Source organism: Streptomyces tirandamycinicus, assembly GCF_003097515.1.
Classification (GTDB): Bacteria; Actinomycetota; Actinomycetes; order Streptomycetales; family Streptomycetaceae; genus Streptomyces; species Streptomyces tirandamycinicus.
This window is the reverse complement of the sequence record NZ_CP029188.1, coordinates 172,114-287,167: the sequence shown is the minus strand read 5'-3', so window position 1 is coordinate 287,167 and position 115,054 is coordinate 172,114. Positions and strand designations below refer to the sequence as shown.

At 73.8% G+C, this 115,054-nt stretch carries 94 protein-coding genes and 2 pseudogenes (2 of these 96 running past the window's edge); 51 read left to right on the top strand and 45 right to left on the bottom strand.

All coding sequences use genetic code 11. The annotated features are described in order from the left end of the window. From DDW44_RS01220 to DDW44_RS01190, 6 genes are all read left to right on the top strand, one after another. On the top strand, nt 1-787 hold the 3' portion of the coding sequence (locus DDW44_RS01220) for a carbohydrate ABC transporter permease (protein ID WP_167455467.1). It extends 191 nt beyond the left edge of the window; 787 of the gene's 978 nt are visible here — the last part of the coding sequence; its start codon lies off the left edge, out of view; its stop codon occupies nt 785-787. Then, nucleotides 784-1,704 carry a carbohydrate ABC transporter permease gene (locus DDW44_RS01215; protein ID WP_108905261.1) on the top strand — a complete coding sequence of 307 codons (921 nt, stop codon included), beginning with the start codon at nt 784-786 and terminating at the stop codon, nt 1,702-1,704. Before DDW44_RS01220 ends, DDW44_RS01215 begins: the two co-directional genes overlap by 4 nt. 103 nt (nt 1,705-1,807) lie before the next feature. Beyond that, a complete protein-coding gene (locus DDW44_RS01210; protein ID WP_108905260.1) occupies nt 1,808-3,058 on the top strand; it encodes a glycoside hydrolase 5 family protein in 1,251 nt (416 codons plus the stop codon). 395 nt (nt 3,059-3,453) lie between these two features. Continuing rightward, a complete protein-coding gene (locus DDW44_RS01200) occupies nt 3,454-5,517 on the top strand; it encodes an endo-beta-N-acetylglucosaminidase (RefSeq protein ID WP_108905258.1) in 2,064 nt (687 codons plus the stop codon). A 45-nt stretch (nt 5,518-5,562) separates the two neighbouring features. Continuing rightward, the gene (locus DDW44_RS01195; protein ID WP_108905257.1) at nt 5,563-8,616 is read left to right on the top strand and encodes an alpha-mannosidase; all 3,054 of its coding nucleotides are present in this window, start codon (nt 5,563-5,565) and stop codon (nt 8,614-8,616) included. A 279-nt stretch (nt 8,617-8,895) separates the two neighbouring features. Further along, nucleotides 8,896-11,565 (top strand): SpoIIE family protein phosphatase/ATP-binding protein, encoded by a 2,670-nt coding sequence (locus tag DDW44_RS01190; RefSeq protein ID WP_108905256.1) that lies wholly within the window; start codon nt 8,896-8,898, stop codon nt 11,563-11,565. Between the two features lie 47 nt (nt 11,566-11,612). Here the strand turns inward: DDW44_RS01190 and DDW44_RS01185 are convergent, their stop codons facing one another. Beyond that, entirely contained in the window at nt 11,613-13,274 is a 1,662-nt protein-coding gene (locus DDW44_RS01185) for an aminotransferase class I/II-fold pyridoxal phosphate-dependent enzyme (RefSeq protein ID WP_108905255.1), read from the bottom strand. Between the two features lie 73 nt (nt 13,275-13,347). Here DDW44_RS01185 and DDW44_RS01180 point away from each other — a divergent pair, with 73 nt between their 5' ends. Continuing rightward, a complete protein-coding gene (locus DDW44_RS01180) occupies nt 13,348-14,292 on the top strand; it encodes a LysR family transcriptional regulator (protein WP_108905254.1) in 945 nt (314 codons plus the stop codon). 232 nt (nt 14,293-14,524) lie between these two features. Here the strand turns inward: DDW44_RS01180 and DDW44_RS01175 are convergent, their stop codons facing one another. Both DDW44_RS01175 and DDW44_RS01170 read right to left on the bottom strand, forming a co-directional pair. Next, nucleotides 14,525-16,975, bottom strand: coding sequence for a SpoIIE family protein phosphatase (locus tag DDW44_RS01175; protein ID WP_108905253.1), 2,451 nt, complete (start codon nt 16,973-16,975; stop codon nt 14,525-14,527). 132 nt (nt 16,976-17,107) lie between these two features. Further along, nucleotides 17,108-19,180: an ATP-binding SpoIIE family protein phosphatase gene (locus DDW44_RS01170; RefSeq protein WP_108905252.1), complete on the bottom strand. Its 2,073-nt coding sequence runs from the start codon at nt 19,178-19,180 to the stop codon at nt 17,108-17,110. Nucleotides 19,181-19,499: 319 nt separating this feature from the next. Between DDW44_RS01170 and DDW44_RS01165 the strand changes: the two genes are divergently transcribed. Together DDW44_RS01165 and polX are read left to right on the top strand one after the other, a co-directional pair. Continuing rightward, complete coding sequence (locus DDW44_RS01165; RefSeq protein WP_108905251.1) at nt 19,500-21,017, top strand: hypothetical protein; 1,518 nt, start codon at nt 19,500-19,502, stop codon at nt 21,015-21,017. A gap of 130 nt (nt 21,018-21,147) precedes the next feature. Next, a complete protein-coding gene (polX, locus tag DDW44_RS01160) occupies nt 21,148-22,869 on the top strand; it encodes a DNA polymerase/3'-5' exonuclease PolX (RefSeq protein ID WP_108905250.1) in 1,722 nt (573 codons plus the stop codon). 70 nt (nt 22,870-22,939) lie between these two features. Here the strand turns inward: polX and DDW44_RS01155 are convergent, their stop codons facing one another. The 9 genes from DDW44_RS01155 to DDW44_RS01115 form a co-directional block, all read right to left on the bottom strand. Continuing rightward, nucleotides 22,940-23,731 (bottom strand): endo alpha-1,4 polygalactosaminidase, encoded by a 792-nt coding sequence (locus DDW44_RS01155; RefSeq protein ID WP_108905249.1) that lies wholly within the window; start codon nt 23,729-23,731, stop codon nt 22,940-22,942. Then, on the bottom strand, nt 23,728-24,390 hold the full coding sequence (locus tag DDW44_RS01150; protein WP_108908695.1) for a spherulation-specific family 4 protein: 663 nt from the start codon (nt 24,388-24,390) through the stop codon (nt 23,728-23,730). The genes DDW44_RS01155 and DDW44_RS01150 overlap by 4 nt, the downstream gene beginning before the upstream one ends. Beyond that, on the bottom strand, nt 24,387-25,292 hold the full coding sequence (locus tag DDW44_RS01145; RefSeq protein ID WP_108905248.1) for an NAD-dependent epimerase/dehydratase family protein: 906 nt from the start codon (nt 25,290-25,292) through the stop codon (nt 24,387-24,389). Before DDW44_RS01145 ends, DDW44_RS01150 begins: the two co-directional genes overlap by 4 nt. Nucleotides 25,293-25,299: 7 nt before the next feature. Then, the gene (locus DDW44_RS01140; protein ID WP_026281830.1) at nt 25,300-26,013 is read right to left on the bottom strand and encodes a nucleotidyltransferase family protein; all 714 of its coding nucleotides are present in this window, start codon (nt 26,011-26,013) and stop codon (nt 25,300-25,302) included. A 61-nt stretch (nt 26,014-26,074) separates the two neighbouring features. Next, nucleotides 26,075-27,076 (bottom strand): SDR family NAD(P)-dependent oxidoreductase, encoded by a 1,002-nt coding sequence (locus tag DDW44_RS01135; RefSeq protein ID WP_108905247.1) that lies wholly within the window; start codon nt 27,074-27,076, stop codon nt 26,075-26,077. A gap of 138 nt (nt 27,077-27,214) precedes the next feature. After that, entirely contained in the window at nt 27,215-28,651 is a 1,437-nt protein-coding gene (locus DDW44_RS01130) for a hypothetical protein (RefSeq protein ID WP_244223939.1), read from the bottom strand. Between the two features lie 8 nt (nt 28,652-28,659). Next, nucleotides 28,660-30,171, bottom strand: coding sequence for a GT4 family glycosyltransferase PelF (gene pelF, locus DDW44_RS01125; RefSeq protein WP_108905245.1), 1,512 nt, complete (start codon nt 30,169-30,171; stop codon nt 28,660-28,662). A 131-nt stretch (nt 30,172-30,302) separates the two neighbouring features. Further along, the gene (locus tag DDW44_RS01120; RefSeq protein ID WP_108905244.1) at nt 30,303-32,462 is read right to left on the bottom strand and encodes a hypothetical protein; all 2,160 of its coding nucleotides are present in this window, start codon (nt 32,460-32,462) and stop codon (nt 30,303-30,305) included. A 684-nt stretch (nt 32,463-33,146) separates the two neighbouring features. Further along, on the bottom strand, nt 33,147-33,686 hold the full coding sequence (locus DDW44_RS01115) for a hypothetical protein (protein ID WP_108905243.1): 540 nt from the start codon (nt 33,684-33,686) through the stop codon (nt 33,147-33,149). 375 nt (nt 33,687-34,061) lie between these two features. On the opposite strand from DDW44_RS01115, the gene DDW44_RS01110 reads away from it, so the two are divergent. The 5 genes from DDW44_RS01110 (at nt 34,062) to DDW44_RS01090 (ending at nt 39,117) form a co-directional block, all read left to right on the top strand. Beyond that, on the top strand, nt 34,062-34,805 hold the full coding sequence (locus DDW44_RS01110; RefSeq protein WP_051077653.1) for an amino acid ABC transporter ATP-binding protein: 744 nt from the start codon (nt 34,062-34,064) through the stop codon (nt 34,803-34,805). Between the two features lie 73 nt (nt 34,806-34,878). Further along, entirely contained in the window at nt 34,879-35,709 is an 831-nt protein-coding gene (locus DDW44_RS01105; protein ID WP_026281829.1) for a glutamate ABC transporter substrate-binding protein, read from the top strand. A gap of 29 nt (nt 35,710-35,738) precedes the next feature. After that, nucleotides 35,739-36,404, top strand: coding sequence for an amino acid ABC transporter permease (locus tag DDW44_RS01100; RefSeq protein ID WP_108905242.1), 666 nt, complete (start codon nt 35,739-35,741; stop codon nt 36,402-36,404). Beyond that, the gene (locus DDW44_RS01095; RefSeq protein WP_017948961.1) at nt 36,401-37,315 is read left to right on the top strand and encodes an amino acid ABC transporter permease; all 915 of its coding nucleotides are present in this window, start codon (nt 36,401-36,403) and stop codon (nt 37,313-37,315) included. Before DDW44_RS01100 ends, DDW44_RS01095 begins: the two co-directional genes overlap by 4 nt. Nucleotides 37,316-37,599: 284 nt before the next feature. Further along, the gene (locus tag DDW44_RS01090; RefSeq protein ID WP_108905241.1) at nt 37,600-39,117 is read left to right on the top strand and encodes a DUF6056 family protein; all 1,518 of its coding nucleotides are present in this window, start codon (nt 37,600-37,602) and stop codon (nt 39,115-39,117) included. Here DDW44_RS01090 and DDW44_RS01085 read toward each other — a convergent pair. The 7 genes from DDW44_RS01085 to DDW44_RS01055 all read right to left on the bottom strand — a co-directional run bounded on the left by DDW44_RS01085 (nt 39,092) and on the right by DDW44_RS01055 (nt 47,691). Further along, nucleotides 39,092-39,502: a GtrA family protein gene (locus tag DDW44_RS01085; RefSeq protein ID WP_026165454.1), complete on the bottom strand. Its 411-nt coding sequence runs from the start codon at nt 39,500-39,502 to the stop codon at nt 39,092-39,094. The two genes, DDW44_RS01090 and DDW44_RS01085, sit on opposite strands and share 26 nt — an antisense overlap. Continuing rightward, entirely contained in the window at nt 39,499-40,488 is a 990-nt protein-coding gene (locus tag DDW44_RS01080) for a glycosyltransferase family 2 protein (protein WP_108905240.1), read from the bottom strand. The genes DDW44_RS01085 and DDW44_RS01080 overlap by 4 nt, the downstream gene beginning before the upstream one ends. Before the next feature lie 264 nt (nt 40,489-40,752). Further along, the gene (locus DDW44_RS01075) at nt 40,753-41,691 is read right to left on the bottom strand and encodes a carbohydrate ABC transporter permease (RefSeq protein ID WP_017948959.1); all 939 of its coding nucleotides are present in this window, start codon (nt 41,689-41,691) and stop codon (nt 40,753-40,755) included. After that, the gene (locus DDW44_RS01070) at nt 41,688-43,052 is read right to left on the bottom strand and encodes a carbohydrate ABC transporter permease (RefSeq protein WP_108905239.1); all 1,365 of its coding nucleotides are present in this window, start codon (nt 43,050-43,052) and stop codon (nt 41,688-41,690) included. Before DDW44_RS01070 ends, DDW44_RS01075 begins: the two co-directional genes overlap by 4 nt. A gap of 6 nt (nt 43,053-43,058) precedes the next feature. Then, nucleotides 43,059-44,384: an ABC transporter substrate-binding protein gene (locus DDW44_RS01065; RefSeq protein ID WP_027732436.1), complete on the bottom strand. Its 1,326-nt coding sequence runs from the start codon at nt 44,382-44,384 to the stop codon at nt 43,059-43,061. Nucleotides 44,385-44,521: 137 nt separating this feature from the next. Further along, the gene (locus tag DDW44_RS01060) at nt 44,522-46,192 is read right to left on the bottom strand and encodes a glycoside hydrolase family 13 protein (protein ID WP_018890986.1); all 1,671 of its coding nucleotides are present in this window, start codon (nt 46,190-46,192) and stop codon (nt 44,522-44,524) included. A gap of 215 nt (nt 46,193-46,407) precedes the next feature. Then, on the bottom strand, nt 46,408-47,691 hold the full coding sequence (locus DDW44_RS01055; RefSeq protein WP_108905238.1) for an ABC transporter substrate-binding protein: 1,284 nt from the start codon (nt 47,689-47,691) through the stop codon (nt 46,408-46,410). 201 nt (nt 47,692-47,892) lie between these two features. On the opposite strand from DDW44_RS01055, the gene DDW44_RS01050 reads away from it, so the two are divergent. Genes DDW44_RS01050 through DDW44_RS01040 form a run of 3 tightly spaced genes read left to right on the top strand, consistent with a single transcriptional unit; the run spans nt 47,893 to nt 51,472 of the window. Further along, the gene (locus tag DDW44_RS01050) at nt 47,893-48,408 is read left to right on the top strand and encodes a PadR family transcriptional regulator (RefSeq protein ID WP_017948954.1); all 516 of its coding nucleotides are present in this window, start codon (nt 47,893-47,895) and stop codon (nt 48,406-48,408) included. Next, complete coding sequence (locus DDW44_RS01045; protein WP_108905237.1) at nt 48,405-49,175, top strand: ABC transporter ATP-binding protein; 771 nt, start codon at nt 48,405-48,407, stop codon at nt 49,173-49,175. Before DDW44_RS01050 ends, DDW44_RS01045 begins: the two co-directional genes overlap by 4 nt. Nucleotides 49,176-49,177: 2 nt before the next feature. Beyond that, on the top strand, nt 49,178-51,472 hold the full coding sequence (locus DDW44_RS01040) for an ABC transporter permease (protein WP_108905236.1): 2,295 nt from the start codon (nt 49,178-49,180) through the stop codon (nt 51,470-51,472). 353 nt (nt 51,473-51,825) lie between these two features. Here DDW44_RS01040 and DDW44_RS01035 read toward each other — a convergent pair whose 3' ends face one another. The 4 genes from DDW44_RS01035 to DDW44_RS01020 form a co-directional block, all read right to left on the bottom strand. Continuing rightward, complete coding sequence (locus DDW44_RS01035; RefSeq protein WP_108905235.1) at nt 51,826-54,540, bottom strand: SpoIIE family protein phosphatase; 2,715 nt, start codon at nt 54,538-54,540, stop codon at nt 51,826-51,828. Nucleotides 54,541-54,657: 117 nt separating this feature from the next. After that, nucleotides 54,658-55,368 carry a hypothetical protein gene (locus DDW44_RS01030; protein ID WP_108905234.1) on the bottom strand — a complete coding sequence of 237 codons (711 nt, stop codon included), beginning with the start codon at nt 55,366-55,368 and terminating at the stop codon, nt 54,658-54,660. After that, nucleotides 55,365-57,020, bottom strand: a complete 1,656-nt coding sequence (locus tag DDW44_RS01025; protein WP_108905233.1) for a serine/threonine-protein kinase — start codon at nt 57,018-57,020, stop codon at nt 55,365-55,367. Before DDW44_RS01025 ends, DDW44_RS01030 begins: the two co-directional genes overlap by 4 nt. A 119-nt stretch (nt 57,021-57,139) precedes the next feature. Beyond that, nucleotides 57,140-58,408, bottom strand: coding sequence for a Tm-1-like ATP-binding domain-containing protein (locus DDW44_RS01020; protein WP_108905232.1), 1,269 nt, complete (start codon nt 58,406-58,408; stop codon nt 57,140-57,142). Between the two features lie 127 nt (nt 58,409-58,535). On the opposite strand from DDW44_RS01020, the gene DDW44_RS01015 reads away from it, so the two are divergent. From DDW44_RS01015 to hypE, 16 genes are all read left to right on the top strand, one after another. Beyond that, nucleotides 58,536-58,826: a hypothetical protein gene (locus DDW44_RS01015; RefSeq protein WP_017948947.1), complete on the top strand. Its 291-nt coding sequence runs from the start codon at nt 58,536-58,538 to the stop codon at nt 58,824-58,826. Between the two features lie 207 nt (nt 58,827-59,033). Continuing rightward, entirely contained in the window at nt 59,034-60,740 is a 1,707-nt protein-coding gene (locus DDW44_RS01010) for a hydrogenase maturation protein (RefSeq protein WP_108905231.1), read from the top strand. Between the two features lie 57 nt (nt 60,741-60,797). Beyond that, nucleotides 60,798-61,892 carry an NADH-quinone oxidoreductase subunit B family protein gene (locus DDW44_RS01005; protein WP_108905230.1) on the top strand — a complete coding sequence of 365 codons (1,095 nt, stop codon included), beginning with the start codon at nt 60,798-60,800 and terminating at the stop codon, nt 61,890-61,892. A gap of 72 nt (nt 61,893-61,964) precedes the next feature. Next, on the top strand, nt 61,965-63,743 hold the full coding sequence (locus DDW44_RS01000; RefSeq protein WP_108908694.1) for a nickel-dependent hydrogenase large subunit: 1,779 nt from the start codon (nt 61,965-61,967) through the stop codon (nt 63,741-63,743). Further along, on the top strand, nt 63,740-64,327 hold the full coding sequence (locus tag DDW44_RS00995; RefSeq protein WP_108905229.1) for a hypothetical protein: 588 nt from the start codon (nt 63,740-63,742) through the stop codon (nt 64,325-64,327). Before DDW44_RS01000 ends, DDW44_RS00995 begins: the two co-directional genes overlap by 4 nt. Next, a complete protein-coding gene (locus DDW44_RS00990) occupies nt 64,324-64,989 on the top strand; it encodes a DUF5947 family protein (RefSeq protein ID WP_108905228.1) in 666 nt (221 codons plus the stop codon). The genes DDW44_RS00995 and DDW44_RS00990 overlap by 4 nt, the downstream gene beginning before the upstream one ends. After that, entirely contained in the window at nt 64,986-65,627 is a 642-nt protein-coding gene (locus DDW44_RS00985) for a DUF6084 family protein (protein ID WP_108905227.1), read from the top strand. Before DDW44_RS00990 ends, DDW44_RS00985 begins: the two co-directional genes overlap by 4 nt. Next, nucleotides 65,624-67,144: a hypothetical protein gene (locus tag DDW44_RS00980; protein ID WP_108905226.1), complete on the top strand. Its 1,521-nt coding sequence runs from the start codon at nt 65,624-65,626 to the stop codon at nt 67,142-67,144. Before DDW44_RS00985 ends, DDW44_RS00980 begins: the two co-directional genes overlap by 4 nt. Then, nucleotides 67,141-67,725: a hydrogenase maturation protease gene (locus DDW44_RS00975; RefSeq protein WP_108905225.1), complete on the top strand. Its 585-nt coding sequence runs from the start codon at nt 67,141-67,143 to the stop codon at nt 67,723-67,725. The genes DDW44_RS00980 and DDW44_RS00975 overlap by 4 nt, the downstream gene beginning before the upstream one ends. Continuing rightward, the gene (locus DDW44_RS33440; RefSeq protein WP_017948938.1) at nt 67,722-67,829 is read left to right on the top strand and encodes a DUF6893 family small protein; all 108 of its coding nucleotides are present in this window, start codon (nt 67,722-67,724) and stop codon (nt 67,827-67,829) included. Before DDW44_RS00975 ends, DDW44_RS33440 begins: the two co-directional genes overlap by 4 nt. A gap of 425 nt (nt 67,830-68,254) precedes the next feature. Continuing rightward, complete coding sequence (gene hypA, locus DDW44_RS00970) at nt 68,255-68,647, top strand: hydrogenase maturation nickel metallochaperone HypA (RefSeq protein ID WP_018890972.1); 393 nt, start codon at nt 68,255-68,257, stop codon at nt 68,645-68,647. 3 nt (nt 68,648-68,650) lie between these two features. Continuing rightward, nucleotides 68,651-69,346, top strand: a complete 696-nt coding sequence (gene hypB, locus DDW44_RS00965; protein ID WP_108905224.1) for a hydrogenase nickel incorporation protein HypB — start codon at nt 68,651-68,653, stop codon at nt 69,344-69,346. Continuing rightward, nucleotides 69,343-71,802: a carbamoyltransferase HypF gene (gene hypF / locus DDW44_RS00960; RefSeq protein ID WP_108905223.1), complete on the top strand. Its 2,460-nt coding sequence runs from the start codon at nt 69,343-69,345 to the stop codon at nt 71,800-71,802. The genes hypB and hypF overlap by 4 nt, the downstream gene beginning before the upstream one ends. 36 nt (nt 71,803-71,838) lie before the next feature. After that, on the top strand, nt 71,839-72,141 hold the full coding sequence (locus DDW44_RS00955; protein WP_018890969.1) for a HypC/HybG/HupF family hydrogenase formation chaperone: 303 nt from the start codon (nt 71,839-71,841) through the stop codon (nt 72,139-72,141). After that, nucleotides 72,138-73,271, top strand: a complete 1,134-nt coding sequence (hypD, locus tag DDW44_RS00950; RefSeq protein WP_108905222.1) for a hydrogenase formation protein HypD — start codon at nt 72,138-72,140, stop codon at nt 73,269-73,271. The genes DDW44_RS00955 and hypD overlap by 4 nt, the downstream gene beginning before the upstream one ends. After that, on the top strand, nt 73,264-74,331 hold the full coding sequence (hypE, locus tag DDW44_RS00945) for a hydrogenase expression/formation protein HypE (RefSeq protein WP_108905221.1): 1,068 nt from the start codon (nt 73,264-73,266) through the stop codon (nt 74,329-74,331). The genes hypD and hypE overlap by 8 nt, the downstream gene beginning before the upstream one ends. 125 nt (nt 74,332-74,456) lie before the next feature. Here hypE and DDW44_RS00940 read toward each other — a convergent pair whose 3' ends face one another. From DDW44_RS00940 to DDW44_RS00930, 3 genes are all read right to left on the bottom strand, one after another. Beyond that, entirely contained in the window at nt 74,457-75,623 is a 1,167-nt protein-coding gene (locus DDW44_RS00940) for a PucR family transcriptional regulator (RefSeq protein WP_017948931.1), read from the bottom strand. A gap of 534 nt (nt 75,624-76,157) precedes the next feature. Beyond that, entirely contained in the window at nt 76,158-76,919 is a 762-nt protein-coding gene (locus tag DDW44_RS00935) for a DUF4142 domain-containing protein (RefSeq protein WP_244223938.1), read from the bottom strand. 193 nt (nt 76,920-77,112) lie between these two features. Continuing rightward, complete coding sequence (locus DDW44_RS00930) at nt 77,113-77,649, bottom strand: nitroreductase family deazaflavin-dependent oxidoreductase (RefSeq protein ID WP_108905219.1); 537 nt, start codon at nt 77,647-77,649, stop codon at nt 77,113-77,115. A gap of 180 nt (nt 77,650-77,829) precedes the next feature. Here DDW44_RS00930 and DDW44_RS00925 point away from each other — a divergent pair, with 180 nt between their 5' ends. From DDW44_RS00925 to DDW44_RS00915, 3 genes are all read left to right on the top strand, one after another. Continuing rightward, on the top strand, nt 77,830-78,963 hold the full coding sequence (locus DDW44_RS00925) for a PP2C family protein-serine/threonine phosphatase (RefSeq protein ID WP_108905218.1): 1,134 nt from the start codon (nt 77,830-77,832) through the stop codon (nt 78,961-78,963). After that, nucleotides 78,960-79,466, top strand: coding sequence for a MarR family winged helix-turn-helix transcriptional regulator (locus DDW44_RS00920; RefSeq protein ID WP_017948927.1), 507 nt, complete (start codon nt 78,960-78,962; stop codon nt 79,464-79,466). The genes DDW44_RS00925 and DDW44_RS00920 overlap by 4 nt, the downstream gene beginning before the upstream one ends. Nucleotides 79,467-79,812: 346 nt before the next feature. Beyond that, nucleotides 79,813-80,658: a YhjD/YihY/BrkB family envelope integrity protein gene (locus DDW44_RS00915; protein WP_108905217.1), complete on the top strand. Its 846-nt coding sequence runs from the start codon at nt 79,813-79,815 to the stop codon at nt 80,656-80,658. Between the two features lie 658 nt (nt 80,659-81,316). Here DDW44_RS00915 and DDW44_RS00910 read toward each other — a convergent pair. Further along, the gene (locus DDW44_RS00910; RefSeq protein WP_108905216.1) at nt 81,317-82,537 is read right to left on the bottom strand and encodes an MFS transporter; all 1,221 of its coding nucleotides are present in this window, start codon (nt 82,535-82,537) and stop codon (nt 81,317-81,319) included. Between the two features lie 159 nt (nt 82,538-82,696). Between DDW44_RS00910 and DDW44_RS00905 the strand changes: the two genes are divergently transcribed. Next, nucleotides 82,697-83,458: a metallophosphoesterase family protein gene (locus DDW44_RS00905; RefSeq protein WP_108905215.1), complete on the top strand. Its 762-nt coding sequence runs from the start codon at nt 82,697-82,699 to the stop codon at nt 83,456-83,458. A 277-nt stretch (nt 83,459-83,735) separates the two neighbouring features. Here DDW44_RS00905 and DDW44_RS00900 read toward each other — a convergent pair whose 3' ends face one another. Both DDW44_RS00900 and DDW44_RS00895 read right to left on the bottom strand, forming a co-directional pair. Beyond that, nucleotides 83,736-84,404: a hypothetical protein gene (locus DDW44_RS00900; protein ID WP_240800713.1), complete on the bottom strand. Its 669-nt coding sequence runs from the start codon at nt 84,402-84,404 to the stop codon at nt 83,736-83,738. 81 nt (nt 84,405-84,485) lie between these two features. Further along, nucleotides 84,486-85,421: a slipin family protein gene (locus tag DDW44_RS00895; RefSeq protein WP_108905213.1), complete on the bottom strand. Its 936-nt coding sequence runs from the start codon at nt 85,419-85,421 to the stop codon at nt 84,486-84,488. A gap of 471 nt (nt 85,422-85,892) precedes the next feature. Here DDW44_RS00895 and DDW44_RS00890 point away from each other — a divergent pair, with 471 nt between their 5' ends. The 4 genes from DDW44_RS00890 to DDW44_RS00875 all read left to right on the top strand — a co-directional run bounded on the left by DDW44_RS00890 (nt 85,893) and on the right by DDW44_RS00875 (nt 88,970). Continuing rightward, nucleotides 85,893-86,348, top strand: a complete 456-nt coding sequence (locus DDW44_RS00890) for a DUF3040 domain-containing protein (RefSeq protein ID WP_108905212.1) — start codon at nt 85,893-85,895, stop codon at nt 86,346-86,348. Continuing rightward, nucleotides 86,345-87,487: a site-2 protease family protein gene (locus DDW44_RS00885; protein WP_108905211.1), complete on the top strand. Its 1,143-nt coding sequence runs from the start codon at nt 86,345-86,347 to the stop codon at nt 87,485-87,487. The genes DDW44_RS00890 and DDW44_RS00885 overlap by 4 nt, the downstream gene beginning before the upstream one ends. Before the next feature lie 204 nt (nt 87,488-87,691). Beyond that, entirely contained in the window at nt 87,692-88,717 is a 1,026-nt protein-coding gene (locus DDW44_RS00880; protein ID WP_108905210.1) for a TerC family protein, read from the top strand. A gap of 43 nt (nt 88,718-88,760) precedes the next feature. Next, nucleotides 88,761-88,970, top strand: coding sequence for a hypothetical protein (locus DDW44_RS00875; RefSeq protein ID WP_108905209.1), 210 nt, complete (start codon nt 88,761-88,763; stop codon nt 88,968-88,970). A gap of 130 nt (nt 88,971-89,100) precedes the next feature. On the opposite strand, the gene DDW44_RS00870 is transcribed toward DDW44_RS00875, so the two are convergent. Both DDW44_RS00870 and DDW44_RS00865 read right to left on the bottom strand, forming a co-directional pair. After that, complete coding sequence (locus DDW44_RS00870; RefSeq protein ID WP_240800712.1) at nt 89,101-89,544, bottom strand: PRC-barrel domain-containing protein; 444 nt, start codon at nt 89,542-89,544, stop codon at nt 89,101-89,103. Then, on the bottom strand, nt 89,541-90,107 hold the full coding sequence (locus DDW44_RS00865; protein ID WP_018890958.1) for a PRC-barrel domain-containing protein: 567 nt from the start codon (nt 90,105-90,107) through the stop codon (nt 89,541-89,543). The genes DDW44_RS00870 and DDW44_RS00865 overlap by 4 nt, the downstream gene beginning before the upstream one ends. 45 nt (nt 90,108-90,152) lie before the next feature. Here DDW44_RS00865 and DDW44_RS31880 point away from each other — a divergent pair, with 45 nt between their 5' ends. Next, the gene (locus DDW44_RS31880; RefSeq protein WP_018890957.1) at nt 90,153-90,347 is read left to right on the top strand and encodes a hypothetical protein; all 195 of its coding nucleotides are present in this window, start codon (nt 90,153-90,155) and stop codon (nt 90,345-90,347) included. 211 nt (nt 90,348-90,558) lie between these two features. Here DDW44_RS31880 and DDW44_RS00860 read toward each other — a convergent pair whose 3' ends face one another. Together DDW44_RS00860 and DDW44_RS00855 are read right to left on the bottom strand one after the other, a co-directional pair. Beyond that, nucleotides 90,559-90,798 (bottom strand): DUF2180 family protein, encoded by a 240-nt coding sequence (locus tag DDW44_RS00860; RefSeq protein ID WP_017948232.1) that lies wholly within the window; start codon nt 90,796-90,798, stop codon nt 90,559-90,561. Between the two features lie 317 nt (nt 90,799-91,115). Next, nucleotides 91,116-91,622 carry a hypothetical protein gene (locus tag DDW44_RS00855; RefSeq protein ID WP_018890956.1) on the bottom strand — a complete coding sequence of 169 codons (507 nt, stop codon included), beginning with the start codon at nt 91,620-91,622 and terminating at the stop codon, nt 91,116-91,118. Between the two features lie 333 nt (nt 91,623-91,955). Here DDW44_RS00855 and DDW44_RS00850 point away from each other — a divergent pair, with 333 nt between their 5' ends. Then, on the top strand, nt 91,956-93,806 hold the full coding sequence (locus DDW44_RS00850; protein WP_108905207.1) for a glycoside hydrolase family 15 protein: 1,851 nt from the start codon (nt 91,956-91,958) through the stop codon (nt 93,804-93,806). A 229-nt stretch (nt 93,807-94,035) separates the two neighbouring features. On the opposite strand, the gene DDW44_RS00845 is transcribed toward DDW44_RS00850, so the two are convergent. Continuing rightward, nucleotides 94,036-94,710 carry a CBS domain-containing protein gene (locus DDW44_RS00845; protein WP_108905206.1) on the bottom strand — a complete coding sequence of 225 codons (675 nt, stop codon included), beginning with the start codon at nt 94,708-94,710 and terminating at the stop codon, nt 94,036-94,038. Nucleotides 94,711-94,922: 212 nt separating this feature from the next. Between DDW44_RS00845 and DDW44_RS00840 the strand changes: the two genes are divergently transcribed. Together DDW44_RS00840 and DDW44_RS00835 are read left to right on the top strand one after the other, a co-directional pair. Next, on the top strand, nt 94,923-95,933 hold the full coding sequence (locus tag DDW44_RS00840; RefSeq protein WP_108905205.1) for a pyridoxamine 5'-phosphate oxidase family protein: 1,011 nt from the start codon (nt 94,923-94,925) through the stop codon (nt 95,931-95,933). A 392-nt stretch (nt 95,934-96,325) separates the two neighbouring features. Then, the gene (locus DDW44_RS00835; RefSeq protein WP_108905204.1) at nt 96,326-98,737 is read left to right on the top strand and encodes a glycoside hydrolase family 65 protein; all 2,412 of its coding nucleotides are present in this window, start codon (nt 96,326-96,328) and stop codon (nt 98,735-98,737) included. Between the two features lie 128 nt (nt 98,738-98,865). On the opposite strand, the gene DDW44_RS00830 is transcribed toward DDW44_RS00835, so the two are convergent. Beyond that, nucleotides 98,866-99,108: a DUF6411 family protein gene (locus DDW44_RS00830; protein WP_026281826.1), complete on the bottom strand. Its 243-nt coding sequence runs from the start codon at nt 99,106-99,108 to the stop codon at nt 98,866-98,868. A gap of 252 nt (nt 99,109-99,360) precedes the next feature. Between DDW44_RS00830 and DDW44_RS32490 the strand changes: the two are divergent. Together DDW44_RS32490 and DDW44_RS00820 are read left to right on the top strand one after the other, a co-directional pair. Further along, nucleotides 99,361-99,591, top strand: a pseudogene (locus tag DDW44_RS32490) (hypothetical protein); the annotation flags it as partial. A gap of 286 nt (nt 99,592-99,877) precedes the next feature. Further along, nucleotides 99,878-100,264: a hypothetical protein gene (locus tag DDW44_RS00820; protein WP_018890912.1), complete on the top strand. Its 387-nt coding sequence runs from the start codon at nt 99,878-99,880 to the stop codon at nt 100,262-100,264. Nucleotides 100,265-100,397: 133 nt separating this feature from the next. Here DDW44_RS00820 and DDW44_RS00815 read toward each other — a convergent pair whose 3' ends face one another. The 4 genes from DDW44_RS00815 to DDW44_RS00800 form a co-directional block, all read right to left on the bottom strand. Continuing rightward, entirely contained in the window at nt 100,398-100,844 is a 447-nt protein-coding gene (locus DDW44_RS00815; RefSeq protein ID WP_017948279.1) for an SRPBCC family protein, read from the bottom strand. A gap of 210 nt (nt 100,845-101,054) precedes the next feature. Next, a complete protein-coding gene (locus tag DDW44_RS00810) occupies nt 101,055-102,260 on the bottom strand; it encodes a cytochrome P450 family protein (RefSeq protein ID WP_108905203.1) in 1,206 nt (401 codons plus the stop codon). A gap of 26 nt (nt 102,261-102,286) precedes the next feature. Beyond that, on the bottom strand, nt 102,287-103,621 hold the full coding sequence (locus DDW44_RS00805) for a cytochrome P450 (RefSeq protein ID WP_108905202.1): 1,335 nt from the start codon (nt 103,619-103,621) through the stop codon (nt 102,287-102,289). A gap of 63 nt (nt 103,622-103,684) precedes the next feature. Further along, a complete protein-coding gene (locus tag DDW44_RS00800) occupies nt 103,685-105,121 on the bottom strand; it encodes an ATP-binding protein (protein WP_108905201.1) in 1,437 nt (478 codons plus the stop codon). Nucleotides 105,122-105,454: 333 nt separating this feature from the next. Between DDW44_RS00800 and secF the strand changes: the two are divergent. Next, nucleotides 105,455-106,720: pseudogene (gene secF, locus DDW44_RS00795) on the top strand (protein translocase subunit SecF); the annotation flags it as partial. Nucleotides 106,721-107,033: 313 nt separating this feature from the next. Here secF and DDW44_RS00790 read toward each other — a convergent pair. The 3 genes from DDW44_RS00790 to DDW44_RS00780 form a co-directional block, all read right to left on the bottom strand. Then, nucleotides 107,034-107,789, bottom strand: a complete 756-nt coding sequence (locus DDW44_RS00790) for a sensor domain-containing protein (protein WP_017948273.1) — start codon at nt 107,787-107,789, stop codon at nt 107,034-107,036. 382 nt (nt 107,790-108,171) lie between these two features. Continuing rightward, entirely contained in the window at nt 108,172-109,047 is an 876-nt protein-coding gene (locus tag DDW44_RS00785) for a class II fructose-bisphosphate aldolase (protein WP_017948272.1), read from the bottom strand. A gap of 3 nt (nt 109,048-109,050) precedes the next feature. Beyond that, nucleotides 109,051-109,935, bottom strand: coding sequence for an SIS domain-containing protein (locus tag DDW44_RS00780; RefSeq protein WP_017948271.1), 885 nt, complete (start codon nt 109,933-109,935; stop codon nt 109,051-109,053). A 580-nt stretch (nt 109,936-110,515) separates the two neighbouring features. Between DDW44_RS00780 and DDW44_RS00775 the strand changes: the two genes are divergently transcribed. After that, the gene (locus DDW44_RS00775) at nt 110,516-111,295 is read left to right on the top strand and encodes a DeoR/GlpR family DNA-binding transcription regulator (RefSeq protein WP_018890921.1); all 780 of its coding nucleotides are present in this window, start codon (nt 110,516-110,518) and stop codon (nt 111,293-111,295) included. A 114-nt stretch (nt 111,296-111,409) separates the two neighbouring features. Next, the gene (locus DDW44_RS00770; RefSeq protein ID WP_017948269.1) at nt 111,410-111,772 is read left to right on the top strand and encodes a DUF952 domain-containing protein; all 363 of its coding nucleotides are present in this window, start codon (nt 111,410-111,412) and stop codon (nt 111,770-111,772) included. A gap of 178 nt (nt 111,773-111,950) precedes the next feature. Here the strand turns inward: DDW44_RS00770 and DDW44_RS00765 are convergent, their stop codons facing one another. After that, nucleotides 111,951-112,940, bottom strand: coding sequence for an MASE1 domain-containing protein (locus DDW44_RS00765; protein WP_108905200.1), 990 nt, complete (start codon nt 112,938-112,940; stop codon nt 111,951-111,953). Nucleotides 112,941-113,175: 235 nt separating this feature from the next. Further along, the gene (locus DDW44_RS00760) at nt 113,176-114,033 is read right to left on the bottom strand and encodes a PP2C family protein-serine/threonine phosphatase (protein WP_108905199.1); all 858 of its coding nucleotides are present in this window, start codon (nt 114,031-114,033) and stop codon (nt 113,176-113,178) included. 169 nt (nt 114,034-114,202) lie between these two features. On the opposite strand from DDW44_RS00760, the gene DDW44_RS00755 reads away from it, so the two are divergent. Then, nucleotides 114,203-114,628: a nuclear transport factor 2 family protein gene (locus tag DDW44_RS00755; protein WP_108905198.1), complete on the top strand. Its 426-nt coding sequence runs from the start codon at nt 114,203-114,205 to the stop codon at nt 114,626-114,628. 215 nt (nt 114,629-114,843) lie between these two features. Here the strand turns inward: DDW44_RS00755 and DDW44_RS00750 are convergent, their stop codons facing one another. Then, nucleotides 114,844-115,054 carry the final stretch of a YhjD/YihY/BrkB family envelope integrity protein gene (locus DDW44_RS00750; protein WP_017948265.1) on the bottom strand. It continues 659 nt past the right edge of the window, so the window shows 211 of its 870 coding nt (coding positions 660-870); its start codon lies beyond the right edge, outside the window; it ends in the stop codon at nt 114,844-114,846.

Sequence of the window (115,054 nt, the reverse complement as noted above, 5' to 3'; positions counted from 1 at the left end):
CCTCTCCACGGTGGCCAACTCCTTCACGGACCGCCGGACCCTGCTGCCCGGCCGGTTCGTGGGGCTGGACAACTACCGGGAGATGCTCGGCGACGAGATGTTCTGGATCGGCCTGCGCAACAGCACGCTCTACGTGCTCGGCGTCGTGCCCGCGCTGGTCGTCCTGCCGCTGCTGCTGGCGCTGCTGGTGGAGAAGCAGATCCCGGGCATCACGTTCTTCCGCTCCGCGTTCTACACCCCGGTCGTCGCCTCCATCGTGGTGGTCGGCCTGATCTGGGTGTGGCTGCTGGACGAACGCGGCCTGGTGAACTCGGTGCTGGAGGTGGTGGGGGCCGGCCCGGTCGGCTTCCTCAGCGACCAGTGGCTGCTGCTGCTGAGCGCCATGACGGTCACGGTCTGGAAGGGCCTCGGCTACTACATGATCATCTATCTGGCCGCGCTGGGGAACGTCCCGCGAGAGCTCCACGAGGCGGCGTCCGTGGACGGCGCGGGACCCGTACGCCGGTTCCTCACCGTCACCCTGCCCGCGGTCCGCTCCACCATGGTGCTGGTGGCGGCCCTCTCCTCGGTGGCCGCCTTCAAGGTCTTCTCCGAGGTGTACCTGATGGCGGGTCCCGGCGGAGGCCCCGCGGGCGAGGACACCACCCTCGTCATGCTCGTCCAGCGCACCGGCACCGGGCTCTCCGGCCGGGTCGGCTACTCCGCGGCGATATCGGTGGTCGTCTTCGCCGTCACCGTCGCGCTGATGCTGCTGGTGCTGCGCGCCGACCGCAAGGAGGACGCATGAGCCGGCGTGAGGGCCGCGCGGAGCGGCCGGGGGCAGGCGTGGCGGCGCCGGACCGGCGCCGGAACCGGGTCACCGGCCGCCGGAGCGGCCGCCGGATGCCCGGCTGGGAGATCGTGCTGAGGTACGTGGCTCTGCTGGCGGTCCTCGCGCTGACCGTCGGGCCGTTCCTGTGGCAGCTGTCCACCTCGCTCAAGGGGCCGCACGAGGACATCTTCGCCTCCCCGCCGGCCTTCCTGCCCGAGCAGCCCACGTTCGACAACTACGTCCGCGTCGCCGAGACCATCCCCGTGTGGGACTACGCCCTCAACTCGCTCACCGTCGCGGTCGTCAACGTCGTGGCCAACTGCACGGGCGCCGCCCTCGCCGGCTACGCCCTCGCCCGGCTGCGCTACCGGGGCCGCAGGGCCGCCACGCTCGCGTTCATCCTGGCGATGCTCGTACCCGTCGAGGGCATCATCATCGCCCTGTTCACGACCATGCGCGGGCTCGGGCTCAACGACACCCTCGCCGGTGTGGTGCTGCCGCTGTCGGTGTCCGCGCTGAACGTGCTGCTGATGCGCAACGCCTTCCTCAACCTGCCGTACGAGGTGGAGGAGGCGGCGTTCGTCGACGGCGCGAACGTGTGGCAGCGGTTCGCCCGGATCGCGCTGCCCTCCGTCAAGGGCACCCTGGCGGTCGTCGCCATCCTCGCCTTCATGGGCGCCTGGGACGACTTCCTGTGGCCGCTGATCGTGCTCAGCGATCCGCAGAACTTCACCCTGACCATCGGGCTCAACTATCTGCACGGCACCTTCGCCGACGACGAACGCCTCGTCGCGGCGGGCACGATCATCGCCGTACTGCCGCTGATCGTCCTGTTCGCCTGCCTCCAGCGCTACTTCTTCCGCGGCGTGGGGGAGGGCGCCGTCAAGGGCTGACGCACCGTCAACACGACCGTCAACACGACCGTCCGCCGGACCGTCCGCCGGACCGTCCGCCGGATCTTCCGTCCCCGAACCCTCCCAGGAGCCTCGGACGCTCATGACCTCACACGTGCGCTTCGGCGCCAACTACACGCCGAGCCGGGGATGGTTCCACCACTGGCTCGACTTCGACCTCGACGCGGTACGGGCCGACCTGGACTCCGTCGCGGCACTGGGTCTCGACCACGTCCGGGTCTTCCCGCTCTGGCCGGTCTTCCAGCCCAACCGCACCCTGATCCGCCCGCGGGCCGTGGAGCAGCTCGTCCAGCTCGCCGACGCCGCTGCGGAGCGCGGGCTGGACGTCAACGTGGACGGACTGCAGGGGCACCTGTCGAGCTTCGACTTCCTGCCGTCCTGGACGCGGACCTGGCACCGCCGCAACCTCTTCACGGACCCCGACGTGGTCACGGGCCAGGCCGAGTATCTGCGCACACTCGCCGAGGCCCTCGCCGACCGGCCCAACTTCATCGGCATGACCGTCGGCAACGAGGTCAACCAGTTCTCCGCGGGACCCCACCCGGACCCCGACCGGATCACACCGGCGCAGGCGGAGCGCTGGCTGGGCCTGCTGCTGGCCGCCTGCGAGGAGGGCGCGCCGGGCCGGCTGCACCTGCACGCCGAGTACGACGCCGCCTGGTACCAGGACGACCAGCCCTTCACGCCCGGACACTCGGCCCGGCTGGGCGCCGTCACCGCCGTGCACTCCTGGGTCTTCAACGGCACGGCACAGCGCCACGGCCCCGCCGGGACGGCGACCGAGCACCACGCCGCTTACCTCGTCGAACTCTCCAAGGCATGGGCGGACGACCCGCACCGCCCGGTGTGGCTGCAGGAGGTCGGCGCGCCCGCACCGCTGGTCCCCGCCGAGCGGGCGGACGCCTTCGCCGCGGCGACCGTCGCCAACGTCCTCGACTGCGAGGACCTGTGGGGTGTCACCTGGTGGTGCTCGCACGACGTGTCGCGCTCACTGGCGGACTTCCCCGAACTCGAGTACGGCCTGGGCCTGATGACCAGCGACCGGGAGGTCAAGCCGATGGGGCGGACCATCGCCCGCATCGTCCGGGAGCAGCGGGAGCACCCGCACCGGCCCGTCCCCAGGACCACCGCCCTCGTCGTCGACGCGGGCGACGACGGCACCGCCCCGCGGCGCTCGGCCTGCGCGCCGGGCGGCGCCGTCTTCGAGGCCTTCGCCCGGCTCACCGCGGACGGGGTCCGGCCCGCCGCCGTGCTGGCCGGCCGGGCGGACGACCCGGGGCACCTCGCCGCCCGGGGCATCACCGAGGTCGTCACCCCGGACGAGGTCCGATGACGCCCTCGGCCGTCGCCGCCGACGGCCGCACACCGCCGAAGCCGCCGCCCGAGGTCCCCGCACGGCTCCGGTGCCACCCTCCGGGGGCGGTGGTCGATCAGGCCGCCGCGTGGCCGGCTCATCCGGCCGCCGCCGTGCCCCGCCGTGCCCCGCCGGTCCCGACGCCCGGTCACGGGGCGCGGGACGCACCCGGGCCCGGCACCTCCCCCGTACCGGGCCTGATCATCCGGCCCGCACCGGAAAGACCGCTTTCGTACCGCACCGCACGGACCGCTTTCGTACCGCACCGCACGGACCGCTTCCGTACCGCACCGCACGGACCGCTTCCGCACCGCACCGCACGGACCGCTTCCGTACCGCACCGTCCCTCGCCGGCCAACGAAACGGAGCACACCATGACCCAGCCCATCGCCCCCCGCCGCCGCAGCGTCGTCCTCGCGGGAGCGGCCGGAGCCGCGGCCGCCCTCCTCGCCCCGGGTCCCGCCGCCGCAGTGCCGGGCCCCGGCAGCACCGCCGCGGCCGCTGAGAGTGCGGACCTCCAGCCGTACGCCTCCTACTGGTTCCCCGACTCGCTGCCCGCCGGCACCCCCGGCGAGGGCGTCACCTGGCGCAGCCTCAGCACCTGGCGGCCCGAGGACGACCCGGACCTGCCCTTCAACACCGCGGCCGTGCCGCTTGCCCCGCGCTTCACACCCGTCCCGCCGAACCGCACGGCACGCACCGGCCAGGCCCGTATCCAGTCGCTCGTCTCCTTCGGGCACACCTCCCGCAACCCCTCCCAGGGCGCGCCGACCGCCGACTACTACGCACTGACCCACTGGGCGTACCTCGACGAACTCGTCTTCTGGGGCGGCTCGGCGGGGGAGGGCCTGATCCTGGCCCCGAACGCCCCCGTCGTGGACGCCGCCCACCGCCACGGCGTCCCCGTCCTCGGCACGGTGTTCCTGCCGCCCGTGCACTGGGGCGGCGACCTGCGGTGGACGCGGGACCTGGTGCGGCGCGACCCCCTGGGCCGCTTCCCCCTCGCCGCGAAGCTGGTCGAGGTCGCCACCGCCCACGGCTTCGACGGCTGGTTCGTCAACGCGGAGACGGAGGGCGGCGACGCGGCCCTCGGCTCCGAGATGCTCGCCTTCGTGCGGGACCTCAGGGACCGCGGCGAGTCCGCGGGACTGCGCATCACCTGGTACGACGCGATGACGGTCGGCGGCACGGTGGCCTGGCAGGGGGCGCTCAACGAGCGGAACGAGGACTTCTTCCGGACCGCCGACTCGATGTTCGTGGACTTCCGCTGGACACCGTCCCGACTGGCGTCCTCCGCCACCCGCGCGGCCGGACTCGGACGCAGCCGCTACGAGTTGTGGGCCGGGGTCGACGTCGAGGCGAACGGCTGGAACAAGGCCGTCGACTGGGACGCGATCATTCCCCGCGACCGGGACCACGTCGTCTCCTACGGCTTCTACCGCCCCGAGTGGACCCGCAACCACCTGCCCGTGGACCGTACGCCGGGCCGGTTCCACGCCGCCGACGACCGGTTCTGGACGGGGCAGTCGCTCGACCCGTCCGCCCCGGACGGCGACGGCGGCTGGCGAGCCCCGGCGACCGCCGTCGCCGACCGCTCCACCGTCACCGCGCTGCCGTTCGCCACCACCTTCAACACCGGCCACGGACTGCGCTGGTACGACGGCGGCACCGTCACCTCCGGCACCGAGTGGAACCACCTCGGCCTCCAGGACCGGCTGCCCGGCCGCCGATGGGTGGTACGGACCGAAGGCCGCCGCCCGGCCGTCTCCTTCGACTTCGCCGACGCCTGGCGCGGCGGCAGCAGCGTCCTGGTCGCCGGGTCGGTCGACGCGCCGGTGACGCTGGAGCTCTACGCGACCCGGCTGCCGCTGCGCCCCGGCACCGCCGTCGAGCTCGCCCACCGGGCGGACGAGGGCCCCGTGACCGTCGAACTCGCCGTCGCCACGGAGGAACCGGCCCGGCCCGGTGACCCGGTCCCGTACCGCTACGTCCCCGCCGGGACCCTGCGCGGCGGCAGCGGCTGGACGACCGCGACCCTGCGGCTCAACGGTCTCTCCGGCGAGCTGCGCGCCCTCGGGGTCCGGCTCACCGGCGACGGCGCCGTGGCCTATCGGCTCGGCGGCCTCGCGGTGCGGTGCGCGGCCGCACGGCCGCCCGCGCCCCCCACCCGGCCACGCGTCACCGCCCGCGCCACCACCGGCGACGGCACCGCACTGCGACTGCGCTGGACCGCCGCGCCCGGCCCGGTACGCCACTACGAGCTGCACCGCGTCCTCCCCGGCGGCGACCGCCGCTTCCTCGGCGGTACCTGCCAGAGCGCCTTCCACGTCCCCGGGCTGCGCCCGGAGCCGGGCGAACGGGCCGCGCGCATCGAGATCCGTGCCGTCGGCGAGCTCTACGCGGCCTCCTCCGCCGTCTCCGTCGTCCACCCCTGGTGACCGCCCGCACCTCCCGCACCCCGACCCCTTACGGAGCAGAACCTCATGCATGACGACCGCGGCCTGGTCGAGGCCCGACTGAAGCGCGTCCTCGACGAGCGCATCCGACCCGCCGTGTACTCCGCGTCCGTCCCACTGGACGTGGCCGTCTGGAACGCCCCCGGTGAGCCCGTACCGGTCGCGGAGGGGCTGGCCGCCGAACCGTCGCCGATCACGGTCGGCACGAGGTGGGGCGCGCCGTGGGGGACCAGCTGGTTCCGGGTCACCGGGACCGTCCCCGCGGCCTGGGCCGGACGGACGGTCGAGGCGGTCCTCGACCTCGGATTCGACGAGAACATGCCGGGGTTCCAGTGCGAAGGGCTCGTCTACCGGCCCGACGGCACCCCGGTGAAGGGGCTGAACCCCCGCAACCAGTGGGTCCGGATCGGGGCGCCCGCCGAGGGCGGCGAGGAGGTGCGGCTGCACATCGAGGCGGCGTCCAACCCCGTCATCCTCGACTACCACCCGTTCCTCCCCACCGAACTGGGCGACAAGGAGACCGCGGGCACCGAGCCGCAGTACCGGCTGGCCCGGATGGACCTCGCCGTCTTCGAGGAGAGCGTCTGGCAGCTGGTGATGGACCTCGAGGTGCTGGGCGAGCTGATGCCGGAGCTCCCGGCGGACTCGGCCCGGCGCCGGGAGATCCTGCGCGCGGTGGACCGGGCCCTGGACGCCGTCGACCTTCAGGACGTCCCGGGCACGGCCGCCGCCGCCCGGGCCCGTCTGGAGCAGGTGCTGGCGACCCCCGCCGAGCCCTCGGCGCACCGCATCAGCGCCGTCGGGCACGCCCACATCGACTCCGCCTGGCTGTGGCCGCTCCGGGAGACGGTACGCAAGGTCGCCCGCACCACCTCCAACATGACGGCGCTGCTGGAGGACGAACCGGACTTCGTCTTCGCCATGTCGCAGGCGCAGCAGTGGGCCTGGGTCAAGGAGCACCGGCCCGAGGTGTGGGCCAAGGTGAAGAAGGCCGTCGCCGACGGCCGGTTCGTGCCGGCGGGCGGCATGTGGGTGGAGTCCGACACCAACATGCCCGGATCGGAGGCGATGGCCCGTCAGTTCGTCCACGGCAAGCGGTTCTTCCTGGACGAGTTCGGCATCGAGAACGACGAGGCCTGGCTCCCCGACACCTTCGGCTTCGCCGCGGGACTGCCCCAGATCATCAAGGCGGCGGGCTCCAAGTGGCTGCTCACCCAGAAGATCTCCTGGTCGCAGACGAACACGTTCCCCCACCACACCTTCCGGTGGGAGGGCATCGACGGGACGCGGATCCTCACCCACTTCCCGCCGGTGGACACCTACAACTGCTCCATGAAGGGCAGCGAGATCGCCCACGCGGCGAGGAACTTCAAGGACAAGGGCGTCGCCCGGCACTCGCTGGCCCCGACCGGCTGGGGCGACGGCGGAGGGGGCACGACCCGGGAGATGGTCGCCAAGGCGGCCCGGATGCGCGACCTCGAGGGCGCCGCGAGGGTGGTCTGGGAGACTCCGGAGGCGTTCTTCACCAAGGCCGAGGCCGAGTACGCCGATCCGCCGGTGTGGGTGGGGGAGCTGTACCTCGAACTGCACCGGGCCACGCTCACCAGCCAGGCGAGGACCAAGCAGGGCAACCGCCGCTCCGAGCACCTGCTGCGCGAGGCCGAGTTGTGGGCCGCGACGGCCGCGGTGCGGACCGGGTTCCCGTACCCGTACGAGCGGCTGGACCGCATCTGGAAGACGGTGCTGCTGCACCAGTTCCACGACATCCTCCCCGGCTCGTCCATCGCCTGGGTGCACCGCGAGGCGGAGAGGACGTACGCGGCGGTCGCCGAGCAGCTGAACGCCGTCGTCGACGCCGCCCAGCGGGCACTCGCCGGGGACGGGACCGCCGAACTCGTCTTCAACTCGGCCCCGCACGCCCGGCACGGAGTGCCCGCGGGGGGCGCCGCGCGGCCGGTCGGCGGCGGCGCGGCGCACCTGCGGCCGCGCGAGGGCGGCGGCTACGTCCTCGGCAACGGGCTGCTCAGGGTGGAGATCGACGAGCGGGGCCTGGTCGTCTCGGCGTACGACATCGGCGCCGACCGCGAGACGGTCGCGCCCGGGGCCGCCGCCAACCTGCTGCAACTGCACCCCGACTTCCCGAACATGTGGGACGCCTGGGACGTGGACGCGTTCTACCGGAACACCGGGACGGACCTGGTGGAGGCCGATCTGGTGGAGCCCGCCGATCTGGTGGAGCCCGCCGGGCCGGGGGAGGGCACCGGTACGGCCGCGGTGCGGATCGTGCGCTCCTTCGGGTCGTCCAGGGTGACCCAGGTGCTGTCGCTCGCCCCGGGCGCCAAGCGGCTCGACATCGACACCGAGGTCGACTGGCACGAGACCGAGAAGTTCCTGAAGCTGGCCTTCCCGCTCGACGTGCACGCCGAGCGCTACGCCTCCGAGACCCAGTTCGGCCACTTCCACCGGGCGACGCACACCAACACCAGCTGGGAGGCGGCCAAGTTCGAGGCCTGCAACCACCGCTTCGTCCACATCGGCGAGCCCGGCTGGGGCGTCGCGCTGGTCACCGACTCCACGTACGGCCACGACGTGACCCGTACCGTCCGTGCCGCCGACTCCGGTACGACGACCACGCTCAGGGCGTCCCTGCTGCGCGCCCCGCGCTTCCCCGACCCGGGGACCGACCACGGGGTCCACCGCTTCCGGCACGCGCTGGCACCGGGTGCGACCATCGGCGACGCGGTACGCGAGGGGTACCGCGTGAACCTCCCGGAGCGGCGGGTGACGGGTGCGGACGCCGCCGTCGCACCGCTGGTCGCGGTGGACGACGACGCCGTGGTGGTGACCGCGGTCAAGCTCGCGGACGACGGAGGCGGCGATGTGGTGGTCCGGTTCCACGAGTCACGGGGCGGGCGCGCCCGCGCGACGCTGACGGCGGGCTTCCCGCTGGCCGGGGCGGTGGCGACGGACCTGCTGGAGCGTCCGGTGGCCGGGGGACGCACGGTGGAGCGCACCGGCGACACGGTGTCCCTGGCCCTCCGCCCGTTCGAACTCGTGACGCTGCGCCTGACCAGGGCCTGAGCAGGGCCTGACCAGGGCCCGAGCAGGGCCCGGGGCCGGAGGGGAGGGGGGAGGGGCGGCCGCGCACCGGCGGTCGCCGCCGCGCGCTCCTGGTAGGCCTTCCTCCCCCTTCGGCGTCTCCCTCCGGTCTCCTGCCGGTCCCCCCTCGGCCTCCTCAGGCCCGCCCCCTGCGGCCGGACCTCCCCCGCCGCCCCCCCCGCCGCCCCCCTCGCGCCCGTCGCCCCCTCCGGTCGCCCCGAAGCGGTCGCCCGCCGTAGCCGCCCGGTGTTAGATAGGAGCATGGCCGGACTGCTCGGCCGCCTCCGCTCGACGATGAGCACGCGCACCGTCGCCAGCCAGGTCTTCGTCCTGCAGGTGACGGTCGCTTTGCTGCTCGTCGCCGCCGCCGTCGCCGCGCTTCTGGTGCAGGCCCGGTCGGGCGGGGAGCGTGAGGCGCGCAACCGGTCGGTCGCCGTCGCCGAGACGTACGCGACCGCACCGGGCGTCAGGGAAGCCTTGCGCGGCCCCGACCCCAGCGCGGCACTGCAGGGCAGGACCGAGGCCGCCAGGAAGTCCTCCGACGTCGACTTCCTCGCGGTGATGAGCCCGGACGGGACCCTGTACGCGCACCCGGACCCGCAGAAGATCGACAGCAAGTACCCCGGCACCATCGGCCCGGCGGCGGGCGGCCGCACGGTCACCGAGAACTTCGCCGGTGTCCTCGGCCCCTCGATCCGCAGTGTCGCTCCGGTGACCGACGCGGACGGACAGGTGCTCGGTCTTGTGGCGGCCGGACTCACGGTCGAGCGGGCCGGCGCGGTCGCCCAGGACCAGCTTCCCGTCCTGCTCGGCGCGGCCGCCTTCGCCCTGGCCGTCGCCACCTCCGGGGCCGCGCTGATCAGCAGGCGCCTGCGGCACCAGACCCACGGCCTGGGGCCCGCCGAGATGACCCGCATGTACGAGCACCGCGACGCGGTCCTGCACGCCGTGCGGGAGGGGGTGCTGATCGTCGACGAGGACCGCCGGCTGGTGCTCGTCAACGACGAGGCGCGACGGCTGCTCGCGCTCCCCCCGGACGCCCAGGGACGCCTCGTCGCCGACATCGCCATGGATCCCGAGATCGCCCGGCTGCTGGAGTCCGGCCGCCCCGCCAGCGACGAGGTGCACGTCATCGAGCACCAGCTGGTCGCCGTCAACCAGCGCGCGATGGGCCCCCCGCCGGACGGCTCGGGTCCCTGCTGCGGCACCGTCGCCACCCTGCGGGACACCACCGAACTCCGGGCCCTCAGCGGCCGCGCCGACACCGTGCAGGGCCGGCTGAGGCTCGTCTACGACTCCGGCATGCAGATCGGCACCACCCTCGACGTGGTCCGCACCTCGCAGGAGCTCGCCGACTTCGCCGTCCCCCGGTTCGCCGACTTCGTCACCGTGGATCTCTCCGATCCCGTGCTCAGCGGTGACGAGCCCGCGGACACCGGCACCGACATGCGCCGCATCGCCTTCAACGGCGTCAGGACGGACACCCCCCTCTACCCCTCGGGCCGGCTGATCCACTTCGTCAGCACCACCCCCCAGGCCGTCGCGTACGCCAGGGGCAAGACCATCCTGGAGGCCGACCTGGCCGCGTTCTCCGGATGGCAGGAACAGGAACCGGCGCGGGCCCACCGGCTCGTCGAGTACGGCATCCACTCCATGATCTCCGTCCCGCTGCGGGCCCGCGGCGTGACGATGGGCGTCGCCACGTTCTGGCGCTCCGAGAAGCCGGAGCCCTTCGACGACGACGACGTGTCGCTCGCCGAGGAACTGGTCGCCCGCGCCGCGGTGAACATCGACAACGCCCGCCGCTACACCCGGGAGCACTCGATGGCGGTCGCCCTGCAGCGCAGCCTGCTGCCGCGGGTCCTGCCCGAGCAGACCGCCCTCGACGTGGCCTACCACTATCTGCCCGCCCAGGCCGGGCTCGGTGGCGTCGGCGGGGACTGGTTCGACGTGATCCCGCTGCCCGGCGCCCGGGTCGCCCTCGTGGTGGGGGACGTCGTCGGCCACGGTCTCCACGCCGCGGCGACCATGGGGCGGCTGCGCACCGCGGTCCACAACTTCGCGTCCCTGGACCTGCCGCCCGAGGAACTGCTGTGGCACATGGACGAGCTGGTCTCGCGCATCGACCAGGACGAGGACACCGACGGCTCGGTCACCGCGCTCACCGGCGCCACCTGCCTCTACGCGATCTACGACCCCACCTCCCGGGTGTGCACCGTGGCCCGCGCCGGGCATCTGGAGCCGGTCATCGTGCACCCCGACGGGGAGGTCGAGTTCCCGGGCGTGCCGGCCGGGCCGCCGCTGGGCCTCGGCGGGCTGCCGTTCGAGTCCACCGAACTGCACCTCTCCGAGGGCAGCAGCCTGGTGCTCTACACGGACGGTCTGGTCGAGGACCGGCACCGCGACATCGACGAGGGTCTGGAGCTGCTGCGCCGCACGCTCGCCCGCGCCGGCGGGACACCCGAGGAGACCTGCCGTGCGGTGCTGGACGCCCTGCTGCCGGAGCGGCCCCGCGACGACGTGGCCCTGGTCGTCGCCCGGACCCGGGTGCTGGACGGAAACCGCTCCGTCGCCTGGGACGTACCCGCCGAGCCCGCCGCGGTGGCCCGGGTCCGCGCGGAGGCCGCCCGGGTGGTGGAGGAGTGGGGGCTGGCGGAGGACGCCTTCACCACCGAGCTGATCCTCAGCGAGCTGGTCACCAACGCCATCCGCCACGCCGGCGGGCCGATCGGAGTGCGGCTGATCCGCGACCGCTCGCTGATCTGCGAGGTCTCCGACGGCAGCAGCACCGCCCCGCATCTGCGCCGGGCCACGGCCACCGACGAGGGCGGGCGCGGACTGTTCCTCGTCTCCCAGCTGGCCGAGCGCTGGGGCACCCGCTACACGGGCAGCGGCAAGGTCATCTGGACCGAGCAGCCACTGCCCTGGTAGCCCGCGCCGGGCGGCAGGCGGCCCCGCGGCAGCCCGGACCGCGGCAGCTACCGGCCTCCGGCCGCCGAGCCCGCCGAGCCCGCCGAGTTCCCCGCGTCCGCCGAGCCCGCTGAGTCCTCCGCTTCCGCCGGGGGCTCCCCGGTGACGACACGGAGCCGGGAGACCGCGGGGTCGAGCGCACCGCGCACATGGCCGCCCGGAGCGGCCGCCGTGCGCTGCAGGAAGTCGACCACCTCGGCGGTGACGACCTCGCCCGGCAGCACGTTGGGGATACCGGGCGGGTAGGCGGCGAGGGTGTCCGCGGAGACCATGCCCACGGCTTCCCGGGCGGGGACGGTGCGTGTGCGGCTCAGGAAGGCCTCGCGGGCGGTGAGCCTGGCGGGCCCGGGAGGCGGCAGCCGCAGCCGGGACCGCTCGTCCGCCGCCGCCCCGGCCGGTGCCGCGGGCAGACGGTGCAGCGCCTCCACGAAGCGGTCCGCGTCGGGAGCGGCGCCCGCGCCGACCACCGCGACGATCGCGGAGTCCGTGGCCACCTCGACCATGATCCGGTGATCCTGGTGGAGCAGCCGGCGGGCCTCGTGACCGGGTATGCCTCCGCTGCGGGTGTCCACGGCGACGCGCAGCGGATCGGCGGCCACGATGTCCGGGAACCGCCCGAAGGAGTCGCTGACGAGCCGGTAGCGTCCCCGCCCGCGGATCAGGCCGCGCACCGCGTCCGCCGCCGCCACCGACGCCCCGACGGCGGTCCGGCCCGCCACCAGCGAGGCACGCGCCACGTCGAGGGACGCCATCAGCAGGGCGCTCGCGCTGGTCGACTGGACCAGGCGGAACGCCCGGTCCACCAGAGGCTCAAGCCGGTCCGCGAAGGGGCCGTGCCCCAGGTGCAGCATCGCGGACTGGGTGAGGCTGCCGGCGAGCTTGTGGGTACTGGAGGTGACCAGGTCCGCCCCCTGGGACAGCGCGTTGCCGGGGAGCGCCGGATGGAAGCCGAAGTGCGAGCCCCAGGCCTCGTCCACGATCAGCGGCACGCCCGCGGCATGGGCGGCTTCCGACAGGGCGGACACGTCGGCGACCGCGCCGAAGTAGCTGGGCGACACCACCCAGGCGGCCGCCGCGTCCGGGTGCTCCGCGAGCGTCCGCGCCAGGTCCGCCGCCGTGACGCCGTGGGCGATGCCCTGGTCCGCGTCGACCGACGGCTGTACGAAGGCGCAGTCCAGGCCCGACAGGACGAGCCCGTCGACGACGCTTGAGTGCACGCTGCGCTGGACGACGAGCACCCGCCCGAGGGCGGGGGCGACCAGCGAGGCGATCTGGTTGCCCTGCGAGGCGCCGTTGGTGAGGAACCAGGTGCGGCGGGCCCCCCAGGCCTCGGCGGCCAGCGCCAGGGCCTCGCCGAGCGGAGACGAGGCCCCGAGGTCGATGCCGTCCAGCAGGGGAGGGAAGTCCAGGCGGAGCGCGTCCGGGCCGAGCAGGGCGGCGAGCGGGTGGCGGCCCTGCGGGTCCGCGGCGTGCCCGGGGACGTTCAGCCGGAGCCAGTCGAGCCCGGCCTGGGCGCGGAGGGCGTCCGCGTACGGGGTGCCGGGGGCGGGCGGGAGCGCGGGCCCCGGTGCGGCGGTCGGTGGGGTGGTCGGCGTGCCGGCCGGTGCGGTCGGTGCGGTGTTCGATGCGGCGGCCGGTGGGGTGGTCGGTGCGGTGGTCGTGCTGTTCACGCGGGTGAGCCTCGCAGCCGCCGGGATATCGAGGAATACATGAGTTACCTCGCACCCTCCATAGACTGTCTATATGCTCGAGCTTCGCCAGCTGGCCGTGCTGAGGGCCATCGCGCAGGAGGGCTCCCTCGCCGCCGCAGCCCGGTCGCTGCACCACACACAGCCCACCGTCACCCACCATCTCGGCGTGCTGGAGGCGCACTTCGGCGCCCGTCTGGTGCGGCGCGGCCCGCGTGGTGCCGCCCTCACCGAGCTGGGGGCGGCGCTGCTGCCCCACGCGGAGGCCGTGCTCGAACGGCTGCGGCTCGCCGAACGGGAGGTCCGGGACCTGGCCGAGCGAGGTGCGCGCACGCTGCACATCGGCACCTTCCCGACGGCGGGCGCGCTGCTGCTGCCTCCGGCCGTGAAGGCCGTACGCGCGGAGGGCGTACAGGTGTCCCTCGTCGAGGGCGAGCTGCCCGCCCTGCTCAGGGGGCTGGCCGCCCGTGAACTGCACGCCGCCCTCGTCTTCTCCCAGCCGGGCGACCGGCTCGACCTCGACGACGACTTCGAGCTGCACCCGCTGCTCACCGATCCGCTGCTGCTGGTGATGCCCCAGGACCACCGGTGCGCCGGACTGACCCAGGTGCCGCTGGCCGAACTGAGGGACGACGACTGGATCGGCTCGGCGGACCCGCGCGACCCCTGCGACCGCGTGCTCTCGTGGGCCTGCGCCCGGCACGGCTTCCAGCCCGTGCACGGCCTGCGCACCGACGACTACGCGGTCGTGCAGGGCTTCGTCGCCGCGGGCACGGGGGTCGCCCTCGTGCCGCGGCTCGCCCTCGGCACCCCGCGCTCCGACGTCGCGGTGCGCACACTGACCGGACCGCCGCTCGCGCGGGAGATCAGCGTGGCGGTGCTGCGTACCACCGCGGCGCGCAGCACCGGCGGGCTGGTGGAGGCGCTCACCAGGCAGGCCGGGCGGATCGGGGAACAGTGGGGTACGCCGGCCGCCGCGGGCGGCGGTCCGTCCCGCTAGCGGGACCGCGAGCGGCGCCGTGAGCCTCGCCGTGCGCCATGGGCGGGGGACCGTCGCCCCGCCCGGCCGCTCGCCGCGGTCCGGTGCCGTGGTCGCCGCTGCCCGCCCCGGTCCTGTTCTATGGTCGCCGCGCTCGCCCCGGTCCGGTGCCGCGGTCCGCAGCCTTCCGAGCGGTCCGTTGTCGCGTTCGCCGCGCTCCGCCGCGGCCGGCGCGCCCCGCACCGGCGCCGGTTCAGCGAGAAGCCCTGGCCAGCCGCTCGCGCGGCGCCAGCGGGATCTCCGCCCACACCTGTTTGCCTCCGCTGAGCGGCACCGCGCCCCACGACGCCGTCGAGGCCTCGACGATGAGCAGCCCGCGGCCGCCGGTCGCCTCCCAGTCCTGGTCGGCGGGCTTGACGGGGCTGCGGGGCGAGGCGTCGTTCACCGCGATCCGCAGGCGGTCGGCGGACAGCGTCAGATCGAGCCGCACCTCGCCCTGCGTGTGCGCGACGGCATTGGTGACCAGCTCGGACACGACCAGCAGGGCCGCGTCCAACTCCTCCTCCGCACCCCAGGAGCGCAGGGTCCGGGCCGTGAAGCGCCGGGCGTGCATCACGGCGTTGGGCAGCCGCCACACCGTCCAGTGGGTCCGCATCGGCCGCACCTGGGTGCCGTCGTAGCGGAGCAGCAGCAGCGCCACGTCGTCGTCGCGCCGGTTCACGCCCACGACCAGCTCGTCGGCCACCCGCCCGGCGTCGGAGGGGTCGGCCGCGGCGAGTGTGTCGCACACCCGGCGCACCCCCTCCTCCATGGTGAGGGTCGCCGACTCGACCAGACCGTCCGTCACCAGCGTCAGCAGGGTGCCGGGCACCAGACCCGCCTCCGTCATCGGGTACTCCTCGTCGGCGAGTACGCCCAGCGGGGGCCCGCCCTCGACCAGCAGCTCCTCGGTGCTGCCGTCGGGATGGCGGATCACCGGATGCAGATGGCCGGCCCGTACCAGCCGGGCGATGCCCTCCTCCATGTCGAGGTCCACGTAGAGGCAGGTGGCGAACAGGTCGGTCTCCATGCCGACCAGCAGCCGGTTGGCGCGGGCGACCACCACGTCCGGCGGGTGGCCCTCCACCGCGTACGCCCTGACGGCCGTGCGCATCTGCCCCATGATGGTCGCGGCGCCCGCGCTGTGCCCCTGCACGTCCCCGATCACCAGGGCCACATGGCCGTCGCCGAGCGGGATGACGTCGTACCAGTCGCCCCCGACCTCCAGCCCCGCCGTGGCGGGGAGGTAGCGGGCGACGGCCTCACCACCGGGCAGCTCGGGCAGCTTCCTCGGCAGCAGGCTGCGCTGGAGCATCGTGGCGAGCTCGTGCCCGGCGTCCAGCGCGTGGGCCCGCATCAGCGCCTGCCCCACCAGGGCCGCAGCCGCGGTCAGCAGCGACCGCTCCTCCGGGTCGAACCGGTGCTCGTCGTCCCACCCCACCAGGCACACCCCCACCATGCGTCCGTCCGCCCGGAGCGGCAGCACCGCCAGGCCGCCGCGCCCGATCTCCGCCAGAGCCGGTTCGAGGTCCGCGCCCGCCGGCCACAGGCTCACATGGCCCTCGCGCAACGCGGCCTCGAGCGTGGGCAGGTCGTGGATCGACAGGTCCGGCCACTCGGAGCGCCACTCGGAGCGCCAGACCGCGGGCCAGGCGTCGGGTTCCGGCGGGTCCAGGATGGTGACCACCAGCCGGTCGCCCTCCCGCTCGGCGACCGCGACCCGGCTCGCCTGCAGCGGACCGCTCAGCGCGGCCACCACCAGCCGGCTGACCTCCCGGATGGTGCTCGCCCCCGCCAGTTTGGCCGACAGTCGCTGCACCACCGAGACCTCGTCGGCACTGGGCCGCAGATACGCCGCGTCCGCCACCACACCCAGCACCCGCTCCGGGGTCCCGTCCCCGTTGACCTCGACCCGGCAGCGCAGACCCAGCCAGCGCAGCTCGCCGCCCGGCCGCCGGATCCGGAACGCCAGCTGCTCGGTGGCGGCGGACATCCGCCCCGGTTCGACGATCTGCATCAGCGCCGGGATGTCGTCGGGGACCGCGCTGGCCAGCAGGGTCTCCACCCGCCCGTCGAACTCCTCCGGGGGCACGCCGAGGAGCTCCAGCACATACGCGTGGGCCTCCATGCGGCCGGTGCTCAGCTCCAGGATGAACGCGCCGCCCCGCAGGGGTACCAGGGCGGCCTGCGCGAGCTGCGTCTGCGGCGGTGTGCGGCCGGGCACCCGGGCGGCGGCCGATTCCAGCCCGGCGGCGACCTGGTCGGCGTAGAGCTCCAGCAGCGCCCGGCGGTCGGGGCTGAAGCCGTCGGGGACATCGCCCGCCACGATCAGGCAGCCCAGCTCGTTGGCGCCCCGCCCCAGCGGCAGCGCCCCGAGCGATATCCGCGCCGTGGTCTCCACCGCCTCCCCCCGGCGGCCGGGGAAGTGGTGCGGGTCGAGCTCCACGTACGCCGCCAGTTCCTTGGGGTCCAGCCAGAGCGGGCGGCCGGCGCGGTACGCCTCGGCGGCGGGCGAGTGGCCCTCCACGGCGATGATCGCCGGCAGGCCGTACAGCATCCCGCGGTCGCCGGTCAGCTCGGCGAGGTGGAGCTCGCGGCCCCCGCCGGCGAGGACGTAGACAGCGGCCAGCTCAGCCCCGCAGAACGCAAAGCGATGCCTGGTCACCGATTGTTCCGCCTCCTCGCGCGGGCAGCCGCCGAGGGCCGTCCTCCCTCCATGCTGTCCCTCCCGGGACCCTCCGGGCGAGTCAGGACGGAGGGCGGCGGACACCCCCGGTCGCTCTGGTGTGCGTGGACCCTACCGGGCGGGGCCGTGCGGGATCACCTGTTCCGACCAGATGGTCTTGCCGTCCCCGGTGGTCCGGGTGCCCCACCGGTCACTGAGCTGCATGACGATGAACAATCCACGGCCCCCTTCGTCCGTCTCGGTGGCATGGCGCATGTGCGGTGAGGTGCTGCTGGCGTCCGACACCTCGCAGATCAGCGAGCGGTCGAGGATCACTCTCAGCCTGATCGGGCCCTGCCCGTAGCGGATCGCGTTGGACAGCAGCTCGCTGACGATCAGTTCGGTGGTGGAGACGGCGTCCGTCATCTCCCACGCCTGGAGCTGGTGCTCGATCAGCCGCCGGGCGGTGGAGACGACCGAGGCGTCCCGGGGCAGCGTCCAGCTGGTGACCCGGTCGGCGGACAGGGCGCGGGTCCGGGCGAGCAGCAGCACCGCGTCCTCCCGCGGCAGACGCGGCACCAGCTCGTAGACCGCCGAGTCGCAGAGCCGTCCGAGGGACTCCTCGGGCTGGGCGAGGATCCGGTGCAGCCGTGCCCGGGACGTCGCCCCGTCCCGGCCGTCGGTGTTCACCAGGCCGTTGGTGTAGAGCGCCAGCAGGGTGGACTCGGGAAGCAGGGTGGTCGCCGACGCGTAGCCGGCGCCCGCCGCGCCCAGCGGCGGCCCTTCGGGTACGTCGAAGTCCAGGGCCGAGCCGTCCGGCCCCAGCACCACGGGAAGCGGATGGCCGGCCCGGGCGGCGGTGCACACCCGGGACACCGGGTCGTAGACCAGGCAGACGCAGGTGGCGAGGTGGTCGTGGGTGGTCTCGTCGCCCTGGCCGACGGGCGAACGCGTCCGGGTGAGGAATGCGGCCGTCTCGTCGAGCCGGCCGAGCAGTTCCCCGGGCTCCAGGTCCTGCAGGGCGAGCGTCCGCAGGGCCGTGCGCAGCTGGCCCATGGTGGCGGCGGCCTCGATGCCGTGCCCGGCGACGTCGCCCACGACCAGGGCGACCCTGGCGCCGGACAGCGGGATGACGTCGTACCAGTCGCCTCCGGCGCTCTCGGGGAGATACGCACAGGCAGTGTCCACCGCGGTCAGCTCGGGCGGCCGCCCCGGCATCAGCCCCTGCTGCAGCGCCCGGGCCACCGTGCGCTCCCGGGCGAAACTGCAGGCGTTGCCGAGGTGCAGGGCGGCCTTGGTCACCAGTTCCGCCGCCAGCGCGAGATCCGCGTCCTCGAACAGCTCGGGACGTTCGAAGCGGTACAGGGCCGCGACGCCCAGCACCGTCTCCCGCAGCGCCAGCGGCACCACCACCAGGGAGTGGACGCCGGCCGACACGATGGGGTCCCCCCGTGCGGGGTCCGCGCCCAGCCAGGCGTCACCGGCGTCGACGCCCGTGATCAGACGCGGCGTCAGGTCGTTCAGGACCTGGGAGTACGGGGTGTGCGCGCCGAACGTGTTGAGCCCGCCCATCGGCGGCCCCCGCTCATCGCCGAGCACGGACCGGAACGCGGCCCGGCGCAGCGGCGTGTCCGCGGGCACCGGACCCGGCCGCAGCGGCCGTCCGCGCAGCGCGTCGTCGAGCAGGTCCACCGCCGCCGCGTCGGCGAGCCCGGGGACGAGCACGTCCACGAGCTCCGCCGCCGTGCGGTACGCGTCGAGGCTCGTGCCGATCGACTCCCGGGCCGCGTTCAGCAGGCCCAGCCGCCCGAGGGCCGCCTCGCGTTCCGTGACGTCCTCGACGACGGCCGCCAGGCCGAGCGTCTCGCCGCCGGATCCCTCCAGCCGGAACAGCGAGAGCGAGACGGCCATGTCCCGGTCGGAGCCGGCCGGGGGCCTGCCTCTGATCAGGCGGTCGCGGACGACCGCGCCCGTGCGGAGTGCCTCCTCCGCCCACGCGACGACCGGTTCGCTTGTGAGGCCCTCGGTGAGTTCGGCGACGGTCCTGCCCAGAACCTCCTCGGGAGGGACGCCGTGCACCCCGGGCGCGGCGCTGTTGAAGCGGACGACACGCAGTTCACCGTCACACAGGAAGAGGCCGAACGGCGCCTGTGTGAAGAGGGCGTCGAGGATCGCCGCATCCCGTCGCGCGTCGTCTCCGTCCACATACCAACGATCGCCCCTGAGGGGCCGGGGGCAAGTCGGCACGGCCCGGCGGCCCGGGCTGCGCTCGGCCGTCCGCTGGCGCCGCGCCGCCCGGCCTCCGCGCACGGCACCGCGCCGCCGGCCTCCTGGGCGACGGACGCACGGCGGGCCGGCGCCCCGCGCCCGGGCGGCCCGCCCCGCCGGGGGCGGGGCCCGGCCGCCTTCGGCCGTTCCCGGGCGGGCGGCCTCCCGGGCCTCACCTGAGCGGCCCTCCCCGGCTCGCGCACCAACGCCCCCCGGGGTCTGCTGTGGTCAGCCTGCCGACAGCGGAGGAGTGCGCATGCCGGACGGAACCACCGGCTCCGAGGGACGCGACCTGGAGCAGTTGCGGGCCCGGATCGCGGCCCTGGAGGCCCGGGAGAAGCCCCCGGCCCGGCCGCCGCGGCACCGGGCACGCTCGGCCCTCGCCGCGGTCCTGATCGTCCTCGGCTGCCTCCTCGCCCCGCTCAGTGCCGTCGCCACCTGGGCCGACAGCGAGGTGAGCGACACCGACCGCTATGTCGCCACCGTCGCCCCGCTCGCCTCCGACCCCGCCGTGCAGGCCGCCGTCGCCGCCCGGGTCACGGACGTCGTGATGGAGCACATCGACATCCCCAAGCTGCTGGAGGAGGTGGCCCCGGCCGACCGCCCCCGTCTGGACGCCCTGATCGGCGGCATCGGCGGCGCCCTGGAGAACGCCGTCCGCAGCTTCGTCCAGGCGCGTGTCCAGGACGTCGTCGCCTCCGACGTCTTCCAGAGGATCTGGACCGAGGCGAACCGGGAGATCCACGCCGCGGTGGTCAAGGCCCTCACCGGCAGTGGCGGCGGCGCCATCGTGCTCACCGACAACGCGGTCAAGATCGACCTCGCGCCCGTGATCGAGGAGGTCAAACAGGGGCTGGTGAACGAGGGGCTCACCATCGCCCAGAACATCCCCGACATCCACACCGACTTCACCGTCGTCCAGTCCGAGGAGGTCGGCCGGGTCAAGACCGCGTTCCGGCTGCTCCAGGCCGCGGGCACCTGGCTGCCCGTCGTGGGCGTGGTGCTGATCGCCGCCGGGGTGCTCCTGGCCGCGCGCCGCCGGAGGGCCCTGGTGGCGGCCGCGCTCGGCGTCGCGGTCGCGACCGCGCTGCTGGGCGCGGGCCTGGCCGTCTTCCGGCTGATCTACCTGGACTCCCTGCCCAAGGGCGTGTCCCAGCCCGCGGCGGAGGCCGTGTTCGACGCCCTCGTCCGCTTCCTGCGCGGCACGATCCGCAACATCGTGATGCTCGGCGTCGTCGTCGCCCTCGCCGCCTGGCTCACCGGGCCGGGCCGGTACGCGGGTCTCGTCCGGCAGCTGTGGACCTCGGGGATCGCCGCCACCCGGGCCACGGCGGACCGCGCGGGCCTGCGAACCGGCCCCGTGGGCCCCTGGGTCCGCCGGTACCGGACGTGGATCACCTGGGTGCTGGTCGCCGCCGCCGTGCTGGCGTACGTCTTCTGGACGTACCCCACCGCCTGGGTCGTGGTCGGGCTGGCCCTCGCGCTGCTCTTCGCGCTCGCCGTCGTGGAGTTCCTGGCCCAGGACGCCGACGGGGCCGCCGAGCCGCCGGCACGGGAGCCCGCGGCCGGCGGTGGCCCGCCGGGCACCTCCGGCTCCTCTGGCACCTCCGGCCCGCCGGGCACCTCCGGCTCCTCCGGCACTTCCGGCCCGCCGGGCACCTCCGGCACCTCCGGCCCGCCGGGTACCTCCGGCTCCCCGGGTACTTCTGGCTCCTCTGGCACCTCCGGCCTGCCGGGCACCTCCGGCACCCCCGGCCCGCCGGGCGCCCGATAGGACCCCGCCCCCCGGGCACGGGGTGCCCTCCGTCCGTCCTCCCCACCGCGGCGACCCGCCCGGTGGGCCCGTCCGGGGCCCATCAGGGGCCCGTCCGGCGGCCGTCCGTCCGCCGTGTGACGCTGGACCCATGCCCAGGGCGAACGAAGAGATCGAGGCGATCCTCCAGGAGTATGCCGACCTCATCGCCATCACCGGCGGCGACGCCTTCCGGGCCCGCTCCTACGAGAAGGCCGCACGCGCGATCGGCGGCTGGCCCGCCGACGTGGCGACCCTCGACCTCAAGGGTCTGCGGGAGATCCCCAACGTCGGCCGGTCCATCGCCGACAAGATCGTGGAGTATCTGGCGTCCGGGCGGATCTCCGCCGTGGAGGAGCGGCGCCGGTCCATCCCCGCCGGGGTCCGCGAGCTCGTCGCCATCCCCACGCTCGGGCCCAGGAAGGCTCTGGTCCTGTACGAGGAGCTGGGCATCTCGTCCGTGGACGGGCTGCTCGACGCCGTCCACGAGGAGCGGCTGCGCGATCTGAAGGGCTTCGGCGAGAAGACGGAGGCGAACATCCTCCACGGCATCGCGCTCATGCAGAAGGCCGGCAGCCGGATCCTGCTCAACGCCGCCATGGACGCGGCCGAGCGGATCGTCGCCGAGATGTCCCGTATCGAGGGGTGCGAGCGGAGTGCCTACGCCGGATCGCTGCGCCGGATGCGCGAGACCATCGGGGACATCGACATCCTCGTCGCCGCGGACGACTCCGCCCCCTTCATGGACGCGCTCGCCGCCCTCCCGTACACCGCCGAGGTGATCGCCCACGGGGCGAAGAAGACGTCCATCCGCACCACGAAAGGGCTCCAGGTCGACCTGCGGGTGCTGCCGCCCGAATCCTGGGGGGCGGGACTGCAGTACTTCACCGGCTCCAAGGCGCACAACATCCGCACCCGCGAGATCGCCGTGCGCCAGGGGCTCAAGCTGTCCGAGTACGGCCTGTTCGACGCCGAGAGCGGCGAGCGGATCGTCTCCTCGACGGAGGAGGAGATCTACGCACGCCTCGGCCTGCCCTGGATCCCCCCGACCCTGCGCGAGGACCGCGGCGAGATCGCCGCCGCGCTCCGCGGTGAACTGCCGGAGCCGGTCGCCGAGGACGACATCCGCGGCGATCTGCACACCCACACCGATCTCACCGACGGTCTGGCCCCGCTCGAGGAGATGGTCGCAGCGGCCGCGGCCCGCGGATACTCCTACTACGCGGTGACCGACCACGCCCCGGACCTCGCCATGCAGCGCATGACGAAGGAGAAGGCGCTCGCCCAGCGGCAGCGCGTCCGCGAACTCGACCGCGCGCACCGGGGCATGAGACTGCTGCACGGCACCGAACTCAACATCGGCCCCGACGGGGACGTGGACTGGCCCGGCGACTTCCTCGCGGGCTTCGACGTCTGCGTGGCCTCGATCCACTCCCACTTCAACCAGAGCCGGGACGCCCTCACCCGCCGCCTCGTCCGGGCGTGCGAGAACCCGTACGTCTCCGTCATCGGCCACCCCACCACCCGCAGGATCGGCAAACGGCCCCCCGTCGACGCCGACTTCGACGCCGTCTTCGCCGCCTGCGCCCGTACGGGCACCGCCCTGGAGATCAACGCCCACCCCGAGCGGCTCGACCTCGGCGACGAGGACATCCTGCGCGCCAAGCGCCACGGAGTGCGCTTCGCCATCGACTCCGACGCGCACTCCACCACCCATCTGCCCTATATGCGGTACGGGGTGGCGACGGCCCAGCGCGGCTGGCTCACCAAGGACGACGTCATCAACACCTGGCCGCTGACGAGGCTGAAGCGCTTCCTGCGCCCGTCGGCCTGACCGCCCGCCCCGGTGCGCCGCGCCTTTACGTCGACCGCCCGGCCCGGTGCGCCGCGCGTAGACCGCGCGCTCAGCACGGCCGCCGCCACGCGTCCAGCTCCAGCCGCTTGCGCATGGACGACAGCCCGAGCCGCCGGGACTCGGCGCAGAAGTCCCGGTTGGCCAGCGCGTACTCGACGTGGAGGACGGCCTTCCCCGCCGCGATGAACGGGGTGAGCTTCGCGCACTCGCCGTACTGGGCGCACTCCTCGTTGACCGCGAAGTCGAAGTCCCCGACCAGCTCCGCCACCTGGGGCAGATCGTTCTTCAGCCCGACGGACAGGCCGCGGTCATGGGCGATCCGGGCGATCATGCGGTTGTAGGCGAGTTGGTGGGCCGCGGTCAGGGGGAAACCGGTGTCGTTGAGATAGGCGTCCAGCAGATCGGGCTCGACCGCGTCGAAGCCCTTCTCCCGGCACATGTCGAAGCGCCTCTCCATCAGGGGACGCAGCACGTCCAGCTGGCGGATGTCCAGCCACCGCTCGCCCTCCCAGCCGTTCGGGCGGCCGCGCACGGAGGCCGGGAAGTCCCCCTGGTCGGGGCGGAAGCGCTCCCAGGCACCGGCGTTGATGTAGCAGATGACCCTGCGCCCGTCCCGGTGCAGCCGCGCCACGTCGCCGGCGCTGTTCTCGAAGCCGTCGATGTCGTACACGGGCACGTCCGCGGACGTCGGATCGGCGCGGCCGTCGAGCTGCCACTGCCACGCCGTGCCGGGCCGCGGCCGCCAGCGGGCTCCGTCCTGCTCCGGCGCACCGCCCGAGCAGCCCGAGAGCAGCAGCACGGCGAGCAGCAGGCACAGCCGGGGGACCCGGCGGCGGTTCACGGCGCCTCCCCGTACAGCGCGGGCGGCGGTGCGTCCCAGGGGTTGGGCAGCGAGCCGGCGACCGCGCAGGACACCGCGGCGCCGCGCTCCCCGGCCGCCCGGGCGGCGACACCGGCCAGCGCCGTCGGCACCTCGTACACCAGGTGGCAGAACCGCTCCGGTGGATGGCGGGCCGTCCAGCGCGGCCGGGTGAAGGAGGAGAGATAGACCGGCCAGGGGCCCTCGAACGTCACCAGCAGGTCGGCGATCCGGGCGTAGCCGGGTGCGGGGTGCACACCGTGGTTGAGGACGACCGTGCCCGCGCCCCGCTGCCGTGCGGCGCGGACGAGCCGGCGGCAGCGGGGCAGGGCGGACCGGTCGGCCGGCACCTGGTCGAAGAAGCACCCGTCGGCGCCGTACCAGTCGCGATGGCGGTCGAGATCGCCGGTCACCGCCGCTTCCGGCCGCATCCCGTAGTCCAGGTCGACGTAGCCGAGGACGAGCGTGCCGGCCGCCCGCAGGGCGCGGGCGGCGGAGAGGAACGCGGGATCGGGTGCGGGCCCGGGGCCGTCCGCCGGGTTGAGCACCACCCCGTGGACCCGTTCGCCCGCGCCCGTGACCAGCCGCCAGGCCTCGGGGTCCGCCGCGGGGTGCACATAGAGGGGGACGAGCAGCGTCATGCCGGCGAGTCCGCTTCCCCGGGAGCGCCGAGCGACGCCCACAGCGCGGCGAGGGAGTCCGTGAGGGTGAACCGCGGCTCCCAGCCGAGCGCCTCCCGCGCGGCCGTGATGTCCGAGCACTGCCAGGCCACCCGCGCGGAGCGGACCGACCCGACACCCGCCTCCTCGATCCTGCCGCGGAACCCCGCCACCACCGCCAGCTCCCGCACCAGTTCCCGGATGGGAACCGCCCGGCCGCCGCTGATGTTGAGGATCCGCGGCAGCGGCCCGGACGTGGTCGCCGCCGCGACCGCCCGGGCCAGGTCCCGCACGTCGACGAAGTCGCGATGGGCGGAGAGGTCGCCGAAGCGCACGACCGCGTCCCGGTCCACGCCGGCCCGGCGCAGCCTCAGGGCGGTGCCGCCCGGCAGGCTCATCGGGGTGGCGCCCGGCCCGATCGGGTTGCCCACGCGCAGCACGACCGCGTCGAGTCCGGACGAGGCGACGGCCACGGTCCCGGCCAGCTTGGTGGCGCCGTACGAGGTGGCCGGCCGGGTCGGCGCGTCCTCCGTCACGGGTACGCCGGGCTCGCAGGCCCCGTACTCGGCGGCCGAACCGAGGTGCACCAGCCGGGCCGCCGGCGCGGCCCGGCGCAGGGCCGCGCACAGCACGGCCGGGCCGCGGGCGTTGACCTCGGCATCGGTCACGGGGTCGGCGCCGAGCGACCCCGAGCAGTTGACCACCGCGTCGGGGGAGAGGTCCGCGAGGTTCTCGGCCAGTCGCCCCGGGTCGGCCGTGGCGAGGTCCACGCGCAGGTCGGCGTCCGGGGACCGGCCGCCGCCGAACACGCTCCCCAGCGCGCCGAGCTGTGCGGCGACATGACGGCCCAGGTAGCCGGTGTGGCCCAGGACGAGGATGCGCATGGGGTGTTCAGGCTCCCTTGAGCAGCAGTGACTGGTGGGTGGTGAACTCGGCGTTGGCCCGGTCGTAGTCGTCCGGCCGTCCGATGTCGAGCCAGTAGCCGTCGAACTCGTAGGCCTGTGGCGGGTTCCGGGCCTTCAGCAGGTCGAGCACGAGTTCGTCGAAGCCGAGCGGCAGCCCGGCGGTGTACCCGTCGAGCGTGTCCCGGGACAGCCCGTACACGCCCATCGAGACGCGGTAGTCCATGGACGGCTTCTCGGCGAATCCGACCACCTTCCCCGCGTCCGTGGTGAGCACCCCGAAGTCGATGTGCACCTTCCGGGCGTACGTGGCGATGGTCAGCGCCGAACCGCTCGCGCGGTGCCGGCGCAGTACGTCGGCGAAGTCGAGGTCGGTGAGGATGTCCCCGTTCATCACCAGGAACGACTCCGGCAGCCGGTCCCGCATCGTCAGCAGCGGTCCCATGGTGCCGAGTGGGTTCTCCTCGGTGGCGTAGTCGATGCTCAGCCCCCATCGTGAACCGCTGCCGACGTAGGCGCGGATGATGTGGCCGAGATGGCCGACGGCGATGGTGCAGCTCGTGAAGCCGCTCGCCGCCAGCTGGCGCAGCACGATCTCCAGGATCGCGTGCCGGTCGCCGATCGGGACGAGCGGCTTGGGCAGCGCGGTGGTGTACGGGCGCAGCCGGATGCCCTTGCCTCCGGCGAGAATCACTGCGTGCACGGTAGCCCCCTGTGAGTGCGGTGTTCGGTGGACCGCCGGGTGGGACGGTGGTCCACCGGGGTCAGATGTTGTAGATGCCGGTCTTGTAGCGGGCGAGGTTGGCGGGGTCGCGGAAGAACTCCACCGTCCGGGCCAGGCCCTGCTCCAGGTCGAGGACGGGAGCCCAGCCGGTCGCCTCGTGCAGCCGGGTCGAGTCCGCGACCAGCCGCATCACCTCGGAGTCCGCGGGCCGGATGCGCTGCCCGTCCTCCCGGATGTCCAGGTCGGTGTCCATCACCTTCCCGATCAGCCCCACCAGGTCCCCGATGGAGATCTCGCCGCCGGTACCGGCGTTGAGGGTCCGGCCCACGACCGCCTCGGCCGGTGCCGTGCCGACGGCCAGGAACGCCGCCGCCGTGTCCGTGACGTAGGTGAAGTCACGCGTGGGCCGGAGGTCGCCGAGGGTGATGGTGTGCTGCCCGGCGGCGACCTGCCCGATGACGGTCGGGATGACGGCCCGCATCGACTGGCGGGGGCCGAAGGTGTTGAAGGGGCGCAGGGTGACCACGGGGGTGCCGAAACTCGTGTGGTAGCTGTCCGCCAGCCGGTCTCCACCGGCCTTCGAAGCCGCGTACGGGGACTGGGTGTTGACGGGGTGGTCCTCGGTGATGGGCACGGTCTGCGCGGTCCCGTACGTCTCGCTGGTGGAGGTGTGCACCAGCCGCGGGGTCCCCAACGCCCGTACCGCCTCCAGCACGTTGAGCGTACCCGTGACGTTGGTGTCCACATAGCTGTGCGGGGCGCGGTAGGAGTAGGGGATCGCGATGAGCGCCGCCAGGTGGTAGACGGCGTCGGCTCCTTCCGCGAGCGCCCGTACCGAGCCGGGGTCGCGGACGTCGCCGAGCACGATCTCGACCTGGTCGAGGACGTCCTGCGGGAGGGTCTCCAGCCAGCCGTAGGAGGAGAAGGAGTTGTACTGCGCCATCGCGCGGACCCGGTGTCCCGAGGCGACGAGGGCCTCGGTCAGATGGGAGCCGATGAAGCCCTCGGCTCCGGTGACGGCGGCGAGCGGTGCGGATGTCAACTGGTCTTCCTTTCGGAGGGTTTCCCGGTACCGGGCGACGGTGGGGGGTGGTGGACGAGGCGGGCCTGCCGGCGGTTCGCGGCTCGGGACCGCCGTGCGGTGGATGCCGCGGGTGGCACGGCCGGGCGGGCATCGGGGTCAGGAGTGCGCGGTGGGCCGGCCCAGGTACCGCAGGGCGCCGATGAGCAGCACCCCTGCGGCGGTGCCGCAGCAGACCAGCGGCCAAGGGGTGCCCGGTGGGCCGCAGAGCAGCGTCGCGGCGACCACCCCGGCCGCCGCGGCGGCCGTGACCGCCGCAGGGAGCCAGGCCCGGCCGAAGGCCTGGAGCAGCAGCGCCGTCCACAGCACGGCGGCGAGGGCCAGCAGGGGTGCCGGTTCGGCGCCGGTGAGCAGCGCCGCCGGGACCAGGGGCAGCAGATAGCCGCCCAGGCACAGCGCCAGCGTTCGGGCCGACCGCAGCAGGAAGCCGGCCTCGTCCGCCGAGGCCCGCAGGGCCGCGACCGAGAGTCCCCGGAAGCGGTAGAGGAGCCATTCGGCCGGGCCCATGCTGACGGTGAGGACGACGACGGCCCACGGCTGCTGCCGGCCCACCGACACCACCAGCGCGCCCGCGGCCAGCCCGAACAGCCCGTACGGCACCGAGGCCGGCAGCGGCGGCCGGGTGGCGCCGTACCCGGCGGGCGCGCCCAGCATCCCCCGGACCTCGCGGCCGGCGGCGGCGACCGCCAGCACCACGGTCAGCGCCGGGAGCGCGATCCGCGGCAGCGGACCCGGGTCCCACCAGGGCAGTACTGCCGCGCCCGCGGCCAGCGGGACGAGCGTGCCGAGCAGCAGCCGTTCCCGGCCGCGGACCAGGAGCACACCGGCCGCCGCCAGGTACAGCGACTGCCCCGCGCCGAACAGGGCGGCGGGCCCCGGCCCGGCCACCGCGAGAGCGGCCGCCGAGGCGAGCAGCGCACCCGTGGGAGCACCCACGAGCAGCGTGCGGCCCGCCTCGCGTGGACCCGCCGCCAGCCGCAGATACGCGCGATGGCTGAGCGCCTGCCCCCACGCCCAGGACAGCAGGCCCGCGGTCACGAGGGCGTACACCCCCCGGGGGGAGTGCCACATTCCGCCGGTGAGCAGGTGGGCCAGGCCCGGCAGGGCGAACAGCGCCCCGCGCAGGGCGCACCGGACATGGTCGGGCGCCCAGGGATCCGGCCCGCGCGGGGGCTCGGGGAAGCTGCGCGGCACCCGCCGGTACAGGTCGGCGGCGAGCGAGAACAGGTCGGGGTGCCCGTAGCGCTCCCGGATCTGCTCGCCCGTCAGCCCCTCGGACTCCAGCAGGGCCGCCACCTCGTAGGCGTGCACCGCGGGTCCGATGCGGTCGGCGAGTTCGGCGGCGAGGACGTCCACCGGGTCGTCCGGCGTCCTTCTGCGCCGGGGCAGCCGCAGGGCCAGGGTGGTGTCGGGGGCGGCGAGGCGCGGGGACGGGGTGGTGCCGGGGGCGGCGAGGCGCAGGGCCAGGGTGGTGCCGGGGGCCGCGAGGCGCAGGGCCAGGGTGTCGCCCTGCCCGCCGTCGGGTTCGAGAGCCATCGGCCCGCTCATCCGGCCACCCTCCCCAGGGTTGCCTCGTCGCTCAGTGGACTGCCCCAGGGGTCGGCGAGCACTGCCCCGCGGACGGACAGCTCCAGGTAGATGGCGCGAAAGGTGTCGATGGTCTGCCGGAGCGTGAACTGCTCGATCACCCGCCGCCTCGCCGCCTCGCCCATCGCCGCCCGGCGCGGGGAATCGGCCAGCAGTTCCAGCGCGGCCGCCGCCATGGCCCCGGGGTCCCGGGGCGGCACGACCAGCCCGGCGTCGCCGACCGCCTCCCGGACCCCGCCGACATCGGTGGAGACGGTCGCCCTGCCGCACGACATGGCCTCGATCAGGGTGAAGGGGAAGCCCTCGCTGATGCTGGACAGCATCACGACGTTGCCCGCGGCGTAGGCGTCCCTGATGTCGTCCACCCGGCCCTCGAAGGTGACGGCGTCGCCGTGGCCGAGCGACGCCGCGAGCGCCTCGCACCGCTCCCGGTACGCCTCGCCGCCCCGGGGGGTGCCGCCGAACAGCCGCAGGTTGGCGGCGGGGAGCGCCCCGCGGACCTCGGCAAACGCCCGGATCAGGGTCTCCAGGTCCTTGATGGGGTCGACGCGCCCGGCCCAGCTGAGCGTCGGGCGTTGCGGTTCCGGACCGGCCGCCGGAAAGGCGGACGGGTCGACGCCGTTGTAGACGGTGCGGATGAGCCGCGGGTCGGCGCCGCCCTGCTCCTCCCACAGCCGGTTGTAGCGGTTGCCCGGTGTGATCAGGGCCGCACGGCGGTAGCTCTCCTCGGCCAGCAGCCGGAAGAAGCCGAGCAGCAGCGCCTTCACCGGCCAGCGGTAGGGAGCCGTCCGGTAGCCGAGGTAGCGTTCGCGCAGATACACCCCGTGCTCGGTCAGCAGCAGCGGGACTCCGTGGAGTTCGAGGGCCGCCAGCCCCGGCAGCACCGCCACGCCGCCGCTGACCGCGTGCGCCACTCCGCGCTCCGGCGGAGGGGCCGCGAGTGGCCGCAGGGCGTGCTCCAGCAGCGCGGTCGCGGTGACGGCGTCGTGGAGGCTGGGCCGCGCCTCCCGGACGGTCAGACCGGGGCGGTTCCACACGGCGGTCAGGACCCGCAGGGCGCGGTCCCCGCGCAGCGCCGGCCCGAGCACCCCGTCCCGGGCGGCGCGCGCCAGTTCGTACAGGGCGGGGGAGAAGCCGTCCTCGGCGGCCGGGTCCACCAGTGCGGTGAGGAACCGTTCGTACGCGGCCGTCAGCCGGCGCTCCCGGCGGCCGCGTGGCGGGGACCCGGCGGGTGCGGGGCCCCACAGGGGCACCGTGACCGGCTCGGACACGTGCGGGGGCAGTTCCCACACCACGGACTCCCGTCCGGTGCCGGTCACGGCGATGACGTCGAAGTCGATGTCGGGCATGCCGCCGACGAGCTGGTCGCACCAGACGCTCACCCCGCCGTGACTGTGCGGGTAGGTGCCTTCGGTGAGCAGGGTGACGCGTGCCGCGTCTCGGCGCGGCGCACGAGGGGAAACGTGCATCGGTGGGCTCCACGGCAGGAGGGCGCGAGTCGGTGGCGGGTTCCGGCCGTCCCCCGCGGGGGCGTTCAGGGCGTGCGGCGTCCGGAACCCGCGTCCTCGCGGGGCGAGCTGGTGCGGCAGGTGCGTTCGGGTCAGCGCTCGGTGCCGGGTGCCACGGGCCGCTCGGCGCCGGGCGGCACGGGGCCGTCCGGGGCGGGGGCCGTGGCCCGGACGGGACCGGAGGAAGGCGTTCCCGCCGCGGGGGCCGACGGCAGCGACAGGGTCACGCCGTCCTGGCCGGGACCGGGCGGCACGCTGCCGGAGACGGTGCCGGCGTACGGCTCGCCGAAGGCCCCGGGGCCGTCCTGGAGTACCCGGGTGGTCCCCGCCGGCATGGTGGCGCGGACCGCCGTACCCGGCGGAGCCGTGATGGTGACCGTGTCGCCGATCCGGTAGGCCGTGATGTGGCCGGCCTTCACCGCGCCGTCCCACGCGGCCCGTTCGCGCAGCTCCTCCCCGACCGCCTTCATCCTGGGGTTCACCAGCGGGGTGTTGTCCGCGTACAGGTCCGCGTACTGGTCGAGGACCCGGTCCAGGACCGGGTACGCGATGCGGTCCTCGGCGAGGTTCGACTGGTGGATGAAGTGCGGACGGGGATCGTTGGCCAGGACGTGGCCCATGGCGATCCGCGCCTCGAGGGGGACTATGTGGTCCGGGTAGCCCGTCGCGGGGTCGAGCGGCGCGTCGAGGCAGGTGGTCGTGGCCGAGTCCTCGCAGATGCCGCTGCCGCCCTGGGCCCGGCTGGTGTAGATCCAGTTGTACTCGTCGACCTGCTCCGCCTCGCGGCCCGCGTTGTAGAACACGTTCATCGGGTGGCGTGAGACGGTGAGCGCCGGACCCACCTGGCGCTGCACCGGGTCACGGGAGTTGTCCGAGGCCAGCCAGTCGATGCCGTTGTCCGTGAGCGCCGGGGCGAGGTGCGGATTGTCCTCGGGCTGCTGCGGCAGCAGCTTGAGCCCGGAGTGCTCCCCGGTGACCAGCTCGCCGCCGTCCAGCGGCAGTCCGGCCCGCTCCGCCCACTGCCGGTTGTCGGCGATCTGCCGGGATATCTCGTCCCGCCCGACGTAGCGGACGCCGCCGTCCGCGTTCACGGCGCACTTCCAGGGCACGACGCTGACGTCCTGCTCGCAGCCCAGGTAGGGGTGGTCGTAGGTGTGGTTGATCCAGCGGAACGCCTCGCGCTCCTCGGTCAGCCGGTCCGCCAGCGGGTCGGCTCCGCCGTTCTCCTCGCGGTACTCCACGCTGCCGCCGCCGTTGTAGGCGAGGTCGAGGGTGAAGCTGCGGGACCGCGACCACTCGACCGCGCGCGTGACGTCGCCGGGTGTCATCCGGATCGGGTTCGGTGTGCCCTGGCCGGGCTGGCAGTCGACGTCCCCCGGTGTGCAGTTGAGCTCGGTGTCCCAGCGGTCGTCGCTCGCGAACACGTCGTCGACGTGGACCGAGAACCAGTTGCGCGAGGTGCCCAGCCGGGTCTCCTGCGTCATCCAGTCGACGATCCCGCGGGCGAGCAGCCGGAACTGCTGCTGGTACCGGTTGGCCACGAAGGTGACCACCAGCTCGCGGCGGCCGTCGTGCCGGTACTCCCCGACGAGCGAGCCCCGGCCGGTGCCTCCGGGCAGCGGGGCGTCGACATAGGTGGTGAAGTCGGCACCCGCCCGCGGCCTGGAGAGGAAGCCCCAGCTCTCGTCGACCGAGGGGTCGTTGTCCTCGAAGGTGAAGGCGCCGTCGAGATAGCCGAAGGGCCCGGCCTTGCCGGCGGCGGTCACCTGCGCGGTGACGCCGTCCACGGGCCCCGCGTACCCGCCGTTCACCGGGTACTCCAGGCCTGCCTGGGGCTGGGCGTAGGTGTACGCGTCGACCTGCGGGATCGCGTAGGTCCGCTCGTACGCCGTCAGTGCGGCCATCTCCGGCGAACCGGCCGGGAACGGATTGTCGTTGGGCAGCACCACGGCCTGGTACTTCGCGCGGGGCCTGCCGTCGACCTCGTCCGCGAGGAAGGCGGCGTCGATGACGGGCCGGCCCGCGTCCGCGAGGTCGACCACGGTGTACGGGGTGCCCGAGCCGTCGAGTTCCGCGGCGATCGCGGCCGTGGCCGGGCCGCCGTCGACGACCACGAGCACCCTCAGATCGATCCTCGGCGCCGGTTCGGCCGCCCGTACCGGTGACGCCGGCAGCCCGCCGAGCGCGATCACGAGCGCTCCTGCGGCGAGTGCGGTCGTGCGTGAGGTCCGCCGGACGCGGATCCGCTTCATGCGGTGGTGTCCCTCCCCCTGACCCCCGGCACAGCGGCGCGGTGGCTCCCCCCGGAACGCCGTGCCGCTGTGCCCTGTCCCGAGACATAGTGGAGGCTGCGTGTGGGTTCTGTGAGTCCATGGTGAAAGTTGACGGAAAAGTGCAGGTGCCACGCGAACGGCGCGGCAAAGGTCCGCAGGGCGGGAAGCCCGGCGGGTACGGAGCCAGACGGTTGCAGCGGTCATGGGGACGGACAAGGCGCCGGGCGGAGAGGATGAGCGTTTTCGGCCAGCGCTGCCAGTGCTGCCTTTGGTGCCACTGCTGTTGGTGATGCCTGTGGTGCCTGTGGTGCCAGAGGCGCAAGTGATGCCTGTGGTGTCAAAGGCGCCGAGAGTGCCCCGAGGCCAACGGTGCCGGGACCGTCGGCGGTGTGTCGCCGGTGCGCCGGAGAGGTGCCGGGAGGTGCCGGGCCGCGGAGTGCGGGTCCGCACCGGGCGGGTGCCCCGTCCGCCGGGGCGGGCGGACCACCGGCGGCCGCCGTCGTGGTGCGTGCGTCCGGCGGCCGCCAGGGTGCCCCGGTGAGCCCGGGGCAGGCCCGGTGAGTCCCGGGCAGGCCCGGCGGGGGCCCGGTCGTCCATCCGCCCGGCCCGTCCATCCGCCCGGGTGCCCGGCCCCGGGTGCCCCGGCGTCCCGGCGTCCCGGCGTCAGGAGCCGGTGGGCTCCGCGGGGGCGCAGGCCACCCGGGTCTCCGGCATGGTGTGGATGCCGTCCTTGGAGCGCTGCCCGTTCTCGTACTCGTAGTACAGGTACGAGTAGAAGCCGATGGTGCCGTTGCAGCCGGAGTCGGCGGCGACCTGGTACGTGAGCGTGACGGTCCGGGAGGCGCCGGGCGCGAGCGGGATCTCGTAGTTGACGCCGAGCGTGGTCGAACCGGTGCCCGAACACGCGGCGCCCTCGGCGGTGCAGGACACGAAGCCGTACTTGAGGTCCTTGCGCTGGGTCGTCGCCCAGGTCGGCTGGACCGACTGGTACACGAACCAGATGTCCGTCGACTGGTTGTTGGTCAGGGTCATCGTCAGCGACACGGCCGAGCCGGGTGTGGTCACCGGCTGGTCGACGGTGAAGGCCAGGTCCGGTGTGTCGGCGGCGGCGGGCTGCGCCGCGCCGAGGCAGACGAGGGCCGTGGCGAGGGCCGTGGCGAGGGCGGCCGACCGGCCGAGGCGTGTCAGGTGTGAGATGCGCATGGGCCGGGAGGCTAGGAGCGGGACGCCGTCCGCGTCTGCCCCGCACCGTCCCGCCCGCGCGCCGCCCGGCCCGAAACCGACGCGGCCGTGAGCGGGACCGCGGGTCCGGGCCCCCGTCCGCCTGGGCGCATATGCGCCGGACATCGGCGGTGCCGGCGCACTCCGCATCCGGTCGCACACCGTGTGCGAGACGTCACGCAGCGGGAGCGCGACAATGGCCTGTTCCGCGTCCGGGACACCCCGCACCGCGCCCCGGTACCGGCGGGCCGGGGCGCGCGGACGCCGCCGGCTCCCGGAGTGCGGACCGTCCGGAGCGGACGGACGATGAAGCCGACGAGCGGAGCCGCCGTGAGCGAGGAACCCTTCACCCCGGGCATGAGCAGCCGTGCGCTGGTCGAGCTGCACCACGTCGACAAGCACTTCGGTCCGCTGCACGTGCTCCGGGACATCAATCTGACCGTGGAACGCGGTGAGGTGGTCGTCGTCATCGGCCCCTCCGGCGGAGGCAAGTCCACTCTCTGCCGCGCCATCAACCGCCTGGAGACCATCGACTCCGGCGAGATCGCCATCGACGGCAGGCCGCTGCCCGCCGAGGGCAGGGAACTCGCCCGGCTGCGCGCCGACGTCGGCATGGTCTTCCAGTCCTTCAACCTCTTCGCGCACAAGACCGTCCTGCAGAACGTGACCCTCGGCCAGATCAAGGTCCGCGGAAAGGACCGGAAGAGCGCCGAGGAGCGGGCGCGCGGCCTGCTCGACCGGGTGGGCGTGGGCACCCAGGCGGACAAGTACCCCGCCCAGCTCTCCGGCGGACAGCAGCAGCGGGTGGCCATCGCCAGGGCGCTCGCCATGGACCCCAAGATCATGCTGTTCGACGAGCCGACCTCCGCCCTCGACCCGGAGATGATCAACGAGGTGCTGGAGGTCATGCGGCAGCTCGCACGGGACGGCATGACCATGGTGGTCGTCACCCACGAGATGGGATTCGCCCGTTCGGCCGCCAACCGCGTGGTGTTCATGGCCGACGGCGGGATCGTGGAGGAGACCACACCCGACGAGTTCTTCACCGCCCCCCGCACCGACCGCGCCAAGGACTTCCTCTCGAAGATCCTCCACCACTGACGCCCGCCGCCCGCGTCGCCCCCGCGCGCCCCCGGGCCCCCGCACCGCCCAGCGATCCCCAGGGATGATCACCATGAAGCCTCGCAAGGTCTCCGCCGCGGCCGCCGCGGCGCTCACGCTCGCACTCGCCGCCACGGCCTGCGGCTCGGACGGTGGCGGCTCGGACGACGGGAAGAAGATCACCGTCGGAATCAAGTTCGACCAGCCCGGCGTCGGCCTGAAGACACCCGACGGCGGCTACCAGGGGTTCGACGTCGACGTGGCCCGGTACGTGGCCAGGGAACTCGGTTACGCCCCCTCCGACGTCGTCTTCAAGGAGGCCAAGAGCGCCGACCGCGAGACGCTGCTCCAGCGCGGCGACGTCGACTTCATCGCGGCCTCCTACTCGATCAACGACGAGCGCCGCAAGAAGGTCGACTTCGCCGGGCCGTACTTCCTCGCCCACCAGGACGTGCTCGTCCGGGCCGGCGACGACTCCATCAAGACCCCGGCGGACCTGAACGACAAGAAGCTCTGCTCGGTCACCGGCTCCACGTCGGCGCAGAACGTCAAGACCAAGCTCGCGCCGAGGGCGCAGCTGCAGGAGTACGGCGGCTACTCCGAATGCCTGACCGGCCTGGAGAACGGGACGATCGACGCCGTGACCACCGACGACGCGATCCTCGCCGGCTACGCCGCGCAGGACCAGTTCAAGGGCAAGTTCCGGCTGGGCGGCTTCAAACTGAGCGACGAGCTGTACGGGATCGGGGTGAAGAAGGGCGACACCGAACTCAGGAACAGGATCGACGCGGCGCTGCGGAAGATGGTCCAGGACAGCGAGTGGAAGAAGGCCGTCGAAGCCAACTTCGGACCGGCCGGCTACCGGAGCGAGCCCCCGCCGGGCCTCAGCACCCCCGCCGGCTGAGCCCGAGACCACCTCACAGGGGCGCGACCGTGTTCGACTTCCTTCAGGGGTACGACGTGCTGGGGGCGTTCTGGACGACCGTCCGGCTCACCGTCTGGTCAGCCATCGGATCCCTGATCTGGGGCACCGCGCTGGCCGCGATGCGCGTCAGCCCGGTGCCGGTGATGCGCGGCTTCGGCGCCGGGTACGTCAACGTGGTACGGAACATCCCGCTCACCGTGATCATCGTCTTCACGTCGCTCGGTCTGTTCCAGACCCTGGGCGTCAGCCTCGGCGCCGACACCTTCACGATGATCAACTTCCGGCTCGCCGTGCTCGGGCTGATCGCCTACACGTCCGCCTTCGTCTGCGAGGCCCTGCGGTCCGGCATCAACACCGTGCCCCTGGGGCAGGTGGAGGCGGCCCGCGCCCTCGGGCTGAGCTTCACCCAGGTACTCCGGCTCGTCGTCCTCCCCCAGGCGTTCCGCTCGGTGGTGGGCCCGCTCGCCAACGTGCTGATCGCCCTCACCAAGAACACCACGGTGGCCGCGGCCATCGGCGTCCCCGAGGCCGCGCTGCTGATGCGGGAGATGATCGAGAACGAGGCCCAGCTCATCCTCATCTCGGCCGTCTTCGCCGCCGGTTTCATCGCCCTCACCCTCCCCACCGGCCTCTTCCTCGGCTGGGTCGGCAAGAAGGTGGCGGTGCGGCGATGAGCTCCGTCCTGTACGACGCCCCCGGGCCCCGGGCCAAGCGGCGCAACACCCTGTACACGCTGGGCTTCCTGCTCGTCCTCGCCGCCGTGGCCTGGTGGGTCCTCACCGGCCTCGCCGGCAAGGGGCAGCTGGAGTGGTCCAAATGGGCGCCGTTCTTCACCGACTCCCGGGTGTGGACGACCTTTCTCCTGCCGGGCCTCGAGAACACCCTGATCGCCGCGGCGCTCGCGCTGGTCATCGCGCTGCCGCTCGGTGCGGTCCTCGGCATCGCCCGGCTGTCGGACCACTGGTGGGTGCGGGGCGCGGCCGGCTCGGTGGTGGAGTTCTTCCGCGCCATCCCCGTACTCATCCTGATGCTGTTCGCCAACGCCGCCTACGCCGCGTTCTTCGACATCAGCCCCGACAGCCGGCCGCTGTACGCCGTGGTGACCGGCCTGGTGCTGTACAACGCCTCGGTGCTGGCCGAGGTCGTCCGGGCCGGGATCCTGGCGCTTCCCCGGGGGCAGTCGGACGCGGCCAGGGCGATCGGCATGCGCAAGGGGCAGACGATGCGGTACGTGCTGCTGCCGCAGTCGGTGACGGCCATGCTCCCGGCGATCGTCAGCCAGATGGTGGTCATCGTGAAGGACACCGCCCTCGGCGGCGCGATGCTCGGCTTCTCCGAGCTGCTGGCGTCGGTCCGGCCGATGAGCGCCAACTACGGTGCCAACACCATCGCCAGCTTCACCGTCGTCGCCGTCATCTTCATCGTGCTGAACTTCGCGCTCACCTCGTTCGCCGCCCGGCTGGAGAGCCGGCTGCGGCGCGGCAGGAGGTCCACCGGCGCGGTGGTGGCCGCGGACGCGGTCGAGGAACTGGCGACGCCGGGCGAGCACGTCGGGCAGCGGCCGGAGCCGCCCGACCGGCCCTGACACGCCGTCCGCCGATCCACGGCGCCTCCGCCGTCCGGTGTGCCGGAGCCGCCGGGGCCCGCCTCCGCCGCCCGTGTGCCGGAACCGCCGTGCGCCACTGTCGCCGCCTGTGCCGGAACCGCCGGGGCCCGCGTCCACCGCCCGTACGCCGGAACCGCCGGGGCCCGCCGGGGCAAGCCGACGCGCGACCGCGACGCCCGCCCGCATCCCATCGGGGCTTCTTGCTGCTCCGGATGACCGCGGCGCGGTTGAGCGGGCCCGCGCCCGTGCAACTAGTCAGGGACATGGCCGTCGGCGCATCTCATACGACCGTTCCGCGGGAACCGGGCGACCCCTCCGGGCAGCCGGACCGGGGCGGCGGCGGCCGGTGGCGTCCCCCCTCGCCCGTCACCGCCTGCGCCCTGCTCCTCGCCCTGCTGCCGCTGGCGCTGCTGGCGGCCGCCGCCTGGCTCGGCCGCCAGGTGCGGCCCAGCGCCGACGAGTGGTGCTTCCTGCCCGTGGTACGCGACCAGGGTATCGGCGGACTCGTCGGGAAGTTCTACGTCACCGACAACGGCCGGGTCGGCAACGGCCTGCTCGTGGGTCTGTACGCCCGGTTCCCCGTGGCCGGCCACCAGTGGTACGCGGCCCTGAGCGCGCTGCTCGTCCTGGCCGTGCTCTGGGCCCTGGTGGTCCTGCTCCTCCGCCGGGCCCGCCAGTCGCCCCCGCGCGGGCTCCCGCTGCTCGTCGCCGCCACGGCCACCGCGGTGTTCCTGCTCGCCACCCCCAACACGTACAAGACCCTCTACTGGCCGGCGGGATCCGTCTCGCACACCGTGGCCCCGGTCCTGGCCTGCTCCGCCGCCCTCCCGGCGCTGGCGGCCCGGACGCGCCGGGCCCGCGCCGCCGCCCTGGCCGTGGTGGCCGTCGCCGGGGTCTTCACCGGCACCCTCTCCGAGGAGACCTCGGTCGTGGCACTCGTGCTCCTCGGGGGACTGCTGCTGCTCGGCCGCCGGCTCGTCACCGACCGGGCCTGGCCCTTCCTGCGGACCTGGGCGCTGACCGGCGCCGCCGGGGTCGCCGTCGGCACGGCCGTGCTGGTCACCTCGCCCGGATCCCGGCACCGGCGCGAACGCTTCGGCGCCGGGACCGCGTCGGTCCTGTCCCCGGACTCGCTGCTCGCCTCGGCCCGGGGCTTCGCCCGGATCGCCGAGACCGTCCTGACGACCTGGCAGTACGGGGGAGTCGTCGCCGCCGGGCTTCTGCTCGGCCTGCTCGTCCGCCCCGCCCGCACCGGTACGGCCATGCTGCGCCCCTGCCGCCCGCTGCCGCTCGCCTGCGCGGGCCTGCTCGCCGTCCTCGTCTCCGGCTATCTGTGCACCGTCATCACCTATCCGGTCTTCGGCCCGCGCGTCGTCACCGCGGCCCGGACCTGGAACGACTACCTGCTGCTGTACGTCCTGGTCCTCGCCGGCCTCGGAGCCCTGACGGGCCGTGCGCTGCGCCGCCGCGCCGCCCGGCCGTGGACGGTGGTGGCGGGCGCCACCGCGGCGGCCCTCTGCGCCGCGTCCGCCGTGGCGCTGGCCCCTCCGCTGCACCGACTGGGCCAGGACATGCGGGTGCGCGCCGGGCAGTGGGACCGCCAGGACGCGTCGCTCCGCGCGGCGGCCGCCCGCGGAGCCGAGGTGGCTCCGTACACCCCGACCCCGGTGGCCGGGATGCTCGAACCGTTCCGCGACGAGGGCCGCCGCCCCTGGCCCGCCCGGTGCGTCGCCGAGTACTACCGGCTAGACGCGGTCACTCGCTCGACGCGGGTTCCGTGACGGTCCGGCGGGCCCCGGACAGGATGGCCCAGCGTGCGACCAGGAACGTCAGGGGGGTGGCGAGCACCCCCGCGGCGATCGCCGCGAGATGCTCGTCCATGCCCAGCCGGCTCACGGCCAGATGGAGCAGCACCCCACTGCCGACGAGACCGGCCGCACCCGACAGGGGGTAGCGCACGAAGGCGCGCCATGTCGGCCGGGTGCGGAGGGTGACGCAGGAGTTGAGCAGGAACGAGCCCGTCACTCCCACCCCGTAGGCCAGGGCGTGCGCGGCCAGGTACGGCAGCCACCCGAGCAGCAACGCGTACACGCCGTAGTACACCCCGGTGTTGACCACTCCGACCAGTGCGAACACGGCGAACTGCCGCAGGCCGGCCGCGTTCACCGGCGGGACCGGGACCGCGCCGCGGTCGCCGCGGGCACGCCGTCCGGGTGACCGGGCGTGCGCGTGTCGGTCTCGGCCACGACGTAGTGCGGCCGCCGTTTCGCCTCGTGGTAGATCCGGCCGACGTACTCGCCGATCACGCCGAGCGTCGCGAGCTGGACTCCGCTCAGGCCGACGATGGCGGTGATGAGCGTCGCGTACCCCGGTGTGTCGACGCCGTCGACCACGGCGTTCACGACGATCCACCCCGCGTAGCCCAGGGCGGAGAGGAACAGCCAGAGGCCGGTGTGGATCGCCAGGCGCAGCGGACGGGTGTTGAACGACAGCAGCCCGTCGATCCCGTAGTCCACCAGCCGTCGGCCGCCCCACTTGGAGCGGCCCGCGGCCCGTTCGGCGTTGCGGTAGGCGAAGCCGGCCGTCGGGAAGCCGATCCAGGAGAACAGCCCCTTGGAGAACCGGTTGCTCTCCGGAAGCGACAGCACGGCGTCGACGGCCCGGCGCGACAGCAGGCGGAAGTCGCCCTCCCCGTCGGCGACCTCCACGTCCATGAAGTGCCGCACCAGCCGGTAGTACGCGCGGCTCAGCGCCGAACGCAGCGCGCCCTCGCCCGCGCGGTCGCGCCGGGCGACGACCTGGTCGTAGCCGTTTCGGTGCAGCTCCAGCATGCGGGGCACGAGTTCGGGGGGATGCTGCAGATCGGCGTCCATCAGCACCACCGCGTCGCCCCGGGCCATCCGCATCCCGGCGAGCAGGGCGGCCTCCTTGCCGAAGTTCCGGCTGAAGGAGGTGTAGCGGACGCACGGGGAACCCGCAGCGAGCGCTCTCAGCCGGTCCGCGGTCCCGTCGCCGCTGCCGTCGTCGACGTAGCAGATCTCGAAGCGCGCTCCGGTCGGCTCCAGTGCGGCGACCAGCGCCGAGTGGAACGCGTCGATCACCTCGCTCTCGTCGAAGCAGGGGACGACGACCGTCAGCTGGGGGTGTGGCATTCCCCCAGTGGAACGCGGACAGGGGCGGCAGACCGCGGTACCTACTCCGCACGAGTGTGTCGGGACGGACGGGCCCCGGCGTCCACGGGCGCGGCCGCGGGTGTCCCGCTCCCGGTGCGCAGGCCTTCGGCGCGCCCGCGCCGGTCCCCTGAAGAGTCCTTGCCCGCATGCCGCCGCCCGCGCTCGCGGTCCTGGGGCGATCCGCGGGCGCGGCCGGCCCCCGCACGCACCGCGTACGGAGACCGGCCGCGCCCGAACGGCCGCTCACTTGACCGAGCCGGCCATCACCCCCTGGACGAAGTGCCGCTGGAAGGCGAAGAACACCACCACCGGCACGACGAGCGACAGGAAGGCGCCCGGTGCCAGCACGTCGATGTTGCTGCCGAACTGCCGCACCTGGGACTGCAGGGCCACCGTGAGCGGCTGCGACGAGCTGTCCGCGAACAGCAGCGCCACGAGCATGTCGTTCCACACCCACAGGAACTGGAAGATCGCCAGACTGGCGATCGCCGGACGGCCCACCGGCAGCACCAGCCGGGTGAAGATGCGCCACTCGCTGCCGCCGTCCATCCGCGCCGCCTCCAGCATCTCGCGGGGGATGTCCGCGAAGTAGTTGCGCAGCAGGAAGATGGCGAAGGGCAGCCCGTAGGCCACATGGAAGAGCACCACACCCGGAATCGTGCCGAACAGCCCGAGCTGGCCGAAGAGCTTGGCGACCGGCAGCAGCCCCACCTGGACCGGCACCACCAGCAGCGCCACCACCAGCAGGAAGATCCAGTCGCGGCCCGGGAAGTCCAGCCAGGCGAAGGCGTATCCGGCGAGCGCCGCGAGGACGATGACCAGGGCGGTCGCCGGGACCGAGATCAGTACGGTGTTCCAGAACGCCTGGGTGATCCCGGCGTTGCCCAGCAGCTGCGTGTAGTTGTCGAACGACAGCTGAGCGGGACCGGCCAGCGCGGTCCACCAGCCGCTGCTCGCGTTGTCCTGGGCCGAGCGCAGCGAGGACAGCAGCAGCCCCGCGAGCGGGGTGATCCAGACCAGGCCGACCACCACCAGGAGCGCCTGGACCGCGCCGTTGCCGAGCCAGCGGCCCAGCCGGCCGCCGGACTTCGCCCGTGCCGTCCCGCTCGGGGCGGCCGGCTCCTTCAAGGGCGCGGGACCGGGGGCGGGACCGGTCGCCGGATCGGTGGCGGCGGCGCTCATCGCTGGCTCCTTCGGAAGCGGCGGACGTTGAAGACCATGGCGGGGATCACCAGCAGCAGGAGCAGGACGCCCAGTGCGCTGCCGAGCCCCTGGTCGTTGCCGCCGCCGAAGGACACCAGCCACATCTGGGTCGCCAGCACCGTGGCGTCCTGCTGCACCGGCCCGGGCGCGATGATGTAGACGAGGTCGAAGACCTTCATCACGTTGATCACCAGCGTCACGAAGACCACGGTGAGGATCGGCGCCAGCAGCGGGACGGTGATCCTGCGGAAGACCTGCCACTCGTTGGCCCCGTCCATCCGGGCCGCCTCGAGCGCGTCGCGCGGCAGCGAGGACAGCCCCGCGCCGATCAGCACCATCGCGAACCCGGTCCAGATCCACAGGTACGCGCCGATGATGGCCGGGGTGACCAGGGCGGGCCCGAGCCAGGAGATCCCCTCGTAGGGCGGCGCGAAGTTCTCCGCGGGCAGCCGCACCGTGTAGGAGCCGGCCTCCAGGCCCCGGAAGGCGAAGGAGCCGTCGGCCGCGGTGGTGGCGGTGGCGGCGGTCCTGCCGCCTTGGACCGCCTCGACGGTCATCCCGGGCAGCCCGCTCTCCTCCCGGTCGACCTTGCCCCGCTCGCCGCCTCCGCCGGGGGTGAAGTCCAGGTAGACCACGCCGGACAGGGCGTCGGCGCCGGCCTTCCCCGCCGCCGCCCCGTGCGCCGGGCGGGCGTCCTCGGGGAGGTCTGCGGGCTTCACTCCCACGAGCCCGAGGGCGAGGGTGTCGCCCGGCGAGGCGGATCCGGTCGTGGTGTAGGACCCGTCGGGCGCCTTGGCCAGGCCCTGGCCGTCCCGGGCGCGTGCGGTCGGGTACGACGAGGAGTCGGCGAACGCGTCGTGCACCCCGACCACGGCCGCGTTGAGCACTCCCTTGTCCGGGTCCTCCTCGTAGGCGAGGCGGAAGATGATGCCTGCGGCGAGGAAGGACACGGCCATCGGCATGAACAGCAGCAGCTTGAACGCCGTGGCCCAGCGGACCTTCTCCACCAGGACGGCCAGGACCAGCCCCAGCCCGGTGAGCAGCGTCGGCGCGACGACGACCCAGATGGCGCTGTTGCGCACGGCCGTGAGGGTGGCGGGGTCGCGGAACATCTCGGTGTAGTTGCCGGCGCCGACGAACCGGGTGCCGGAGGCGTCGAAGAGGCTGCGCCCCACCGAGAACAGCACCGGATAGACCACGAGGGCGCCGAGCAGCAGCAGCGCCGGCAGCGCGAAGGCCAGGGCGACGAGGCGCCGGCGCCGCCGGGCGCGGTGCCGCGGATCGGCGGCCCGGGGCCGCCCCGCGGACGGGGCGGCGCCGGGTGCGGTGACTGCGGTCATGAGCCGTCAGCCCTTGTACGCCTTGGCCGCGGCGTCCTCGAGACGGGCCGCGGTGGCCTTCGGGTCGGACGGGTCGCGCAGGAAGTCCTGCAGCAGCTTCCACTCGCCCGCGCCCTTGGTGCCGCCGAAGGCCGCGGGGGCCTGGTCGGACATGTCGAAGCGGACGGAGTCACCGGCGTCGATCAGCGACTTGGCCGTCTCACGGGTGGTGTCGTCGCCGTAGGCGGCGAGGTCGAGCTTCTTGTTGGGGGAGAGGAAGCCGCCCGCCTCGGCCCAGACCGCCGCCGCCTCCGGGGTCGCCAGGTACTCCAGGAACGCCATCGCGGCCTTCTGGTTCTTGCCGTCCTTGAGCACGACCGCCGCGTCGCCGCCGGAGACGACCGGGGCCTTGCCGCCGTCGACCGCGGGGAAGGGGAAGAAGTCGGCGTCCTCGCCGATCTTCTTGCCGAACTGGTCCTTGGCGACACCCGCGACGAAGTCGCCCTCGTAGACCATGCCCGCCTCGGGGTCGGGGCCGAAGACCTTCTCGACCGAGCCGGGGAAGTCGGTGGCGAGCGCGCCCTTCTGGCCGCCGGCGATCAGCTCCTTGTCGGAGAACAGCTCGCCGAGGGTGGTGAGCGCGTTCACCACGCTGGGGTCGGTCCACTTCAGCGTGTGGGCGGCGAGCTGGTCGTACTTCTCCGGACCGGCCTGGGAGAGGTAGATGTTCTCGAACCAGTCGGTGAGGGTCCAGCCGTCCTCGCCGGCGACGGCGAAGGCGGGCAGGCCCGAGTCGGAGACGGCCCGGCCGGCCTTGAGCATGTCCGCGTACGTGGCCGGCGGCTTGACGCCCGCCTGGTCCAGCGCGTCCGGGCTGTACCAGACGGTCGACTTGTGGGCGGCCTTGAAGTACAGGCCGTACAGCGAGCCGTCGACGCTGCCGTAGTTCTTCCACACCGGAGCGAAGTCGGCGTCGACGGACTTCTCGGCGGTCTTGGACAGCGGGGTGAGCCAGCCGCTCTTGGCGAACTGCTGGAGCACACCGACCTGGGGGACCATCACCACGTCGGGGGCGTTGCCGCCCTCGATCTTGCTGCCGACCACGGTGGAGACGTTGTCGCCGGTGGAGACGAACTGCGTCTTGGCGCCGGTCTTCTCGGCGAAGGCGTCCAGCACCTTCTGGAAGTTCTTCTGCTCGGCGCCGGACCAGACCGCGGCGACCGTGATCGTCTGGCCGCCGAGCGACTTGTCGCCACCGCCGGCCGGGGCCACGGGGTCGCCGCCGCAGGCGGTCGCGCCGAGGGCGAGGGCCAGGGCGGTGCATCCGGCGAGCATCGTGCGTCGTGGGTTCATGGCGGGAATTCCTTACCGGTCGGGGAAACGGACGGAGCGTCGAAGGAGGTACGGGACGGGTGCCGCTGGGTGGGACGGGTGCGGCTGGACGGCACGGGTGCGGACGGGCGGGGTCGTTCCGCGGGTCACTCGGCGGGTCACTCGGTGGTCCCGTCGCCGATCCACCAGGCGGCGGTGGATCCCGGCAGCGCACCGGGCGGGCAGGGGCCGCTGGCCAGCAGCGGCGCACCGGAGACGGGAGCGGGTACGGGGGCGGTGCCGAAGTTGACGGCACAGACCAGCCCGTCCCCCCGGACGAAGGCGAGCACGTCGGGCGGGGAGTCGAGCCAGCGCAGGCTGCCCTCGCCGAGCTGCGGCAGACCGCGGCGCAGCTGGAGCCCGTCGCGGTAGAGGTGCCAGAACGAGCGGGTGTCGGCGAGCGCGCGGTCGGTGGCGTGCCGGGCGAACCAGCCGGGCTGCGGCAGCCACGGCTTGGCTCCCTCGGCGCCGGAGGTGAACCCGAACGGCGACGCGTGGCCGGACCACGGCAGCGGTACCCGGCAGCCGTCGCGGATCCGCGCCCGGCTGCCGGTGCGGCGGAAGATCGGGTCGGTGAGCACCTCGTCGGGCAGGTCCACGACCTCCGGCAGACCCAGCTCCTCGCCCTGGTAGATGTAGGCGGCGCCGGGGAGCGCCAGCATCAGCAGTGCCGCGGCGCGGGCGCGGGCCGAGCCGAGCCCGCTGGACTCGGTGCCGCACTCCCCGTACCGGGTCACGGTGCGGACCTGGTCGTGGTTGTTCAGCACCCAGGTGACGGTGGAACCGGTGCCCGCGATGTCCGACATCGCCTCGGCGACGACCTTGCGGAACGCGGCGGCGTCCCAGGGCGCGCTCAGCAGGTCGAAGAAGAAGGCCTGGTGGAGCTCGTCCGGCCGGACGTAGCGGGCGTGCTCCCGCGCGGTCGGCACGGACACCTCGCCGACCAGCAGGCGCTCCCGGCCGTCCCGGACGGTGTACTCCTCGCACACCGACCGCCAGTGGCGCCACACGTCGTGCACCTCGGGCTGGTTCCAGGCGAGGGGGTTGACGGAGTCGCGGGTGCGCGCGTCGGCCTCCGGGTCGGGGGAGTCGGGCAGCTCCGGGTGCTTGAACAGGCCGGCGGCGACGTCGATCCGGAACCCGTCGACGCCCCGGTCGAGCCAGAAGCGCAGCACCTGCTCGAAGTGGGCACCGGTCTCGGGGTTGCGCCAGTTCAGATCGGGCTGCTCGGGCGTGAACATGTGCAGGTACCACTGGCCGGGGCTGCCGTCCGCCTCGGTCACGCGGCTCCACGCCGGGCCGCCGAACATCGCGTGCCAGTTGTTGGGCGGTACGTCACCGCCGGGGCCGCGGCCCTCGGCGAAGTGGAAGCGGGCGCGGGCCGCGCTTCCCGGTCCGGTGGCGAGGGCCTCGCGGAACCACGCGTGCTCGCTGGAGCAGTGGTTCGGGACGATGTCCAGCAGCACCTTGATGCCGAGCCGGTGCGCGGCGGTGATCAGCAGCTCGAACTCGGCCAGGTCGCCGTAGACCGGGTCCACGTCGCAGTAGTCGGCGACGTCGTAGCCGTGGTCGTGCTGCGGCGAGGGGTAGAAGGGGCTCAGCCATATGCCGTCGACGCCGAGCTTCTTCAGGTAGGGCAGTCCGGCGCGCACCCCGGCGAGGTCGCCGATCCCGTCGCCCGTGCTGTCCAGGAAGCTGCGGACGTACACCTGGTAGATCACCGCGTCGCGCCACCAGCGGTGCCGGGGGCGGTGCGAGAGGCCGTGGCCGGCCGTGGCTGTGAGCGTCACCCGTTGACCTGTTTCTCCGTGAAGGGTGCCCGCGACCAGAAGGTCAGCGGTTATGCATGCATGTTAAGTAACGGTGTCGAGAGGGTGTCAACGGTTGTGCAGGAATGCCGAGGAAGTTGGGGTGAATGTCGGAAATGTCCGCGCCGTTCGCGACCGGGACGATGTGGTCCCGTTACCTAACAGGTAGGTAAGTGGCGGGTGGGGTGGGCCGGGGGTCAGCCCCGGCGGGTGACCGCCGACAGCTCCCGGGAGAGCCGGCGCACCGACTCGGCCGGGTCCTGGTGCTGCGCCATCGCGTCGTGCACCACGGCCTGCACGGCCAGGCTCACCTGCTCGTACCGGGCGCTCTTGGGCCGCGGCGCCGCGGACAGCACACTGGCGCGCAGGGTGGGCAGATAGGGGAACCGCCGGATCAGCTCGGGATCCCGGTACAGCTCCGCCCGCACCGGCGGCAGCGCGCCCTCGGTGAGCACCTTGCGCTGCACGGGCGCGCTGGTGAGGTAGGCGATGAGATCGCTCGCCGACTCCGGGTGCCGGGCGCGGGCGCTGACCGCGAGGTTCGACCCGCCGAGGACGCTGGTCCCCGGGCCGTCGGGCCCGGGCAGCGGCACCGCGCCGAACTTCCCCGCCACCCGCGAGTCCGCCCCGGAGGCCCCGGCGTACGCGTAGGGCCAGTTGCGCAGGAAGAGCAGCCGGCCGTCCTGGAAGGCCTGCCGGGACTCCTCCTCCTTGTAGGTCAGCGCCTCCCTGGGGATCCAGCCGTCGCGCACCCCGCGGGCGAGGAAGCCGAGACCGGTGCGGGCCGCCGGGGAGTCGACGGTGACCTCGCCGTCGTCGCCGAGGATGGAGCCCCCGGCCGAGTACACCGCCTCCGTCGCGTTGACGGTGAGGCCCTCGTACGGCAGGAACTGCCCGGCGTAGCCGCCGAGCCCGTGCCGGGGCGCGAGCGTCCGCGCCTGGCGCTCCAGCTCCGCCCAGGTGCGCGGCGGCGGCTCGCCCGCACCGTCGAGCACGTCCTTGCGGTAGTAGAGCATCCCCGCGTTGGTCACATACGGGACGGCGTACAGCCTGTCCTCGTACTTCGCCGTGCCGAGCACCGGCGGCAGGAAGCTGCCGAGCGGGAACCGGTCCGCGTCCAGCGGGGCGATCCAGCCCGCGGCGGCGAACTCAGAGGTCCACGCCACGTCCATGTTGAGGATGTCGTACCGGCCGTCGCCGGAGCGCAGCCCCGTCGTCAGCTGCGCCCGCGTCTCGTCCGCGGAGTCCGGCAGCTCGACCAGCGTGACCCGCTCGTCGGGGTGACCGCGGTTCCAGCCCTCGAGCAGCGGGCCGAGATAGCCGGTGAGATCGCCCGCGGTGGCCAGGGTCATCGGGCCGCGCCCGTCGCCCGGGGCGGCCCCGGCGGAGCCCGTGCCCGCCCCGGCACCCGCCGAGACGTGCCCCGCGAGCACCACCGCCGCGACCAGGAGCCCCCTACCGGCGGCACGTATCCACCGCATAGGTTCCTCCCGTGCACCGGCGCGGTCCTCGTCGACCGCGTCCAGGGCATGTATACCCGTTAGGCATGGGCGATACTAGGGCCCGTATCGGATGACGAGAGCGATCCGGGCCACACCGCACGACGGGCGGCGGACCGCCCTCGGCCGGCCGGAGTACCGCTCCCGGCCGGCCGGCGGACAACAGGGAGGAGGGGAGCGCGCGTGCGTCTGCCCCTGCTGGCTCTGCTGTCCCGGGGGCCCGCGCACGGCTACGAGCTGAAGCAGGACCTTGAGCAACTGCTGGGTGCCGCGTACCCTCAGCCCAACGTCGGCCAGATCTACGTGACGCTCGGGCGCCTGGAGAAGTCGGGGCTTATCGAGGGCGAGGAAGTCGCCCAGTCCAGCCGGCCCAACAAGAAGATCTACCGCCTCACCGACGCCGGGACGGAGGCGCTGCGCGCCTGGTTCGAGGAGACGGCGGACGAGCCGCGGGTGCGGGACGAGTTCTTCATGAAGCTCGCCCTCGCCCCGAGGACCGGGCTCGCCGACCAGATCGCCCTCATCAACAAGCAGCGACGCGAGTACCTCAACACCATGCGCAACCTGTCGAAGCTGTCCGCGACCGAGGACCGGGACAACCGCATCGCCCAACTCCTGATCGAGGGAGCCATGCTGCACCTGCAGGCCGATCTCGACTGGCTGGAGCGCTGCCAGGAGGAGCTGGAGGGGCTGGAATGAGCCGCACCGCCGACCCGGACGACGCCTCCCGGGTCCCGCTGCTGCGCGCCGAGGGGCTCGTCAAGACCCACTACGGCGAGGGCGCCCCGGCCCACGCCGTGCGCGGGGTGGACCTGTCCGTACGCCACGGGGAGTTCGTCGCCGTCACGGGCCCCTCCGGGGCCGGCAAGTCCACCCTGCTGCACCTGCTCGGCGGGCTGCAGCGGCCCGACAGCGGAAGCATCCGGCTCGACGGCGAGTGCACCGACTCCTACAGCGAGGCCCGGTGGGCGACCGAGCGGCGCCGCCGCATCGGCATCGTCTTCCAGTTCTTCAACCTGGTGTCCAACCTCACGGTCGCCGACAACGTCGAGCTGCCCGCTCTGCTGGCCGGCACCGGCCCCCGCCAGGCGCGGGCCGAGCGCGAGAAGCTGCTGGCCGAGCTGGGGCTGGAGGGCAAGGCCCGCAGCATGCCGGGCGAGCTGTCCGGCGGTGAGCAGCAGCGGGTGGCGCTGGCCCGCGCCCTGGTCAACCACCCCCGGCTGCTGCTGGCCGACGAGCCGGCCGGCAGCCTCGACAGCAAGGGCACCCGCGAGGTGATGCGTCTGCTGTCCCGCTTCCACCAGCGCGGCCAGACGATCCTGCTCGTCACCCATGACGCGCGGCTCGCCAGCGCCGCCGACCGGGTCATCAGCTTCTTCGACGGCCGCATAGCCGACGACGCCGAGCTGGGCGGCGCCCCCGCCCGGGGCACCGGACTGTCCGGCGTCCTCGAACTGAAGGACTGACCGTGCGGGCCACCCTGCGCTGGGCGCACGCCGATCTGCGCACCCACCGGGGCGAGGCGCTGTTCCTCGTCTCCGCCACCGCGGGCATCGTCGCGGCCCTGCTGCTCGCGGTCGCGCTGTTCGGCTACGCCACCAACCCCTGGCAGCGGGTCTTCGCGCAGTCCCACGGAGCCCATGTCTGGATCCGCACCGGGCCCTCCGCCGACCCCGCCCGGCTCGCCGCCCTCGACGGCGTGGCGGCCGTGTCCGGCCCGTTCCGCACCTCCGCGGCGACCCTGGCCTCGCCCGGCGCCCGGGCCTCCGTCGAACTCCGCGGCGCCGGAGCCGAGCCGCCCGCCACCGGACGCCCCCTGATCACCTCCGGCCGCTGGCTCACCCCCGCGACCCCCGACGGCGTCGTCCTGGAGAGCAGCCTGGCCCGCGCGCTCGTCGCCGGCCCCGGCGACAGCCTCACCGTCCCCGGCACCGGCCGCACCGTCACCGTCGTCGGCATCGCCGACAGCGCCGAACCGCGCTACCGGCCCGGCGAGCGCCCCGGCACCGTCTGGGCCCTGCCCGCCCAGGTGCGCGGCACCGGCGAGAGACCCGGCCAGCTCGTGGGTCTGCTGCTCACCGACCCCGGCGACACCGACTACGCCGTCCAGCGCGCCGTCACCCTGCTCGGCGCCGGGGCCGTCACCGACGTCTCCAACTGGAAGCAGGCCCGCGCGGAGGCCCAGGGGGACACCCGGCTGCTCGGCCAGGTCCTCGGCCTCTTCGGGCTGGGCGCGCTGCTCGCGGCCGCACTCGCCGTCTACGGCGCCATCAGCACCCGGGTCCGCGGCCACCTCAGGGACATCTCCGTACTCAAGGCCATCGGCTTCACCCCCGGGCAGGTGGTGCGCGCCTTCCTGGTGCAGCACCTGGCCTTCGCCGTCCTCGGCGCCCTGGCCGCCACGGTGCTGATCGAGACCCTGGGCGGCGCCCTGCCCGGCCGGCTCGGCGAAGCGGTCGGCGTCTGGCAGGGGCTGCCGGGGCACACCGCCGCACTGCCGGCCGTACCCGTCGCCGCGGTGCTGTTCATCGGAGCCACCACCGGCCTCGCCGCCTGGCGGGCCGGCCGGGTGCCCCCGGTGCCCGTACTCCCCGCCGGGAAGGCCCCGGGCGGCCGGCTGTCCGGCCCCGCCCGCAGGGCCCTCGGGCTCGGGCTGCCCCCGGCCCTCGTCCTCGGCTGGCACCGGGCCTTCGCCCGCGGACCGCAGACCCCCGCCACCATCGTCCGGCTGGCCCTGCCGCTGCTGCTGATCACCGTGGCGCTGAGCGCATGGACCACCATCGCGCGCTTCGACAGCGAACCGGAGCACCTCGGACTGCCCTCGGCCCTGACCGCCCGCGCGGACCGCGGCCTCGCCGACCGCGAGGCGGCGGCGCTGCTCGACGGCCACCCGCAGGTCGTGGCCGCCCACCCGGGCGTGGAGGCGGCCGCGCTCGTCCCCGGCCAGACCGGCACGATCGCGCTCCGCGGCCTCGGCACCCGCGAGCGGCCGTACCCGTTCACGGTCGTCGAGGGCCGGGCCGCCGACGGCCCCGACGAGGCGGTGGCCGGACAGGGCCTGCTCGACCTGCTCGGAGTGCAGGTCGGGGACTGGGTGCGGATGACCGTCGGGGGCCACCCCCAGGTCCTGCACATCGTGGGCCGCAGCATCGAACCGGAGAACGGCGGCCGGACCATCTCCACCTCGCTCGACACCCTCCGCGAGAACGACCCCGCCCTGCGGGCGACCCTCTACCAGCTCCAGCTGCGGCCGGGAGCCGATCCGGCCGGGGTGCGCGCCGAGCTGACCGAGGCGTCGCAGGGGCGGCTCGACATCCACGAGGTCACCAGCCCGGCCGACCGGCTCTCCACGATGCGGGGCGTCGTCGCCGGGCTCATCGCCGTGCTCGCCCTGATCGGTCTCACGGAGCTGTCCACCGCGATCGGCGGGAGTGTGCGGGACGGCGAGCGCGACCTGCTCGCCCTGAAGGCGATCGGGCTGTCGCCCCGCCAGATCACCGCGGTCACCGTGACCGCGGTCGGCTGCACCGCGCTGGCCGCCGCGGTGGCGGGTGCGGGCCTCGGGGTTCCCCTGGCCCGGTGGCTGATCGACACCGAGGGCCGCTCCAGCGGCATCGGCGCCGGTGTCGCGCAGGCCCCGTCACCGCTCCACCTGGTGCTGCTCGCGACCGCCGCGGTCCTCGGCGCGATCGCGCTGGCGGCGCTGCCCGCCTCCCGCGCGGCGCGCCGCCGGCTGATGGACACCCTCAGCGCGGCGGCCTGAGCGCCCCGCGCCTCCCGGAGCCGGCCGCCGCTCGGCGATCGATTTTCCGTCGCACCGGCGCCGCCGCGCCCCGGCCCGGCACGCGGCACCGGGCCGTCCGCCCGGATAGGCCGTGAGATCACCGCCGATCACCGCCGATCACCGCGGGCGACCGGGCCTGAGCCGGGGTGCCGGGGCGTCGGGGAGCCGAGTTGCCGGGGCGCCGTGGTGCAGCGGGGCCCTCGGGTCACCGGGTGCGCGCGTAGTGGCGGCGCGCCTTCTCGCGGTTGCCGCATACGGCCATCGAAAAGAGGAGTCCTGACACGCCACCCCCGCCGGTCCCCGGCCCGGCGGGGCGCAGGCCGCGCGGCACCTCAGAGCAGCTCGGTGTCGAAGACCCGCAGCAGGGCCTCCCCGTCGGCCTCGGTGCCCGGAGCGTCCCCCGGCAGCGGCTGCTCGGCCCAGATGATCTTGCCGTCGGACGTGTACCGCGTGCCCCAGCGCTCGGACAGCTGGGCCACCAGGAAGAGCCCGCGCCCGCCCTCGTCCGTCGTCGCGGCGTACCGAAGGTGCGGCGAGGTACTGCTGCCGTCGGCGACCTCGCAGGTGAGGCCCTGGTCGTACAGCAGCCGCACCCGGATGGGCTGGGTGCCGTAGCGGATCGCGTTCGTGAGCAGCTCGCTGAGGATCAGCTCCGTACCGAACGCCATCGCCTCCAGCCCCCACTCCACCAGCTTCGCGCCGGCGGCGGCGCGCATCCCGGCGACCGCGCTCGGAGCCGACGGCACGTCCCACTCGGCGACCCGGTCCGGGCCGAGGGCGCGGGTACGCGCGATGAGCAGCGCCACGTCGTCCTTCGGGCGGGCCGGCAGCATCGCCTCCAGAACCCCCCGGCACATCTGCTCCGGTGTCCCGTCCGTGTGCGCGAGAGCGCTGCGCAGCAGCTCGATCCCGACGTCGATGTCGCGGCTGCGGTCCTCGATGAGCCCGTCCGTGTAGAACACCAGCCGGGTGCCCTCGGGGATCTCGAGCACCTCGCTCTCGAACGGCATGCCGCCGAGACCGAGCGGCGGACCCGCCGGGAGCTCGGGGAACTCGACACTGCCGTCCGGGCGGACCAGCGCCGGCAGCGGATGCCCGGCCCGGGCCATGGTGCACTGCCGCGACACCGGGTCGTAGATCGCGTACAGGCAGGTCGCGCCGGTCATCGCCGGCCCGTCGGGACTGCCGCCGGGGCCCATCTCGTCCTGGTCGATACGGCCGACGAGATCGTCGAGATGGCCCAGAAGCTCGTCGGGGGGCAGATCGAGCGTGGAGAAGTTGTGCACCGCGGTCCGCAGCCGCCCCATCGTCGCCGCCGCGTGCAGCCCGTGGCCCACCACGTCGCCGACGACCAGGGCCACCCGGCTGCCCGGCAGCGGGATCACGTCGAACCAGTCGCCGCCCACCCCGGACTGGGCCGGCAGATAGCGGTGGGCCACCTCGACGGCGCTGTGCTCCGGCAGCGCCCTCGGCAGAAGGCTGCGCTGGAGCGTCACGGCCAGCGCGTGCTCACGCGTGTACCGGCGGGCGTTGTCCACGGACACCGCGGCCCGGGCGACCAGCTCCTCGGCGAGGGACAGGTCGTCCTCCTCGAAGGGACCGGGCTTCTCCGAGCGCCAGAAGTTGGCGACCCCCAGGACGACACCGCGGGCCTGCAGCGGCACGGTGATGAGCGAGTGGATGCCGTACTCGACGATCGCCTTCGTGCGCTCGGGGTCCTGCGCGCGCCAGCCCAGCGCCCTGGACAGGTCCGGCACCACCTCGGCCCGGCCGGTGCCCATCCCGCGCGCCTGGGGCGTGGAGGGCAGGAACGCGAACTGCCTGCCGCGCTCGTAGAGCGGATGGTCGTCGCGGATGCCGTTGACGGCGACGCGGCGCATGTCGCCCGCGGCTCCGTTGGGCTCCTCCCCGTCGAGCACGGGGCGCGCGAGGTCGACGGTGACGTAGTCCGCGAAGGAGGGGACGGCGACCTCGGCCAGTTCCTCGGCCGTCCTGGCCACGTCCAGCGTGGTGCCGATCCCCACGCCGGCGTCGTACAGCAGCTGGAGCCGCTTGCGCGCCACCTCGGCCCGGCCCGTCAGCGCCTGCAGCTCGGTGGAGTCGCGGATCGTCGCCACGGTGCCCAGCGGACCACCGGGGCCGTCGGTGGAGCGCTGGTTGACCACCAGCAGCCGGTCGCCGGCCGTCAGCACCTCGTCCGTGGCCGTCCTACCGGAGGCCAGCAGCCCGGCCGTGGAGGGCTCGAGACCGGCCAGGTCGCGCACGGGCCGGCCCTCGGAGTCGGGGCCCAGGCCGAGCAGGCGCCGGGCCTCGTCGTTGGCGAGCAGCAGCGTGCCGTCCCCGCCGACGATCACCACGCCTTCCCGTACCGCGTGGAGGACGGCGTCATGGTGCTCGTACATACGCGTCATCTCGACCGGGCCGAGCCCGCGGGTCTGGCGCTTCAGACGCCTGGTGGCCAGGGCCGTGCCCGCCGTCGCCAGGGCGAGACCCGCGGCTCCCGTGCCGAGGATGACCGGAAGCTGCCGGTTCACCGCGCCCGTCACGTTGCGGACGGTCAGACCGGCCGAGACCAGCGCCTCGACCTTGCCGTCCGGGCCGTTGACCGGGACGACCGCCTGGACCTCCTTGCCCAGCGGGCCGTCCACGCTCTCCAGCAGCACCTCGCCCCGCAGGGACGGTTCGATGGTGCCGACGAAGCGGTGCCCGATCCGCTCCGGCAGGGGGTGGGTGTACCGGATTCCGTTGGTGTCCATGACGACGATGAAGTCGACGCCGGCGCGCTTGCGTGCCTCCTCGGTGATCGGCTGGAGGACGCGGGCGGGGTCGGGGGACTCCAGGGCGGTGAGCAGGCCGGGGGAGTGGGCGAACGTTTCGGCGACGGCGACGGACCGGTTGCGGGCCTCGCGGTCCGCGTCGTGCCGGGTCTGCAGGACCAGGGCGAGGATCGTCCCGAGGACGAGCAGGACCACGACCGCCACCTGGAGGACGAATACCTGCCCGGCGACGCTCTTGGGGCGTTTGCCGATCAGTGGCCGAACCGACACGCCCCGCAATCGGTCGACGGGCCTGATCACGCTGTCCTTTCTAGCACCGCATGGCCCCATCGGGCCATACACGTCCCACAGGTGCGGCCTGGCAGGTTCCGGCCGGGGAAGCGGGATTCATCCGCAGGTGTAGGTGAACTCCGCCGACGCGTCGTGCTCGGAGGGCGAGCTGAGACGCAGCGAGGCGCGGGCCCGGTACGCCCCTTCGCCGTGGAACGTCCACAGCAGACGCAGCCGCGCCCGGTCCTGCCCGCGCGCCAGCCGCTCCGTCAGCTCCTCGGACGCGGTGCCGTCGTTGCGCACCCAGCGGTACGTCAGCGTGCCCGGCCTGCCGTCGGTGCGCACCACGGCCGTGACGACGGCGGTGCCGTCGCAGCCCGGGCCTGCGGGGTCGGTGTCCACCGTGACTCCCGTGACCGTGGGGCCGGGTCCGTAGCGCTGCCAGCCGAGGAGAAGGAGGACGGCGAGCAGGATGACGGCCGCCGGGGCGTAGCGGCGGAGTCCGGCCGGCCGTGACGCTCCGGCGCCGTCCGGCTGCGCCGCGGCGCCGGGCAGCGTGCCCGAGTGCCACACGGCGGTCGTCCGGTCCTGCTCGAACCTCTCCCGTGCGGCCGCCGTGACGCCGGGGCCGAAGCGCAGTACCGTGCCCTCGACCGCGTCCGGGGGTGTGTCGGGCAGCTCGGACCAGTGGCTGGCGAGCGCGGTGGCGCTGTAGTCCCCGTCGTCCGGCGGTGGGCGGTGCCCCGCACCGCCGGGAGGCGCGGCCCCGGGCGGGGGCGCGGGCGGGGGCGCGGGCGGGGTACGGAAGGGGAGGTGCGGGTCGTTCATCCGATGGTGCACCTCCTGGTCAGGATCTCCTGCTGCGAACCGCCGTTCGCCGCGGCGGGCGAGCCGGTTGCCGTGAGCCGCCAGTAGCAGGCCCCGGGGTTCTGGAAGACGTGCTCGACGACGAGCGTGTACCGTGTCGCGCCCCTCCGCTCGACGGTGCCGCGGGGGCCGTCCGGGGTGCCCGGGCCGCCCTTGGCCGCGGCGGTCGCCCACTCCAGGGCGATGTGCACGGGCCCGGTGCCGTCCGTGACGACCTCGACGGTCGCCGAGGCGGTCTCCGTACCCGTCTGCCGCAGTGACTCGATCGACACGGATGTCACCGAGCTCGCCGGGGGCCGCGGCGGGCTCGAGGTGCCCGGCGGGGCCGTCGAAGGCCCGGGGCCGGTGGGCGGGACGGCGGGGCCGGACGAACCGCCGGTCCCCGCGGGCGACGGCGAGACGGAGGGCGAGACGGACGGCGGGACGGACGGGCCGGAGGGCGAGGCCGAGGCCGAGGGCGACGGCCCGGGCGACGGGGAGCCCCCGGTCGGCGACGGCGTGGCGGAGGCGGGCCCGGCGGTCGCGTCCGGTGCGGCGGGCTCGGCGCTGGTCGTGGCGACCGCCTGTGCCGCCGGGCCGCCCGGGCTCCCCCCGGCCGGCCGCGCCGCGATCACCAGCAGCAGTCCCAGGACGAGCGCGAGCGACGCGGCGAGGAGCCCCTGCCGGTCCGGCCACAGCCCCCCGAGCCGGTGGCCGCGTCCCAGCGAGGTCGTCGCCCGCTCCGCGACCGAGACGGGCGGGGCGGCGGCCGACGGGAACAGCAGCGGCAGCAGCGCCGCCAGCGCCGCGAGTTCACTTCTGCCGCGCTCCTCCCAGTCGGGCCCGGCGGCCGCGCAGGCGACCGCCTCCAGCTCCGCGACGAAGGCCTCCGCGCTCTCCGGCCGCTCCTGGGGCGCCTTCGCCATTCCGCGCGCGACCAGTGGGCGCAGCTCCGCGGGCACGCCCTCGACCGGTACGGGCGCGCTCGTGTGCCGGAGGGCGAGCTCCGCGAAGTTCTCTCCGGAGTACGGCTTGCGACCCGTGACGCACTCGAAGAACGTCGCCGTCGCCGCGTACACATCGGCGGCCGGCGAGGCCGGCCCGCCGCTCCACTGCTCCGGTGCCATGTAGGAGGGCGTGCCCGCGACCCCGGGTGTGGTGCCCCGGCCCGCGGCGATGCCGAAGTCGACCAGCTTCGACGAACCGTCCGGAGCCACCAGCACGTTCTCGGGCTTGTAGTCGCGGTGCACGACCCCCGCCCGGTGCGCCGCCGCCAGCCCCAGCAGGGAGCCCTTGAGTACCACCAGGGCGGGCGCGGCACCGGTCGCGCCCTCCCTGGCCAGCAGGGCGCGCAGCGGTATGCCGTCGACGAGCTCCATGACGATGGCCGCGCCGTCGGGGCACTCGACGTACTCGTACAGCCGGACCACGTGCGGGGAGTCCAGCCCGCTCAGCAGCCGCGCCTCCGCGCGGAAGGCGCGGACGAATGCGTCGTCCCGGCGCAGCCGCTCGGCGAGGTACTTCACCGCGACCGGCGTGCCGGTGGCGTCGTGGACGGCGAGTACGACCCGTCCGCTGCCGCCCGCACCGAGTTCTCTGGACTCGGTGTATCCCGGGACCGTCCATGCGTTCATCCCACCCCCTCGGCGGACGCGGCCGGAGTACACGGCCGGCCGCGCGCGCCGTCCTCCCCACGACAGACACATGAACGGCACCGTCCGGTTCCCGCCGGCGCGCGGCCGGAACCGGCCGGTCATGCGCCGCCCGCGGCAGGCGTCCCTGCGGCGCGGCCGATCAGCGCGTGCAGCCGCTCGGCGGCGGCCCGGCCGAACGACGGGTCGTTGATGTGCGTGGGGAAGTCCACCGTCCGCACCGCGCTGCCGCGCAGCCCCTCCCGCAGTGCCCCGAACAGGGCCGCGTCGGCGTCCGGGTCGTGGTACGGCCCGTCCGGCGCGCCGAGTGTCGACAGCCCGCGCAGGGGTACGCACACCTCGGCCGGGCCCCTGGCGGCGCGCAGCTTCTCCGCGATGCCCCGCCCGAGTTCGGCGCACTCAGCCCGGGTCGTGCGGACCACGGTCACCGACGGGTTGTGCACCCGCACGTCGCGGTCCCGCAGCCGCTCCGGGACCGTGTGCGGAGGGCCGAACTTCACCATGTCCAGGGCGCCGAGGCCCACCACCTGGGGAGTACCCCGGCGACCCGCGGCGGTCAGGCGGCCGGGGCCCGCTGTCATGGTGCCGCCGACCAGTTCGTCCGCCAGCTCACTGAGCGTGAGATCCAGTACGCCCGCGAACAGCCCCTGTCCGGCCAGGGCTTCCAGGGTGCGGCCGCCCGTGCCGCTGACGTGGAACACCAGCACCTCGTAGCCGAGGTCGGTCAGCCGTTCGCGCGCCGCGTCGACCCCGGGTGTCGTGACGCCCGCCATGCTCGCGGCCACCAGCGGCCTGCCGTCCGTCCCCAGCCGGTCCTGCCGGAGCGCCCGGGGGCTCGCGGCGAAACCTTTCGCCATTCCGGCCGCGGCGTCGGCGGCGTTGGCCAGGACCGGGGCCGACACCGAGTTCACCCCGGCGATGTCGACGACGCTGTGCATCATCGTGATGTCTGCGGAGCCGACGTACGGCGCCACATCGCCCGACGCCATCGAGGACACCATCAGCTTCGGCACGCCGAGGGGCAGGGCGCGCATCGCACGGGTCGCGATGGACGTTCCGCCGCTGCCGCCGAGGGCCAGCACCCCGTGCAGCCGCCCGGTCTCGTACAGATCCCGCAGGGTGGCGGCCGCGCCCCGGGCCATCGTGGTCACGGCGGCGCCGCGGTCCCCCTCGGCGCGCAGCCGTTCCAGGTCCGCGCCCGCCGACCGGGCCACCTCGGACCGCGGCACGTCCGCGCGCAGCCGCGGTTCGCCGGTGATCCCGGCGTCGACCACCACCACCTCCAGACCGTGCCGCAGCAACCGCTCGCGCAGCCACGCGTACTCGAGGCCTTTGGTGTCCAGGGTGCCGAGAAGGACGACGATCGCCATCCTGGTACTGTCCGCGAGTCCCGGCGGAGCGGCAAGGGTGCCTCGCACCCCCGGCCCCGAGACCGGGGGCGGCACCCCGCCCGTCCGCCGGACGGGCCGGACCGGCTGTTCACCGTGGAGGTGTGCCATGTCGCGTAACCACCACTTCCACATCGACCGGGGCAACCACTCGATCACCGTCAACGTCGGCCCCGGCCGGACCGGGGGCATCGAGCTCCTGGTCGACGGCAAGGTGATCGCCTACCGGCGGGAGCACGGGACGGGCACGACGGTGCTGAACGGGCTGCTCCCCGACGATCCGGCCCGCGAGTTCGTCGTCCGGGTCCACCAGCCGCACCTGGTCCGGGTGAAGCCCGGCTGCACCGTGGAGCTGGACGGTGTCGAGCTGCCGATGCCGGAGCGGTACACCGCGTTCTGAGCGCCGCCGATCGGTCCCGCCGGGGGTCGCTTTCGAGTGACCCCCGCGGCTCCGTAACGGCTCCGGGTCCCCGCCGTGCCGGAGCATCGCAGTCGGCCGGACTCCCCGCCGGCCCTGGGGCGTTTCCGCGAAGTCCCGCCTGGCCCTCCGGGCAGGCGGCGCCGCCGTGCGGTGCGGCCCAGCCGCCGGATCCGGTGGAAGGCCGTCATGCACATCCTCCTCGTCGCCAGTGCCTACAACAGCCTCACCCAGCGCGTCCACGCGGAGCTGAGGGACCGGGGCCACACCGTCTCCGTCGAGCTCACCCCGGACGGGGACGCCGTGCGCGAGGCGGTCCGCCGGCACGAGCCCGGCCTCGTGCTCGCCCCCCTGCTGAAGGCGGTCATCCCGGCCGACGTCTGGACCCGGCACACCTGCCTCGTCGTCCACCCCGGCCCGGTGGGCGACCGGGGCCCGTCGTCGCTGGACTACGCGGTCCAGGAGGACGCCGGGGTCTGGGGCGTCACCGTCCTGCAGGCCGACGCGGAGATGGACGCCGGAGACGTCTGGGCCGCGGCGAACGTCGCCCTCCCCCCGCTCGCCAAGAGCGACCTCTACCGGGGCGAGGTCTCCGACGCCGCCGTCACCGCCGTCCTGCTCGCCGTCGACCGCTTCGCCTCCGGCACCCATGTGCCCCGGCCGCAGAGCGCCGGGGGCGGCCGGGCGTGCGTCAGGCCGTACGTCCGCCAGGAGTTCCGGCGGATCTCCTGGGCGGACGACTCCACCGAGACCGTGCTGCGCAAGCTGCGCGCCGCGGACTCCCAGCCGGGAGTGCTCGACGAACTGCTGGACGGCGAGTGGTACCTCCACGGCGGCCACCCGGAGGACCGGCTGCGCGGCCGCCCCGGCGAGCTGCTCGCCACCAGGGCGGGCGCCCTGTGCCGGGCGACCGTGGACGGCGCCGTGTGGATCCCCGAGCTGCGTCCGCGCCGCGACGCCGGGGGAAGGCCCGTCAAGCTGCCCGCCACCCTGGCGCTGGGGGAGCGGCTGCCGCCGCTGCCCGATCTCCCCGCGCCCCTCGCCCTCGGCGACCACCGCCGGACCTGGAGCGACATCCGCTACCGGGAGGAGGGGCCCGTCGGTGTGCTGTCGTTCTCCTTCCCCGGCGGCGCGATGAGCACCGAGCACTGCCGCCGGCTGCTCGACGCCTACCGGGTGGCCTGCTCCCGGCCCACCTCCGTGCTGGTGCTCGGGGCGGCCCGGGACTTCTTCTCCAACGGCATCCACCTCAACGTCATCGAGGCCGCCGCCGACCCCGCCGCCGAGTCCTGGGCCAACATCAACGCGATGGACGACCTCGTGGAGGCCGTGCTGACCACCACGGACCGGCTCGTCGTGGCCGCGGTCGGCGGCAACGCGGCCGCGGGCGGGGTGATGCTCGCGCTGGCCGCCGACGAGGTCTGGTGCCGCGCGGGCGCGGTCCTCAACCCCCACTACCGGCTCATGGGCCTGTACGGCTCGGAGTACTGGACGTACTCCCTGCCCCGCCGGGTGGGCGGCCCCATGGCCGAACGCCTCACCTCCCAGGCGCTGCCGGTGACCGCGACCGCGGCGCTGCGCCACGGCCTGGTCGATCGGGTCGTCGAATGCGGTCCGGAGGAGTTCGCGGGCGAGGCCACCCGGATGGCGGCACGCCTTGCTCCCAATCCCTCGACCCAGTCCCGGATCGCGGCCAAGAAGGCCGCGCGGGAGCGCGACGAGGCCGTACGGCCCCTGGCCGCGTACCGGGCGGACGAGCTGGCCCGGATGCGGCGGACGTTCTCGGACCCGGCCGCGCCCTACCACCGGCTGCGGCGGGCCTTCGTACGGAAGGAGTCCCCGCGGGACACCCGCCCGGAGGAAGCCTCGGTGGCAGCCGCAACGGCCGCCTGTTAGCAAGGGACGAATAGCCCACAACGGATCTTCTCTCGCATATCCCCAGGAGACGCCCTCATGGATGCAGGAACGCCGACCACGGTCGACGCCGCGGCCTCGTCCGGCGCGGCCACCGCCGAAGACAAGCCGATCCATATCCTCTGGATCAACGCCGGACTGAGCTGCGACGGGGACTCGGTCGCGCTGACCGCCGCCATGCAGCCGAGCATCGAGGAGATCGTCCTCGGCGCCCTGCCGGGACTGCCGAAGATCCAGGTCCACTGGCCGCTGATCGACTTCGAGTGCGGCCCGGTGGGCGGCGCCGACACCTTCATCGAGTGGTTCTTCAAGGGGGAGCGCGGGGAGATCGACCCCTATGTGCTGGTCGTCGAGGGCTCCGTGCCCAATGAGTCGATCAAGCAGGAGGGGTACTGGTGCGGCTTCGGCGACGACCCCGAGACCGGCCAGCCCATCACGACCAGCGAGTGGATCGACCGGCTGGCGCCCAACGCCCTGGCCGTGGTGGCGATCGGCACCTGCGCCACGTACGGCGGCATCCACGCCATGGCGGGCAACCCCACCGGTGCCATGGGCGTGCCCGACTACCTCGGCTGGGACTGGAAGTCCAAGGCGGGCATCCCGATCGTGTGCGTCCCGGGCTGCCCGATCCAGCCGGACAACTTCGCGGAGACCCTCACGTACCTGCTCTACCAGGCGGCCGGCTCCGCACCGATGATCCCGCTCGACGACAAGCTCCGCCCCACCTGGCTGTTCGGCCAGACCGTCCACGAGGGCTGCGACCGGGCCGGCTACTACGAGCAGGGCCAGTTCGCCGAGACGTACGACTCGCCCGAGTGCCTGGTGAAGATCGGCTGCTGGGGGCCCGTCGTCAAGTGCAACGTGCCCAAGCGCGGCTGGATGAACGGGATCGGCGGCTGCCCGAACGTGGGAGGCATCTGCATCGCCTGCACCATGCCCGGCTTCCCCGACAAGTTCATGCCGTTCATGGACGAGCCGCCCGGCGGAAAGCTCTCCAGCACGGCCAGCGGCGCCTACGGCGCCGTGATCCGCAGGCTCCGCAACATCACCGCCAGGACCGTGGACAAGGAGCCCAAGTGGCGCCACACGGGCGACAAGATCACCACCGGCTACCGGCCCCCGTGGCAGATGTGACCCCGCTCCAAGCCCACGGCATCCCCTCCTGCTCGACGACGTGAAGACGTGAAGAAGGGCACCGCACACACGATGGCACCGAAGACACAAGCGGCCGGCGACGGCCTGGTGGAGATGTCCTGGGATCCGATCACCCGGATCGTGGGCAGTCTCGGCATCCACACCAAGATCGACTTCAAGCAGAAGCGGGTCGCCGAGTGCTACAGCACCTCGTCGGTCTTCCGCGGCTACAGCGTCTTCATGCGGGGCAAGGACCCGCGCGACGCGCACTTCATCACCAGCCGCATCTGCGGCATCTGCGGTGACAACCACGCCACGTGCTCCGTCTACACCCAGAACATGGCCTACGGGGTGAAGCCGCCGCACCTCGGAGAGTGGATCATCAACCTCGGTGAGTCCGCCGAGTACATGTTCGACCACAACATCTTCCAGGAGAACCTGGTCGGGGTCGACTACTGCGAGAAGATGGTCCGTGAGACCAACCCCGGCGTCCTCGAACTCGCCGAGCGCACCGAGGCGCCGCACGCCGCCGAGCACGGCTACCGCACCATCGCCGACATCATGCGCTCGCTGAACCCGCTGGAGGGCGAGTTCTACCGTGAGGCCCTCCAGGTCAGCCGCTACACCCGGGAGATGTTCTGCCTGATGGAGGGTCGCCATGTGCACCCCTCCACGCTCTACCCGGGCGGCGTCGGCACGGTGGCCTCCGTCCAGCTCTTCACGGACTACATGACCCGCCTGATGCGGTACGTGGAGTTCATGAAGCGCGTCGTCCCGCTCCACGACGACCTGTTCGACTTCTTCTACGAGGCCCTGCCCGGCTACGAGGAGGTCGGCCGCCGCCGGGTGCTGCTCGGCTGCTGGGGAGCCCTGAACGACCCCGAGTACTGCGACTTCACCTACGCCAACATGACCGACTGGGGCCGGCGGATGTTCGTCACCCCGGGTGTCGTCGTGGACGGCAAGCTGGTCACCAACGACCTCACCCAGATCAACCTCGGCATCCGGATCCTGCTCGGCAGCTCGTACTACGAGGACTGGGAGGGCCAGGAGCAGTTCGTCACCCACGACCCGCTCGGCAACCCGGTCGACCCGCGCCACCCGTGGAACCAGCACACCATCCCCGCCCCCCAGAAGCGCGACTTCGGCGACAAGTACAGCTGGGTGATGTCCCCGCGCTGGTTCGACGGCAAGGACTACCTGCCGCTCGACACCGGAGGCGGCCCCATCGCCCGGCTCTGGTCCACCGCGCTCTCCGGCCTCGTCGACATCGGCTACGTCAAGGCCACCGGGCACAGCGTCGTCATCAACCTGCCCCGTTCGCTCACCAAGCCGGAGGCCACCTTCGAGTGGAAGATCCCGCAGTGGAGCAACGCGCTGGAACGCAACCGCGCCCGCACCTACTTCCAGGCGTACGCGGCCGCCGTCGCGCTGCACTTCGCGGAGAAGGGCCTCGAGGAGGTACGCGCCGGACGCAGCCAGACCTGGGAGAAGTTCGACGTGCCCGACGAGTCCATCGGCGCCGGATTCACCGAGGCCGTCCGGGGCGTCCTCTCCCACCACATGGTCATCAGGGACGGCAAGATCGCCAACTACCACCCGTACCCGCCGACCCCGTGGAACGCGAGCACCCGCGACACCTACGGCACCCCCGGCCCCTACGAGGACGCGGTGCAGAACACGCCCATCTTCGAGGAGAACTCCCCGGAGAACTTCAAGGGCATCGACATCATGCGGGCCGTCCGCAGCTTCGACCCGTGCCTGCCCTGCGGCGTCCACATGTACGTCGGCGACGGCAGGACCGTGAAGTCGATGCACGTGCCCACCGGCCTGAGCGGCCTCGCCGGATGAGCCCGGTCACCGGCACGGTCAGCGCGGAGCGGGCGGGCCGGCGGGTCGAGGAGATCCTCGACCGGCTGGCCGCCGGCGGCGACCGGCAGGCGTGCACGGCCGCCGAGGAACTGGTCCGGGTCCTCATGGACTTCTACGGCGCCGCGCTGGCCAGGACCGTGGAACTGCTCGGCCGGCCCGCCGACGACGCGTCCGCCCAGGGGCACACCCCCGCGCCGCTCACCGGGCTGCTCGGCGACGAACTCGTCAGCAGCCTGCTGGTCCTGCACGATCTGCACCCCGAGGACGTGCCCACCCGGATCGCCCGCGCGCTGCGCGGAGTCCGGCACGCCCTCGAATCGGCCGGCTACGACGAGGCCACCGGAGTGCTGCGGCTCCGCCTCACCGGCTCGACCGGATGCGGCTGCCCCAGCACCCAGGAGGTCGCCCGGCAGGCTGCCGTCGAGGCACTCGCGTGCTTCGCACCCGAGGTGACGGCCGTCGAACTGGAGCCGGTCACCAGCGAACCGGCCCTCCTGCAGATCGGCGCCGGGCCGCCCGGCGGCGGTTCCGCCGCGGGCCGGGCACCGGCCACGGCGCGGTGAGCGCGCTCCCGACGGGTCCGGGGCGGCCGCGGACCGCCCCGGACCGACGCGGACTGCGCCGGTTCACGGCACCCCGGCCGCCCCGCGAGGAGCGCTGCGAACTCTGCGGCATGGCGCTCCCCGACGCACCGCACCGGCACCTCGTGGACACCGAGAACCGGGCACTGGCCTGCGCCTGCGGTCCGTGCACCCAGCTCCTCGACCGGCCCGGCGCGTCCCGGGGCCGATTCCGGGCCGTGCCCTCGCGCCACCTCACCGATCCGGCGCACCGCATCGACGACACCACCTGGGAACTGCTGCGGATCCCCGTCGGCGTCGCCTTCTTCTTCCACAACTCCGCCCTCGGACGGCCCGTGGCGCTCTACCCGAGCCCGGCCGGCGCCACCGAGAGCGAGCCGGACCCGTCCGCCTGGGAGACGGTGCTGTCCGCCACCGGGCTGGCCGGGATGCTCGAACCCGACGTGGAGGCGCTGCTGCTGCGCCGCTCCGGCGGCCGCACCGAGTGCCACCTGGTGCCGGTGGACACCACCTACGAACTCGTGGGCCGGATGCGGCTCACCTGGCAGGGCTTCGACGGCGGCCCCCGGGCCCGCGCCGAACTCGACGCCTTCTTCGACCGCGTACGACAGCGGGCCACACCGCTCCGGGGGAGCCGGGCATGACCGAATTCACCTTCCAGTGCACCGACGTGCGGGCCGACCCCTACGCCGCCGGCCCGACCCTCGTCTTCCGGCTGCGCATCACCGCCACACCCGGGACCCGTGTCCACGCCCTCGCCCTGCGCTGCCAGTTGCGCATCGAACCGGCCCGGCGCGGCTACGCCGACTCCGAGGCCGAGGGGCTGAAGGACCTCTTCGGCACCCGCTCCCGCTGGGGCAGCTCCATGCACCCGGTGCAGTTCGCGCAGGTCTCCCACATGGTGCCCGGCTTCACCGGCGAGACCGAGACCGAACTGCCCGTCCCCTGCACCTACGACATGGACGTGGCCGCGACCCGCTACGCCCACGCCCTGTCCGAGGGCGAGGTGCCGCTGCTGATGCTCTTCTCCGGCACCGCCTTCACCGGCGCCGGCGGATTCCACGTCGAACCGGTTCCCTGGGACCGGGAGGCCACCTTCCGGATGCCCGTGAAGGTCTGGCAGGAGATGGTCGACCAGCACTTCCCGGGCTGCGGGTGGATCAGGCTGCCCCGCGAGACCATGGACGCCCTCCTCGCCTTCCGCTCGCAACGGGCCCTGCCCTCCTGGGAGTCCACGGTCCGCGCCCTGCTCGACGCGTCCGGCGGGAGGACGGCCCCGTGACCGCCACCGCCGCCTTCGCCCCCGGGACCGAGGCCCGGCTCGCCACCGCGCGCCAGGTCGCCGACGCGGTCCTGTTCGAGGGCTATGTGCTGTACCCGTACCGGGCCTCGGCGGCCAAGAACCGGCTGCGCTGGCAGTTCGGGGTGCTCGTGCCGCCCGCGTGGAGCGCACGCTGCGGGGAGCACTCGATCCAGCGCACCGAGTGCCTGATGGAACCCCGGCCCGGCGCCGACCTCGCGGTGGAGGTCCGCTTCCTGCACGCGCAGCGGCGCACCGTCCAGCGGGCGGCGGCGGACGGAGGGTTCGCAACGGTCCCCGAACTCCACCTGGACGACCGGGTCCTGGTCCCCTGGGACGAGGGCGTGGAGGAGCGCGTCGAACTGACCGTGCCCGTCGCCGGTTTGGCGGGCGACGGCGTCGCCATCCCCTTCACCCGGCCCGCCCGCCAGGAGACCGAACCGGTCCTGGACGGCGAGGGACGCACCGTCGGCCGCCTGCTGCGCCGCCGCGCGGAGATCAGCGGGGTGGTACGGCTCTCCGCGGCCGAACTCGACGGCCCCTACCGGACGATGCGGCTCACGGCCACCGTGGAGAACGCCGGTGACTGGACGCCGGAACCCGGCGCGGACCGCGACGCGGCCCTGCCGCACTCACTGGTCGCCAGCCATCTGCTGCTCTGCCTCGACCGCGGCGCGTTCCTGTCCATGACCGACCCGCCCCAGTGGGCCAAGGGGGCCGTCGCGGCCTGCCGCAACCTCCACACCTGGCCCGTACTCGCGGGCGAACCCGGCCGCACCGACCTCGTGCTGTCCTCGCCGATCATCCTCGAGGACCACCCGGCCATCGCACCGGAGAGCCCGGGCGCCCTGTACGACGCCACCGAGATCGACGAGATCCTCGCCCTGCGCACCGCGGCCCTCACGGACGAGGAGAAGCGCGAGGCCAGGGGCACCGACGAGCGTGCGGCCGCGGTCATCGAACTCGCCGACACCATGCCGGCGGAGGTCCTGGAGCGGCTGCACGGCGCCGTGCGCAGCCTGCGGGAGGTCACCGGCCCCGCGCCGCAGGAGGACTCTCTCGCCCCCCAGGGCTCCTCCGGTTCCTTCGGTTCCTCCGGTTCCTTCGGCTCCTCCGGTTCCTCTGGTTCCTCTGGTTCCTTCGGTTCCTCTGGTTCGTTCGCCCCGTTCGATCACGGCACCGCCCGCCCCGACACCCCCTGGTGGGACCCGGGCGGCGACACCGGCGTCGACCCGGAGCACGACCGGGTGCTGGTGGACGGCGTCGCCGTCGGCGCGGGAAGCCGGGTCGTGCTGCGGCCGGGGCTGCGGCGCAGCGACGCGCAGGACCTGTTCCTGCACGGCCGCGCCGCCCTGGTCGAGGCCGTGCTGCACGACGTGGACGGCGGAGTGCACCTCGCGGTCACCGTCGAGGGCGACCCCGGCGCCGACATCCGCCGCGAACAGGGCCGGTTCCTCTACTTCCAGCCCGACGAGGTCGAACCCCTGGAGACCGTGTGAACGCCCCCGCGCAGGACCGCCCCCGCACCCTCGTCGCCGGCGTCGGCAACATCTTCCTCGGCGACGACGGCTTCGGCGTCGAGACCGTACGCGCACTGGCCGGGCGGCCACTGCCGGACGGGGTCGAGGTCGCGGACATCGGCATCCGGGGCGTCCACCTCGCCTACCGGCTGCTGGACGGGTACGACACCCTCGTCCTGGTCGACGCGACGGCCCGCGGCGGGGAACCCGGCACGCTCTACCTCATCGAGCCGGACCCCGGCGGCGGTACCGGTACGCCCGTGGATTCCGGCGGCGGTACCGGAAGGCCCGTGGACGCCGGCGGCCTCGGCGCCCTCGACGGCCACGGGATGTCCCCCGACGCCGTACTCGCCCTGCTGCACACGCTCTGCGCCGGCACCGGCACGGAGCCGCCGCGCCGCGTCCTGGTCGTCGGCTGCGAACCCGCCTGTGTCGAGGAGGGGATCGGACTCAGCCCGCGGGTCGCCGCCGCCGTACCGGCAGCCGCACGCATGATCACCGACCTGGTGCACCAGTCAGCCCCGGCACCAACCGGCCACACAGGAGGAGCACACCCATGATCAAGAAGGTCATCGGCGGAGCCGCAGCCGCCACCGCGGTCGTCGCGCTCGTCAGGGGGTTCCTCCCGGACCTCAGACGCTATCTGCGCATCCGCCGGATGTGACCCGCACCGCGGGACCCGACCGCACCGCGGGACCCGGCCACACCGCGGTGCCCGACCGGACCGCGGTGCCCGACCGCACCGCGGGACCCGGCCGCACCGCGGTGCCCGATCCGCGTGCCGTGAGCGAGGGGCCCGCGTGGCCCGCTCCGGGTGCCCGTGTGCCATGACCCGTGGGACCCGCGGTATCCGGCCCGCGCCGCGTGAGCGTGCGGACGAGCGGTACGGGCCGGGGTGAGGTGCCGCACCGACCGTGGTGACGCGCGGGACCCGCCGGCCGCCCCGCCGCGCGGCCGCTGCACCGAACGGCGGACGCGACCGGGCACCGTCGGCGCGCCGGTCGGACCGGCCCGGCGGCGGCCCCTGTAATGGGCACGGTCGCGCCCGCCCCGGGCGCGGCGGACCGCCGCCGCCCAGGACGGAGACCGATGCACGAGATGTCCATCGCGCTCGCCGTCGTCGACCAGGTCGAGGAGGCGGCACGGGCGCACGGCGCCACCGCGGTGCGCACCGTACGCCTGCTGATCGGCGAGCTGGCCGGAGTGGTCCCCGACGCGCTCACCTTCTCCTTCGGGCTGGCCTGCGCCGGAACCGTCGTGGAAGGCGCCGAACTCGCCGTCGAGAGCGTCCCGGCGCGCGCCCGCTGCGCCCCGTGCGGCGGCGAGTGGGCGGTGGGCATGCCGCCGCGGCTGGTCTGCCCGGTGTGCGACCGGGCCACCGCGGAGCTGGTCTGCGGCCGCGAGCTGCGGATCGCCGCCGTGGAGTGGCACGAAGACCCCGCGGACCCCGGGGTTCGCGAACCGATCTCCCAGGAGGGCTGACGCATGTGCCGTGTCGTCGATCTGCAACAGGCGGTGCTGGCCAAGAACGACGCGACGGCCGGCACCCTGCGCAGGGGACTCGCCGCGCGCGGGACGACCGTCGTCAACGTGCTCTCCAGCCCCGGCAGCGGTAAGACCGCCCTGCTCGAGGCCGAACTCCTGCTGGCGCGGGAGCGGGGCGTCACCGCCGCGGCCCTCACGGCCGACCTCGCCACCGAGAACGACGCCATGCGTCTCGCCCGTTCCGGACTCCCCGTCAAGCAGGTGCTCACCGACGGGCTCTGCCACCTCGAGGCCGACATGCTCGCCGGCCACCTCCGCGACTGGCCGGCCGAGGACACCCGGCTGGTCTTCGTGGAGAACGTCGGCAACCTCGTCTGCCCCGCCTCCTACGACCTCGGCGAGGCGCTGAGGGTGGTGCTGGCCTCCGTCACCGAGGGCGAGGACAAGCCGCTGAAGTACCCCACGGCCTTCGGACTCGCCCACCTGGTGATCGTCACCAAGACGGACATCGCGGACGCCGTCGGCTTCGACGAGGCCGCCTTCCGCGCCAACGTCGAGCAGGTCAATCCGGGCGTGGACGTGGTCCTCACCTCCGCCCGCACCGGCGCCGGCGCGGGCCTGCTGCTCGACCGGGCCCTCGCCGCGGCGGACGGCACCGCGGTCCACATGCCGGTGATGGCCCAGGCCCGGGCGTGACCACCTCCGCGCCGGGCCCGGCCGCGTCCCGGCCCGGGCTCGTCGCCCCCGCGCCGGTCCAGCGGCGCCGGGTCACCGTGCGGGGAGTCGTACAGGGGGTCGGATTCCGCCCCTTCCTCCATCACCTCGCCACCGGGCTGGAGCTGACCGGCCATGTGACCAACACCGGCGACGGCGTGGTCGCCGAGGTCGAGGGCGCCCCGCTCGCGGTGGCCCGCTTCTGCGCCCGGATCGCCGAGGACGCCCCGCCGCTCGCGATCGTCGAGTCCGTCCACGACCAGGAGGTCGCCGTCACCGGCGGCAGCGGATTCCTCATCGTCGCCTCGGACCAGGACGGGCCCGTCCGCACCCTGGTGTCCCCGGACACCGCGACCTGCGACGACTGCCTGCGGGAGCTCGCCGACCCGGCCGACCGCCGCCACCGGCACCCCTTCATCACCTGTACGCACTGCGGTCCGCGCTTCACCATCGTCACCGGCCTGCCCTACGACCGCGAACACACGACGATGGCCGACTTCGCCATGTGCCCCGACTGCGCCCGGGAGTACACCGATCCGGGCGACCGGCGCTTCCACGCCCAGCCCGTGGCCTGCCCCTCCTGCGGACCGCGGCTGCGGATGATCGTGGCGCCCGCCGCCCCCGGGCTGCGCCCCCGGCACGTGGTCGCGCCGGACCCCAACGACCGCAGTCTCGGCGGGCCGGTCGTCGCCGACCCGGTCCGGGAGGCCCGCGAACTGCTGTCCGACGGGGCGATCCTCGCCGTGAAGGGCCTCGGCGGCTACCACCTCGCCTGCGACGCCGGCAACAGGGGCGCCGTGGCGCTGCTGCGCCGCCGCAAGTCCCGCGGCGACAAGCCGTTCGCGCTGATGGCCAGGGACATCGGGGACATCGAGCACCTGGTCCACCTCGGCGCCGAGGAGCGGGAACTGCTCACCGGACCCGTGCGGCCGATCGTCCTGATGCGCCGCCGCCTACCGCCCGCGGACGCCCCGCCCGGAGTCCCGCGGCCGGTGGAGGGGGTGGCGCCCGGCAGCCCCGACCTCGGAGTGATGCTTCCCTACACCCCGCTGCACCAGCTGCTGCTGGGGCTTCCCGGCGAGGAGCACACCGGCCCCCGGCTCCTCGTCATGACCAGCGGCAATGTGGCCGGAGAGCCGATCGTCACCGACGACGGGGACGCACTGGACCGGCTGGCGGACCTGGCCGACGCGTGGCTGCTGCACGACCGCCCCATCCACGTCCCCTGCGACGACTCGGTGGTGCGGGTCTGCGACGGGGAGCTCCTGACCCTCCGCCGCTCCCGGGGACACGCGCCGCTGCCGGTCACCCTGCCGGTGCCGGTCCGGCCCGCCCTCGCGGTCGGCGGGGACCTCAAGAACACCTTCTGCCTGGGCCGCGACCGCAAGGCGTGGCTGTCGGCGCACATCGGCGACATGGACGACCTCGCCACCCAGCACGCCTTCGCCTGCGCGGAGGAGCAGCTGGAGGCGATCACGGGAGTGCGGCCCGAGCTGCTCGCCGCCGACCGGCACCCCGGCTACCGCTCCGCCCGCTGGGCCGGCCACGTGGCCGGCGGCCGGCCCGTCGTGCACGTCCAGCACCACCACGCGCACATCGCCTCCGCCATGGCCGAACACGGCCTCGACGGCAGCCGCCCGGTGATCGGCGTCGCCTTCGACGGCACCGGCTACGGGGACGACGGCGCCGTGTGGGGCGGCGAGTTCCTGCTCGCCGGCTACGACGGCTTCCACCGCTTCGCGCACCTCGGATACGTCCCCCTGCCCGGCGGTGACGCGGCCGTGCGGCGCCCCTACCGCATGGCGCTCGCCCATCTGCGCGCGGCCGGGATCGGCTGGAGCGGCGACCTGCCCTGCACCGCGGCCTGCCCCGAGCAGGAACTGCCGCTGCTGCGAAGGCAGTTGGAGCGCGGTCTCAACTGCGTCCCCACCTCCAGCATGGGCCGGCTCTTCGACGCGGTCTCCTCCCTCGCGGGCGTGTGCCACATCGCGGGGTACGAGGCGCAGGCCGCGATCGAACTCGAAGCGGCCGCCGTCCTGGCGGACGGCGCGTACGGGGAGCCGTACGCCTTCGCACTGCGTCCGGCGGGCGGCGGTCCCGCCGCCGCGATGACCGCCGACCCCGCCCCCGTCCTGGCCGCGGTCGCCGGCGACGTGCGGGCGGGCACCCCGGCGCCCGTGATCGCGGGGCGCTTCCACGCCGCGGTGGCCGTGCTCGTCCGCAGGGTCTGCGCCCTGGCACGGGAGCGGCACGGGCTGCGGACCGTCGCGCTGACCGGGGGAGTGTTCGCCAACGCGGTGCTCTCCTCGGCGTGCGCCGCGGGCCTGCGGGAGGACGGCTTCACCGTACTGCGCCACCACCGGATCCCGCCCAACGACGGGGGACTGGCGCTCGGCCAGCTCGTCGTGGCCGCCCGGGCGGCGCAAGACGCCGGATGACCGAGCGGTACACGGCACGACAGCGAGGAGAGAGGCATGTGCCTGGCGGTACCCGGCAGGGTGCTGGACATCGAGGACCGGGACGGCACCCGGATGGCCACCGTCGACTTCGGCGGGGTGGTCAAGGAGGTGTGCCTGGAGTACCTGCCCGATCTGCGGGTCGGCGAGTACGCCGTCGTCCACGTGGGATTCGCACTGCAGCGGCTGGACGAGGAATCGGCCCGGCGGACCCTGGAGCTGTTCGAGAACCTCGGGCTGCTCCAGGAGGAGTTCGGCGACCCGGACGAGCCGGACGGACCCGAAGGGTTCGGCCGCTCGCGCGAGGAGGCCCGGCGGTGAAGTACATCGAGGAGTTCCAGGACCCCGCGCTGGCCGAGCGGCTGCTCGGCGAGATCCGGGCCGCCGTGACCCGGCCGTGGGCGCTGATGGAGGTGTGCGGGGGGCAGACCCACACCATCATCCGGCACGGCATCGACCAGCTCCTGCCGGACGAGGTCGAACTGATCCACGGCCCCGGCTGCCCCGTCTGCGTCACCCCGCTGGAGGTCATCGACAAGGCCCTGGAGATCGCCTCCCGCCCCGGAGTGATCTTCTGCTCCTTCGGCGACATGCTCCGGGTGCCGGGGACCGGCCGCGACCTGTTCCAGGTGCGCGGCGAGGGCGGTGACGTACGGGTGGTGTACTCGCCGCTCGACGCGTTGCGCATCGCCCGGCAGAACCCCGGCCGCCAGGTGGTGTTCTTCGGCATCGGCTTCGAGACCACCGCGCCGCCCAACGCCATGACGGTCTATCAGGCCCGCAGGCTCGGCATCCCGAACTTCAGCCTGCTGGTGTCCCATGTGCGGGTGCCTCCCGCCATCGAGGCGATCATGCGGTCCCCGAAGTGCCGGGTGCAGGGCTTCCTCGCCGCCGGGCACGTGTGCAGTGTGATGGGCACCGGCGAGTACCCCGAACTCTCCGAGCGGCACCGGGTCCCCATCGTGGTCACCGGTTTCGAGCCGCTTGACATCCTCGAGGGCGTGCGCCGCACCGTGCTGCAACTGGAGCGCGGCGAGCACAGCGTGGAGAACGCCTACCCCCGAGCCGTCCGGCCGGAGGGGAACCCGGCGGCCCGGGCGATGCTGGACGACGTGTTCGAGGTCACCGACCGCGCCTGGCGCGGTATCGGTGTCATCCCCGACAGCGGCTGGCGGCTCTCGCCCCGGTACCGGGAGTACGACGCCGAGCACCGCTTCCAGGTCACCGGCATCGACACCCGCGAACCGGCGGCCTGCCGCAGCGGAGAGGTGCTGCAGGGCCTGCTGAAGCCCCATGAGTGCGAGGCGTTCGGCACCGTCTGCACCCCGCGCTCGCCGCTCGGGGCCACGATGGTCTCCAGCGAGGGCGCCTGCGCGGCCTACTACCTCTACCGGCGGCTGGACCTGCCGTCCGCCGCGTCGCGTCCCCTGGAGGGCAGCCCCGTTGTCTGAGACCACCGAAGCCCCGGACGTCCTCGCCTGGACGTGCCCGCTCCCGCTGCGCGACCAGCCCCGGGTGGTGATGGGCCACGGCGGGGGCGGTGCCCTCTCCGCGGAACTGGTCCGCGACGTCTTCGCGCCCGCCTACGGCGGACCCGCGCTGTCCGCCATGAACGACTCCGCGACGATCGAACTCGGCGGCGCCCGGCTGGCGTTCTCGACCGACTCCTTCGTGGTGCGCCCGCTGTTCTTCCCCGGCGGGAGCATCGGGCACCTCGCCGTCAACGGCACCGTCAACGACCTCGCCATGAGCGGAGCCCGCCCCGCGTACCTCTCCTGCGGGTTCATCCTCGAGGAGGGCGTCGAGACCGAGGTGGTCCGGCGGGTGGCCGAAGCACTCGGCGAGGCGGCCCGCGCGGCGGGCGTGGAGGTGGCGACCGGCGACACCAAGGTCGTCGAGGCGGGCCACGGCGACGGTGTCTTCATCAACACCTCCGGCATCGGGCTGGTCCCGCCCGGGGTCGACCTGCGGCCGCAGCGCGTCGTGCCCGGTGACGTGGTGATCGTCAGCGGTCCGATCGGCGTCCACGGCGTGGCCGTCATGAGCGTGCGTGAGGGACTGGAGTTCGGGGTCGAGATCGAGAGTGACTGCGCCGCCCTCGCCGGCCTGGTCGAGGCGATGCTCGCGGTCACGGAGGACCTGCACGTCCTGCGCGACCCGACGCGCGGCGGACTGGCGGCCGCGCTCAACGAGATCGCCGCGGCCGCGGGCACGGGAGTCGTGGTCCAGGAGCGGGCCGTTCCGGTCCCGGCCCCGGTGGCGAACGCCTGCGCCGTGCTGGGGCTGGACCCGATGTACGTCGCCAACGAGGGCAAACTCGTCGCCTTCGTCCCCCGGGAGCACGCCGACGCCGTACTGGCGGCGATGCGCGCCCACCCGCTCGGCAGGGAGGCGGCGGTGATCGGCGAGGCGGTGGCGGACCACCCCGGGATGGTGGTCGCCCGCACCGGGCTCGGAGGCACCCGCGTCGTGGACCTGCCGCTCGGCGAGCAACTGCCCCGCATCTGCTGACCACGGCGTACGGTGGCGGCGCCGCCCCGGCGGGCCGTCACCCCGTACGTCCCCCGGCCGTCACCCCGTACGTCCCCCGGCGGGGTCCCCCGGGCAGGGGACGTACGGGGGCCCGCCGGGACCCGTCAGTCGGCGGACTGCAGCGGGGTCGCCGGCCAGCCCAGCAGGCGGGCTCCCAGTACCGCCGTCTGCAGGACGTACCGCTGGTCGGGATCGGTCGGGTCGTAGCCGGTGAGCTGGTGTATGCGGGCGATCCGGTAGCCGACGGTACGGACCCCCAGCCCCAGGCGCCGGGCCGTGGTGGTGTTGCTGCAGCCGGTGGCGAAGTACGCGGCGAGCGTCTCCAGCAGTGTGTGCGGGCCTCCGCGGGCCTGTTCGAGGCCACCGAGAACCGTGGTCACCAGATCCGTGATCGCTGCGCGATCCCGCTCCAGCACCTGGAAGACCAGGACGTCCGAGGCCCGCACCACGGAGGCGGTGAAGCCCAGCCGATGGGCCACGTCGAGTGCCCTGCCGGCCTCCTGGTACGAGCGGACGATCCCGCTGGGACCCGTTCTGGGCCTGCTCACGGCGACCCGGCAGGGCCCGGTAACCGCACTCGCGGCCTGCCCGGCGAAGAACTCGGGAACCTCGGTCCCCGTCCCCGAGGCGACGCAGACGAGCAGACCGTCCTTGGTGGTGATCAGTACCTGCTCCACCCCGAACCGGGTGGTGAGCGCGTCCTCCACGTACCGGGTCGTGGCGTCGCCCGCTTCGAAGCGCTCCCGCGCACGCCCGACGCTGACGGTGTGGGGCCCCACGAGCCGAAGGCCGAAGCGCTCGGCCCGCTCCGCCAGCCGGCCGAGCGGTGTGCGCCCCTCGAGAAGGTCGTCGACGAACTCGCGCCGGCTCGCCTCCTCCCGCCGGATCGCCGCCCGGTGGGCGGTTTCGTAGCCCTCGCTCAGTGCCACGGCCGACTCGCCGCTCGCCCGCAGGAACGCCTGTGCCATGTCACGGAGCACGGCGGGGCGGTCGTCGTCCCGGGGACGCTGCAGACCGGCCCAGACCCGGCGGGCACCGGTGAAGTACTCGTCGAGCACGGCATGGAGGGTGGTGCCCCGGTCGGCCGCGGCGGCTCCCAGCTCCCGCAGGCCCTGCAGGGACGCGTCGGACAGCCGCCCCCCGCTCAGGGCCGTCTCGGCGAGGAGCCGGTGATGCCGCTCCAGCGCGTCCCCGTCCCGGCCCGGCCCCGGCGGGGCGGTGTCGGGACGCCCCGCGGAGCGTGAGCCTCGGGGCTCTTCGCCCATCGACATACCGTCATTCTGCCGAAGGACGGCACACCGCACAGCGCGTGACGGCGGCCTGTCCGCGCCCGGCCCGTGCGGTCGGCGGCGGGGGGCCGGTCCCGTGCTTGGTGAGGAGGGCTGCCGGCAGCAGACGGGCGCGTGAAAACTGCGTCACCGTGCCAGTGCCTCAGCTCCCAGGCATGGGCCTGCCTGTTGACGGGCCCTCCTCGGTCGAAAGTATTGCACAGTGCAAAATCGAACACCAGGGGCGGGACGGTGCCGCATCCCGGCGCCGCGCGGACGGCGGGCGGCGCCGTACGGGCGGCGGTGCGGCCCGGCTCCGGACCGCCCGCCTTGCGGCCGGCCCGGAGGGGGCCGGAGTGCGTGTCCGGAGCCGGTGGGCGGCGCCGCGCCGCCGAGCGTCACGGCTGGACCCTCTCGCGCGCCTCACGGGCGAGCGGGTCCGCTCCTCCGGCGGGGCGGCGCCGCCCACCGCAGGATTGCACAGTGCAAAGGAATGATCCAGCACCGCTGCACCCGGGGGTCGCCGCCTGGCCGTGCCTACTTCGGGGTGACGGCCTTCTCCACGTCGGCGAAGGTCTCGCCGTCGACCAGGCCGGTGTCCTCCAGGACCTCCAGGTGGTCCAGCACCGTCTGGTTGGCCTGCCGGGCGTGGCGGCGGATCAGGTCGTTCTGCGTGGCGGCCCTGACCTCGCCGATGGTGGCGAAGATCTTCCCGTGGGACGCGCGCAGCAGATTCGCGAAGATGCGGTCGAACTCGGCTCCCCGGGCGTTCTCCATCTGCTTGACCCAGCCCTGCTGCTCCGGCGTGGCCTGGTCGGGGATCGGGACGCCGAGGATCTCGGCGTCCTCGCGGACCAGCTGGTCGAGCTTGCTGTGCCCGTCCATGAGGTGCAGCCCGGCGCGCTTGACCGCCTCGCTGGACGCGTTCGTCTGCGCGAGCCGGCCGGCGGGGATCTCCCACAGGCCCGCCTGCCGGACCGCGACCAGGAACGTCTTGTCCACCTCGGTCACCGGCTGGGGCTCGGACCGCTCCGCCTGGCGGTCCTGGGCCGCGCCGCCCTCCGCCTCGGTGCCGTGCCCGACGCCGGAGGAGTGCCCGTAGCCCTCGGACCCGGAACCCTGGGTGCCCTGGCCGTAGCCGTTCTGCGCGGCGGTCCCGGCGGGTGTCTGCGAGGCGGAGGCCTCTTCGTCGCCTCCCCTTGTGGCGATCAGGACGGTGGCGATGACCGCGACGACGGCCAGGACCACCCCGATCGTCCTCGGGGCGGTGGATGCGGCTGCGCTTCGGTTGGAACGCATGATGCCTCCCGGTCGGCATGGAGTACTTGCTCGTTCATGTCGTCCGGGAGCTGTGGTACGGCGGCTGGCACGGCACGCAGTCAGCAGTACGGATCAGGCGGCGGCCGCGTTCACCGGCGGCAGGGATCTTTCCCGTTGTGCTTTCCCGTGCCGCTTTCCCGTGCCGTACGGCACGGGCCGTACGCACCCCGCGTCACCGGCCGGCCGGCTGGCCGCCGCCGCGGGGGCGATGGCACGCGGGGTCGCACTCCAGCCGGACGAAGGGGATGTGTCCCCCCGCCTCGTGGTACCCCTCCGGCGTCCCGTCGGTGCCCAGCCCCAGGTAGGCACACAGGCGTGCGGCCGTACGGGGGCGCCTCTCGGCGTACCGCGCCATGATCGCGCCCCCTTCCTCCACGGGGAGGAACCGGGCGTTCACGGCGTGGAAGCGCCTGCCCGACTGCACGGTGGCCTGCGGGGTGTGCTCGAGGTTGCGATACCACTGGGCCGCGGGCCCGTATCCGGACGCCACGGTCCACGAGCACGGGGACGCCGTGTGCTCGACCACCTCGAGGACCACCGTGCGCGCGGCACCGCTCAGCCGTCCGGTGTGGATGAGGAGGAGCAGCCGCCCGCCGAAGAGCGGCCCGAGGCCGATCCGGAACAGTGTGACCGGCAGGCGTGCGGCCGACCGCCGCCAGCCGCTCGGTGGTGCGGGGCGCCGCGGTCGGGGGGTGGACTGGTTCACCATGCACCTCCGGTTCAGGCGGCCGCGCCCTGGTGGCCGGCTGTCGGTTCGGTAACGAGACCTCCCCGAAATGCTTCGGGAAGGTAAGTTTTGCATAGGCTAAATCAAGCGGCGGTCCGTGGTGGTGCCGGATCCCTCGCTCGCAGCCGCCCGCACCACCCCTCGCACACCGTGGAATCCGTCATGCCCGAAGCGACTCCGCGGCGCTCCGCCGTGCTGTCCGTCCTCCCGTACGCCGTCATGGCCGTCGTCACCGTCGTCGACGTGACGGCGGGCCCGGCCGTGGGGTTCCTCCCGCTCGTCTCCCTGGGGCCCGCCTTCGCCGGGCTCGTCGGAGGCTGGCGCCGCACGGCCCTCATCGGCGGACTCGCGATGCTGCTGTGCCTCACGCTCGGCCTGTACGACGGTCTGTTCGACAGCCGGAGGGGCTGGACTGCGCTGGCGTCCGTGGCGGGAGTGACCGTGGCCGGGCTGGTCGCCGCGGTGATGAGGCAGCGGCGGGAAGCCGAACTGGCCAGTGTCAGGTCGATCGCCGAGGTCGCCCAGCGGGTGCTGCTGAGGCCGGTTCCGCGCAGCGCCGGGCCGCTGCGGGTGGCGGTCTCCTACACCTCCGCGCTGGCCGAGGCGCGCATCGGCGGCGATCTGTACGAGGTGGTGGCCTCGCCCACCGGCGTGCGGGTGATCGTGGGGGACGTCCAGGGCAAGGGGCTGGACGCGGTCGAGACCGCCGCCCTCGTGCTCGGTGCGTTCCGCGAGGCCGCGCACGACGAGCCGGACCTGGCCGGTGTCGGCGCCAGACTCGAGCGGGTGGCCGACCGGGAACTGCAGGGCGAGAAGTTCGTGACGGCCGTTCTGGCGGAGGTCGGGAACGACGGGATGGTGACGCTGCTCAACTACGGTCACCCCGCACCCATGGTCCTGCGGCCCGACGGCCGGGTCGGCTTCGCCGAACCACCCCTGGCCGCGCTGCCGCTCGGGCTCGGCCTCCACGGGGCGAAGGGCCCCGAGCCGTACCGGGCGGACTTCGCGCCCGGCGACCAGATCCTCCTGTACACGGACGGCGTCTCCGAGGCCCGCGACCCGGCGGACCGCTTCTACCCCCTGGGCGAGCGCGGCGATCTGCTCAAGGACCCCGATCCCGAGTCCGCCCTGCTGGCGCTGCGCGGCGACCTGGTCCGGCACGCCGAAGGGCCGCTCCACGACGACGCGGCCATGCTGCTGCTCCGCTATCACGCGGCGGATGTGATCGGCGGCACGGCCCCCCGGGCACCGGGCGCGGCCGGCAGGCCGACCGCAGAGGGTAGAAAAGGGCTATGACCGAACAAGGGCAACAGCACGTCGACGACGTCGACGCCGTGACGCGCGCGGTGCTCACGGCGTCCAGGCTGCTGGTCGCCGTCTCCGCCCGTTCCCTGGCGGCTGTCGAGGACCGGGTGACGCTGCCGCAGTTCCGGCTCCTGGTGGTGCTCTCCATGCACGGACCGGCCAAACTCGTCGTACTCGCCGAGCGCCTCGGTGTGAACCCTTCCACGGCGATGCGCATGATCGACCGCCTGATCACGGCCGGTCTGGCGGACCGGCAGACGAACCCGGAGAACCGCCGGGAGACGGTGCTGCGACTCACGCCCGAAGGCCGCGCCCTCGTCGGGGACGTCACCGACCGGCGCCGTCGGGAGATCGCGACGATCGTGGAGAGGATGGCGGGCGAACAGCGCGCCGCCCTGATCGGCGCGCTCACCGCCTTCAACGAGGCCGGGGGCGAGCCGAACGCGCCGGCTGCGGACAGCGCGACGTACCCCTTGGGCTGGGCCGACCGCTAACTTGATCTTTGAACTCCACGGCCCCGCCGCACTGGTTGAAGATCAAGTCAGTGGCTCTCGTTCGGATCAGGCCGGATGAGGGAGCGGGTCCGGTGCCGCGGGTCGCACGGCGGAGGAGGAGATCGACGCGGAGCGTCGGTGACCGACGACGACGCGGCGAGGCGCGGCGGCGGGGCACGCGAGCCAGGCAAGATCGCGAGCCAGGCGAGATCCAGACGAAAGGCCCTGGGTGTACCGCCCTGTGTGCGGGGGAGGGGTGGTGGACCCGGCCGACCCGTCCGTGCGGCCGCACCCGGCGTCCGCGCCGTTCACCGATCCGGGGGCGCCTGCGTGGTAGTTGACTCGCATGGAGTCCTCCGGAGATCGGAACCACGCGTCCCTGGGCCGGCGTCTCATCCGCCGGTTCCGCACGGTCATGGGAGGCAAGCGGGGGGACGACGCGGGTGGCGGGCAGGAACTCATGGCCCGTTCCATGGGGTTCGCCGCGATGGGCTTCCTCACCCTGGTGCCGCTGCTGATCGTGCTCGCGGCGGCCGACCCGACGCAGGCCGCCGGGTTCGCGCGCTGGCTCAGCCGGGCCCTCAGTGCTTCGGAGGAGGCCCAGCCCGAGATCCGGCAGCTGTTCGCGCCACCTCGACGCGCCCTGCGGACCACGACGAGCTTCAGCCTGGCTGCCCTCGCGGTCTTCGGGGTCACCTTCGCGGCCACGGTGCAGACCGGCTACGAGCGGGTGTGGGAGCTGGGGCCGGCACGCCGTGACAGCTCGTACGGGCGTGTCCTGGCCGGCCAGGTGCTGTGGCTGTGCCTGCTGATCGGCTATCTGCTCGTCTTCACCAACACCGCTCTGTGGCGGCAGGAGGTCATCTCCTCCCCGCAGGGGACGGCGGCCGCCCTTGTGATCACCGTGCTGTTCCTGTGGGCCTCCCAGAAGATCGCCCTCGGTGGCAGGGTGGGGTGGACGGCGCTGCTGCCGGGGGCGTGCGCGACCACCGCCGCCCTGCTCGGGCTGCGTCTCTTCTCGCGCCTCGTCTTCTCGCCCCTGATCGTGGCGAACGCCGTCGCCTACGGCCCGGTCGGAGCCGTGCTGGTCGTCCAGTCCTGGCTCGTCGCCGTGGGATTCGTCGTCTACGGGGGCGCGCTCGCAGGCAGAATCCTGTACGAGGAGGCGCGGCGGCGCCGTTCGCCGGGCTGACTCCGGGCCGGTACCGCGAGACGTTCGTCGGCCGTGGCGGACCGGTGGCCCCGGTCGGCGCCGGGACCGGTGGCCCCGCGGCGGCGGTGCGGCGCGTCCTGCCGGGGCCCGGGGCGGTGAGTGGCCTTCCGGCATCAACGATACGTAAAGATTGCCGGAGATCGGCAATGCCGACGGACTCCCCGGCCTGTCAGAGTGTGCCCGGCACGAGGCGACGGAAGCGCTCGCTGCCGGTGGCTGGCAAGCGCTGTGAGCCGGTGGCCGGCAGTCGGTTTCGCTCGATGGAGCGACGCGGAGAGGGGTAGTCATGGCCGGGTTCCCGGAAGACCGTCCGGGCGGGTGCGAAGGCCGAGGCGCCGGGGCCCCGGTCCCGGCTGCGGCCGTGCGGCACCCGGCGGACTCCGCGGCCGACGCCCCCCGGTACGGGCGGCCCCGCACCCGTGCCGGGCGCAGCCCTCGGCAGGGCCGCGGAGCGGGCCGGGCCGGCACCCCGCCCGGCCCGGCGGAGTGAAGGTGCCGCCGCGAGCCGACCGCCCCGGGGGGCGGTCGGAGGTTCCGGAGCCGCCGGACGGGGGTCAGCGGCTCCGGAACCTCAACCCCGCTGACCAGAAGCGGCGGGCGCGTCTGCCGCGCCCGCCGCTCGCACCGCTTTGGGAACTCAGGCGTTGGCCGCCTGGACGCGGACGGCTCGGGCGCGGACCACGAAGGGCCGGGAGAAGACGGTGATGGCGATGGAGACGGCGGCCACCAAGGTGATGGCCGTGCCAGAAGTGAAGTGCTGGGCAATGCCGCCGGCGATCGCGGCTCCGATACCTTGCCACGTCATCCGGCCGGCGGACTCAACTCCCTGGACCTGGCCACGGACCGGATCAGGGGTCAACTCCAGAAGCTGCTCCTGGAGCGGCAGGGTGGCAGCGAAGCCGGCACCGGAGATGAACACCGCGGCCGTCGCCACCAGCACGGGCGGGTGGACGGCGAACAGCATGTAGGGGGCGGCGAGCAGCAGTCGCAGGACGAATGCGTAGCGGCGTCGCTGCTCGGCGGTGAACAGCCGCCCGACCGCAAGGTCACCGAGGAGCATGCCTGCCGATCCGGCGGCCAGGAAGACGCCGGCGTGATGGGGGGCGTAGGAGATGAACAGGGCCTCGCAGCCAACGATCAGGCCATTGGGGACCCACAGGTTCAGCAGCAATGCGCGGGGGCCGGAGTGGGAGAAGAGCTCGATGTTCGTCGTCCAGGTCTGGCGCAGTCCAGGGCGATGGGTCAGACGGATCGAGCGTTCGCGGATCGTCACCGCCACAATGATCAATCCACTGCCCGTCAGGGCCGTCGCGACGGCGAAGACCTCCTGCGGGCTCAGGTACCGCAGCAGTACGGCGCCGATGCCGTAGCCGAGGATGGCCGTGCCTCCCGAGGTGATGTTCATCAGCGAACGTGCCAGTGCATAGGTGGAGGTCGGCACCACCTCGGCGAGCAGCCCCATCCGTGCGCCCGTTCCCAGGGACTGGAAGAGCCCCAGTACAAGGAGCAGACCGAACCGGGCGGCGAGCGGCAGCCCTGGAACCGCCTGTGCGGCAACACCTACGAGCGAGATGCACTGGAGCGCGACGAGAGTCCGGCGAGGACGGCCTCCGTCCGCGACCGACATCAGCGTCAGCGCACCGAGAACCGTCGCGAACGTGGCCCCGTACATGCTCACGGCCGTCAGGAACGGGGACTTGGTCTGCTGGTTGACCAGCGTGCCGAGCGCGAAGCCCGACAAGGTGCTCGCGGCGACCGTCAGTGTGAAGCCGGCGTACAGGCCGACGAATTCACGGTTGCCAAGCAGGTCACGGTAGGTGGTGGGAGGTGTGTTGGAGGCAGATGTGTCAGAAGGCATGAAAAAGCCTTCGCGCGCACCCGACCCGGGGCGCCGAAGGCCGACTGGTGCAGTATAGCAAGTGCCCCAGTCCCCACCCCGTCCCGCATCGGACCGAAGGAACTATGCGCCGGGCGAAAGATCACACCACTCGGCTGCCTCCACCCCACAGTGGTGAGCATGCTGAACCGAGTAGCCGTCCTGTCCGACATTCACGGAGTCCTGCCGGCCCTGGAGGCAGTGCTCGCCGAACCAGACGTCAGCGCCGCCGATCACATCGTGCTCACGGGCGACATCACCGCCGGCCCGCAACCGGCCCAGGTTCTCGACCTGCTGACCAGCCTCGGCGACCGCGTCATCTGGATCAGCGGCAACGCCGACCGCGAACTCCTCGAATACCGTTGGGGGCAACGCGACACGATCCCCGACCCGATCGCCCCCTGGGCAGCCGAACAGCTCCGCGAAGACCATCTCGACCTTCTCAGCTCGCTACCACGATCACTCTCCCTGTCCGTGAACGGCCTGGGAAAGGTGCTGTTCTGCCATGCCACCCCTCGCGACGACGAGGAGGTCGTCCTGGTCGACTCACGCCTCGACCGCTGGAAGGACGTCTTCGACGGACTCGATACCGACATCCGCACCGTGGTCTGCGGCCACACCCACATGCCGTTCGTCCGCCTCGCCCACGGCCGACTCGTGATCAATCCCGGCAGTATCGGCATGCCCTACGGACGAACCGGAGCACACTGGGCCCTCCTGGGCCCGGGCGTCGAGCTCCGCACCACGCACTTCGACCTCCAAGCCGCAGCCACCCAGCTCAACCAGGACTCGTCCTACCCCGACATCACCGAATGGGCCGACTACTTCCTGCACGCTCGCGCCACCGACGCCGACGCCCTCACAGCCTTCGCCCCACGGGACGGCCGCGACCACAACCCGTGACACTCGCTCCCCATACGCGACAGCGGGCAGCCCGAACACCGACCACACGATCAGCGACGCCTGCCAATCTCGGCCACCGGCACGCACCCGTGACCTCCCGGAGCGCTCCGGCCGATCATGCACGGTGCCGCGGACGGACGTGCCTGAGGGCGGGCGGCGGGCACCCGTGGGCTCTGCCGCTGCCCGGCCGGACCGCGCCACCTGCAGGCGGCACGTCGGGCAGGGCCGGGGGCGTGCCCGGGCTCTTCGGCACGCCGGTCGGGTCCGCGCGGGGCAGTCACCCGGGCGGGTCCATGTGGTACGAGCGGACGACCGCGACCGTGCTGAGCGTCGCGAGTGCGAGGCCGGTGCCCAGCGACTCGGCGAGCAGCCCACGGTCATGACCGGAGGCGACGAGCCCGCGCGGTGGTACCCGGCCCTGCGGGTCGTAGACGAGTCCGATGCGGTCGCCGGGGGCGGTCGTCGCGCTGCATCCTCGCCAGATGCGCCCGGGTACCGGCGTGCCGTCAGGGTGCCGTACGGAGCAGTAGTGCCGCTCCGCCGCCCTGCCCTCCCCGGCCGCCACGGAGGTGACGACGGCGCTGCCGATCTCGCCGCCCCAGACGAGCAGCACCTCGGTCGCGGCCTTGGGCGCGGAGACGGCCCAGCACACGCCGAGGACGGCGATGGGCCCCACGAGTGCCCTGCCTGCCCGCAGGAACAGAAGGAACACCACCAGGCCGAGCGCGACCATGATCCCGACGTCGCCCGACCTGAGGACGTCCGAGCCGAGGAGGGTGCCCGCGACTCCGGGCGCCGCCACGGTGGCGCAGCCCGCGGCCCCGACCACCACGCCCTCCGCCACCAGCCACCCGGGAGGCCGTCCGCTGTACGCGGCCGCACCCCACAGTGTGGCGCCGAGCGAAGAGGGGCGCCGTCGCGATGTCAGCCGTCTTCCGCTCTCCATGCTTGCATTATGCAAAGCCTCAGGAAGGCGCCGGGAGGCAGCCCACCCCCCAGCTCTGCCGGTGCCACCGGCCGGCGGCCTTCAGGAGCGGCGCCGGCCCTGCTCCGTGCCCGCCATCGAGCGGTGCTCCGCCGGTGCGTTCGTCATCTCCGCCTGCCCGGCCGCCGGCCTCTCCGGCGGGCGTACGTCCTGCGAGGGTTCAGCGCCGGGCCGGTCGAGTGCCGGGGGCCGGGCCGTGGCGTGCCCCGCCGGCCGGCCGGGCGTGGCCCGATCCAGGAACCGCAGAAGCTCCACCGGGAACGGCAGGACGAGAGTGGAGTTCTTCTCGGCTGCGACGGCCACGACGGTCTGCAGAAGGCGCAGTTGCAGCGCCGCGGGCTGGTCCGCCATGGCGCGGGCGGCCTCCGCGAGCTTCTTGGAGGCCTGCAGCTCGGCGTCGGCGTTGATGACACGGGCTCGGCGTTCGCGGTCCGCTTCCGCCTGCCGGGCCATCGAGCGCTTCATCGTCTCCGGCAGGGACACGTCCTTGATCTCCACCCGGTCGATGGTGACACCCCACTCGACGGCCGGGCTGTCCATCATCAGCTCCAAACCCTGGTTCAGCTTCTCCCGGTTGGAGAGCAGATCGTCGAGTTCGCTCTTGCCGAGAATCGAACGGAGCGAGGTCTGCGCCATCTGGGAGACGGCGAAGCGGTAGTCCTCGACGCGGATGATCGCGTCGGCCGGATCGACGACCCTGAAGTAGATCACCGCGTCGACGCGGACGGTGACGTTGTCCCGGGTGATGCCGTCCTGGGCGGGCACGGGCATCGTCACGATCTGCATGTTCACCTTGTGCATCCGGTCGACCAACGGGACGATCATGGTGAAGCCCGGCGTGCGTATGCGCTCGCGCAGCCGGCCGAAGCGCAGGACCACCCCTCGTTCGTACTGTTTGACGACTCTGGCCGCAGCCGCCAGGTAGAGCGCGGCACCGGAGCCCGCGAGGGTCAGCAGGGTCAGGAGCTCCTGGGCCATGGCGGCCACCTCCCCGGAACGCGGTTGTTGAGGCTTATGCCCGCTTTGTAAAGTCTTTACCCTTTCGAGGGTGTCGCTTTGGCTGATCGGCCCTCACCGGCTCCGGGGCCGGTCGCGTGGCCGGTCGCGTGGCCGGTCGCGGGGCCGAGCCCGGCGAGGACGGTCTGCCCCGCGGTCGGTCGTCACGTCAGGCGCGGGCGCCCGGCGGTCCCGTGCCCGAGTGCCGCACGTGCCCGGACTCCACCTCGCCCGGCCGCCCTTCCTCCTCCCGCCCGTTCCTTGCCGCCGGTCGGCAAGGAACGGCGGCCGAGACGGCCTTCCCCGCCCCATGGGCGGTGGGTCCGGCCGGAGCGCACGGGTAATCCGTCAGTAGAGCCAGTGGAGAGCCATGTGACGAGCGAGGGGGTGCCATGCCCTGTCCCGGACCACGTCCGCCTCTGCGCTCGTCCGCACCCTCCCGGAGTGTGTGACATGAACTCCGGCAGGGACGACGGGCGCATCCTCGCGCACCTCGAACGGCGCCTCGCCCGGGACGACCCCGACCTGGCGGCGATCATGGACGCCCTCAACCGGCAGTTCACCGACGAACCCCGGCAGCAGGCCGCCGACGGACCGGAGACGGACCCGGAGACCGGCTCCGGGGACGCCGAGAAGCGGCGCAACCGGAGGATGACCGCCGTCACCGTGCTCGCCATCACCGCGATCCTCGGTCTGTTCCTCACCGCGCTGCTGAACGGCAGCCCTCAGCGGGCCGATCCGGACCCGGGAACCCCGCGGGGACCCGGGACGGGCGTGCCGACCCAGAGCGAGCCCCGCTTTGCGCCGAGGACACCGCCGCGCGGGCGCCGCCCGGGCACCGCGGCGGCCGGCTGCCCGGCCGTCCGGCTGCGACCGGACCCGGCCCGGGCGCGCGGGAGGCGGCCATGAACAACTCACTCCGGATCGGCCGCGTCTGCGGAGTGCCGCTGAGCGTCCACTGGACGGTGCCCCTGCTGGTCTTCCTCTTCGGTTACAGCCTGGGCAGCCAGACGCTCCCCGCCTGGATCCCGGGACGCTCGGCGGCCGCCTACACCGTCGCCGGACTCGCCGGCGCCCTGCTGCTCCTCCTCAGTCTGCTGGCGCACGAGACCGCACACGCCCTCACCGCCCGGCGCAAGGGCATTCCGGTCCACGACGTCACCCTCTGGGCACTCGGCGGCGTGACCCGGATGGACCGGCCGCCCGCGCCCGGTGCGGCCTTCCTCGTCGCCGTGAGCGGGCCGCTCACCAGCCTCGCCGTCGGGGCGGCGGCCCTCGGCGCCGGGATGGGACTGGCCGCGGGACCGGGCTGGGCGGTACCCACCGCCGTGCTGCTGTGGCTCGGCTGGGCCAACCTCCTCGTCGCCGTGTTCAACCTCCTGCCCGCGGCACCGCTGGACGGCGGCCGGGTGGTGCAGGCCCTGATGTGGTGGCGCACCGGAGACCGGGAGCGCGCCGAGCGGGCGGCCGGGCGCGGCGGGCAGATCCTCGGCATCGTGCTCGTGGCCCTCGGGTGGCTGGCCGTCCTGCGCGGTTCGTGGAGCGGACTGTGGCTGGCCGTCCTCGGGTTCTTCGTCATCGTCGTCGCCAACGCCGAGCGGCGGCAGGCGTCCCTGACCACGGCCCTGGGGGGCGTGCGCGCCGCGGACGTCATGGCCGGCCCCGTCGTGACGGCCCCCGACTGGATCACCGTGCAGCGCTACGTCGACGATCCCTCCGGTCCCTCCGTGCACGGTCACCACTCGGCCGTACCGCTGCTCGACTTCGAGGGATACCCCAGCGGCCTGCTCCAGCTGCCCCGGCTCTCCGCGATCCCCGCGGCCCGGCGGGAGACGCTGCGCCTGCGCGACGTGGCCGTCCCCCTGGCCCGGTGCACCATGTGCGCACCGGACGAGCTCCTGGAGGAGGTCGTCAAGAACGCGCGGCCCCGGAGCGTCGGCCTGCCGATCCTGGTCATGGACGGCCGGCACCTCGTCGGCATCGTCACCGCGGCCGACCTCGACCGCCTCGCCCAGCGCCGCATGCTGCGCGGGGACGGGACCGGATGAGCCCCCGTCACGCGGAGGGGCCCGTCCCGCTCGCGGGACGGTGACGCCGGGAAGCCGGCGGGGTACCCGAACCCGGCACCACCCGTCCGCGGTACACCCCCCGGCGGCCGCCGGAGCGGTGCCGCGCGGGCGACAAGCCCGAGCCGCTGCGTCAGACTCTTCACCAGGACAGACATCCACCCCCGCCCTTGCGAGGGGGCCTACGTGCTCGACGTGCCGATCTGGCTGTGGGCGGCGTTCGCCGTCACGGTGGTGGTGTCGCTGGCCGTCGACCTGCTGGCGCACCGCGAGGCGCATGTCATCGGGTTCAGGGAGGCCGCCGTATGGAGCGGTGTGTGGGTGGGTCTCGCCCTGGTCTTCGGCGGGGTGGTCTTCCTGGTCCTGGGTCCGACGCCCGGTGTGGAGTACGCGACCGCCTGGCTGCTGGAGAAGAGCCTCTCGGTCGACAACCTGTTCGTCTTCGCCCTGATCTTCGCCTACTTCCAGGTTCCGCGCGCCTACCAGCACCGGGTGCTGTTCTTCGGCGTCATCGGCGCGCTGGTGTTCCGGGGCGTCTTCCTCACCGCCGGCGTGGCCGTGGTCAGCCGGTTCACCGCCGTGCTGTACGCCTTCGCCGCGGTCCTCTTCTACAGCACCTACAAGATCCTCAAGGAGGAGGACGACAGCTTCGACCCGGGCAGGAGCATCGCCGTGCGGCTGCTGCGCAGGGTCGTGCCGGTGCGCGACGAGTACGCCGGGATGAGGTTCTTCGTCAGGGAAGGGGGCCGACGGGTCGCCACCCCGCTCCTCGCCGTCGTCGTCGCGATCGAGGCGGCCGACCTCATCTTCGCCGTCGACAGCGTGCCCGCCGTCCTCGCGATCAGCGACGAGGCCTTCATCGTCTACACCAGCAACGCGTTCGCCATCCTCGGCCTGCGCGCCCTGTACTTCCTGCTCGCCGGGCTGCTGGACCGGTTCCACTACCTCGGCACGGGCCTCGCGCTGATCCTCTCCTTCATCGCCGTGAAGCTGATCCTGCAGGCGTCCCACGAACTGATCAGCACCAGCATCCCGGAGATCCCGTCACCGGTGAGCCTGGCCGTGATCGCGGTGGTGCTGGCGGCGTCGGTCGTGCTGAGCCTTCGGCGCCCCGCCGCCCGGGACGGGGCGGGGGAGGAGACGCCCTCGGCGCGGCGCGACGCACCGGACGGGAGGGAGCCACCACCCGACGGGGGAGGCGCCTCTTCGTGAGGAATCCGCCCATTCAGCCCATTCAGCGCACTATCGTTGGTTCATGGGCAGCATCGAGCACGCCACGACACCGCAGGGGGCGCGGGTGTGCCCCGTGTGCCACAGCCCCGTGACCGCGGACGTCGAACGGCACAAGACGATGGGGCTCTACGTGCCCCTGTGGAAGCCCGGTCCCTGCCGCGAACCGTCCTGCCCGAGGTACGAGGGAGGGCAGCCGGGCCCCGCCGGCGACTCGGCGGTGCCGGTTCACTGACGCCCCGGGACGCCGGATCACCGGATCACCGGATCACCGGCGCCAGGGCCGGTGCCACGCGCCTCGAAGGGCTCTCCCGTTCCTCCGGGGGTGGGCGCTGCCGAGGGGTGCGGCCCCGGAACCGCCGAGCTCATCCGGGGCGGTGCACGACCACGGCGTAGCTGCCGACACCCATGAGCCGGTCGCCCGGTACCTTCCCCTCCGTGGTGAGAAGTGCCCGGAGACTGCCGTCCTGCTCGTCGAAGTCGATGTCCTCGACCGTTCCCATGCTCTCGCCGGCCTCCGTGAGGACGCGCTTGCCGAGAGGGTCGTGGCTCTTGTGCGCCTCCTCGGCGGAGTCGAGCTCCTTCTCGGGCTTCAGCCCCTCGGCGGAACGGACCGTCACGGCGTCCTCGCCGAAGGAGTGGACGTTCTTCCACAGCATGATGTGGCCGTGGCGGCCGCGGGTCTTGAGGTGGAGAGCGGAGATGTGCGCCGGCGACGGCGCGAGCGTGCAGGCGGCGATGGTCCCGAGCCGTTCCGCGGTCGACAGGGCGACCACGGTGCGGCCTTGAGTGGTGCTGAACAGCATCATGCCTCCTGCTCGAGTCGTCGCCGCAGGCCCTCGGCAGCGGCGGGGAGGCCGGCGGGATCCCCGGCCGTGAAATCGGCCGTGCACGCCGGTACCACCATCATTTCCCCCGAGACGGACTTCGGCTTGATCACCGGCAGGAAGACCGTCTGCCCCGTCCGGGCGGTGGGGCCGACCTCGTACCCGATCACCCGGGGAGTCCCGGAGGCCTCGATGATCACATCGGTGATCGTGCCCAGCGCGGTCCCGTCCTCGGTGATCACGCGGGCGCCGATGACGCTCCCCCCGCCAGGCGCGTCGATGCGTTCCCTCGCCGCCTCGTCGTCGTCCTCCAGCGAAGCCTCGTCCCGGATCATCACCGCGTCCGGCCCGAGCGCATGGACCTTCTTCCACAGCAGCGCGCGCTTGAGCGGGCCGGCGAGCAGTCCTTGGCCGCTGAGGGTGAAGCAGGTGATGGAGCCGCGCATCGGGTCGAAGACGATGTCCTTGACCCGGGCGACGTCCTCGCCTGCCAGCGTGACCACCGGCTCTTGGCTGATCTCCCGTGCGCGCAGGTACGTGCTCATGTCCGTCCGCCCTTCCCGCCGGCCTGGGACCTGCGGCCGCCGGCGATGACACTGCCGCTGCGGCGCCGTGCCTGTACGGCGACCACCGCCGATGCCACTGCCGCCAGCACCGCGAGCGCGATGATCAACCAGACCCACCAATCCATGGAAAGCACCTCCGGGGTCGCGGATCACGGCACGCCGCGCTGCGGTGGTGCCGCGGTCCGCGTCTTCGTCGTCGACTTGATGGCTGATGGCTGAATGGCCGATGACCACGAGCGATGGCCGAGGGCCGGGGGCCGCCTCCGGAGCGGGGCCGTTCGCGGGAGCCGCCTTCCGTCCGGGACCGCCTTCCGTCCGGGAGCCGGATGCCGGTGTCGCGGCCGCCCGTTACGGCGTCCGCTGCCGACGGTTGCGACGGTTCCGCACCGCAGCCTCCGGTTTCCCGCCGGCCGCACGGGCCGTCGCCCGGCTACACGTGCTGACGGCTCGCCTGCGGCGCGCGCCAGACGCTGTGCTCGGCGCGTCGGCACACGGAGCACAGAACGCAGCGGGCCGGGATGTCCCCCGTCGTCTTCCCGAGTCCGGCGTCGCCGTGCACGGTCTGTGTGTCGAGGTGCATGTGCTCACTGCACAGGCCCACACCGCACTCACGGCACACGGCGACGGCGCTCGTCCTGAGTTTCCGGGAGTGGCAGTCGTAGCACTCCATTTCGGCGCCTCCTTCCTCGCGCCTCGGTGGGCAGCGTCGCCGCCCGAGGAGAGGCCTGCGGGAGTACTGTGCCGGGCGGGCCCCGTGCAGTCCCCGGAGTCCCTCACCAGGGGTCTACCCCCCTGCCGTCTTGTCGATGATCTCACGTGTGCGCCGAGAAGGCCGTCTCGCCCGTGTGCACATTGCCGCCGCCCGGCAGGATGTCCGGTCGGCGGCCCCTCACGCGCGCCCGCTCCGCGCGCCGCCCGGAGCGGGCGCGCGGAGCGGGACGTCACAGCGCCCTGGAGCGGGACGTCACAGCGCCCTGGAGCGGGACGTCACAGCGCCCTGAGGTAGTACATGGTGCGGAATCCGCCGCTGGTGGAGCAGTTGAGCGTGTTCTGGGTGTTGGTGTAGGTGAAACCGGGTGGGACCGTGCAGGCCCAGAGGCCCGTCTTGGGGGTGCGCAGGTAGTACATGGTGCGGAATCCGCCGCTGGTGGAGCAGTTCAGCGTGTTCTGGGTGTTGCTGTAGGTGTAGCCGGGCATGGTGGTGCACGCCCACAGGCCGTCCGCGGGAGGCTGCACGTAGTACATGGTGCGGAACCCGCCGCCGGTGGAGCAGTTCAGCGTGTTCTGCGTGTTGCTGTAGGTGTAGCCGGGCGGGATCGTGCACGACCAGAACCCGGCGGCGGACGGCGCCACCGCGGTCTCGGACGCGCTTGCGGCGGTGTGCTTGGCGGGCGCCGGTTCGGCTGATGCCGTGGTGGGGGCGAGGGCGACACCCGCGATGGCGAGGGCCGAGCCGGCGCCGACGAACAGGGACCGGAGTTTCGAGCGCAGCATGGGAGAGCACTCCTGTGTTGGTCGTCCGACGGGCAGAACCAACGGGTGGGGGGCCGACCGGCGTCTGTCCCGTGCTCCGGCCGCCGTAGCGCGCGCTGGGATGCTCGCAGCCGGATCCGCCACGGGCAAGCGAGCGCCCCTTCGCTGCGTCGAAGATCGGACGTTGGACGGTCGGCCGTGACCTGCGGCTCCTCCGCGGATCCACGACGAGGTCCCGACCAGTGCCGCCGCCCGTCTGTCCGAAAGGCCATGGAGGAGGGACGCAGTCCGGAACGGGGAGACGGGGCGCTGAGGCGCTGAGGCGCCCGGGTCGATTGTGGGTACATCCCTTGCATGGAGGACTGGCGCCCGGTGGAACGCGCCCAGGGCTACCTTCCCATCGCCGATCACGGTCTCGTCGGCGACGGCCGTACGTCCGCGCTGATCGGCCGGGACGGTGCCGTGAGCTTCCTGTGCGTACCGCGCTTCGACTCCGCACCGCTCTTCGCCTCCCTCCTGGACCACCGCAGGGGCGGGACGCTGCTGCTGGCTCCGGCGCGGCTGAGAGCGAGCAGGCAGCGGTACCTCCCCGACACGGCCGTCCTCGTCACGGAGATGCGGGGGCCCGAGGGCACCGTCGAACTGACCGACGCCTTCCTGCTCGACCCGGAAGCCAGGCTCGAGGACGACGCGCGTGCCGGCCGCGGTGAGCTGCTGCGCCGGGTGCGCGTCACCCAGGGCGTCGCCGAGTTGCGCTGCCACCTGCGGCCCGGGCCCGGCCACGACGTCGAGGCGGGCGGCGACGGATGGGTCCTGAGGGGGCCGGACCGGGTTCCCACCGCACGGCTCCGCGCGTCCCGTCCGCTGCCGGGCCCGTCCGGCACGCTCGTACTCGAGGCGGGGGACGAACTGGTCGTCTCCCTGACATGGGACCGTGCGCGGCCGGCCGCTGACCTGCTGCCCGCCCGAGCCCGCGAACACCTGGAGGCCACGGCCCGCGTCTGGCGCCGATGGGCCTCCCACGTGGTGGCGGACGTACCCCACCCCGGTCTGGTGCGGCGCTCGGCGATCACCTTGAAACTCCTGGACCATGTGGAGAACGGGGCGATCATCGCCGCTCCGACCTCCTCCCTTCCCGAGTACCTCCACGGATCCCGGAACTGGGACTACCGGTACGCCTGGATCAGGGACACCGCCTACGCGGTCTTCGCGCTCCGGCGCATCGGGCTGCCCATGGAGGCCAAGGGCTTCTTGAACTGGGCACTGACCGCGGCGGAACGCGACACGAGGCCGCTCGTCCTCTACGACGTCGACGGGCTGCCGCCGCCCGACGAGGTGGAGGATCCGTACCTGGAGGGTTATCGCGGGTCCGCCCCGGTGCGCTGGGGCAACGCCGCGGCCCGGCAGGTGCAGCACGACGTGTACGGCGAACTGCTCGACTGCGCCTTCCAGTGGGCCGCGATCGGCGGCCGCCTCGACCCGGCCCGGTGGGAGCACCTCGCCCTGCTCGCCGAACGGGCCCGTACCGCGTGGAGCCGGCCCGACCAAGGAATCTGGGAGGTCCGTACCCAGGGGAGGCCCTTCACCTACTCCGCGGCGATGTGCCAGGTCGCCCTCGACCGGGCGGCCCGGCTGGCCCGCCGGCTCGATCTTCCCGGCGACATCGAGGGCTGGCGGCGGGACGCCCGGGACCTCGCCCGCCGGGTCCTGGAGCAGGCGTGGGACGACGGGGCGGGCGCCCTCACGGAGCATCTGGGCGGGGGCGGCCTGGACGCCTCCCTCCTCGCTCTCCCGCTCAGACGTGTGGTGCCGGCCGACCATCCCCGGATGGCCGCCACCGCGCGGGCCGTCGCGGACACCCTCGGCGCCGGCGGCGGCCTGCTCTACCGCTACCTCCCGCGCGTCTCCCCGGACGGGGTGGACGAGCCCGAAGGGGCCTTCCTGCTGTGCAGCTTCTGGCTGGCGGACAACCTGGTCGGGCAGGGCCGCGTCGACGAGGCGGCGGAGCTCTTCGAGCGGCTGTGCTCCTACGCGAGCCCGCTCGGACTGCTGCCCGAGCAGATAGACCCGTCCGACGGTTCCTTCCTCGGCAACTTCCCGCAGGCGATCAGCCATGTCGGCCTGATGTCCACCGCGGTCGTCCTCGCCCGGGCGCTGCGCGGCGTGCGCCCCGAGCTCGCCACACACGCCTGGTTCCGCGGGTGACCGGGTACGCGCCCGCCGACGGCCCCGCGGACGCACCGCACCCGCGGGGCCGGATCGGGGTGAGGCTCGGAGTCGTGCGGCACACGAGTCGGGCCGGTGCCTCTTGGCGGGCGGGACGGCGCGGGCCCGATGCCGTGAGGGACGAGCGGCCTCGGGCAGGCGGCGCCGAGTCCGGCGGCCGTCATGGCCCGTCGACCGGATGCCGCGGCCCACCTGCCGGACCGGGGGGTCACCCGCCCGTGGCGGTTCTCCCGGTGTCGTCGCTCCGGTACGTGATGTGTGCGGAGACCGAGACCACCCCGTCCACGCTTCTGCACAGGCGCTCGATGATGGGGACCAGGCTCCTGAACTCGACGGATCCGTCCAGGGTGACCTGCCCCTCCAGGACGTCGACCGCCACCGCCGAGGGGGCGAGGCCCAGCGTCTGCTGCAGCACGTCGCGGGTGATCTCGTCCCGGATCGCGTCGTCACGGCGCAGGAAGACCCGCAGCAGGTCGCTCCGGCTGACGATGCCCAGCAGCGTGTCCGTCTCGTCCACGACGGGCAGCCGCTTGACGCCGTGCACCTCCATGAGACGGGCCGCCTCGACCACGTTCCACTCCGGGCGCGCGCACACCGCGGGGGCCGACATCAGCTCCTCGGCCCTGACCCCCTCGGCCTTGGCGCGTTCCCAGGCCTCCGGACGCGGGATCGGCATACGGCCGGACGGGTCCTCCTGGTCCGCGGACTTGCGCAGCAGGTCTGCCTCGGAGACCACTCCCATCGGGCGGTCCTGCTCGTCCACCACCGGTACGGCGGTGACGTCGTTCTCCGCCAGAAGCTTGACGATCTCCTTGAACGGCAGATCGCGCCGCGCCCGGACGACCTGCCGGGTCATGAGTTCTGCGACCGTTCGGTGCTGCATGTCGCCCGTCCCTTCGAGCCTCGTGACGGCGATCAGGGTCAGGTACCGAGCGGGTCGGCACCCGGGCCCTGCGGGTGAGCGGTCCGGACCCGCGCCCGGCCGTCTCGAGAGCGGTCTGACCGGCCCTGTGGTGAGGGCTTTCCGGCCCGTGCGGCGGCATGCCGCGAGTGGCACGTTGGATACAGCAACATTCTGAGGAAACGGCGGCGATCATGCGAGCTCACCTCGGCGACCAACTCGTCATCCAGAGTCCGGCGACCGGCGCCACCAGGCGCGAGGGCGAGATCGTCGGACTCCACCACACGGACGGAACACCTCCCTACGACGTGCGCTGGTCGGACACGGACGAGGTGACGCTGGTGTTCCCCGGGTCCGACGCCCATGTCCGCCACCTCGAGCATCTCGAGCCTCTCGGGCGCCCGCCCGGGGCGACGGCACCGCCCCCCGGGCCGGGCACGGAGGGGCCGGGTGCGGGGACCACGGGTGCGGAGGGGGCAGGCGGTGAGGGGGCAGGCGTCGAGGAGGCGGGTACCGAGGGACCGGGCGCGGGGGCCGACGGCCCCCGGCCGGACGGGCCACCCGGTCCCGGCGGCATCGGCGGGCGCCTGGCCGCCGCACGCGAGCGGCAGGGGCTCTCCCGGGCCACCGTGGCCGGCCGTGCCGCCATGTCGCCCGAGTACCTTGCCTACCTCGAGGAACGCCCGGCCGACCCCGGTCTGGGGGCCCTCGCCCGTCTGGCCGGCGCGCTGGGCACGAGCGTGGCAGCGCTGCGCGGGGGCGGCACCGATCTGCCGCCGGGACAGGGCCGGGCCCTCCTCCGTCCCCGGCTGCGGGACCTCGGCGCGGACGAATGCCGCGCCCGCCTCTCCACCCACGGCCTGGGCCGTGTCGCCGTCACGACCCCGGACGGGCCGGCGGTCGTGCCGGTGAACTACGAAGTCGTCGACGACCGGATCGCCTTCCGGACCGCGCCCGGCTCGGTGCCCGCGGCCGCCGCGGGCACCGAGGTGGCGTTCGAGGTCGATCATCTGGACGAGACCGAGAGCCGGGGCTGGAGTGTCCTCGTCGTCGGCCCGGCGCGACACGTCACGGATCCCGGCGCGGTGCGGCGGCTCGCCGAAGGCGCGCACACCCGGCCTTGGGCGGGCGGTGAACGGGAGATGTGGGTGGCCATCCAGCCCCGGCGCGTGACCGGCCGCCGCATCGATCCGGCCGAGGAGTGAGCCGGCCGAGGCGTGCCCGGCCGATGCCGACCTGGCCGAGAGTGCCCCGGCCGATGCCGACCTGGCCGGTGCGGCCCACCGGTCGGCGGGGCCGCGGAGGCGATACCGGTCGGGGCGGGCCCGGGGCTCGCACGGCGGGACGGCTCCGCCGTCGCTCCCGCGCCCGGCTCGGTGCCCGCGGCCGCCGGTGGATCGCCGTCCCGGCGCCGGCCACGCGTGTCGCGTCGGCGACCGGGTGGTGCGACGGTGTTCACAGGGACGCTTGACGAGCGCCCGAAGGGGCCGGCCGCCGATGAGCAGCAGCGCGCCTGCCGCCCCGCGGCGCCTGCCGTCGCCTGCGCCCGTACGGCCGGGCCGGGAAGCGTGCCCGTACGGCCCGCTACGAAGGGCTGGTGAGAACGGCGAATCCGGAGTGGACCTGGGAGTACGAGGGCTATGACCCCGCGGCCGAACGGCTGCGTGAGTCACTGTGCACGCTCGGCAACGGCTACTTCGCCACCCGCGGGGCCGTGCCGGAGAGCGCAGCGGGCCTGGTGCACTACCCGGGGACCTACGCGGCCGGATGCTACAACCGCCTGGAGTCCACCGTGGCCGGGCGCACGGTGGTGAACGAGGACCTGGTCAACCTCCCGAACTGGCTGCCCCTGCGGTTCCGGATCCACTCCGCCGAAGGACCTCCGGGCCAGTGGTTCACCCCGGACTCCCACAGCTTCCTCCACTACCGGCACACCCTGGACCTGCGGCGGGGCACACTCACCCGCACGTTCCGCTACCGGGACGGCCGGGCCGGCGTGCTCGGTGTCGAGCAGATCCGCGCGGTGCACATGGCGGATCCCCACCTCGCCGTGCTGCGGACCGTCTTCACCGCCGAGGACTGGTCGGGAGAGATCGAAGTCGAGTCGGCGATCGACGGTGACGTGCTCAACGGGAACGTCCACCGCTACCGGTCCCTCAGCCGCAACCACCTGGCCCATGTGCAGACCGGGACGGAGGAGTCCGAGACCGTGTGGCTGGGGTGCCGCACCAACAGCTCCGACGTCGGTATCGCGATGGCGGCCCGTACCGTCGTCTCCGGTGGCCGGCCGGCTTCGTCGCTGCTCCACCCCGCCCGGCACCGGGCCGTCCGCCGGCTGGTGATCCCCCTCGCCCCCGGGGTGCCCGTCGTCGTGGACAAGACCGCGGCCCTGCACACCTCGCGCGACCGGGCGATCGGCGACCCGCTCGGCGCCGCGGTCGACCGGGCGTCCACGGCCGCGGACTTCGACGCCCTGATGGCCGGCCACACCACCGCATGGGCCCAGTTGTGGCGGCACGCCGACATCCGGGTGCCCGGTCAGGCCGGTCGGGTGCTGCGGCTGCACCTCTTCCACGTCCTGCAGACGCTCTCACCGCACACCGCGGACCTCGACGTGGGCGTACCGGCCCGCGGACTGCACGGTGAGGCGTACCGAGGGCACGTCTTCTGGGACGAGCTGTTCGTGCTGCCCTATCTGAACCTGCACTTCCCGGAGGTCTCCCGCGCGCTTCTCGACTACCGGCACCGGCGTCTTCCCCGGGCGTGCCGGGCCGCCCGGGAGACGGGGCGGGCCGGGGCGATGTATCCCTGGCAGAGCGGCAGCGACGGCCGTGAGGAGACCCAGCAGCTGCATCTCAACCCCCGTTCGGGCCGGTGGCTGCCGGACCGCACCCGGCTCCAGCACCACGTCGGCTCGGCCATCGCCTACAACGTGTGGCGCTACTGCGAGGCCACCGGCGACACGGAGTTCCTCCACACCAAGGGCGCGGAGATGGTGCTGCAGATCGCCCGCTTCTGGGCGGACACCGCCGCCCTGGACCCCGGGACGGGCCGCTACCGCATTCGCGGCGTGGTCGGCCCCGACGAGTACCACGACGGCTACCCGGGTGCGGAACGGCCCGGTCTGGACGACAACGCGTACACCAACGTCACCGCCGCCTGGGTACTCGGCCGTGCCGTGGACCTCGTGGGGCGCCTCCCGGCCTGGCGCCGCCGGGAGCTCTTCGAGCGGGTGGAACTGGACGTCGACGAACCCGCCCGGTGGGAAGAGGTGTCCAGAAGGCTGAGGGTGCCCCACCACCGGGGCGTCATCAGCCAGTTCGACGGCTACGGCGACCTCGCCGAGCTGGACTGGGACGGATACCGGGAGCGGTACGGCGACATCCGGCGCCTCGACCGGATCCTCGAGGCCGAGGGCGACACCGTCAACCGCTACCAGGCGTCCAAGCAGGCCGACGTCCTGATGCTCGGCTACCTCTTCTCACCCGCCGAACTGCGGCAGCTCTTCGGCCGCCTCGGCTACGACCTGGACGACCGGCTCTGGCACCGGACCGTGGACTACTACCTGCGCCGCACCAGCCACGGCTCCACCCTCAGCGGCCTGGTCCACGGCTGGGTCCTCGCGCGGGTCAGACGGGCCGACGCATGGTCGTACTGCCGTGAGGCCCTCGAGGCGGACATCGCCGACATCCAGGGCGGCACCACCGGCGAAGGCGTCCACCTCGGCGCCATGGCGGGGACCCTCGACCTGGTCCAGCGCGGCCTGACCGGCCTGGAGACCCGGGAGAACGCGCTGTGGCTGGATCCGGTACCGCTCCCCGCGCTGTCCGAGTATGGGTTCCCGCTGCGGTACCGCGGCCACTGGGGTGTCGGGGTGCGGCTGCGGAGCGGGCAACTGGAGATCGCCGTACCCGAGTCGCGGGAGTCCCCGATCCGCGTGGTGCTGACCGATCAGGCCGTCACCGTCGCACCGGGAGAGACCTGCACGCTCGTGCTGCCGGCGGGCTGATCCGGGGAGCCCCCGAGAGCGAGGGCGGCCGCCCGGGGTGCCAGGGCCCTCGCCGGGTGCGTGACGCCGAGAGCCCGCGCACCGGCCGGAAGCGGGACCGGCTGAGCGATACCGCATCCGGTGCGCCGTCAGAAGGGCATGCGGCCCCTCGCCTTGCGCCCCGCCGACCCGGACCGTCCGACGGCCCGCGAACTGCTGTGGAACGACCTGCTGAACAGCCGTCCGACCGGGCCCGGGGCCTTTCCGCCCGCCCGCGCGCCCGTCCCCAGTGCCCGTTGGGCACCGTTCTGCGGATGCCTGGACAGACGCGGCAGGAGAAACGCGAGGACGAGCAGCACCGCGCACACGGCGATGATTCCGGCAACCATCATGATCCACTCCATTGGGTCGGGTGCTCTCCGGTTGCCCCGGTGCGGCGGCGGTATGCCATGCCGCCCTCGCCGGGGCGCGCACCCGCGCGGTGTCGCGGGCCGGAGCGCCCCGGCCGGTGGAGAAGTCCTTCGATCGGCCCGCGGCGGGACCCGGCGGCCGCATCCGCATCCCGCATCCCGCCCGCATCCCGCCGCCGAAGGCCCCGCCCGCCCCTCCTGGAGCTGGTCGATGGTCCTGGCCGCGTCGAGCCGGAGCTGCTTGCCCCGTACACGGAGAAGTACTTCTCGGCGGTCAAGGGCGTGTGGGAGTCGCGCTCCCACGAGATCGCCCAGCAGATCGCGGTGGGCCTCTACCCCGCGCTCCAGGTGTCGGCCAAGACGCTGGACGCGACGGACGCATGGCTGGATTCCGCCGCCCCGAACGCGGCGCTGCGCCGGCTCGTCCTGGAGTCCCGCGCCGGTGTGGAGCGGGCCCTGAAGGCCCACGACCGTCCGGGGGCGCCGCCCGGCGCCGCCGGAGCCTCCCGTGCACGACCGTCCGGCGGCGCCGCGGATCAGTTCCGGCCGGGGCCGCGGCTGCGGGCGGGGCGTGCCGTGCCGCCCGGCCCGGCATCCCCCACGTCCGGCCGCGCTGTGCGCCCGTCCCGGCCCGGCGCCGCACTCCCCCGTTCCGGGCGCCAGACGTACCAGCCACGGGCGCGTGCCGTCCCGGCCGGGAAGTGGGACCTTGGAGTGGGACGTCCCTGCGTGAGAGAGGACGGGGATCACCGTGGCCGTCGTCGACAGGCACGAGGAAGTATCGGTACAGCTCACCGGCGCGCCCGAGGACGCCGACGCCGTCTTCGCCGCGCTGCTCGCGGCCTACCCCTGCGACCGGGGTGCCGAGGAGCACCCCCACCAGGAGGGCCGGGGCGACCATCCGACCATCTGGTCGGCGACCTACGACGTGGCGTGCGCCGACACGGCCGGCCCCGTGGCCGCCACCGCCCTCCACGGACCGGTGGGAGCCGAGCTGTCGGGCTCGTACCCGGCGGTGGACCGGCTCGCACGCGCCATGACCACGGGCTTCGCGGTCGAGGTGGAGCACGCGGTGTCCGGGGACGGAGAGAAGCAGCTGCGGCTGCGGCTCGACTCGCCACCCGCCGCGGGCGGCTGAGGGAACCGTCGCGCCCCCGTCACCGGTGTGCCGCGCCCGCCGCGATCCCGCCGGGCGCGGCACACCCGCGGCGGGATCACGCGGGCGCGGCACACCCGCGGCGGGATCACGCGGGCGCGGCACACCGCCGCGCTCAGGACGCCTCGACCGCCGCCTTGATGCGCCGGGCGAAGGCGTCCGCGTCCTTGCGCGCCGCGCTCAGCGCGAATCCGGCGATCAGTTTGCCCAGGCCGTGGCCCTCCAGGGTGTTGAACACGGTGAGCCTGGTCCGCCCGGCGTCGACGGCCTCCAGGTCGTACCCGCCCTCCGGGACGGTGACCAGGTTCTTCGACAGCTCCGTCCAGCGGATCCGGTGCGGCGGGTCGAACTCGCTGATCCGGAACTCGCGCGAGGTGGTCATCCCCGCGTCCTTGACCTTGCTGCGGTAGACCGTGCCCAGGCCGGTCGGGCCGTCGGTCGTCTTGGTCATCTCCTGCACCCGGGGACTGAACCTGCGGTCGTTCTCGCCGTCCGCGAGGAACGCGAAGACCTCTTCGACCGGGCGGTCGATCACGACCGTCCCCTCGAACCGTCCGGCCATACCGACTCCTTCTCCGTCGGCACCGGAGCGGTTCCGGTGCTCGGTACTGCTCCAGCCTGCGACCTTCCCCGGCTACGGGGCCGCCCGGGGCGGTCCGTCCGGGCGACGCACGGACCCGGTCCGCACGGGTGGCGCCCGGCGCGGTCCGTACAGGCCGATCGCGGCCCCGGACCACGGGCCCGGATCACCGCCCCCGACCACGGGCCCAGTCTAGGGAACGGGTCTCACCGGCAGTTCCCGGACGCTGTTCCCCACGAAACTGGCGTGCCGGGCCAGTTCCGCCTCCGGAACGGACAGGTCCAGTCCGGGGAACCGGGTGAACAGCCGCTCCAGCGCGATGGCCCCCTCCATCCGGGCGAGGGGCGCCCCGAGGCAGTAGTGCGCCCCGTGGCCGAGGGAGAGGTGCCGGGGGCCGGACGCCCGGGTGATGTCGAAGCGGCCCGCGTCCGGGCCGTGCGCGGCCGGATCCCTTCCGGCGGCGGAGTACCCGGCGAGGACCGGGGTGCCCTTCGGGATGACCGTGCCGTCCAGGGTGAGGTCCCGGGTCGGGTAGCGGAACGGGAAGTAGCTCACGGGGCTGTCCCAGCGGAGGGTCTCCTCGACGACGTCCGCCCAGGTCGCGCCGCCCGCGCGGACCAGGTCGAGCTGGTCGCGGTGGGCGCAGAGCGCACGGACCGCGTTGGTGATCAGGTTCAGCGTGGTCTCGTGGCCCGCGACGATCATCAGCAGCAGGGTGCCGATGAGTTCGTGCGCGCCGAGCCGGTCGCCGTCCTCCTCGCGGGCGGCGATCAGCGCGCTGGTGAGGTCGTCGCCCGGGTGCTGCGCACGGGTATCGGCCACGGTGCCCAGCACGTCGACCAGCTCCCGGTTGGCGGCCAGTGCCTCCTCGGGGCCGATGTCCGTGGCGACGACCTGGTTCGACAGGTGGTGCAGTCGCTCATGGTGCCGGGCGTCCACACCCAGCAGTTCGCAGATGACCCCCATGGGCAGCGGCATGGCGAAGTGCCGGCGCAGATCCGCGACGCCGCCGTGCTCCGCGGGGGCCCGGCCGAGTCCGTCCAGCAGTTCCTCCGCGACCGTCTCGATCCGGGGGCGCAGGTCCGCGACCCGGCGTGCGGTGAACGCCTTGCTCACCAGCGACCTGAGCCGCCGGTGGTCGTCCCCGTCGGCCGTGGTCATCCCCCGTACCGTGGCGAAGGTCTTCAGCGGCCAGCCGTCGGCGATCCGTCCCTCGCGCAGCGCGGTGAAGTGCTCGGCGCCCTTGGCGACATCGGGGTGGGCCAGGAACTCCCTGAGCGCGTCGTGCCCGAGGACGGCCATGCCGGGCACGTCGCCGGGCAGGACGACGGGCGCCACCGCGCCCCGGGCCAGCAGTGCGGCGTTGTCGGCGTGCGGGCAGCCGCCGGCCGGGTCCATCCGGTGCGGGGGGTTCGGTGGGGTGGTCAACGGACCTCTCCTGTCTGTGGGGCGGCCGGGTGGCCGGGGCGGTCGATGCCGGTGCCGGCCGCGTCCGCCGGCGCGGTACGGGACGGCTGCGGGCCGGTGAACCGGACGGGGAGGGCGGCGAGCCCCCTTCTCCACGGCGACGGCACCCAGGCGAGCTCCGGCTGCTCGACGGCCAGTTCCATGTCGGGCAGCCGCTGCCGCACGGTGTCCACCGCGGTACGGGTGATCACCCGGGCCGGATCCTGGGCCGGGCAGGTGTGCGGTCCCGCGCCGAACGCGAGGTGCGAGCGGTTGCCGGCGGCGGGGCCGCCCGGGGGCAGTACCGCCGGGTCGGCGTTGGCGGCGGCGAGCCCCAGGATCAGCATGTCGCCGGCCCGGATCGACTGGCCGCCCAAGCGCAGGGCGCGGGTGGCGTAGCGGGTGGGGAGGTTCTGCGTCGGCGGGAAGCGCCACAGCACCAGGTCGAGTGCGTCGTCCGCGGTGAGGCGGCCACCGGTCGGCGCGGAGGGGAACGCCGGGTCGCAGAGCATCACGCACAGGGACGTGGCGATCCAGTCGACGGTGCTCTGATGACCGGCGACGAACATCACCAGCAGGTTGTGCAGCACTTCCTCGTCGGTGAGGCGCGCCGGGTGGTGCAGCAGGGCGGAGGTGATGTCGTCACCGGGGCGGGACCGCTTCTCCTCGATCAGGGCGAGGAGGATCGCGTTGATCCGCCGGCTCGCCCTGCCGGAGTCCGAGGCCGTGGCGCCCATCCGGCCGATCGCGTGGACGAGTCGCCTGCCGGGTCGTTCGTCCAGTCCCAGCAGTCCGCTGATGACCAGCAGTGGGAGCCTGCGCGCGTACTGGGGTACGAGGTCGGCCGCGCCGCGCCCGGCGAACGACGCGATCAGCTCCTCCGCGGCGGACCGCACCCGTCGTCGCAGTTCGTGTCCGTCGACCCGGGCGAGCGCGTCGGAGACGGCGGCCCTCATCCGGCGGTGCTGCTGGCCGTCGGCGAACATCAGCGCGGGCCGCCAGCCGACGAAGGGCAGGATCGGCGAGTCGGGCGGCACGCGACCCTCGCGCAGCGGGCTCCAGCGGCGCGGGTCGTGCGAGAAGTCCTGCTCGTCCCGGGCGACCCGGAGCAGCTCGCGATGGCCCAGCACGAGCCAGGCCTCGATGCCCGGCGCGACGGTGACGGGTGCCACCGGGCCGTGGGTCCTGCGGAGGTCCTCGTACAGCGCGGGCATCGCGTCGCCGTCGAGGTGCGGGCCGTACAGCGCGGTGGCGGCGGGGCGGTGACCGCCGAAGCCGGAGGGCGGCGGCGTGTAGCCGTGCGGGGTGGTCATCAGGACTCCCTGGTCGCGAGGGGCTTCCGGGGCGGCGTGGACGGGACGGCGTCATGGACGGCGTCATGGACGGCCTCCTTCGCGGCCCGTTTCGTCGGGCGCCGGCGCGCCGTTCCCCAGGGGTGCACGGTCCCGGTGCGTACCGGACACCGCGCCGGGGATCGGTGCGGGGGGCGCCTCGGGGGGCCGGGTGCCGCCGGGCACGGGAGGCGGCGGCGCGCCGTGGCTCTGCTCGGTGCCCGGCTCGCCGTCCGCGCGCCCGCCGCGCCGCCGCCGGAGTCCGCCCGGTGGGTGCGCGGGCTCGTCGGCGGACGCAGGGCCGCCACCGGGTGCCGGGAAGCCGGACGCCGGGCCGGTGGCGGCCGTTCCCTGGACCGCCGGGCCCGGGCCGTCCTGCTGGGGGTGCGGCTCCCCCTCCCCGACCGCCGGCCGCGACGGTTCGTGCCCGGGTGCCCGCGGACCCGCCGCCGGCTCGTGGCGGGGCGGGGCGGGGCGGGGCAGCGGCTCGGTGAGCAGCCGGTGGGGTACGCGCGTCACCGCCCGGGTGCCGCCGTACGCGGAGGCGGCGGACAGTTCCACGCCGAAGCCCAGCTCGCGGCTCCATCGGCCGGCGCAGGCGAGTCCGAGGCGGGGCACCGCGCCGAGCCGGGCCAGGTCCGGGTCCTCGCGGAGCCGGGCCGTGGCCTGCGCGAGGACGTCGGGTGGCATGCCGAGGCCGGCGTCGTCGATCTCGACGACCGCCCCCGCGGCCACCTCGCGTACGGTGACCACCACCCGGGTGCCGGACGGGGAGAACACCGTAGCGTTCTCCAGGAGTTCGGCGATGGCGTGCACCAGCCCCTCGACGGCGGGCGGCGCGACGTGCAGGGACTGACCGCCGCGCACGTCCACGCGGCCGAACTCCACGATGCGCGACCGGGCGTCGCGTACGCAGTCGTGGAGGGACACGGGCCGCCGCTCCCGCGGCACGGGCCGGCTGCCGCACAGCACCAGCAGGGTGCCGGCCTTGCGCTCCATCCGGGCGGCCGCATGACCGGCCTTCATCACCTCGGCCGTCAGCCGGGGGTCGTCGACGGAGCGCTGGAGGTGGTCCAGCGCCTGCTGCTGCACGGTCGCCATGGCGTGCACGGTGCGGGCGACGGATTCGAGGGCGGACCGCGCGGAGTCCCGCAGGGCCTGCTCCCTGCGTACGGCCTCGTCGGACCCGAGGGCCGTGACGACGGCGGCCAGGGCCCTGGCGAAATCGGCGCCCGTCTCGGAGTCCGGACCGATCGGGCCCGGTACACCGTCCAGGAGGCGTCCGGTGCGGGTGCGTTCGGCGATGGCCGGGGCCCGGACGGCGGCGAGATGTGCGATCTCGGCCTCACGCGCGGCCGCGAGCCGTTCCGCTCCCACCCGCAGCCGCTGTTCCGCCCTGAGCCTGCGACGCAGCGACAACGCCCAGACGAGCAGGGCCAGGGCGGCGGTCCCGCCGCCCCCCGCGATCAGCAGCCCGACCATGACACGACGCTTCCGGATAACGCGACCACGCCAGAACGAGTCCCTTCCAGACCGCCTACGGGGCTCCCCCGGCGATCGGGGGTAGCCAGATCCTACGGTCAACCAACCAATCTTCGAATGCCCGTTGTGCAACTCCCGTCACTTTCCGCCAACGGCGCTGCGGTGGTTCGGTGGCCTTCCCGGACGGTCTGTCGCATAGTGTGCGCTCGGCACCGCCTCGCCCACCGCGAGCGCGGAAGGGCGGGACGACAGGGGGCGGTTCATGCGTGCGCCGCGTGTGCCGGCGGTTCTCGTCGCCGTGCTCCTCGCCCTCCTCGGGCCCCTCGCCGGTGGGCCAGGGAGGAGGGTCCGAGCCGGCCGCGCAGGTCGCTGCGCACCATCATGGCCACGGCCTTCCGCAAGACCCGGACCGCGGTGGCCGGCGCCAACGCGACCACGCTCCTCGCGGCGGGGCTGCTCTTCCTGCTGGGCTCGGGGCCGGTGAAGGGCTTCGGCGTCACGCTGGCGATCGGCGTCGCCGTCTCGATGTTCTCGGCACTCGTCGTCGCACGGGCGCTGACCGACGCGGCCGCGCGGTTCCCGTTCGTGGACCGGTTCCGGACCGTCAGCGGCGTGGGGCGTCCGGGCCGGGTCCGGACGTTCCTCACCCGCCGCGGCCCGCGGCCCATGCGCACGCCCCGCCGCTGGCTCGCGGTGTCGGCCGTGCTGGTCGCGGTGGCCGTCGCGGGCGTCCTGGTGCGCGGGCTGAACCTCGGGGTCGAGTTCACCGGCGGCCGGCTGGTCGAGTACGCCACCGCTCGGACGGTGGACGCCGACACGGCCCGATCGGCCGTCGCGACGGCGGGCTTCCCCGACGCCGAGGTCACCACCGCCGGCGGTACGGACGTCTCGGTGCGGGGCACGGGCATCGACGACGACGGGGCGGCGGCGATCGGTGACGCGCTCGCCGGACCGGGCGGCGGCACCGCCACGAAGGTCCGCGACGAGCTGATCGGCCCCAGCATGGGCGAGGAACTGCGGCGCAACGCCCTGATCGCCCTGGGCGTCGCGGTGGTCGCGCAACTGGTCTATCTGACCGCGTGGTTCCGCTGGACGTTCGCGACGGGCTGCGTGGTGGCGCTGGTGCACGACGTGGTCGTCGTGGTCGGCGCGTTCGCCTGGCTGGGACGGCCGGTGGACGGCGTCTTCCTCGCGGCGCTGCTCACGGTCATCGGCTACTCCGTCAACGACTCGGTCGTGGTGTTCGACCGGGTCAGGGAGCTGTGGCGGAGGGATCCGCGCGGCGCGCTGACGGACCTCGCGGACGCGGCGGTGCTGCAGACGGTGCCGCGCACGCTGAACACGGGCGCGGGGGTCCTGTTCATCCTCACCGCCCTGGCCGTGCTCGGCGGCGGTGCCCTCGCGGACTTCTCGATCGCGCTGCTCGTCGGGGTGTGCGTGGGCACGTACTCCTCCGTGCTCACCGCCGTTCCCACGGCGCTGCTCCTCGAGTCCGGCCGGCCCGCGCACCCGCCCGCCGCCTCGGACCGCCCGCGCACCGGCGCCTCCCGCGGCGCGGCCCGGGACAACGGCGCCCGGGACAGCGGCGCCCGGGTCTGACGGAAGGGCACGCCGGCGCACCGGGCTGCCGGACCGGGCTGCCGGACCGGATGAGCGCCCGACCTGCCGGAGGAGGCACCGGCGCACCGGGCTGCCGGACCGGGCGATCCGGAGGCACGGGCCGGGTGAACGGCACGCGGAACGGCTGAAGGCCCGCCGGGCGGTGGACACCGCCCGGCGGGCCGCTTGCCGGGGACCTCCGTCCCGGCGGACCGCGTTCCCGGTCCCCGGGGCAGCGGGCGGAGGCAGGCGACGGCGGGCGGAGGCAGGCGACGGCGGGCGGAGGCGGGGCGACGGCGGGCGAACGCCCGTCTCAGGAGGTGCCGGCCGACTCGATCGCCTTCGCCAGCTTGGCGGTCTGACGGCCGTGCAGGTCCTCGGGGAGGTCGGCCTTCTTCGGGTCGAGGAGGTTGAGTGTGAAGAACACCGCCACATTGCGGCCCTGCCGTACGGCGGTGATCTGCATCGGCATCGACGAACCCTGAGCGGTGCCGGTCATCCTCCAGGAGACGGCCTCGTCACCGCCCTCGGGGGCTTCCTCGGCCTTCACCGCCACGTACTTCACCGCGGAACCGCCGCCGGTTCCCGAGGTGGTGAAGCCGGCGCCGCAGGTGGCGAGGGCCTTGCGGACGTCCGCGAAGGTGCGCCGCGCGTCGTCGCCCTCGTAGGAGAAGAGGCTGACCGTGGTGGTGAGGCCGGGTGTGGCCGTGGAGACGAAGGAGCGGCCGGCGAAGTCGACGGCCTCGGGGGTACGGGCCGTACCGGAAGCGGTCATGTCCGCGAGGGGCCGGCACTCCTCCCGGTCGGAGGTGGGCCGCGCGCTCGGCGGGCTGATCTCCTGGGCCTGGTACGAGCGCAGTTCGGAGTCGGTGACGAGTGCCTTCCTGATCGTGTCGCCGCGGAGCACGGCCATCCCGGCGCCGGCCTTCTCCGGGCCGGCGAGCGGCTTTCCGGTCGGGGAGGAGGAGCTCTCCCGGTCGCCTGCGGAGGTGCAGCCGGTCAGCAGCGCGGCGGCGGCGAGAGCGAGCGCGCCGCCCCGCCGGAGGGCCGGAAGTGTGATGAGAGGCATGGGAATCCTGTCGGTTCGGTACGGCGCGGCGGGCGGGCGGCTCGCGGTTCCCGTGGCGCGGGGCGTCCGTACCATCGAGCCCACTCCGCCGCCCGCGGAGGACGGGTGGCGAGCAAAGTGTGTCCCGGATCGCCCGGTGAACCCGGGAGGGTCCCGGTGCGGTTGCGCCGTTCCGGTGGCCGTGCGCACCGGATTTCACCGGACCCGCCGTACGGCGACCGGCGGGCGCTCCCCGCGGCCGAGCGGAGTGCGGCGAGTCCGGGGCAGGGCCGGGGCGGCGTGCGGCCTAGCGGAGTGCGACCGGTGCGCGGCAGGGCCGGCACGGCGTGCACCGGACGGACCGGGCCCCGTCCGGTGCTACGCCGACCCGGCAGGACGCCCCCTACACGACCGGTGCGGGTTCCCCCGCGTCGCGCAGGACGCCGATCAGCGCGGCGACGGTCTCGGCCATGGCGCGGCGCCCGAGGGACAGGTACGTGCGCGAGTCCACGGCATCGGCGTCCGCGGCCAGGAAGTCGCGGATGGCGGAGGTCATGGCGAGGTTGAGGGCGGTACCGATGTTGACCTTGGCGATGCCCCCGCTGACGGCGGCCGTCAGTTCCCCGTCCGGTACGCCGGACGAGCCGTGCAGCACCAGCGGTACGTCCAGGGCTCCGGCGAGCCGGGCCAGGAGCCCGTGGTCGAGCGAAGCCGTACGGGCGGTCATGGCGTGCGCGCTGCCGATGGCGACCGCGAGTGCGTCGACCCCGGTCCCCTCGACGAACGCCCGTGCCTCCTCGGGGTCGGTGCGGGCCCCGGGCGCGTGGGCGTCCAGCGGCGGGGCGCCGCCCTTGCCGCCCACCTCCCCCAGTTCGGCCTCGATCCAGAGCCCGTTGGCGTGTGCCCAGTCGGCGGCGGACCGGGTCGCGGCGAGGTTCTCCGTGTACGGCAGGTGCGCGGCGTCGTACATCACCGAGCTGAACCCGGCGTCGACCGCCTGGTGGAGCAGCCGGCCGCTCGTGACGTGGTCGAGGTGGAGGGCGACGGGCACCCCCGCCTCCGCCGCAGCCTCGGCGGCGGCCCTGGCGAGCGGCCGGACCCGGCCGTGGCGGTACTTCACCGCGTTCTCGCTGATCTGCAGGACCACCGGGGAACCGGCGTTCTCCGCGCCGGTGATGACGGCCTCGGCGTGCTCCAGCGTGATGATGTTGAAGGCGGCGACCGCCCGGTGTTCGGCGGCGGCCGCGGCGACCAGTGTTCCGGTGTCGGCGAGCGGCATGGGTCAGGCTCCGGAGAGGATCACGGAACGGGTGAGGTGGCGGGGGCTGTCCGGGTCCAGGCCCCGTGACTCGGCGACGGCCACCGCGAGCCGCTGGGCGCGGACCAGTTCGGCCAGCGGATCGAGTCCGCCGGCGACCCACATCCCGCCGGTGGCGCGGACCTCTTCGGCGAGCCCGGCGGGCGCGTCGCCGATCATCCAGGTGACGGTGCCGCGGGTGGCGACGCTGATGGGGCCGTGCCGGTACTCCATGGCCGGGTACGCCTCGGCCCAGGACGCCGACGCCTCGCGCACCTTGAGCGCGGCCTCGTTGGCGAGCCCCACGGTCCAGCCGCGGCCGAGGAAGGTGAACTGCGAACAGGTCGTGAGTCGTGCGGGGAGCGGTTCGGCGAGCGCCTCCGCGCAGTCGTCGACGACGGCGCCGGTGTGCAGGCCCCAGTGGGCGCGCAGCAGGGTGAGGGCGGTGGTCGCGAACCGCGTCTGGACCACGGACCTCTCGTCGGCGAAGTCGAGGACCACCGTCTCGTCGGCCGCGGTCATGACCGGCGTGGCGGGGTCGGCGGTGATCGCGGTGGTCCGGGTGCGTCCGCGCAGCCGGCCGAGGAGTTCCAGTACCTCGGTGGTGGTACCCGAACGGGTGAGGGCGACCACCCGGTCGTAGGAGCGGCCGGTGGGGAACTCGGAGGCGGCGAAGGCGTCCGACTCGCCCAGTCCGGCGTCCTCGCGCAGGGCCGCCGCCGCCTGTCCCATGAAGAGCGAGGTGCCGCAGCCGACGAACGCCACCCGCTCGCCGGCGGCCGGCAGCGCCCCTCCGGCGGTGGCGGCGAGCTCCGCGGCCCGGTTCCAGCACTGCGGCTGGCTCGCCAACTCCTGCGCGACGTAGCTCATATGCGTCCTCCAACCCTCGAATGTGTGCGTGTTTTTGCAACATAGCGCGAGCTTTCAAGCATCTTCAAGCATCCGCGGCGGGTCGCGGGTTCGCCGGCGCGCTGACCGTCCGGGGGTGCCGGAGAGGCGGCGAAGCCCGGAGCTACGGGGGCTCCCCGGGTCCCGGGCCCCTGGGGGTCGAGGCTTCCCCGGGCCCCAGGCCTGCGGGGGTGAGGGCTTCCCCAGGGCCAGGAGGTGGGACCCGAGTCCACCTCGTCCGTGGCGACACCCCTGCGAGCGGCCGCGCGGGCATCGCGGGGCGTCGTAGGGCACCGCGAGGCGTCGCGGGGCATCGCAGGGCGTCGCGGGGCGTCGTAGGGCACCGCGAGGCGTCGCGGGGCATCGCAGGGCGTCGCGGGGCGTCGCAGGGCACCGCGAGGCGTCGCGGGGCGTCGCGGGGCATCGCAGGGCGTCGCGGGGCGTCGTAGGGCACCGCGAGGCGTCGCGGGGCGTCGCGGGGCATCGCAGGGCGTCGCGGGCCGGTGGACACGTCCGGTCACGGACTAGGGTCGCGACGTACGTTCGAGGAAGGGAGCGGTGGATGTCACGCGACGCCCGCTGGAAGGCGCTGCTGGAGCTCCTGGTGGAGCAGGGCCGGCTGGACGTCGAGGAGGCGGCGGCGGCACTGGACGTGTCGTCCGCGACGATCCGGCGCGACTTCGACCGGCTGGCCGAGCAGCAGATGCTCGTCCGCACCCGCGGCGGCGCGGTGGTGCACGGCGTGTCGTACGAACTCCCGCTGCGCTACAAGGCGTCGCGGCACGCGGCGGAGAAGCAGCGCATCAGCGCCGCCGTCGCCGGGCTGATCGCGCCGGGTGAGGCGGTCGGCCTCACCGGCGGCACGACGACCACCGAGGTCGCCCGTGCCCTGGCCGCCCGGCCCGATCTGGCCTCGGGCAGCCCCGCCCTGACCGTCGTCACCAACGCCCTCAACATCGCCAACGAACTGGCGATCCGGCCCCAGTTCAAGATCGTGGTCACGGGCGGGGTGGCCCGTCCGCAGTCGTTCGAGCTGATCGGCCCGCTCGCCGACGGCGTGCTCGGCCAGATCACCCTGGACGTCGCGGTGCTCGGGGTGAACGCCTTCGACGCGGTGCACGGCGCCGCCGCGCACGACGAGGACGAGGCCGCGATCAACCGGCTGCTGTGCGAGCGGGCCCGCCGGGTGGTCGTCGCGGCCGACTCCACCAAGCTGGGCACCCGGGCCTTCGCCCGCATCTGCGCGACGGACCGGGTGGACACGCTGGTCACCGACTCCGCCGCCTCCGACCGGACGGCGGCCGCGTTCGGGGAGGCCGGGGTGAGGGTCGTCCGGGCGTGAGCGGCACCAGGTGCGCGGGTGCCGTCCGGGACCCGGGTGCCATCCGGGGACCCCGGGCGCCGTCCCGGGCCCCGGCCCGTCCGGTGCGCGCCCCCGCGGGGCTATAACTGACACATGATCATGCATGTGGTTCCGCTCGACGACTGGCTCGCCATCCCGGAACGGCCGTACGCGCCCGCTTCGCTCTCCGCCGAGGGCTTCATCCACTGCTCGCCGGACGAGGCGACCACCCTGGCGGTCGTCAACGCCTTCTACCGCGACGTACCCGGCCCACTGATGGCACTGCTCATCGACGAGACCCGGCTGCTCGCGCCGGTCCGGCTCGAGCCCGCGGCACCGGTCCCGCCACCAGGGGTCGCGTCCGGCACCCTGTTCCCGCACGTCTACGGGCCGATCGACCGCTCGGCGGTCGAGGGCATGCTGGAGGTCCAGCGCGACGGGACGGGCCGGGCGGTGGGCTTCGCCCCTTGGGCATGAGCCGACGCGGCAGCCCCGACGACCGTCGCCCGCGGCCGCCCACCGCTCGACAGCCCCGACCACCGTCGCTGTGCCGGCCCGCCGCCCGGACCGCTCGCGGCGCACCGATACAGGCGCCCACCCTGCGGGCACCGGCCGCCGCAGGCGGCGGAGGCCGGCCCCGGAGCCCGCCGCGCCGTCAGAGATCCTCCTGGGGTGGCGGCGTGCGGCGGTTCGCGTCGCCGCCCGGAACGAGCCGGTCCACCAGCTCGGCGAGTTCACTGCAGGCCAGCTCGATCTTGCGGCGGACCGTGATCTGCTCGCTGACGATGGCGGAGAGCAGCAGACCGGTCAGTGCCGCCGAACCGTTGAGGGCCTGGAGGACGCTCATCACGCCGAGCGTCCCGTGTCCACGGAAGGGCCCCAGCTGCTCGGTCGCGGCCGAGATCGCCATGACGGACACGATCAGCGCGCAGGGGGCCGCCCCGAACAGCTGGAACCGCAGCGCGGCCCACATCAGCAGCGGGAAGACGAGGAACAGCAGCGGGACGAGCGAACGAGTGACGGTGTACGCGACGACCGCGACCGTCACCACCAGGCACACGGCCTCGGCCCAGCGCCCCGGGGACGTGCCACCGGGCCACCGCGCCGTCCTGCAGACGAGGAGCAGGGGCGTCACCACCAGTACGCCCATGGCGTCGCCGGCCCACCATGCCGACCAGATCGGCCCGAACGACTCGGCCTGGATCTGGCCGGACAGCAACAGCACCCCGGACCCCACCGTGGCGCTGATCAGCATGCCGGCCAGCGCGCCCAGGAACACCAGCGCCAGCCCGTCCCGCAGCCGGTCCAGCTCGGTGCGGAAACCGACCCGCCGCAGCATCAGATAGGCGCAGAGCGGGGCGAGGCTGTTGCCCGCGAGGATGCCCACGGAGTGGGCGGGGAACGTGCTGATGGCCAGGATGACGAGCAGCGCGCCGAGCACGATGCCCGGCCAGGCCCGCAGACCGAACCAGAGCAGGCAGGCCAGGGCGATCCCGGTGGGCGGCCAGAGCGGTGTGACGATCGCCCCTTCCACGACCAGCTGGTGCGTGAGTCCGACGAGCCCCGCCGCGTAGTAGGCGGCGGCGACGCCGAGCGTCAGGAGGACGGCCGCGCCGGGGCGACGGAGGAGCTGGTAACGGGCCACGGCAGCCATCACACAACGCCGCCGCGTGCGGGCGTGCCGTGACACGCGCCGACGGGGCCGCCGGATCGGCCGGGCGACGGCGGAATCGACCGCGCGGCGGAGCGGGAAGGACGGCGGAGCCGGAAGGACGGCGGAGCCGGAAGGACGGCAGGGGAATCGGCCGAGGACGGGGGGAGCGGCCGGGCGGCGGGGGAATCGGCCGGGGGACGGCGGGGTCGGCAGGGCGCCGGGGGGATCAGCCGGGTGACGGGGGCGGGCGCAGGTCGCCCGCCGCGGCCTCATGGCTCAGGACGAGCACCGCGGCGTCGTCCGTGTGGCTGGTGAACTCGGCCGCCTTCATCACCTCGGCGGCCAGTTGCTCGGCGGTGACCGCCGCGACCGCGCCGGCCCCGACGACCCTGAGGACCCTGGCGAGTCCGGTCTCGATCGGCACGGAGGGCCCCTCGATCACCCCGTCCGTCAGCAGGACGAACGACCCGGCCTCGGTGAGCCTGCGCGTGGTCACCGGGTACACCTCCCCCGGTTCGATGCCGAGCGGGAGGCCACCGGGGTCCTGCACGAGCTCGGAGCGGCCGTCCGCCGTGGCCCTGACCCCGGGGACATGGCCGGCGCGGGCGCTCTGCACCACCCACTCCACGGGGTCGAAGCGGAGGAAGCTGCAGGTGGCGAAGAGATCGCGGGCCACGGACACCAGCAGGTCGTTCGCCCGCGCGAGGACCTCGCCCGGATCGGTGGCCGCCAGCGCCACGGCCCGCAGCCCGATCCGGACCTGCCCCATGAACGCCGCGGCCTCGACGTCGTGGCCCTGGACGTCCCCGATCGAGAACCCGAGCGAGCCGTCGGCCATCACGAAGCCGTCGTACCAGTCGCCGCCGATGTCGAGCCCGTCGCGGGCCGGTGTGTAGCGTGCGGCGGTCTGGAGCCCGGGTACGGAGGGCAGGGTCTCGGGCAGCATCTCCCGCTGGAGGGCTTCCGCGAGATCCACCCGGGCGCGCTGACGCTCCGCGCCCTGCCGTGCCTTCGCCGTGAGGAGTCCGAGCGTCGTCAAGAGGTCGTCGGCGCTGGCCGATCGCGGAGGACGACGCCGCGCCATGAACCTCTCCGGAGCATCTGTGCCTACCGAATTCCGTCGTTCATCCTACGTGCGGCACCGCCGGGCCGCTTGATGGACAGCCCCTTACTCAAGAAGATGACTAGTCATATCTTTGAGTACCGGCCGGGCATCGGCTCGGCACGCAGTCGTCCGACGAAGGGAAGACCCGATGGAGACCACCGACCGCTTCCGCGCCGCCGTGGAGAAGCGCGACCTGACCGCGCTGGAGGACCTGTTCACCGAGGACGTCCGCTTCTACAGCCCCGTGAAGTTCACCCCCTTCGAGGGGAGGCCGATGGTCCTGGGGCTGTTCGGCGTGCTGCTGCGCACGTTCGAGGACTTCCGCTACATCGGCAGGTTCGACGGCACGGCCGAGACCAGCACGGACGGCGGCGAGACACCCTCGGAGATCCTGCTGTTCCGGGCGGCGGTCGCCGGCAGGGAGGTCCATGGCATCGATCTCCTGCAGTACGACGAGTCCGGCCGGATCAAGGAGTTCACGGTGATGGTCCGCCCGCAGTCGGCCCTGCGGACCCTGAGCGAGGCCGTGCTCGCGGGCCTGGTCGCCGACGGTCTCGTGCCCGACCCCGCCTGAGGTCGCGCGGGCGCGGGGGCCGGGCGTTCCACCGGCCCCCGCGGCCGACGACCACCGCCGCTGACCACCGCCGGCCCTGCCCCGGTCCGCCCCGGACCGCCCCAGAGCCGCCAAGAGCCGCCCGCCCAGAGCCGGAGGAACGGCTTCCGGGCGCCGCCCGCCGGCACCCGAGGTGGCTCCCGGCGCTCCGGCCGACCCGGTCCGCGGGCCCGCGGTCAGCGGTTGCCCGGCGGAGCGAGGTCACCGGCCGCCAGTCGGCGCCGGACCAGGCGCTCGTGGTACAGCCGCCCCACGAGCGCCCCTCCGTACACCACGAATCCCACGCCGACCAGCCAGGACTGCACCACCAGCACCGTCCCGATCGGCCCGTACGTCACCGCGTTCGCGGCGATCAGCGGGGAGAACACGAACTGGGAGAACACCCGC

Bases quoted from the DNA above. Each gene is read 5' to 3' on its own strand.
- DDW44_RS01080 (WP_108905240.1), bottom strand. From the start codon at position 40,488: ATGCCACACCCCCAGCTGACGGTCGTCGTCCCCTGCTTCGACGAGAGC.
- hypA (WP_018890972.1), top strand. From the start codon at position 68,255: ATGCACGAGATGTCCATCGCGCTCGCCGTCGTCGACCAGGTCGAGGAG.
- DDW44_RS01190 (WP_108905256.1), top strand. From the start codon at position 8,896: ATGGCCGGACTGCTCGGCCGCCTCCGCTCGACGATGAGCACGCGCACC.
- DDW44_RS01070 (WP_108905239.1), bottom strand. From the start codon at position 43,052: ATGACCGCAGTCACCGCACCCGGCGCCGCCCCGTCCGCGGGGCGGCCC.
- DDW44_RS01065 (WP_027732436.1), bottom strand. From the start codon at position 44,384: ATGAACCCACGACGCACGATGCTCGCCGGATGCACCGCCCTGGCCCTC.
- hypB (WP_108905224.1), top strand. From the start codon at position 68,651: ATGTGCCGTGTCGTCGATCTGCAACAGGCGGTGCTGGCCAAGAACGAC.
- DDW44_RS01145 (WP_108905248.1), bottom strand. From the start codon at position 25,292: ATGCGCATCCTCGTCCTGGGCCACACCGGCTACCTGGGCCGTCATGTC.
- DDW44_RS00780 (WP_017948271.1), bottom strand. From the start codon at position 109,935: ATGAGCTACGTCGCGCAGGAGTTGGCGAGCCAGCCGCAGTGCTGGAAC.
- DDW44_RS00785 (WP_017948272.1), bottom strand. From the start codon at position 109,047: ATGCCGCTCGCCGACACCGGAACACTGGTCGCCGCGGCCGCCGCCGAA.
- DDW44_RS00985 (WP_108905227.1), top strand. From the start codon at position 64,986: ATGACCGAATTCACCTTCCAGTGCACCGACGTGCGGGCCGACCCCTAC.
- DDW44_RS01115 (WP_108905243.1), bottom strand. From the start codon at position 33,686: ATGCGCATCTCACACCTGACACGCCTCGGCCGGTCGGCCGCCCTCGCC.
- DDW44_RS00870 (WP_240800712.1), bottom strand. From the start codon at position 89,544: ATGATGCTGTTCAGCACCACTCAAGGCCGCACCGTGGTCGCCCTGTCG.
- DDW44_RS00805 (WP_108905202.1), bottom strand. From the start codon at position 103,621: ATGACCACCCCGCACGGCTACACGCCGCCGCCCTCCGGCTTCGGCGGT.
- DDW44_RS01110 (WP_051077653.1), top strand. From the start codon at position 34,062: ATGAGCAGCCGTGCGCTGGTCGAGCTGCACCACGTCGACAAGCACTTC.
- DDW44_RS01210 (WP_108905260.1), top strand. From the start codon at position 1,808: ATGACCTCACACGTGCGCTTCGGCGCCAACTACACGCCGAGCCGGGGA.
- DDW44_RS00920 (WP_017948927.1), top strand. From the start codon at position 78,960: ATGACCGAACAAGGGCAACAGCACGTCGACGACGTCGACGCCGTGACG.
- DDW44_RS01180 (WP_108905254.1), top strand. From the start codon at position 13,348: ATGCTCGAGCTTCGCCAGCTGGCCGTGCTGAGGGCCATCGCGCAGGAG.
- DDW44_RS00815 (WP_017948279.1), bottom strand. From the start codon at position 100,844: ATGGCCGGACGGTTCGAGGGGACGGTCGTGATCGACCGCCCGGTCGAA.
- DDW44_RS00885 (WP_108905211.1), top strand. From the start codon at position 86,345: ATGAACAACTCACTCCGGATCGGCCGCGTCTGCGGAGTGCCGCTGAGC.
- DDW44_RS01000 (WP_108908694.1), top strand. From the start codon at position 61,965: ATGGCACCGAAGACACAAGCGGCCGGCGACGGCCTGGTGGAGATGTCC.
- DDW44_RS00875 (WP_108905209.1), top strand. From the start codon at position 88,761: ATGGGCAGCATCGAGCACGCCACGACACCGCAGGGGGCGCGGGTGTGC.
- pelF (WP_108905245.1), bottom strand. From the start codon at position 30,171: ATGCACGTTTCCCCTCGTGCGCCGCGCCGAGACGCGGCACGCGTCACC.
- DDW44_RS33440 (WP_017948938.1), top strand. From the start codon at position 67,722: ATGATCAAGAAGGTCATCGGCGGAGCCGCAGCCGCCACCGCGGTCGTC.
- DDW44_RS00770 (WP_017948269.1), top strand. From the start codon at position 111,410: ATGATCATGCATGTGGTTCCGCTCGACGACTGGCTCGCCATCCCGGAA.
- DDW44_RS00840 (WP_108905205.1), top strand. From the start codon at position 94,923: ATGCGAGCTCACCTCGGCGACCAACTCGTCATCCAGAGTCCGGCGACC.
- DDW44_RS00955 (WP_018890969.1), top strand. From the start codon at position 71,839: ATGTGCCTGGCGGTACCCGGCAGGGTGCTGGACATCGAGGACCGGGAC.
- DDW44_RS01215 (WP_108905261.1), top strand. From the start codon at position 784: ATGAGCCGGCGTGAGGGCCGCGCGGAGCGGCCGGGGGCAGGCGTGGCG.
- DDW44_RS01120 (WP_108905244.1), bottom strand. From the start codon at position 32,462: ATGAAGCGGATCCGCGTCCGGCGGACCTCACGCACGACCGCACTCGCC.
- DDW44_RS00810 (WP_108905203.1), bottom strand. From the start codon at position 102,260: ATGGACCCGGCCGGCGGCTGCCCGCACGCCGACAACGCCGCACTGCTG.
- DDW44_RS01055 (WP_108905238.1), bottom strand. From the start codon at position 47,691: ATGCGGTGGATACGTGCCGCCGGTAGGGGGCTCCTGGTCGCGGCGGTG.
- DDW44_RS00935 (WP_244223938.1), bottom strand. From the start codon at position 76,919: ATGCGTTCCAACCGAAGCGCAGCCGCATCCACCGCCCCGAGGACGATC.
- DDW44_RS31880 (WP_018890957.1), top strand. From the start codon at position 90,153: ATGACACTGCCGCTGCGGCGCCGTGCCTGTACGGCGACCACCGCCGAT.
- DDW44_RS00860 (WP_017948232.1), bottom strand. From the start codon at position 90,798: ATGGAGTGCTACGACTGCCACTCCCGGAAACTCAGGACGAGCGCCGTC.
- DDW44_RS00845 (WP_108905206.1), bottom strand. From the start codon at position 94,710: ATGCAGCACCGAACGGTCGCAGAACTCATGACCCGGCAGGTCGTCCGG.
- DDW44_RS01010 (WP_108905231.1), top strand. From the start codon at position 59,034: ATGCACATCCTCCTCGTCGCCAGTGCCTACAACAGCCTCACCCAGCGC.
- DDW44_RS00915 (WP_108905217.1), top strand. From the start codon at position 79,813: ATGGAGTCCTCCGGAGATCGGAACCACGCGTCCCTGGGCCGGCGTCTC.
- DDW44_RS00995 (WP_108905229.1), top strand. From the start codon at position 63,740: ATGAGCCCGGTCACCGGCACGGTCAGCGCGGAGCGGGCGGGCCGGCGG.
- DDW44_RS00910 (WP_108905216.1), bottom strand. From the start codon at position 82,537: ATGCCTTCTGACACATCTGCCTCCAACACACCTCCCACCACCTACCGT.
- DDW44_RS01015 (WP_017948947.1), top strand. From the start codon at position 58,536: ATGTCGCGTAACCACCACTTCCACATCGACCGGGGCAACCACTCGATC.
- DDW44_RS01130 (WP_244223939.1), bottom strand. From the start codon at position 28,651: ATGGCTCTCGAACCCGACGGCGGGCAGGGCGACACCCTGGCCCTGCGC.
- DDW44_RS00900 (WP_240800713.1), bottom strand. From the start codon at position 84,404: ATGGAGAGCGGAAGACGGCTGACATCGCGACGGCGCCCCTCTTCGCTC.
- DDW44_RS01030 (WP_108905234.1), bottom strand. From the start codon at position 55,368: ATGAACGACCCGCACCTCCCCTTCCGTACCCCGCCCGCGCCCCCGCCC.
- DDW44_RS00755 (WP_108905198.1), top strand. From the start codon at position 114,203: ATGGAGACCACCGACCGCTTCCGCGCCGCCGTGGAGAAGCGCGACCTG.
- DDW44_RS00930 (WP_108905219.1), bottom strand. From the start codon at position 77,649: ATGGTGAACCAGTCCACCCCCCGACCGCGGCGCCCCGCACCACCGAGC.
- DDW44_RS00850 (WP_108905207.1), top strand. From the start codon at position 91,956: ATGGAGGACTGGCGCCCGGTGGAACGCGCCCAGGGCTACCTTCCCATC.
- DDW44_RS00905 (WP_108905215.1), top strand. From the start codon at position 82,697: ATGCTGAACCGAGTAGCCGTCCTGTCCGACATTCACGGAGTCCTGCCG.
- DDW44_RS01095 (WP_017948961.1), top strand. From the start codon at position 36,401: ATGAGCTCCGTCCTGTACGACGCCCCCGGGCCCCGGGCCAAGCGGCGC.
- DDW44_RS00775 (WP_018890921.1), top strand. From the start codon at position 110,516: ATGTCACGCGACGCCCGCTGGAAGGCGCTGCTGGAGCTCCTGGTGGAG.
- DDW44_RS00760 (WP_108905199.1), bottom strand. From the start codon at position 114,033: ATGGCGCGGCGTCGTCCTCCGCGATCGGCCAGCGCCGACGACCTCTTG.
- DDW44_RS01165 (WP_108905251.1), top strand. From the start codon at position 19,500: ATGCCGGACGGAACCACCGGCTCCGAGGGACGCGACCTGGAGCAGTTG.
- DDW44_RS01105 (WP_026281829.1), top strand. From the start codon at position 34,879: ATGAAGCCTCGCAAGGTCTCCGCCGCGGCCGCCGCGGCGCTCACGCTC.
- DDW44_RS01200 (WP_108905258.1), top strand. From the start codon at position 3,454: ATGACCCAGCCCATCGCCCCCCGCCGCCGCAGCGTCGTCCTCGCGGGA.
- DDW44_RS01005 (WP_108905230.1), top strand. From the start codon at position 60,798: ATGGATGCAGGAACGCCGACCACGGTCGACGCCGCGGCCTCGTCCGGC.
- DDW44_RS00790 (WP_017948273.1), bottom strand. From the start codon at position 107,789: ATGCCTCTCATCACACTTCCGGCCCTCCGGCGGGGCGGCGCGCTCGCT.
- DDW44_RS01090 (WP_108905241.1), top strand. From the start codon at position 37,600: ATGGCCGTCGGCGCATCTCATACGACCGTTCCGCGGGAACCGGGCGAC.
- DDW44_RS00865 (WP_018890958.1), bottom strand. From the start codon at position 90,107: ATGAGCACGTACCTGCGCGCACGGGAGATCAGCCAAGAGCCGGTGGTC.
- DDW44_RS00895 (WP_108905213.1), bottom strand. From the start codon at position 85,421: ATGGCCCAGGAGCTCCTGACCCTGCTGACCCTCGCGGGCTCCGGTGCC.
- DDW44_RS00925 (WP_108905218.1), top strand. From the start codon at position 77,830: ATGCCCGAAGCGACTCCGCGGCGCTCCGCCGTGCTGTCCGTCCTCCCG.
- DDW44_RS01150 (WP_108908695.1), bottom strand. From the start codon at position 24,390: ATGACGCTGCTCGTCCCCCTCTATGTGCACCCCGCGGCGGACCCCGAG.
- DDW44_RS01195 (WP_108905257.1), top strand. From the start codon at position 5,563: ATGCATGACGACCGCGGCCTGGTCGAGGCCCGACTGAAGCGCGTCCTC.
- polX (WP_108905250.1), top strand. From the start codon at position 21,148: ATGCCCAGGGCGAACGAAGAGATCGAGGCGATCCTCCAGGAGTATGCC.
- DDW44_RS00800 (WP_108905201.1), bottom strand. From the start codon at position 105,121: ATGGTCGGGCTGCTGATCGCGGGGGGCGGCGGGACCGCCGCCCTGGCC.
- DDW44_RS00855 (WP_018890956.1), bottom strand. From the start codon at position 91,622: ATGCTGCGCTCGAAACTCCGGTCCCTGTTCGTCGGCGCCGGCTCGGCC.
- DDW44_RS01045 (WP_108905237.1), top strand. From the start codon at position 48,405: ATGAGCCGCACCGCCGACCCGGACGACGCCTCCCGGGTCCCGCTGCTG.
- DDW44_RS01020 (WP_108905232.1), bottom strand. From the start codon at position 58,408: ATGGCGATCGTCGTCCTTCTCGGCACCCTGGACACCAAAGGCCTCGAG.
- DDW44_RS01025 (WP_108905233.1), bottom strand. From the start codon at position 57,020: ATGAACGCATGGACGGTCCCGGGATACACCGAGTCCAGAGAACTCGGT.
- DDW44_RS00830 (WP_026281826.1), bottom strand. From the start codon at position 99,108: ATGATGGTTGCCGGAATCATCGCCGTGTGCGCGGTGCTGCTCGTCCTC.
- DDW44_RS00890 (WP_108905212.1), top strand. From the start codon at position 85,893: ATGAACTCCGGCAGGGACGACGGGCGCATCCTCGCGCACCTCGAACGG.
- DDW44_RS01075 (WP_017948959.1), bottom strand. From the start codon at position 41,691: ATGAGCGCCGCCGCCACCGATCCGGCGACCGGTCCCGCCCCCGGTCCC.
- DDW44_RS00940 (WP_017948931.1), bottom strand. From the start codon at position 75,623: ATGTCGATGGGCGAAGAGCCCCGAGGCTCACGCTCCGCGGGGCGTCCC.